Origin of the sequence: Sphingobacterium sp. 18053 (assembly GCF_902706145.1) — a bacterium.
In the GTDB taxonomy this organism is placed as follows: domain Bacteria; phylum Bacteroidota; class Bacteroidia; order Sphingobacteriales; family Sphingobacteriaceae; genus Sphingobacterium; species Sphingobacterium paramultivorum.
In genome coordinates, this window is the sequence record NZ_CACSJW010000003.1 from 576,715 (window position 1) to 692,057 (window position 115,343).

The 115,343-nt window shown below is 37.4% G+C and carries 105 protein-coding genes (2 of these 105 only partly in view); 56 read left to right on the plus strand and 49 right to left on the minus strand.

What is annotated here, in order from left to right; all coding sequences use genetic code 11:
- Both GVK91_RS09145 and GVK91_RS09150 read right to left on the minus strand, forming a co-directional pair.
- Window positions 1–755: the 5' portion of a FecR family protein gene (locus GVK91_RS09145; protein WP_159728090.1), read on the minus strand. The gene continues 454 nt to the left of window position 1, outside the view; 755 of the gene's 1,209 nt are visible here — the first part of the coding sequence; it begins with the start codon at window positions 753–755; its stop codon lies off the left edge, out of view.
- Between the two features lie 54 nt (window positions 756–809).
- A complete protein-coding gene (locus tag GVK91_RS09150; protein ID WP_159728092.1) occupies window positions 810–1,394 on the minus strand; it encodes an RNA polymerase sigma factor in 585 nt (194 codons plus the stop codon).
- Between the two features lie 304 nt (window positions 1,395–1,698).
- Here GVK91_RS09150 and GVK91_RS09155 point away from each other — a divergent pair, with 304 nt between their 5' ends.
- On the plus strand, window positions 1,699–2,085 hold the full coding sequence (locus tag GVK91_RS09155) for a hypothetical protein (protein WP_159728094.1): 387 nt from the start codon (window positions 1,699–1,701) through the stop codon (window positions 2,083–2,085).
- 115 nt (window positions 2,086–2,200) lie between these two features.
- On the opposite strand, the gene GVK91_RS09160 is transcribed toward GVK91_RS09155, so the two are convergent.
- The 3 genes from GVK91_RS09160 to GVK91_RS09170 form a co-directional block, all read right to left on the minus strand.
- Complete coding sequence (locus GVK91_RS09160; RefSeq protein ID WP_159728096.1) at window positions 2,201–2,731, minus strand: cysteine hydrolase family protein; 531 nt, start codon at window positions 2,729–2,731, stop codon at window positions 2,201–2,203.
- Window positions 2,732–2,991: 260 nt separating this feature from the next.
- Window positions 2,992–3,729, minus strand: coding sequence for a right-handed parallel beta-helix repeat-containing protein (locus GVK91_RS09165; RefSeq protein WP_159728098.1), 738 nt, complete (start codon window positions 3,727–3,729; stop codon window positions 2,992–2,994).
- An 8-nt stretch (window positions 3,730–3,737) separates the two neighbouring features.
- Complete coding sequence (locus GVK91_RS09170) at window positions 3,738–4,772, minus strand: right-handed parallel beta-helix repeat-containing protein (RefSeq protein ID WP_159728101.1); 1,035 nt, start codon at window positions 4,770–4,772, stop codon at window positions 3,738–3,740.
- 498 nt (window positions 4,773–5,270) lie between these two features.
- Between GVK91_RS09170 and GVK91_RS09175 the strand changes: the two genes are divergently transcribed.
- A complete protein-coding gene (locus tag GVK91_RS09175) occupies window positions 5,271–5,789 on the plus strand; it encodes a carboxypeptidase-like regulatory domain-containing protein (RefSeq protein ID WP_153847640.1) in 519 nt (172 codons plus the stop codon).
- The gene (locus tag GVK91_RS09180) at window positions 5,761–6,303 is read left to right on the plus strand and encodes a hypothetical protein (protein WP_159728103.1); all 543 of its coding nucleotides are present in this window, start codon (window positions 5,761–5,763) and stop codon (window positions 6,301–6,303) included. Before GVK91_RS09175 ends, GVK91_RS09180 begins: the two co-directional genes overlap by 29 nt.
- 34 nt (window positions 6,304–6,337) lie before the next feature.
- On the opposite strand, the gene GVK91_RS09185 is transcribed toward GVK91_RS09180, so the two are convergent.
- Together GVK91_RS09185 and GVK91_RS09190 are read right to left on the minus strand one after the other, a co-directional pair.
- Window positions 6,338–7,168 carry a universal stress protein gene (locus GVK91_RS09185; RefSeq protein WP_159728105.1) on the minus strand — a complete coding sequence of 277 codons (831 nt, stop codon included), beginning with the start codon at window positions 7,166–7,168 and terminating at the stop codon, window positions 6,338–6,340.
- 212 nt (window positions 7,169–7,380) lie between these two features.
- Window positions 7,381–8,451, minus strand: coding sequence for a response regulator (locus GVK91_RS09190; protein WP_159728107.1), 1,071 nt, complete (start codon window positions 8,449–8,451; stop codon window positions 7,381–7,383).
- A 146-nt stretch (window positions 8,452–8,597) separates the two neighbouring features.
- Between GVK91_RS09190 and GVK91_RS09195 the strand changes: the two genes are divergently transcribed.
- The 26 genes from GVK91_RS09195 (at window position 8,598) to GVK91_RS09320 (ending at window position 39,071) form a co-directional block, all read left to right on the plus strand.
- A complete protein-coding gene (locus GVK91_RS09195) occupies window positions 8,598–9,071 on the plus strand; it encodes a helix-turn-helix domain-containing protein (RefSeq protein WP_159728109.1) in 474 nt (157 codons plus the stop codon).
- A 526-nt stretch (window positions 9,072–9,597) separates the two neighbouring features.
- Window positions 9,598–10,356, plus strand: a complete 759-nt coding sequence (locus GVK91_RS09200) for a polysaccharide biosynthesis/export family protein (RefSeq protein ID WP_159728111.1) — start codon at window positions 9,598–9,600, stop codon at window positions 10,354–10,356.
- A 19-nt stretch (window positions 10,357–10,375) separates the two neighbouring features.
- Window positions 10,376–12,664 (plus strand): tyrosine-protein kinase family protein, encoded by a 2,289-nt coding sequence (locus tag GVK91_RS09205; protein WP_159728113.1) that lies wholly within the window; start codon window positions 10,376–10,378, stop codon window positions 12,662–12,664.
- Between the two features lie 294 nt (window positions 12,665–12,958).
- The gene (locus tag GVK91_RS09210) at window positions 12,959–13,513 is read left to right on the plus strand and encodes a UpxY family transcription antiterminator (RefSeq protein WP_159728115.1); all 555 of its coding nucleotides are present in this window, start codon (window positions 12,959–12,961) and stop codon (window positions 13,511–13,513) included.
- Entirely contained in the window at window positions 13,501–14,796 is a 1,296-nt protein-coding gene (tviB, locus tag GVK91_RS09215) for a Vi polysaccharide biosynthesis UDP-N-acetylglucosamine C-6 dehydrogenase TviB (protein ID WP_159728117.1), read from the plus strand. The genes GVK91_RS09210 and tviB overlap by 13 nt, the downstream gene beginning before the upstream one ends.
- 3 nt (window positions 14,797–14,799) lie before the next feature.
- Window positions 14,800–16,242, plus strand: a complete 1,443-nt coding sequence (locus tag GVK91_RS09220; RefSeq protein WP_159728119.1) for a lipopolysaccharide biosynthesis protein — start codon at window positions 14,800–14,802, stop codon at window positions 16,240–16,242.
- Window positions 16,239–17,405: a DegT/DnrJ/EryC1/StrS aminotransferase family protein gene (locus GVK91_RS09225; RefSeq protein ID WP_159728121.1), complete on the plus strand. Its 1,167-nt coding sequence runs from the start codon at window positions 16,239–16,241 to the stop codon at window positions 17,403–17,405. The genes GVK91_RS09220 and GVK91_RS09225 overlap by 4 nt, the downstream gene beginning before the upstream one ends.
- Before the next feature lie 7 nt (window positions 17,406–17,412).
- Window positions 17,413–18,276, plus strand: coding sequence for a glycosyltransferase (locus GVK91_RS09230; RefSeq protein ID WP_159728123.1), 864 nt, complete (start codon window positions 17,413–17,415; stop codon window positions 18,274–18,276).
- A gap of 40 nt (window positions 18,277–18,316) precedes the next feature.
- Window positions 18,317–19,489: an O-antigen ligase gene (locus GVK91_RS09235; protein ID WP_153847650.1), complete on the plus strand. Its 1,173-nt coding sequence runs from the start codon at window positions 18,317–18,319 to the stop codon at window positions 19,487–19,489.
- 1 nt (window position 19,490) lies between these two features.
- On the plus strand, window positions 19,491–21,323 hold the full coding sequence (gene asnB, locus GVK91_RS09240; RefSeq protein ID WP_153847651.1) for an asparagine synthase (glutamine-hydrolyzing): 1,833 nt from the start codon (window positions 19,491–19,493) through the stop codon (window positions 21,321–21,323).
- Window positions 21,324–21,562: 239 nt separating this feature from the next.
- Complete coding sequence (locus GVK91_RS09245; protein ID WP_153847652.1) at window positions 21,563–22,663, plus strand: glycosyltransferase; 1,101 nt, start codon at window positions 21,563–21,565, stop codon at window positions 22,661–22,663.
- A 55-nt stretch (window positions 22,664–22,718) separates the two neighbouring features.
- Window positions 22,719–24,029, plus strand: coding sequence for a DegT/DnrJ/EryC1/StrS aminotransferase family protein (locus GVK91_RS09250; protein WP_153847653.1), 1,311 nt, complete (start codon window positions 22,719–22,721; stop codon window positions 24,027–24,029).
- Window positions 24,007–24,603 carry a sugar transferase gene (locus GVK91_RS09255; protein ID WP_121125655.1) on the plus strand — a complete coding sequence of 199 codons (597 nt, stop codon included), beginning with the start codon at window positions 24,007–24,009 and terminating at the stop codon, window positions 24,601–24,603. The genes GVK91_RS09250 and GVK91_RS09255 overlap by 23 nt, the downstream gene beginning before the upstream one ends.
- A 38-nt stretch (window positions 24,604–24,641) precedes the next feature.
- The gene (locus tag GVK91_RS09260) at window positions 24,642–25,739 is read left to right on the plus strand and encodes a glycosyltransferase family 4 protein (protein ID WP_153847654.1); all 1,098 of its coding nucleotides are present in this window, start codon (window positions 24,642–24,644) and stop codon (window positions 25,737–25,739) included.
- 56 nt (window positions 25,740–25,795) lie between these two features.
- Complete coding sequence (locus tag GVK91_RS09265) at window positions 25,796–26,710, plus strand: hypothetical protein (RefSeq protein ID WP_153847655.1); 915 nt, start codon at window positions 25,796–25,798, stop codon at window positions 26,708–26,710.
- Window positions 26,711–26,723: 13 nt separating this feature from the next.
- Window positions 26,724–27,845 carry a glycosyltransferase gene (locus GVK91_RS09270; protein ID WP_153847656.1) on the plus strand — a complete coding sequence of 374 codons (1,122 nt, stop codon included), beginning with the start codon at window positions 26,724–26,726 and terminating at the stop codon, window positions 27,843–27,845.
- Between the two features lie 53 nt (window positions 27,846–27,898).
- On the plus strand, window positions 27,899–28,999 hold the full coding sequence (locus GVK91_RS09275; RefSeq protein WP_159728125.1) for an NAD-dependent epimerase: 1,101 nt from the start codon (window positions 27,899–27,901) through the stop codon (window positions 28,997–28,999).
- A 201-nt stretch (window positions 29,000–29,200) separates the two neighbouring features.
- Window positions 29,201–30,583 carry a polysaccharide lyase family 1 protein gene (locus GVK91_RS09280; RefSeq protein WP_153847658.1) on the plus strand — a complete coding sequence of 461 codons (1,383 nt, stop codon included), beginning with the start codon at window positions 29,201–29,203 and terminating at the stop codon, window positions 30,581–30,583.
- Between the two features lie 97 nt (window positions 30,584–30,680).
- The gene (locus GVK91_RS09285; protein ID WP_153847659.1) at window positions 30,681–31,829 is read left to right on the plus strand and encodes a glycosyltransferase family 4 protein; all 1,149 of its coding nucleotides are present in this window, start codon (window positions 30,681–30,683) and stop codon (window positions 31,827–31,829) included.
- Window positions 31,830–31,874: 45 nt separating this feature from the next.
- Complete coding sequence (locus GVK91_RS09290; RefSeq protein WP_153847660.1) at window positions 31,875–32,906, plus strand: GNAT family N-acetyltransferase; 1,032 nt, start codon at window positions 31,875–31,877, stop codon at window positions 32,904–32,906.
- A 69-nt stretch (window positions 32,907–32,975) separates the two neighbouring features.
- A complete protein-coding gene (locus GVK91_RS09295; protein ID WP_153847661.1) occupies window positions 32,976–33,779 on the plus strand; it encodes a phytanoyl-CoA dioxygenase family protein in 804 nt (267 codons plus the stop codon).
- 33 nt (window positions 33,780–33,812) lie between these two features.
- Complete coding sequence (locus GVK91_RS09300) at window positions 33,813–34,799, plus strand: hypothetical protein (protein WP_159728127.1); 987 nt, start codon at window positions 33,813–33,815, stop codon at window positions 34,797–34,799.
- A gap of 70 nt (window positions 34,800–34,869) precedes the next feature.
- The gene (locus tag GVK91_RS09305) at window positions 34,870–35,364 is read left to right on the plus strand and encodes a GNAT family N-acetyltransferase (RefSeq protein WP_121125665.1); all 495 of its coding nucleotides are present in this window, start codon (window positions 34,870–34,872) and stop codon (window positions 35,362–35,364) included.
- 260 nt (window positions 35,365–35,624) lie between these two features.
- Window positions 35,625–36,680, plus strand: a complete 1,056-nt coding sequence (locus GVK91_RS09310) for a GNAT family N-acetyltransferase (RefSeq protein ID WP_159728129.1) — start codon at window positions 35,625–35,627, stop codon at window positions 36,678–36,680.
- Between the two features lie 13 nt (window positions 36,681–36,693).
- Window positions 36,694–38,646 carry a nucleoside-diphosphate sugar epimerase/dehydratase gene (locus GVK91_RS09315; protein ID WP_153847663.1) on the plus strand — a complete coding sequence of 651 codons (1,953 nt, stop codon included), beginning with the start codon at window positions 36,694–36,696 and terminating at the stop codon, window positions 38,644–38,646.
- A 23-nt stretch (window positions 38,647–38,669) separates the two neighbouring features.
- A complete protein-coding gene (locus GVK91_RS09320; RefSeq protein ID WP_153847664.1) occupies window positions 38,670–39,071 on the plus strand; it encodes a hypothetical protein in 402 nt (133 codons plus the stop codon).
- A 93-nt stretch (window positions 39,072–39,164) separates the two neighbouring features.
- Here the strand turns inward: GVK91_RS09320 and GVK91_RS09325 are convergent, their stop codons facing one another.
- Window positions 39,165–40,286, minus strand: a complete 1,122-nt coding sequence (locus GVK91_RS09325) for an IS3 family transposase (protein ID WP_159728011.1) — start codon at window positions 40,284–40,286, stop codon at window positions 39,165–39,167.
- A 67-nt stretch (window positions 40,287–40,353) separates the two neighbouring features.
- Here GVK91_RS09325 and GVK91_RS09330 point away from each other — a divergent pair, with 67 nt between their 5' ends.
- A complete protein-coding gene (locus GVK91_RS09330; protein WP_159728131.1) occupies window positions 40,354–41,055 on the plus strand; it encodes a LytTR family DNA-binding domain-containing protein in 702 nt (233 codons plus the stop codon).
- A gap of 81 nt (window positions 41,056–41,136) precedes the next feature.
- Here the strand turns inward: GVK91_RS09330 and GVK91_RS09335 are convergent, their stop codons facing one another.
- The 8 genes from GVK91_RS09335 to GVK91_RS09375 form a co-directional block, all read right to left on the minus strand.
- Window positions 41,137–41,637 (minus strand): Crp/Fnr family transcriptional regulator, encoded by a 501-nt coding sequence (locus GVK91_RS09335; RefSeq protein WP_159728133.1) that lies wholly within the window; start codon window positions 41,635–41,637, stop codon window positions 41,137–41,139.
- The gene (locus GVK91_RS09340) at window positions 41,624–42,664 is read right to left on the minus strand and encodes an aldehyde reductase (RefSeq protein WP_153847669.1); all 1,041 of its coding nucleotides are present in this window, start codon (window positions 42,662–42,664) and stop codon (window positions 41,624–41,626) included. The genes GVK91_RS09335 and GVK91_RS09340 overlap by 14 nt, the downstream gene beginning before the upstream one ends.
- A gap of 348 nt (window positions 42,665–43,012) precedes the next feature.
- On the minus strand, window positions 43,013–43,561 hold the full coding sequence (locus GVK91_RS09350) for a biliverdin-producing heme oxygenase (RefSeq protein WP_228280151.1): 549 nt from the start codon (window positions 43,559–43,561) through the stop codon (window positions 43,013–43,015).
- A 36-nt stretch (window positions 43,562–43,597) separates the two neighbouring features.
- Window positions 43,598–45,022, minus strand: a complete 1,425-nt coding sequence (locus tag GVK91_RS09355; RefSeq protein WP_159728135.1) for an efflux transporter outer membrane subunit — start codon at window positions 45,020–45,022, stop codon at window positions 43,598–43,600.
- Between the two features lie 21 nt (window positions 45,023–45,043).
- On the minus strand, window positions 45,044–48,208 hold the full coding sequence (locus GVK91_RS09360) for an efflux RND transporter permease subunit (protein WP_159728137.1): 3,165 nt from the start codon (window positions 48,206–48,208) through the stop codon (window positions 45,044–45,046).
- A 36-nt stretch (window positions 48,209–48,244) separates the two neighbouring features.
- Window positions 48,245–49,381 carry an efflux RND transporter periplasmic adaptor subunit gene (locus tag GVK91_RS09365; RefSeq protein WP_159728139.1) on the minus strand — a complete coding sequence of 379 codons (1,137 nt, stop codon included), beginning with the start codon at window positions 49,379–49,381 and terminating at the stop codon, window positions 48,245–48,247.
- Between the two features lie 66 nt (window positions 49,382–49,447).
- Window positions 49,448–49,975 carry a DUF420 domain-containing protein gene (locus GVK91_RS09370; RefSeq protein ID WP_153847674.1) on the minus strand — a complete coding sequence of 176 codons (528 nt, stop codon included), beginning with the start codon at window positions 49,973–49,975 and terminating at the stop codon, window positions 49,448–49,450.
- A gap of 227 nt (window positions 49,976–50,202) precedes the next feature.
- A complete protein-coding gene (locus GVK91_RS09375) occupies window positions 50,203–50,790 on the minus strand; it encodes a TetR/AcrR family transcriptional regulator (RefSeq protein ID WP_159728141.1) in 588 nt (195 codons plus the stop codon).
- Between the two features lie 378 nt (window positions 50,791–51,168).
- On the opposite strand from GVK91_RS09375, the gene GVK91_RS09380 reads away from it, so the two are divergent.
- Genes GVK91_RS09380 through GVK91_RS09390 form a run of 3 tightly spaced genes read left to right on the plus strand, consistent with a single transcriptional unit; the run spans window position 51,169 to window position 53,043 of the window.
- Entirely contained in the window at window positions 51,169–51,630 is a 462-nt protein-coding gene (locus GVK91_RS09380; protein ID WP_159728143.1) for a hypothetical protein, read from the plus strand.
- Between the two features lie 37 nt (window positions 51,631–51,667).
- On the plus strand, window positions 51,668–51,985 hold the full coding sequence (locus GVK91_RS09385) for a DUF3817 domain-containing protein (protein ID WP_153847678.1): 318 nt from the start codon (window positions 51,668–51,670) through the stop codon (window positions 51,983–51,985).
- Entirely contained in the window at window positions 51,982–53,043 is a 1,062-nt protein-coding gene (locus tag GVK91_RS09390; RefSeq protein WP_153847679.1) for a cytochrome-c peroxidase, read from the plus strand. The genes GVK91_RS09385 and GVK91_RS09390 overlap by 4 nt, the downstream gene beginning before the upstream one ends.
- 133 nt (window positions 53,044–53,176) lie before the next feature.
- On the opposite strand, the gene GVK91_RS09395 is transcribed toward GVK91_RS09390, so the two are convergent.
- A complete protein-coding gene (locus GVK91_RS09395) occupies window positions 53,177–53,824 on the minus strand; it encodes an Imm19 family immunity protein (RefSeq protein WP_153847680.1) in 648 nt (215 codons plus the stop codon).
- Window positions 53,825–54,217: 393 nt separating this feature from the next.
- On the opposite strand from GVK91_RS09395, the gene GVK91_RS09400 reads away from it, so the two are divergent.
- From GVK91_RS09400 to GVK91_RS09410, 3 genes are all read left to right on the plus strand, one after another.
- Complete coding sequence (locus GVK91_RS09400) at window positions 54,218–54,679, plus strand: VOC family protein (RefSeq protein ID WP_153847681.1); 462 nt, start codon at window positions 54,218–54,220, stop codon at window positions 54,677–54,679.
- A gap of 198 nt (window positions 54,680–54,877) precedes the next feature.
- Window positions 54,878–55,927, plus strand: coding sequence for a hypothetical protein (locus tag GVK91_RS09405; protein WP_153847682.1), 1,050 nt, complete (start codon window positions 54,878–54,880; stop codon window positions 55,925–55,927).
- Window positions 55,928–56,096: 169 nt separating this feature from the next.
- Window positions 56,097–56,357, plus strand: a complete 261-nt coding sequence (locus GVK91_RS09410; RefSeq protein ID WP_153847683.1) for a hypothetical protein — start codon at window positions 56,097–56,099, stop codon at window positions 56,355–56,357.
- 76 nt (window positions 56,358–56,433) lie between these two features.
- Here the strand turns inward: GVK91_RS09410 and GVK91_RS09415 are convergent, their stop codons facing one another.
- Window positions 56,434–57,867, minus strand: a complete 1,434-nt coding sequence (locus GVK91_RS09415) for a DUF4932 domain-containing protein (protein ID WP_159728145.1) — start codon at window positions 57,865–57,867, stop codon at window positions 56,434–56,436.
- Between the two features lie 307 nt (window positions 57,868–58,174).
- On the opposite strand from GVK91_RS09415, the gene GVK91_RS09420 reads away from it, so the two are divergent.
- The 5 genes from GVK91_RS09420 to GVK91_RS09440 all read left to right on the plus strand — a co-directional run bounded on the left by GVK91_RS09420 (window position 58,175) and on the right by GVK91_RS09440 (window position 63,469).
- A complete protein-coding gene (locus GVK91_RS09420) occupies window positions 58,175–58,957 on the plus strand; it encodes a DUF6794 domain-containing protein (RefSeq protein ID WP_235032842.1) in 783 nt (260 codons plus the stop codon).
- A 172-nt stretch (window positions 58,958–59,129) separates the two neighbouring features.
- Window positions 59,130–59,402, plus strand: a complete 273-nt coding sequence (locus GVK91_RS09425; protein ID WP_159728147.1) for an alpha-N-acetylglucosaminidase C-terminal domain-containing protein — start codon at window positions 59,130–59,132, stop codon at window positions 59,400–59,402.
- A gap of 386 nt (window positions 59,403–59,788) precedes the next feature.
- The gene (locus tag GVK91_RS09430; RefSeq protein ID WP_153846422.1) at window positions 59,789–60,163 is read left to right on the plus strand and encodes a hypothetical protein; all 375 of its coding nucleotides are present in this window, start codon (window positions 59,789–59,791) and stop codon (window positions 60,161–60,163) included.
- 73 nt (window positions 60,164–60,236) lie between these two features.
- A complete protein-coding gene (locus GVK91_RS09435; RefSeq protein WP_159728149.1) occupies window positions 60,237–62,378 on the plus strand; it encodes a TonB-dependent siderophore receptor in 2,142 nt (713 codons plus the stop codon).
- 2 nt (window positions 62,379–62,380) lie between these two features.
- On the plus strand, window positions 62,381–63,469 hold the full coding sequence (locus tag GVK91_RS09440; RefSeq protein ID WP_159728151.1) for a PepSY domain-containing protein: 1,089 nt from the start codon (window positions 62,381–62,383) through the stop codon (window positions 63,467–63,469).
- Between the two features lie 283 nt (window positions 63,470–63,752).
- Here the strand turns inward: GVK91_RS09440 and GVK91_RS09445 are convergent, their stop codons facing one another.
- From GVK91_RS09445 to GVK91_RS09470, 6 genes are all read right to left on the minus strand, one after another.
- Complete coding sequence (locus GVK91_RS09445) at window positions 63,753–64,064, minus strand: hypothetical protein (protein ID WP_159728153.1); 312 nt, start codon at window positions 64,062–64,064, stop codon at window positions 63,753–63,755.
- A 188-nt stretch (window positions 64,065–64,252) separates the two neighbouring features.
- Entirely contained in the window at window positions 64,253–65,365 is a 1,113-nt protein-coding gene (locus tag GVK91_RS09450) for a glycoside hydrolase 100 family protein (protein ID WP_153846426.1), read from the minus strand.
- 11 nt (window positions 65,366–65,376) lie between these two features.
- Window positions 65,377–66,519: a glycosyltransferase family 4 protein gene (locus tag GVK91_RS09455; protein WP_159728155.1), complete on the minus strand. Its 1,143-nt coding sequence runs from the start codon at window positions 66,517–66,519 to the stop codon at window positions 65,377–65,379.
- On the minus strand, window positions 66,516–67,190 hold the full coding sequence (locus GVK91_RS09460) for a PIG-L deacetylase family protein (protein ID WP_159728157.1): 675 nt from the start codon (window positions 67,188–67,190) through the stop codon (window positions 66,516–66,518). Before GVK91_RS09460 ends, GVK91_RS09455 begins: the two co-directional genes overlap by 4 nt.
- Window positions 67,191–67,894: 704 nt before the next feature.
- On the minus strand, window positions 67,895–68,266 hold the full coding sequence (locus GVK91_RS09465) for a response regulator (protein WP_075993718.1): 372 nt from the start codon (window positions 68,264–68,266) through the stop codon (window positions 67,895–67,897).
- 111 nt (window positions 68,267–68,377) lie between these two features.
- Window positions 68,378–68,962, minus strand: a complete 585-nt coding sequence (locus tag GVK91_RS09470; protein ID WP_159728159.1) for a ferritin-like domain-containing protein — start codon at window positions 68,960–68,962, stop codon at window positions 68,378–68,380.
- A gap of 378 nt (window positions 68,963–69,340) precedes the next feature.
- Between GVK91_RS09470 and GVK91_RS09475 the strand changes: the two genes are divergently transcribed.
- Window positions 69,341–70,516 carry a GAF domain-containing sensor histidine kinase gene (locus GVK91_RS09475; RefSeq protein ID WP_159728161.1) on the plus strand — a complete coding sequence of 392 codons (1,176 nt, stop codon included), beginning with the start codon at window positions 69,341–69,343 and terminating at the stop codon, window positions 70,514–70,516.
- Window positions 70,517–70,713: 197 nt separating this feature from the next.
- On the opposite strand, the gene GVK91_RS27615 is transcribed toward GVK91_RS09475, so the two are convergent.
- The 3 genes from GVK91_RS27615 to GVK91_RS09485 all read right to left on the minus strand — a co-directional run bounded on the left by GVK91_RS27615 (window position 70,714) and on the right by GVK91_RS09485 (window position 73,956).
- Window positions 70,714–70,836, minus strand: a complete 123-nt coding sequence (locus GVK91_RS27615) for a hypothetical protein (RefSeq protein WP_257787001.1) — start codon at window positions 70,834–70,836, stop codon at window positions 70,714–70,716.
- Window positions 70,837–71,117: 281 nt separating this feature from the next.
- Window positions 71,118–73,340, minus strand: coding sequence for a glycosyltransferase (locus GVK91_RS09480; protein WP_159728163.1), 2,223 nt, complete (start codon window positions 73,338–73,340; stop codon window positions 71,118–71,120).
- Between the two features lie 307 nt (window positions 73,341–73,647).
- Window positions 73,648–73,956 carry a hypothetical protein gene (locus tag GVK91_RS09485; protein WP_153846432.1) on the minus strand — a complete coding sequence of 103 codons (309 nt, stop codon included), beginning with the start codon at window positions 73,954–73,956 and terminating at the stop codon, window positions 73,648–73,650.
- 118 nt (window positions 73,957–74,074) lie between these two features.
- Between GVK91_RS09485 and GVK91_RS09490 the strand changes: the two genes are divergently transcribed.
- Entirely contained in the window at window positions 74,075–74,671 is a 597-nt protein-coding gene (locus tag GVK91_RS09490; protein WP_159728165.1) for a hypothetical protein, read from the plus strand.
- A gap of 1 nt (window position 74,672) precedes the next feature.
- On the opposite strand, the gene GVK91_RS09495 is transcribed toward GVK91_RS09490, so the two are convergent.
- From GVK91_RS09495 to GVK91_RS09505, 3 genes are all read right to left on the minus strand, one after another.
- Window positions 74,673–75,704 (minus strand): hypothetical protein, encoded by a 1,032-nt coding sequence (locus tag GVK91_RS09495; RefSeq protein ID WP_159728167.1) that lies wholly within the window; start codon window positions 75,702–75,704, stop codon window positions 74,673–74,675.
- A 226-nt stretch (window positions 75,705–75,930) separates the two neighbouring features.
- Entirely contained in the window at window positions 75,931–76,536 is a 606-nt protein-coding gene (locus GVK91_RS09500) for an N-acetyltransferase (protein ID WP_159728169.1), read from the minus strand.
- Window positions 76,537–76,626: 90 nt separating this feature from the next.
- Window positions 76,627–77,193 (minus strand): Crp/Fnr family transcriptional regulator, encoded by a 567-nt coding sequence (locus GVK91_RS09505; protein ID WP_159728171.1) that lies wholly within the window; start codon window positions 77,191–77,193, stop codon window positions 76,627–76,629.
- A gap of 486 nt (window positions 77,194–77,679) precedes the next feature.
- On the opposite strand from GVK91_RS09505, the gene GVK91_RS09510 reads away from it, so the two are divergent.
- Window positions 77,680–78,087, plus strand: a complete 408-nt coding sequence (locus tag GVK91_RS09510; protein ID WP_159728173.1) for a DUF5367 domain-containing protein — start codon at window positions 77,680–77,682, stop codon at window positions 78,085–78,087.
- Window positions 78,088–78,232: 145 nt separating this feature from the next.
- Here GVK91_RS09510 and GVK91_RS09515 read toward each other — a convergent pair whose 3' ends face one another.
- Complete coding sequence (locus GVK91_RS09515) at window positions 78,233–79,126, minus strand: AraC family transcriptional regulator (RefSeq protein ID WP_159728175.1); 894 nt, start codon at window positions 79,124–79,126, stop codon at window positions 78,233–78,235.
- Between the two features lie 149 nt (window positions 79,127–79,275).
- Between GVK91_RS09515 and GVK91_RS09520 the strand changes: the two genes are divergently transcribed.
- Both GVK91_RS09520 and GVK91_RS09525 read left to right on the plus strand, forming a co-directional pair.
- Window positions 79,276–82,329: a SusC/RagA family TonB-linked outer membrane protein gene (locus GVK91_RS09520; protein ID WP_159728177.1), complete on the plus strand. Its 3,054-nt coding sequence runs from the start codon at window positions 79,276–79,278 to the stop codon at window positions 82,327–82,329.
- Window positions 82,330–82,339: 10 nt separating this feature from the next.
- Window positions 82,340–83,851, plus strand: a complete 1,512-nt coding sequence (locus GVK91_RS09525) for a SusD/RagB family nutrient-binding outer membrane lipoprotein (RefSeq protein WP_159728179.1) — start codon at window positions 82,340–82,342, stop codon at window positions 83,849–83,851.
- Window positions 83,852–84,294: 443 nt separating this feature from the next.
- On the opposite strand, the gene GVK91_RS09530 is transcribed toward GVK91_RS09525, so the two are convergent.
- The 5 genes from GVK91_RS09530 to GVK91_RS09550 form a co-directional block, all read right to left on the minus strand.
- Window positions 84,295–84,996, minus strand: coding sequence for a lycopene cyclase domain-containing protein (locus GVK91_RS09530; protein WP_159728181.1), 702 nt, complete (start codon window positions 84,994–84,996; stop codon window positions 84,295–84,297).
- Window positions 84,993–85,451: a sterol desaturase family protein gene (locus tag GVK91_RS09535; protein WP_159728183.1), complete on the minus strand. Its 459-nt coding sequence runs from the start codon at window positions 85,449–85,451 to the stop codon at window positions 84,993–84,995. Before GVK91_RS09535 ends, GVK91_RS09530 begins: the two co-directional genes overlap by 4 nt.
- Before the next feature lie 9 nt (window positions 85,452–85,460).
- Window positions 85,461–86,297 carry a phytoene/squalene synthase family protein gene (locus tag GVK91_RS09540; protein WP_159728185.1) on the minus strand — a complete coding sequence of 279 codons (837 nt, stop codon included), beginning with the start codon at window positions 86,295–86,297 and terminating at the stop codon, window positions 85,461–85,463.
- A gap of 4 nt (window positions 86,298–86,301) precedes the next feature.
- Window positions 86,302–87,780, minus strand: a complete 1,479-nt coding sequence (locus tag GVK91_RS09545; protein ID WP_159728187.1) for an NAD(P)/FAD-dependent oxidoreductase — start codon at window positions 87,778–87,780, stop codon at window positions 86,302–86,304.
- Between the two features lie 113 nt (window positions 87,781–87,893).
- A complete protein-coding gene (locus tag GVK91_RS09550) occupies window positions 87,894–88,535 on the minus strand; it encodes a MarR family winged helix-turn-helix transcriptional regulator (protein ID WP_075993731.1) in 642 nt (213 codons plus the stop codon).
- Window positions 88,536–88,815: 280 nt separating this feature from the next.
- Between GVK91_RS09550 and GVK91_RS09555 the strand changes: the two genes are divergently transcribed.
- Window positions 88,816–91,278, plus strand: coding sequence for an outer membrane beta-barrel family protein (locus GVK91_RS09555; RefSeq protein ID WP_159728189.1), 2,463 nt, complete (start codon window positions 88,816–88,818; stop codon window positions 91,276–91,278).
- Between the two features lie 201 nt (window positions 91,279–91,479).
- The gene (locus GVK91_RS09560) at window positions 91,480–91,992 is read left to right on the plus strand and encodes an STM3941 family protein (RefSeq protein ID WP_159728191.1); all 513 of its coding nucleotides are present in this window, start codon (window positions 91,480–91,482) and stop codon (window positions 91,990–91,992) included.
- An 80-nt stretch (window positions 91,993–92,072) separates the two neighbouring features.
- Here GVK91_RS09560 and GVK91_RS09565 read toward each other — a convergent pair whose 3' ends face one another.
- The 3 genes from GVK91_RS09565 to GVK91_RS09575 form a co-directional block, all read right to left on the minus strand.
- Complete coding sequence (locus tag GVK91_RS09565) at window positions 92,073–94,421, minus strand: TonB-dependent receptor (RefSeq protein ID WP_159728193.1); 2,349 nt, start codon at window positions 94,419–94,421, stop codon at window positions 92,073–92,075.
- A gap of 241 nt (window positions 94,422–94,662) precedes the next feature.
- Window positions 94,663–95,883, minus strand: coding sequence for a TCR/Tet family MFS transporter (locus tag GVK91_RS09570; protein ID WP_159728195.1), 1,221 nt, complete (start codon window positions 95,881–95,883; stop codon window positions 94,663–94,665).
- A gap of 124 nt (window positions 95,884–96,007) precedes the next feature.
- On the minus strand, window positions 96,008–96,880 hold the full coding sequence (locus GVK91_RS09575; protein ID WP_159728197.1) for an AraC family transcriptional regulator: 873 nt from the start codon (window positions 96,878–96,880) through the stop codon (window positions 96,008–96,010).
- Window positions 96,881–97,089: 209 nt separating this feature from the next.
- On the opposite strand from GVK91_RS09575, the gene GVK91_RS09580 reads away from it, so the two are divergent.
- Together GVK91_RS09580 and GVK91_RS09585 are read left to right on the plus strand one after the other, a co-directional pair.
- Window positions 97,090–97,269 carry a lmo0937 family membrane protein gene (locus tag GVK91_RS09580; RefSeq protein WP_075993737.1) on the plus strand — a complete coding sequence of 60 codons (180 nt, stop codon included), beginning with the start codon at window positions 97,090–97,092 and terminating at the stop codon, window positions 97,267–97,269.
- Between the two features lie 38 nt (window positions 97,270–97,307).
- Complete coding sequence (locus tag GVK91_RS09585) at window positions 97,308–98,504, plus strand: ATP-binding protein (RefSeq protein WP_159728199.1); 1,197 nt, start codon at window positions 97,308–97,310, stop codon at window positions 98,502–98,504.
- A 93-nt stretch (window positions 98,505–98,597) separates the two neighbouring features.
- Here GVK91_RS09585 and GVK91_RS09590 read toward each other — a convergent pair whose 3' ends face one another.
- Window positions 98,598–99,626 (minus strand): aldo/keto reductase, encoded by a 1,029-nt coding sequence (locus GVK91_RS09590; protein ID WP_159728201.1) that lies wholly within the window; start codon window positions 99,624–99,626, stop codon window positions 98,598–98,600.
- Between the two features lie 31 nt (window positions 99,627–99,657).
- Window positions 99,658–100,383 (minus strand): 5'/3'-nucleotidase SurE, encoded by a 726-nt coding sequence (gene surE, locus GVK91_RS09595; RefSeq protein ID WP_159728203.1) that lies wholly within the window; start codon window positions 100,381–100,383, stop codon window positions 99,658–99,660.
- Window positions 100,384–100,434: 51 nt separating this feature from the next.
- Between surE and GVK91_RS09600 the strand changes: the two genes are divergently transcribed.
- Both GVK91_RS09600 and GVK91_RS09605 read left to right on the plus strand, forming a co-directional pair.
- Window positions 100,435–101,343 carry a diacylglycerol kinase family protein gene (locus GVK91_RS09600; RefSeq protein ID WP_235032849.1) on the plus strand — a complete coding sequence of 303 codons (909 nt, stop codon included), beginning with the start codon at window positions 100,435–100,437 and terminating at the stop codon, window positions 101,341–101,343.
- A 61-nt stretch (window positions 101,344–101,404) separates the two neighbouring features.
- Complete coding sequence (locus tag GVK91_RS09605) at window positions 101,405–101,668, plus strand: hypothetical protein (RefSeq protein ID WP_159728207.1); 264 nt, start codon at window positions 101,405–101,407, stop codon at window positions 101,666–101,668.
- Between the two features lie 100 nt (window positions 101,669–101,768).
- Here GVK91_RS09605 and GVK91_RS09610 read toward each other — a convergent pair whose 3' ends face one another.
- A complete protein-coding gene (locus GVK91_RS09610) occupies window positions 101,769–103,787 on the minus strand; it encodes a site-specific recombinase (protein WP_159728209.1) in 2,019 nt (672 codons plus the stop codon).
- A gap of 195 nt (window positions 103,788–103,982) precedes the next feature.
- On the opposite strand from GVK91_RS09610, the gene GVK91_RS09615 reads away from it, so the two are divergent.
- The 4 genes from GVK91_RS09615 (at window position 103,983) to GVK91_RS09630 (ending at window position 106,310) form a co-directional block, all read left to right on the plus strand.
- Window positions 103,983–104,186 (plus strand): ArsR family transcriptional regulator, encoded by a 204-nt coding sequence (locus GVK91_RS09615; protein WP_159728211.1) that lies wholly within the window; start codon window positions 103,983–103,985, stop codon window positions 104,184–104,186.
- A 5-nt stretch (window positions 104,187–104,191) separates the two neighbouring features.
- Window positions 104,192–104,554 (plus strand): VOC family protein, encoded by a 363-nt coding sequence (locus GVK91_RS09620; RefSeq protein ID WP_075993745.1) that lies wholly within the window; start codon window positions 104,192–104,194, stop codon window positions 104,552–104,554.
- Between the two features lie 122 nt (window positions 104,555–104,676).
- Window positions 104,677–105,357: a hypothetical protein gene (locus GVK91_RS09625; protein ID WP_200845576.1), complete on the plus strand. Its 681-nt coding sequence runs from the start codon at window positions 104,677–104,679 to the stop codon at window positions 105,355–105,357.
- Between the two features lie 152 nt (window positions 105,358–105,509).
- On the plus strand, window positions 105,510–106,310 hold the full coding sequence (locus GVK91_RS09630; protein WP_159728213.1) for a DUF1080 domain-containing protein: 801 nt from the start codon (window positions 105,510–105,512) through the stop codon (window positions 106,308–106,310).
- Between the two features lie 180 nt (window positions 106,311–106,490).
- Here the strand turns inward: GVK91_RS09630 and GVK91_RS09635 are convergent, their stop codons facing one another.
- The 7 genes from GVK91_RS09635 to GVK91_RS09665 form a co-directional block, all read right to left on the minus strand.
- The gene (locus GVK91_RS09635; protein ID WP_200845577.1) at window positions 106,491–107,729 is read right to left on the minus strand and encodes a Ca2+-dependent phosphoinositide-specific phospholipase C; all 1,239 of its coding nucleotides are present in this window, start codon (window positions 107,727–107,729) and stop codon (window positions 106,491–106,493) included.
- Window positions 107,730–107,738: 9 nt separating this feature from the next.
- Window positions 107,739–110,543: a TonB-dependent receptor gene (locus tag GVK91_RS09640; RefSeq protein ID WP_159728217.1), complete on the minus strand. Its 2,805-nt coding sequence runs from the start codon at window positions 110,541–110,543 to the stop codon at window positions 107,739–107,741.
- Window positions 110,544–110,801: 258 nt separating this feature from the next.
- Entirely contained in the window at window positions 110,802–111,974 is a 1,173-nt protein-coding gene (locus GVK91_RS09645; RefSeq protein ID WP_159728219.1) for an AraC family transcriptional regulator, read from the minus strand.
- 103 nt (window positions 111,975–112,077) lie between these two features.
- Window positions 112,078–112,260, minus strand: coding sequence for a hypothetical protein (locus GVK91_RS09650; RefSeq protein WP_120336403.1), 183 nt, complete (start codon window positions 112,258–112,260; stop codon window positions 112,078–112,080).
- A gap of 257 nt (window positions 112,261–112,517) precedes the next feature.
- Window positions 112,518–114,182, minus strand: coding sequence for a hypothetical protein (locus tag GVK91_RS09655; RefSeq protein WP_159728221.1), 1,665 nt, complete (start codon window positions 114,180–114,182; stop codon window positions 112,518–112,520).
- 32 nt (window positions 114,183–114,214) lie between these two features.
- Window positions 114,215–114,445, minus strand: coding sequence for a hypothetical protein (locus GVK91_RS09660; protein ID WP_153846467.1), 231 nt, complete (start codon window positions 114,443–114,445; stop codon window positions 114,215–114,217).
- Window positions 114,446–114,778: 333 nt separating this feature from the next.
- Window positions 114,779–115,343 carry the 3' portion of a hypothetical protein gene (locus GVK91_RS09665; protein WP_159728223.1) on the minus strand. The gene runs 278 nt beyond the window's last position, so 565 of the gene's 843 nt are visible here — the last part of the coding sequence; its start codon lies beyond the right edge, outside the window; the stop codon is at window positions 114,779–114,781.

The window sequence follows — 115,343 nt, forward strand, 5'->3', positions numbered from 1 at the left end:
AAGGGCACCCGTCTTCCTTGATAGACCTGTTTAGCAACCTCAAAATAAGCTTCACCCTGCAATTGTACTTTCCTTTCATCACCGTTAAAACTAATTGGATAACGCAGTGTAGTGGCGGCATTCAGCCAAATCTTTGTGCCATCTGCCAATAGCAGCTTATATTCTCCACCTCGTGGCGTAACGATTGTATTATACGCTGTCTGCTGATTGCTAGTCCCTGAGCTTTTCAGACGATAGGATATAATACCTTTGTCGGATTTGATAATTTCAAACGCACCATTATCTATGATCGTATCCAATTTCAATTTTTCGAGATCTATACGCTCGCCACTTTCTAAAATTATTTCGGCTTTTTGGGATCCGGGAACTACCGCAGGTAGATTGTTGACCATTGCCCGGTCATCCAGTCTATTTTCTTGTATAAAGAAGAAGATCGAAGCAGATATACCAACTAGCAACAATATAGCTGCGATACTAATATACTGTAGAATGTGAATTGATGATTTCTTTATAATTGGACTGGAAACAACTTGGTCTTTTATTCTTTCATCTTCAATGATTGTCTTAAAAAGATTATCGTGCGCAATTTGATTGTCTGGAGACTGCTCTATCTCTCCCTCGTCCATAAGCTGTTGCCACGCACTCAAAAAATCCGGATCATTGAGATAATTGGCAAAATTTTGCTTTGCACGCTCGTCTAATGTTTTTGCCAAAAATTGGCTGATAATAATCTTATATGCTTCTACTTTGGACATCCTTATCTATTGTACGCTATAATATTATTCGTACAACTAGGATCGATGAACTAGTCAAAAGATATTTTTTATTAAAAAAAGGATTAAAAGTAAGCCATCAAGTTTCAAACGTACAAACTGGCATGCTGCTACAAGATGGTTGCGTACGGTATTTTTGGAAATACCAATTTCTTCGGAAATTTCTGCATAACTCATTTCCTCTATTTTGCTCTTATGAAATACAAGTTTTTGCTGTGGCGGTAAGCAGGATACAATCGTCTTGAGCACTCTATCTAAATCTTTATGAGCGATCGTCCGCTCTAATTCATCACTCAGTTCATCCCATTCTGCTAATTGTGATACTTGATATTTTTGTCTAGACAGCTCTTTTCGAAACAAAGTGATGGCCGTTCGCTTTGCTACTAAAAATAAAAATGGAAAGATAGCTTCCGCAGAAGGGATTGAATTCCGTTTTAGAAAAAGTTGCACAAAAATCTCTTGCATAACCTCCTCCACGTCTAATTCGGAAGAACATACACGACGTACCTTGTGATACATCAAAGGCCTATAAAAATCAAAAATCTTTTTAAAAACCTTCTCGTCTCCCAATTTAAAGCGATTAAACTCATCAAGACTCAATGGAACTGCATTTAAATCCATGGTTATATTTTCCCTAGGTTACACTTGGTCTAAGCAACAAAACTTATATTAAATCTATATAAATGCAAGGTTATTTCAAAATGAAATATGAGTATCCCAAAATTTCAGTCAGTTTTCAACAGGACTACTTCCCGACAAACCGATCTATAGGCCATTCTTCCAAAAAAGTTTATTCACAACCGACACTATATATCTGGGCAATGTAATACCAAGATTACAAATAGAGATGGAAATCATCGTTAATGAGCTCTATATTTTGCCATGTTAGATTCTTTTCTGTAAATTCAAAAACCAGTAAAGTCATATGGATCATTTAGAACCTATACCATTATGGACATTGGTAGCTAACATCAAACAGGAAATTAGCTATGGTCAAGGAAAACTGCAAACCCGTTATGGCACGAAACAGTTTAGCCCGGGCACCAAGGTGTATATTATCGATTGGTATGCTGGGATGTGCCAAGCTATCACCGTAATAGGCTTGTCCAGAGATACGAAAAAATTAATTACCATCGTTATACGGGCCGAATGGATCGAAAACTTCCGAGTCAAGTTATGCTACAATCCTAAAGTATGCTCAAAAATAAAGACCTACTTTGATAAGGAAGAAACTGGAATGCAACGGTATACAGGAAAATTTGTAAATGATATGTTTATCGGTATACCCCAATGGATTAAACCGCTCAGTTAGTTGACAGCGGATCAGTGAATATAATATAACAGTATCAATTCCTGTTGCTATATAATCCATAATTTAAGGATTATCTTCTCTATATCTTAGAAGTGTTATCTTGTTTTGATATAAATTATAAAATTGCATCACACGTTTCTACTTTAATCCCCCCTTCTGTTGGCGTGATCTCTGACCATAGCCAGTTAAAATACTGAATCACTTGCCGAGCTGAGATCATGGGCCTATCGGCGGTGGTGTGTCCATCAGCAACCACGGTAATAGAATAGTCTCTCGTCAAGGCTGATTTTATAGTGGCATCCACACAGAAATCTGTAGCACATCCGGTCACGATCAGTTCCTTCACTCCGCTAATTGTTAATAATGATTGAAGTTCTGTTTTATAAAACGAATCATTGGCTGTTTTAGAGACACATATGTCTGCGACCCCTCTAATCAACTCAGGTAACAAAGACCACTCTTCTGTCCCCGGCATGAAACAGTTTTCCTTTGTCCCATCATGCTGAATAAAAATGACCAGGTCTCCGTTCTTTCTGAATGCATCAGAAAGTCTGTTTATCCGATCAATAACAGCAAAGGTATCCTGCCTCAGCTCATAGGGTCTAAAACTCCCCAGTTGCATATCTATAATTAATAAGGCTCTCATTTGTAAACTAAATCTATATTATTGATAAATATACCGAATGTTCATTATTCAACATCATCCGTCTGGTATCGGACAAAAATTTAGATAAAAACATTTTTTATATAGGAACAATTCAAGCAATCAAACCAGGGGATTCGAAGTAAAAGGAAGAAGGGCTCAATTATATCTTTATAACCGAGCCCTTACAATCTATGTGAACCTCCCTTTCTCGTATGCTATTTGATATGAAAATGAGCGTTATTCCATTACTGCGTCAACACTTACTCCACCAAATTATTAGAAATATCCAAGCTCTCACCAGTGGTATATAACCTGTAAGTAGGATCTTCAATATTTCGGATGATATTGTCGGTAATCTTTCCAAAAATATTATTGCTGCTTTGTAGTCCGCGCTTAAGTTTTACAGTTGGAGAGCCGATCAAAACATTATCCGAAACAAGTAAATTTTCATTTGCATCGACACGTATGCCAGAACCTCCAGCGACCATAGTTACAGTATCATTCGAAATGGTATTCCCCGTACATTTTAATACATTGATGGCCGAGAGATAAATATAATAGAGCTGACAATTGCTGATCCGATTGTCTGTGATAGCTATCCTTTCAAATCCAGTTCCTGTCGATTTAAATGTGTTGATACCGTTTTTAAATCCACTTTTGATCTGGTTTCCACTCACATTGATATCTGATGATCTGCGTGCCGAAGAAGATTGAATATCGATACCTGCCTCATTGGAACCATTCCCCTCGATAATATTTCCCTGTACGGAACAGTTGTTGACCGTATATAATGAGATGCCCGTTTTCTCAACCGCCAAAATAACATTGTTGGCTATAATAGTACCACGGCTACCGATGACAGAATTGGTAACACCGATCCCGTCTATCGTCGATTTTTCAACAAGATTGCCGGTACAGGTCACCTCACGGGATCCATTGATCGAAATCGCCGCCGGGCTCAACTGCCTATTTACTGTACATTTATTTCTTCCAATCAAGGTATTTCTTACAATATTATCGCTGACAACAGCCTTTCAACAGTTTGAAGATAGATGCCCATCCCTTTTGCGTCTGTACCTGTACCATCCGAGATATTCTCAACAATATTGTTGGAAATGACAATATCGTCTATTACTTGCAATGGATCCAAATCAGTTCCGAGATGGTAAAATACAATACCGTATTCATTTTTATCTGAGATCCGATTGCCAGTGATGATATAATTGCTTCCGCCGCCCATACAATGGATACCATAGCTATTACTGCCGATGAAACTGGAATTGGTGCAGGTAAATCCGATACTCCGAGCTGTGGTGGTAATTGAATAGCCAAAGGACAGGTCAAACATGCTCCGATTTTGGTAAAAACGGCAATTGTCAACAGATAGATAATTTGTCCGAATACTGAGTATACCTCCTCGTGTCGCATTAAAGACTTCACAGCGGTCGAATGAAATTTCGCTACAGTCGGAGATGTAAACATTGTGGTAGTAGGTTCCACTTTCACCTTGCGGAATTTCAAATTGACCGACCCCCTTTAATTTAAGCCCTTCAAATGCAACTTTTGAGGAATTAGTGAGGTTGATAAAATTCCGTCCAGCCACATACTGATACAAACCGCCGTTATTCGAATAGAATTTGATATTATTTGCCTGGTCAATCTGAATATTTTTGATTGCATAAAACCCATCAAAGTATACATTCAGTCCTTTTATAATAGCGACATTCACAAGCTTCTGAAGCTGTACGGTATTGTCAGTAATAGTGGTACTGACGCCAAAATAACGTACATCGATCTGATCCACAAATTCGTGTATCAGCTTGTTACTTTGAACAGCAATAACACGACCACCATCGTCTGCTCCGGGATCTGGACTTACTGGAGCTAAGTAATAAATAATCGGTGCCGCTGTATCTCCTTTTTCGTAATAGCCTAATAGTTCCACCCCATTGTAGGTTCCATTTTGCAATGCTGTGATTTCACTTGCAGATAATGCACGCATATCTGCCATCGTGTTCTTAACTAAAAATTGATTTGCCATATTTCTTTTCTTTTAAAGAATATAGCAAAAGTAGCCTGGCTTGCACCGCAAACTGAGGAAAAGAAGGGGTATGTAAGCGGTAGTGAGGAGATACCGAAAAGTCTGAGTTGTCTTTACTGTCGGGAATATTAATATAAATGGATCCGATGGAAATTCATTAGGTGAACTTGAAATCGCTAAAGTTGATATGGGTCGATTTTATTCACAAGTAGAAATATCTGTGAAGCTGTTTACTATAAATGGAGTTATAACAAGCACAATCCCCCTTTCGAAAAAAGAGATTAAAGAAATCAAGAATCAAAATAATAAATAGATATAAATGAAACCCAACTCACAAAAATTATTAATATTGAAATGAGTTAGATTTTAGAGGTAGGTACAAGCAAGTAAAAAAACAGCTTTTGGTGGTGCTAAAAATTTCGTCTTGTTTACAACGGAACCTATTCATATAAAGATTTTTTGTTTATTTTTGAAATATAAAAAAGGTCCAAATTTTTAATGGCATTACGCATAAAGTTAAACCTTTGTGGTTTTAAACTTCTTCTTTTGCTTACCCTCTTTAGCTGTTCTACAAAGAAGAATTATAATGACTGGGTTGATATAGACCAAAACAACTGCAGCAGCTATAGCCAACGAGGTAAAGGTTATACAGATGAGGAGGTATTTCCTTTAATAAAAGGTAAAGTAAGAATGTGCCATAATAATGAAAATGTTCCTTCTGCTAAAGTTTTTTTTCTTAGTTCAGAGAGTGATACAATTGGTACAGCCATCACCGATAAAAATGGAGAATTTTCGCTAACGGTCCCATCCGAGGGATTGCTCCATGGAAAAATTATTGTAGATACATTTGGAACGGGGATGACTATCGAACATGTTTACATTGCGCCAAATTTTAAAACCTATGTCTTAGACATAAAATTACCAAGGCAGCCCATGTATATTAATGAAATAGGTTCAAAAAAGGATCAGAAAAAGTTGAGGAAAGAAGTTGAAAAAGCAAATAGAAAACATAAATAGATGTAGCAATGAGGTTTGGGGCTTTAAAATTTCACTATATTTTTTGATCTTTTGTTTCTCGTCCTGTTCTATCATCCAATCGAGAACGGAAAAAGTTAAGATTCTCGGAGGATATGAAGCTTCAAGCTTTCTAGACGAGAACACTTCTCAGGACTCAGTAACAATTTCAGGCGTTGTCACTGCAGCTAAGACAAAAAGAAAGGTAATCAATGCCGAGATAAGATTTTTAGATTCTGAAGGAAATACACTTAAAAAAATATCTTCTGATAACAACGGGTCTTTTCATACAAAACTGGCAAAACTCTCAAAATTTGGAAGTATCGAAATTGATGGAAATAGTGCTGGTTTTCTCACTATAGCAAACATTGACTTTGGTATTTTTGTCAATAGCACCAAGATTAAAGCAAGACTTTTCAACTATGATTATTCTGCAACAGAGCTAGAACTTTCAAAGAAAGAAGATCGAGACCAGCTAAAGCGAGAGATAGAAGAAATGAAAAAACAAAAGAAGTAATTTCTAGTATTTACCGCCACTCTTAGGGATTTATTTACTTTTTATAAGTTAATATCGGAATTTTTCTCAAGCGAGATAGTTCGTGCGTCGTTGAAGCATAAAGTATTGGGTTTAAATAATGTTTAGATTTATTTATAAAAAAAACAACTAGAGACGGTCTTATTTTTCTAACCGCAAGATCAATATCTTCAATTAAAGTGTTCGTCGAGGTTCTGAGAGCATATTTAACCTTAACCGCAACTCCTATTCTTTTGAACAACCGCGCTTCTAAAAGCGTAGCTTTAAGCATAATTTCTCTTGGAGAGACAATATGCAATAATTTAATTTCAAAATTAAGTGTTTTTACAAACTCTACAATCTTCTTGATTTCCTTTTGATAATTAGTCATATCTGAAGCGTAACAAATACTATCTATAGTTTTTGTCTTATAAAAACTAGGCACACTAATCACGGGAACTGGAGATTTCGCAATTAATTTGTTTGCTGTGGCACCAATCGTCTTTTTTAATCTTCCTCCCCCCTGAATACCATGGCATATACAGCTACATTTATGCTTGGACACGCATCTCAAAATAGTGGTCACTGTATTTGGATTCATCTGAAGGTCGATCTCAAAATTGACGGCAGGCGCTTCTATGTTACTAAAAATTCGATCTAAAAACTTGTTTAACTTAGTTAATATAAAATCTCTTCTGACTTGACGGTAATTTTCAAACCTATGAGGTCTCCAGCTTTTGGGTTTCAAAAGATGATAAACATGCACAATAATCAAATTAGCACCTTTTAACTGTGACAATTTATAGGCAAAATGAATGGCTGAAGTAGAACCAGCCGAAAGATCTGTAGCTACCAGAATTTTTTCCATACATCCTCATCATTTTTCGCTAAAATTACTTTTAGAATAATACAGATACAATGATGGCTATCAGTTAAAACACTGATCGTTAGCGTAAAATATGCTTCACAGATAATTTGATGATATACATTTTTCAAGATTTGGAGAGAACACCTTATACAGGCATTTTAGGGAAGGTAATTATAATTGTTCTGATGAAAACGGGGCTGTAAACCGTTTGTTTAGCTTTTCATCTTTATTAAACCGCCAAGATCCATAATGTGGATCTGACTTCCATTTCTTTCTATTAATCCTCTTTCTCTAAAATCGGTAAGTATTCTACTAACCGTTTCTGTAGCGATACCGGCAAGTCCAGCAAGTTCGTCCCTACAAATATCTATTTGGTCTATTGGGACTGCATTCTTATTTAACCTAATTAATACTTGTGTAAGTCTTTTTCTCACAGACTCATAAGCAAGCTCGACGAGTTGATCTTTTTTTTCGCGTAAATTGGCTGATAATATTTTAATAAAGTGTTGATTAAGTCCAACATGTTCGTTTAACAAGCCAATAATTGCACTTTTAGATATAAGATAAAGAGATGAATCCTGAGTAGCTTCGGCACTTTCAAGCCAAGGATCATCTAGCAACAAAGTATCCAGACCAATAAAACTGTTTGGTTTATACAACCCTGTAATCATTTGTCGACCATCGTCTGTTAGTTTCAAAGTTTTAATACAACCTTCGATCAATAGATAAAGCCATTGCGAATGATCGCTTTCGTAATACAACGTTTGTTTCTTTTTGATATTTCGTATTTTGCATTGAGAAATAAGATCGAACAGTTTTTCCCAGCCTGTACCATTATGGGGATGATTGTTATTCGCCTCGCTAATCGGCAATGATGTCTGATTCTTATTCTTGTTAATTCGACCTTCTACAGATCTAACAAGCTGATCGCCCTGAAATGGCTTGGTGACAAAATCATCAGCGCCACATGCTATCCCTTTTTTTACCATATCTGGAGTCGATAAAGCATTTAAAAAGACGAAGGGTATTTTAGTAGTTGATGGATTTTTTGACAATATAGATAATACACCAAAACCATCTATATTTGACAACACAGTATTGCATAATATTAAACTAGGATGTTTACTTAATGCTAGATTAATCCCTATTTCGCTATTAAATGCTGCTGTTACTTCATACCCTGAATTTTTTAATAAATCCGAATATTTACCCAGTAAATCCAGATCATTTTCGATAATTAAAATATTATTCATTTTTGTCAATACCTGTATAAGATAATTCATAAATCTACTTCTAATTCTGCTTTGCGACAATTTTTTCTTAAAAAACATAGCTTTTCAGCGACAAAACCGATCAAAATATGTGACCATCGTCACTATAAACCCTGACAAGCATCATTTCACACAAAGAACATTTGAAGGAAATTTATATGAAAAGTAATTATGGCCTAAAAATTAAGAGAATTATGAACGCTATCATATCGGGGAAGGATTTTTTTAAAGTTGGTTTAAATCCCGAAAGCAGCAGAGCTGCCTCAAAAGATTCTTCGCAAAAACATGCAGGTAGTATTGTAGAATCCATTATTAGAAAGCAAGGTCATAATATAAGTAAGCTGGCCAAATATATGAAGATTAGCAGGTGTACGTTATACAAATGGTTTGAGCATGATACTTTACCTTTTGATATATTAGTTAGAATTGGCTCTTATACTAATTATGATTTTTCTTCTGATTTTCCCGAAGTTTTTCGCTCAAGTTCAGACGCTGAAATAGAACAGCATCCATTACAAAACCCATCCAAAGAAAATGAGAAGATTGACTATTGGATAAGAAAATATATCCTTCTGTTAGAAAAATATAACGAGTGTCTAATAAATCAAAATCACTCTCAAAACCCCAAATAACTTTCTTAATTCGCTATCTTCTTTAAAAAACATCCCTTTTATCTTTTCCGTTAGCTTATATGTACTAAGGTCACTAAAACTTGGTTATGATCGTGCTTAGGATATAACGCTCGATTTGTATCCGCCTTTATATACCTCACCATAAAGACTACACAATACCTGACGGGCTCCTTCCCCATTCTATCCGCTATATGCATTTTTCTTTTGGTTATCTGTGGTTTAAAACTGTAAAGAAATCAAAATGTTTAAACTGAGAAATGCAAATATCCTGTTTTACTACTTTTCTCAAATTGATATACAACAAAAATTACATTCATCAAACATTAAATACAACCAAGTATTATACATATAGTAATTCACTTTTTTACAACTCCTGGTAAATCTGTTGAACAAAACCGTAAACTATTGTAAAACCGGTATACCATTTATACACTTTAAATACAAAGTAATCTGCCGCATAAATTATTGATAGTTTTCTATATACCTTAGTTGTCAAGAAGTTTTGCACATTTTAAGATATAAAATCATGAAAACAAAACACCTGTTAATTATTATATATATACTCACTTTTAGCTCATGTGCGCAAAAAAGAGAGTTGGCTTATTTCAGCAATTTAGCTCCGCAAACCGCCGAGAAAACGATACAAGACGAATCAATAAAAATACAACAAAACGATCTTTTGAGGATAAATATAAATAGTCTTAACCCGGAATCAAACACGCTATTTACGGTTAACCGCCAAAATGCAGCAGGAGCTACCTATGAAGGACCGGCAGGTTACAGAGTAGCTAAAGACGGAACGATTACTCTCCCCGTAATAGGTAATATTAAAGTGGAAGGTTTGACTATTACGCAAACCCAGGATGCATTAATAGAAAAACTAGCTAAATATGTCAAAGAACCAATGGTTGAAGTACAACTTTTAAATTTTAAGATTACCGTAATCGGAGAAGTAAATAAACCCTCGAGCTTTATCATACCTGGCGATCATATTAATTTATTAGAGGCGCTTGGTATGGCAGGTGATATGACGGTTTATGGTAAACGAGAAAACGTATTAGTCATTAGAGAGCAAAATGGGAAAAGAATAATGAAAAGGTTGAATTTAAACAAAGAAGATGTGCTTAATGATCGCTTTTTTAATCTGATGCAAAACGATATAGTTTATGTGGAGCCGGATAAATCTAAAGCTATAGAGTATAGCCCTAGCACGAGAATTATGCCTATTGTTATTGCCTCTATATCGGCAGTTGCTGTCCTGATTTCATCCATTTTAAGAAATTAATTACTTAAGGAATAAGATCATGTTTGCAGAAAAGAACTTAAACGGCCCTAAAGATGTTGCAGAAGCTTTGAAAAGTTTTACCAAAAACTGGCCCTATTTTTTAATTAGCATTACGACAGCAATAGCTTTCGTTTATGGCTTCTTGTTCATAACACCTCCTGTTTATAAAATTAGTAGCACATTGTTAGTACAAGACGATAAAGAGGGTGCTTCTATGTCTAACGGCACTGCTTTTAGCGATTTGAACATGTTTCAAACCACTAAAACAGTTGAAAATGAAACTGAAATTTTCAGATCAAGAGATTTGATATCTAAAGTTTTAAAAGATTTGAATCTTGAGACATCATACTTTCAGAAAGTAGGTTTTAAAACAAAAGAGTTATACGGTAATACATTACCTATTAAAGTAGAAGTACAGGAATTGAAAAAAGGAGCTTATTCCAGAGCTATAGAAATTACATCTATTAACAACAACCAATTTCGTTTAACAGTTGGTAATATTAATATGATTGCAAACTATAATCAACCTATCAAAAATAAAAACTACACAATACTAATAAAGAAAGGGCCTGCTTTTAAACCTGAATATGGAAAAATAAATATTCAATTTCAAGATCTGTATAAACTGACAGAGTCATATAGCTTAGCTAGGTTGAATATAGTTCCTGTAGTTAAAGATGCTAATACTATTGTAATTAGTTTGAACGATAATATTCCGCAACGGGGATTAGATATTTTAACAAATCTTATTGAAAACTATAATACTAATAATGTAAACAATAAAAATATTATCGCTCAAAATACAATTAAGTTTATAGATAACAGATTAAAATATTTAATAAATGACCTCGCCGGAGCGGAACAAGATGTAGAGAACTTCAAACAACAAAATCAAGTGACCGATTTCGGTATAGATGCGCAATTAAATGCAACAAGATCGGTTGAATACAATCAATTGTTAGCGGAATCAGTTGTAAAGCTCGGCCTAGTAAAATCTATAGAAGGTTATTTTCAAAGCAATCAGGCACAAGGCAGTTTAGCGCCAAGCGCCATGGGAATAGAAGATCCTATACTAAATGTAATGATCGGAAAGTTTAATGATTTACAGTTAGAAAGAAACAGAATGCTTCGTACAGCTAATGCTGAAAATCCTCTTGTTTTAAATTTGAATGAGCAATTATCAAGTTTAAAAAGCAACATTCTGGAAAACTTAAAGTCAATTAAAAGTGGGTTTAATATTCAGAACAAAAATTTACAAAAAAATTATTCGCAATTCTATAGTAAAAGTAAATCTGTCCCTACAATAGAAAGAGGACTTTTAGAAAGAAGTAGAGATCAAAGTGTGAAAACTGGGCTATACCATTACTTGTTGCAAAAACGTGAAGAAACAGCATTATCATTGTCTACAACTGTACCTACATCACAAGTTATAGATAGACCAGCTTATAATACGACACCTATTGCTCCAAAAGCACAAATGCTTTATTTATGTGGTTTTGTCTTCGGATGCTTAATACCTGCAGGGTTTATTTATGTTAGGGGATTTTTTAACAATAAAGTGAGGGATGCCAGAACAATTGAGCTTACAGGTGCAAAATTGCTAGGTGAACTTTCCCACAATCTAGATAAAAGTACCAATGTTTTTCAAACAGACCATCGCTCCACTATTTCCGAGCTATTTAGGTACATACGCATGAATTTAAGCTTTATGACAAATCAACGTCATAAAATGATATTGGTTACATCAAGTATGAAAGGGGAAGGAAAAACATTTTTTAGCATCAATTTGGCGACTACATTAGGAATGCTTAATAAAAAAGTTGTTATTGTAGAACTTGATTTGAGGAGCCCCGTACTATTAAAAAAGTTAAAATTATCATCAACGCTAGGAGTTACAGATTATCTTGATGATGAGTGTATTTCTGTAGATGATATTATCCAACCCAGTCTATTATCAGATAATGTCAGTGTAATTGGGTGTTCAGAAATTCCAAAAAACCCAGCAGAAATGATAATGAGCTCCAGAGTTGATGAACTCCTAAGTGAATTAAGAAAACGCTTTGACTATATAATTGTAGATACATCCCCTGTTGGACAAGTAGCTGATGCTTTCAGCTTAGCGCCTTATGTAGATGTAAGCATTTACCTGGTAAGATATAATTACACGAATAACGATCAATTAGGTATCCTGAAAGATATTAACGACGAAAATAAGCTTAAAAATCTAATGGTAGTATTTAACGACGCTAAAAGAGGAAAGAACCAAAAGTATGGTTATGGTGGCTACGGATATGCCATGCCTAACTAACACGCTTCTTAAAAGAAAAAAATAGATCTATTACAATATTTAAAGCAATAACTATTATAAAAACAAACTTACGCTGCACCTGATTTGAAATAAATGATCTTTAAATAATTATTTTAGCCGCCTCCAATTTACCCTTTATCTAATTACTTCACAAAACACATGCTCATCACTGTAAGTGATATGGCGAAGCCTTGCACCCCAAAGTAGCAAACTAGTATTTACACAATGTCCGGAAAACTCTATTGGGTCTAATAAAACAACACATTTTTTTACTACCTCTTAACAAATCTGACAATGGAAATGGCATTAAATTACAAAAGAAAACTTAAAAAAAACTGGCTGGTTATTTATGTACGTCCTCGTTGGGAAAAAAAGGTTGATAAGTTGTTGCAGGAACAAGGGATTGATACTTTCTGTCCCTTAAGAACTACAGAAAACCAATGGGCGGATAGAAAAAAGATGGTAAGTGTACCACTTTTTACTGGTTATGTTTTTGTTAAAATAGATGATAGAGAGCTTACAAAGGTCAGATATACGCTTGGAGTAGTTAACTATATCTATTTTATGGGGAAGCCAGCTGTGATAAGGGAGTCAGAAATTGAACAGCTTAAGGAACTGGTGAAAACATATAATAACCTTGAAATAATTAACCTAAAAGATCTTTCGCCTGGTGATAGAGTAAGAATTAAAAGTGGCTTATTCTACAATCATGAAGGTAAAATAATCAAAGTACAAGGAAAAACAGTCCTGATGTCGCTTGACCATATAGAATGCGCATTGGTAACCTGTATCGAGATTAATCATCTTATAAAAGCTTCACCTTTAAACACAGCATTATGCACAAGATAGAACCCGTAAGAATAGCCATAATTGGCCTTGGGTATGTTGGACTTCCACTCGCAGTTGAGTTTGCCAAAAAGCATAAAGTCATTGGTTTTGACATTCTTCAACGAAGGGTGGATGAACTTAACGAAGGCAAAGATTGTACTTTAGAGGTAAGTGAAGAAGAACTCAAAAAAGTGCTAACTTTTGACTATACAGTTCAAAATGGACTGTATTGCACGAGCGAAAAAGACAAATTAAATTCTTGTAAAGTTTTTATCATCACCGTTCCGACACCTGTTGATAAAAATAATAGACCAGATTTAACGCCATTAATAAAGGCTAGCACTCTAGTAGCAAGTGTATTAAAAAAAGGAGATATTGTTGTTTATGAATCGACTGTATATCCTGGTGTGACAGAAGATGAGTGTGTTCCTGTTTTAGCAGAAAAATCAGGACTAGTTTATAACGAAGATTTTTTCGTAGGATATTCGCCAGAACGGATCAACCCTGGTGATAAGGAACATACAGTTGCCAATATATTAAAAATAACTTCGGGCTCTACACCTGAAACGGCCACTACAATTGACAATCTTTATAGATCTGTAATTGGGGCAGGCACCCACAAAGCTTCATCAATAAAAGTTGCAGAAGCAGCAAAGATTATAGAAAATACACAAAGAGACATCAATATTGCCTTTGTTAATGAATTAGCGATGATTTTTAACAGGCTGGGTATAGATACCACTGAAGTGCTTACTGCTGCAGGTACAAAGTGGAATTTTCTGAATTTCAGACCAGGTCTGGTAGGTGGGCATTGTATAGGTGTTGATCCGTATTACCTTGCACAGAAAGCACAAGAAGTTGGTTATCATCCTGAAATTATTTTGGCTGGGCGTCGCGTAAACGATGGAATGGGAGCTTATGTAGCAGATCAGCTTATTAAACAAATGATCTATAACGGCACGCATATCATAGATGCAGAAGTGTTGGTGTTAGGATTTACTTTTAAGGAAAATTGCCCCGATGTAAGGAATACAAAGGTAATCGACATAGTTAGGAGGTTAGAAGAATATAAAGTAAAGGTCTGCATTCACGATCCTTGGGCCAATTCAGATCAAGTTAAACAAGAGTATGGCGTGATTTGTCAGAACGGGGAATCGAAAAAGAGACAATACGATGCAATTTTAATAGCCGTTGCTCATCAGGAATTTAAACACCTCGACCTTACAAAGCTCTGCAAAGAAAATACAGTCGTTTACGACATCAAATCAGTCTTGCCAAATACCATGGTAAGTGCACGCTTATAACAAATGACTTTAAAGGAAAAGACCATCTCTGGCCTAATATGGTCAGTAGGTCAGCAATTTGGTTCTAAACTAATTAGTTTTTTTATAACCATAGTGCTTGCCCGCATTTTAACCCCGGCAGAATTTGGGTTAATAGCTATGTTATCGGTATTTATATCCATCGGAAATACATTACTAGACAGTGGCCTTACTTCTTCGCTTATACGAACGGCCGATGCAGATCAAAAAGATTTTTCTACCGTTTTTTATTTTAATTTGATAGGGAGCACAATACTTTATTTTATATTATTTTTTTGCGCCCCTCTTATTTCATCGTTTTACCATCAGCAAGTCCTTACAACTATCATTCGTGTTTATAGTCTGATATTTATTTTAAATGCTTTCTTTGGTGTACAAAACACCTGTCTTGTAAAAGAGATGAGGTTTAAAACACAAACAAACATACAAATTCCTTCATCTTTAGCAGGGGGAATTTTAGGAATTATTTTGGCTAAGACCGGATATGGCGTTTGGAGTCTGGTATGGATGAGTTTATTTACTACATTTTTATCTACCATACTTCATTGGATATATTCAGACTGGCGTCCTGCTTTGATATTTGATAAAACAAGTTTTAACCGTCATTTTGATTTTGGTTATAAAATGACCCTATCGGGAATACTTGACACCCTTTACCAGAATATATATACACTGATTATAGGTAAATTTTACTCTGCTACTCAACTAGGATATTATTCCCGGGCCGATTCTATCAGTCAGCTACCAACAGCAAATATTTCAGCAGCTGTCAATAAAGTTACCTATCCGATGTTTTCAGAAATATCCCATAATAATGTGCAATTGAAAAGGGTAAACAAAAAAGTGATGCAGCAGGTTATTTTTTGGAATGCTCCCATATTGATTTTTATGAGTGTAGCAGCTCAGCCTCTTTTTAGTTTTTTATTAACCGATAAATGGTTGCCAGCAGTACCTTATTTTCAAATACTTTGCATTGCAGGTGTAATGCAGCCCCTTCATGCATATAATTTAAATATTTTAAAGGTAAAAGGCCGGAGCGATTTGTTTTTAAAACTGGAGGTTATAAAAAAAGCACTAAGTGTAATAGGCATTTTGAGTGTAATACCATTTGGTATTTATGGTCTGTTATATTTTCAATTATCCTTTAATTTTATTGGATTCTACATCAACACAATCTATAGCGGAAAGATGATTAACTATCCGGTCAAAGAACAGATATTCGACATTTTACCCACCATAATCTTGGCTGTCTTTATTGGTATTTCAACTTATCTTCTTGATTCTTTCTTAGTGGATTCTTTTAATATTAACAATTTGACACGGATTATCATAAGTGCTCTGTTTTACGCTCTTACTTATTTAAGTATCAGCAATCTTATAAACCTTACAGCAATAATAGATTTTAAACAATTAATACTAAAAAGATGATACCAGTAACTAAGCCATTTCTTCCTAAAATAGAGGAATTTGAAAACTATGTAAAAAGTATTTGGGACCGCCAATGGTTAACCAATAACGGCCCTCTAGTTAATGATTTGGAACTTAAACTCAAGCATTACCTAAATGTGGATTATTTATTATATGTATCCAATGGTACTATTGCTCTCCAGATGGCTATCAGAGCATTGGAATTGAAGGGAGAAATTATTACAACTCCATTCTCTTTTGTTGCTACAACGAATAGTATTGTATGGCAGGGCTGCAAACCAGTATATGTGGATATCGATCCGGATACGTTCAATATTGATCCAGATAAAATCGAAGCAGCAATTACCCCTAGAACTTCCGCGATTTTGGCAACCCATGTGTATGGCAACCCATGTAATATTGATGCAATACAAAATATTGCTGATAAATATGGTTTAAAGGTGATATATGATGCAGCCCATTGTTTCGGAACAAAATATAAGAACAGGTCAGTCTTTGCATATGGAGATATTAGTATCACAAGCTTTCACGCAACTAAATTGTTTCATACCATAGAAGGAGGAGCTGTTTTCACTAAAAAACCAGAGTTGTTAGAGAAAATGGCATTTATACGTAATTTCGGATATTGCGGCCCGGACACCATTGCGCTGGTAGGCATTAATGCGAAAAACTCAGAATTTCATGCAGCTATGGGGTTGTGTAACCTGGAACATATTGATGCCATTCTGGAAAAGAGAAGATCTTTGTCTCTGCATTACCGAGAGAACCTGAAAAAGTTAAAAGTTAAATTTCAGTTCATTGATTCTGCTCCCGATTACAATTACGCCTACTGTCCGATTCTGTTTGATTCAGAAGAACTGATGCATGATTGTATTGTCAAACTTGAATTGGCAGGTGTATATTGCAGAAGGTATTTTTTTCCTTCTTTGGCTACATTACCGTTTGTAAACCGTAAAAGAATGCCCGTATGCGATTCTGTGGTAAAGAGAATTGTTTGCCTGCCCCTGTATGATACACTCACCATCCCCGATCTGGATATGATTTCACGTATATTATTGAGAGCACAGAAATATCCTGTGAAAACCATCAATACACAAAAAGGCTTTGGAGAATTGATTGCCAATCGAATAGAAAAAGTCATAAATGGTCATGAAAAAAAGTAAACCAGCTATGAAAAGTTCAGAAACTGAAGTGATGGTTAGCATCTGCTGTGTAACTTACAATCATGAGAAGTATATAGCACAGGCTATTGAGGGCTACTTGATGCAGCAAACTTCTTTTAAATTTGAGATTCTTATCGGGGAAGATTGTTCTACCGATAATACCAGAAAAATTGTAGAGGAATATGTGCTAAAACATCCTGATAAAATAAAATTAATTACTTCAGAATCTAACGTGGGTGTCCACAAGAACGCGGTAAGACTGAATAAAGAGGTAAAAGGTAAATATTTGACCCAATGCGATGGAGATGATTATTGGACAGACCCTTTAAAACTGCAAAAACAAGTTGATTTTTTAGAACAAAATCAAGAGTATATCATGTGTTGTCATTATTCAAAAAGAATTAAAGAAAATAATGAAATATATTATATGAATTTAAATCCAAAACCAATAATCTATTCGTTTGAGGATATATTATTCGATAATGATTTTGAAACAGTTCTCAATACAATTCTTTTCAGAAATACGCCCGAAATTAGAGAAATTTACTCAACAGATTGGTTCTTTAAATTTAATGCCCCAGACAGATTTCTTAAACTTTATTTAACATTTACTTCCGGAAAGAAAATCTATGTTTTACCCGAAATAATGTGCTGCTATAGAAAACATCCAGGAGGCATCTGGAGCATGTTAAAAGCAAAAAGTTTAAAACAAAAAACACTTGACGATTTGTACTTGATTATTGAAATTTTCAAATATTCCCGCGTTCAAAAAATCAAGTTGCTTCTCTATTATCTTAAAAAATATTTCCTATTTGAAGTTAGAGATCACAGTCTACAAAATGCTTTTAGTACTATAAGAACCATATTGTAAGCGGTTAGAAAATATAATTATACATTAAATAATTTCCGATATGAAATATCTTAAGATTATTATTTTATTCTTAGTTTTCTGCAATCTTCCAAGTTATTTCTTGGTTAAAGTTAATGCCGCAATTGGTCAGCTTTTAAGCTACAGCACCTTCCTTCTCCTAATCGTTTATTATTTTTTAAGTGAGAATAAGAAGCCAATAGTTCCATTTATCGTATTCGGTCTTTTATTCTTTTTGATATCGATAATAGTCAGTGCACAAAATGACGATGGTTATTTAGTAACGCTTATTAAATATTTTATTGTCATAGTTATGGGGGCAAGTGTTGTAAGCGATACCACAAAGGAAGATATATATATAGTACTTTTAATAGGCTGTTTAAGTATAATTTTTGAATCTATTTTTATTGAAGGTATTGGTGGCAGATATAGAGGGTATTATATTAACCCTAATGCAGCTGGCTATGCTTGTATATTAGGTTATTCTCTAAGTTTTTCAATAAATAACAAAAAATTAAAAATCATTGGCCAATTACTATTTTCAATGGCCGGCTTTCTTACTTTCTCCAGGACTTTCTTATTTATCTGGATATTAGTCAATTTGATATCTTTGCTAATCAATTATAAAAATGTATATAAAATACTAGTAGGTATTGTTTTATTTGGTCTGTTTCTTTCATTTGGAGATAAACTGGATTTAAGTACGAAAAGAATGCATGCATTTTCAGGAATACTTGAAGGAAAAGTAAATGATGATTTAAAAGAAGAATCGAGAACAGAAACCTGGTCCCATTATTATAATCAAATTTTAAACAATCCAATCTTGGGTAATGGATACCATTCCTTTAGCGGAGAAATTTTTGGACCTGAATACAATACTTACACCGTAAAAAATGGTGTACACAACACTTTTTTAATGGTTATTGGTGAAGCTGGCTTTTTTGTCCTTCTCTATTTTTTATGGATATATGGGTCTTTTTTAATTAATGGCATAAGAATGTTTCATGATAATCCGGTAATTTTTCTGGTTTCATTTTCTTTAGTAATGTACATGCTTACCAATCATAATTATTTTGAAAATAACCTGGTATTATTTGTTTCGATGTGGCTATATATTCAAATAGATCTGGGTAAGAAAGTATCCGAAAAGAAACATTTAGATCTTCACCAAGTCAAGAACTATCAGGTTGAGTATCTAAATATAAATGCATTTTAGTATGTGTGGAATTTATTTAACCAATATTCCTATTGAAGAGGAGGCCGTAAAATTAAAACTGGAATCTATACAATTCCGTGGACCGGACTATTTAGGGATTCAAAAAGTATTTGATTTGACTTTTGGACATTTACGACTATCCATTTTAGATTTAAATGTTCGTTCACATCAACCTATGACATTTGAAGACCTTGTTATAGTGTTCAATGGTGAAATTTATAACTTTCAGGAGATAAAAACAGATTTAATAGCTCTAGGGTATACTTTTGATACAACCAGCGATACGGAGGTGTTATTAAAAGGTTATAAAGAATGGGGAGCTGCTTTAGTGCCGAAACTAAACGGAATGTTCGCTTTTGCTATATATGATGCCACATCAAGAAAAATATTTTGTTCACGCGACCGCTTAGGTGTAAAACCCTTTTATTATTCATGGAAGGACGGTGAACTTGAAATTTGCAGCCAGTTACGTCCAATAAGCCAACACAAACAAATAAACGATGAAGCTATATCGATGTATTTGGACTGCGGTTATATCCCCAGCCCATACACGATCTATCAAAATGTCTATAAATTACCTCCTGGAAATAATCTGGAGATTGATTTGGACAGACAAAAATACGAAGTTAAAGAGTACTGGAATCTGAAGGAGGTCGCCGAAGTGGGCTTATCTTATAATGAGGCCAAAGAGAAGTTGCACAATCTGTTAAAAGATGCCGTAAAAATAAGATTGCAAGCAGATGTGCCTTTTGGATCATTTCTCTCCGGAGGAATAGATTCTGCTCTAATATCCAGTATTGCTTCAACGGTTTCAAAGGATCCTATCAAAACATTTTCGATAGGCTTTGAGGATCCGGAATATGATGAAAGCAAGATCGCTGCAGAATATGCAAAAATTATAGGTTCTGAACATACAGAAACAATTTGTAAAGCAACAGATATTTTAGAAATGATTCCCCAATTAGTAAAAGTGTTCGATGAACCTTTTGCAGATAGCTCTGCATTGCCTTCTTTACTGTTGAATAAAATAACGAAGCAATCTGTTACCATGGTCTTGTCTGGAGATGGGGGGGATGAAAGTTTCTTTGGATACAACCATTTTAGATTAGTGCCTTACGCAGATAAAATTACGTTTGTACCCTATTTTTTGAGAAAAATGGCCGCCAGCGTATTAAGTTTTAATTTCCTGGGTGCCCGCGCACTTTCCTATAAAGGAATACTCAATGCTGCTTCAAAATATGATTTCATTGCAGGTATATTTGTTGGATATGACTCTCTTCTAAAGAAGAGAAACTTTAATTGGTTGTCCCACTATAATGGCTATAAAATATGGTCGAAAGATTTGTTACAGGCAACAGCTGATTTAAATATTAAATTGTGGTTAGAAAACGATAGTAATGTAAAAGTAGATCGTGCCAGTATGGCTCATTCAGTAGAAGTAAGAAGCCCATTTCTTGACTATAATATCATTGAGTTTGCAAGAACACTTCCTATATCATTTCGTTACGAAAAAGGCCGAAGAAAAAAAATATTAAAGGATATTCTGAAAGAATACATTCCTGAAGAAGTATTTGACCAACCCAAAAGAGGATTTGCTGTGCCTTTAGCCGGCTGGATAAGAAATGAACTGCGTAGTGAATTTGAAGAAAATCTAACAGACGATTTTTTACGTCAGATTCCTATCTTAAATGTACCCAGGTTTAAAGATATTTTTAAAAAGCATTTAGAAGGAAAGCATGACTATTCATCTTTTATTTGGAGAATATATATATTGTCTAAGTGGTATCAAGAATTTGGATTTTATAAAAATTTGGCACCCAATAAATACATTTAGCACCGAATAATAATACCCTTTACTTCTTCTTTAACTAAAAAAAAAGCATTGTTTCAGGCATGTATGGCTTTTTTTAATGCTTTTAATCGTTGGTATTGCCCCATTAAATATTTTGATCATTGAAGTTTTCCAGATACTTGTCAACTATGAAACACTCATGGTTAACAAATCCCGCGTGTGTATTCCATTCCGGTAACTCGGAACAAGTTAATGACAGATAAAAGACAGATTAAACACATATGAAAAATAAGTTATTTTTTGTTATTAATAACCTTCATAGTGGAGGGGCAGAAAGAGTGTTATCTATATTGGCAAATGAATTTAGTAAACAAGGATTGAGCGTTTTTGTTGTTTGTCTCAATGAAGCCGAACCAGGTTATCAAATTTCATCTCATGTCAAGATGATTAATTTATTAGAAAAGAGGGAGAAGGAAAATATTTTTAACCGTATTAAATATGCATTATTAATATTTCTACGATTGTCTAATTTGCTTATTAAAGAAAAGCCAACTTGTGTTATTTCTTTTATGACCACAGCAAATTTATGGACCGGTTTAGCTTGCTCTTTAATTAAAACACCCTTTATAGTTTCGGAACGAACTACCCCTGATCATACGATTAATTCATTCAACTTCTTTTTAAAAAGAATTTCCTATATCATATATAAAAAATCTAAGGCTATAGTTATACCAGCCAAAGGAATAGAGGACTGCATTAGAAACCATAAATCTTTTAAAAGATTAAATAATTTTAAAATTATCCGAAATCCTTTAAATGTATTTAAATCGCCCTCTGTTAAACCGGTAAACAACAAGAAGTTCATCTTAGGAGTTGGTCGTCTTTCCTATATTAAGGGATTTGACCAACTAATTGAGGCCTATAGTAAAATTAAAGCTGATGACGTTGATTTATTAATTGTTGGTGGCGGAAGTGAATATGAAAACCTATCCAACCAAATTGAAAAATTGGGTATGCAAAAACGGGCTAAACTAATTGGACCAAAAGATAATCTGCAGGATTATTATAATCAAGCCGAATTGTTTGTTCTACCATCCAGAAATGAAGGATACCCAAATGCTTTAATAGAAGCGATGAGTTTTGGCTGTCCTTGTATTGCCATGGATTGTGAGTTTGGCCCATCAGAAATAATAGAAAATGAAGCAAATGGAATTTTAATAGAGGCAAATAATACTGGTAAACTTACTTCCGCAATGGATAATTTATTAGCCGATGAAAGCCTTAGAGTAAAAGTTGCTAGCAATGCGCAGTTAATAACTCAAATAAATTCTATAGAAAACATTCTGCCAAAATGGAAAGATTTGATATTGCATAATGCATAATCAATGTCCTTTCTTTTACTGAAACAGACATTTAACCACCTTAAATTTTAGAATTATGAATATTCCATTTTCACCTCCGTTTATTGATCAATCGGTTATTGACCAAGTAGTACAAACACTTCAAGATAAGTGGATTACAACCGGACCTAAAGTTAAATCTTTCGAGCAAGAAATAGTTAAACTTACCAATTCTGATGCAGCAGTTTGTGTAAATTCCTGGACATCCGGAGCAATACTGATGTTAAAATGGTTTGGGATTAAAGAGGGAGATGAAGTAATTATACCAGCTTACACTTATTGTGCAACCGCTTTAAGTGTTTTGCATTGTGGTGCTATTCCTGTAATGGTAGATATCAACGATGATTTTTGTATAGATCCTGAAAAAGTCAGAAAAGCCATAACTGCGAAAACAAAAGCTATTATAGCTGTAGACATTGCAGGATGGCCATGTAATTATGTTGAACTAAAAGCTATTATTCTGGAATCGGAGGTGAATAATATGTTTACAGCAGAGTCTGATAAACAACAACTTTTAGGACGTATCTTATTGATCGCAGATGCAGCCCATTCTATCGGTGCAACGTATAACGGTTTGTCTTCGGCTAAAATGAGCGATATAGCTATATTCTCATTTCATGCAGTAAAAAATATCACTACAGCTGAAGGGGGCTGTATTTGTTTAAATCTTCCTCGCAGTTTTAATGCAATGACAGAATATGAATATCTAAAGATATATACACTTAATGGACAAAACAAAGATGCCTTGGCTAAATCAAAAGGTGGTGGTTGGCGTTATGATATATTATTTCAAGGGTTAAAAATTAATATGCCAGATATATGTGCTGCTATTGGTTTGGCACAAATAAAAAAATACACTAATGAGTTATTGCCTAAGCGTAAAGAAATAGCTTCAAAATATTGTAAGGGCTTGGAACAAATGGATTGGTTTATAAAGCCCCCTTTGCAGGATAATGAGAGAGAATCTTCCCACCATTTGTTTCCACTACGAATAATGGGTATTACCGAAGCACAGCGGGATCGGATAATAGATGATTTGGCCCAACTAGGTGTAGCCGCCAACGTACATTTTATACCGATGCCTATGCTTACTTATTTTAAAAACCTTGGGTATCATATAGAAGATTATCCAGTCGCCTATAAGCAATACTCATGTGAAATTTCTTTGCCTCTTTACCCTCAGCTTTCAGATGCCGAAATACAATTTATTATTGAATCGGTAATTGCCACCGTACAAATTCAAGTAAACAAACCAGCACAGGCAGAGGCTAAAGATAAAAATAAGAAAACAAGAAAAGCAATCGTTTCAACAAGAATTTTTGGACATGGACACCAAACGCATATTTGATATTTTATTAGCCTCATTTGGCCTAATTGTACTTAGTCCGGTTTTTGTAGTAATTGCTATACTAATACTTCTAGATTCGAATGGAGGAATATTCTATCGTCAGATCAGGGTGGGAAAGAACGTGGAAGATTTTCCGCTGTTCAAATTCAGAACTATGTATGTGCATCAGACAGATCAACAACTACTTACCATAGGCAATCACGATACTCGTATCACAAAAATTGGATATTGGTTAAGAAAATATAAACTGGATGAATTACCTCAGTTATTAAATATACTAAAAGGCCATATGAGTTTTGTTGGTCCCCGCCCTGAGGTTCGTAAATATGTAAATCTTTATAACGAGGAGCAAATTAGGGTACTCTCCGTTAAACCGGGAATTACCGATTGGGCATCAATTGAATTTTCTGACGAATGCGAACTTTTGGAAAAATCCAATGATCCAGAGCATTTCTATATAGAAGAAATAATCCCATTAAAAATTACACAAAATCTGAAATACATCAATAATCATGATTTATGGATTGATCTGAAAATCATATTTCTGACTTTAAGAAAAATTGCGATTGGATAAACCAGTCAATTAATACGATTCTAAAACTCATCAGCAAAATGAAAATCGTTCACATTATAGGTGCACTTAGAAGAGGTGGAGCAGAGCGTTTTGTTGTCGACTTATGTAATGAGTTGGCAAAGAATGATCAGTATCAAATATATTTAATTTCTCTTTGTGATAATGATGCTGATACAACTTTTCTTAATGAAATCAGTGGGAAGATAAGTTATTTATCCCTACACAAGGGCAAAGGTCTAAATTTCCGGGTACTTTTTAAATTGACCAGTTGGCTGGTTAAGCAAAAAGCGGATATAGTTCACACGCACTTAAATGCTTTTGAGTATTTGCTTTTGTATAGATTTATGAGTGGTAATTGCAAGTTTTTTCACACCATCCATTCAACAGCCGAATCCGAATGTCCGAATTTTTTAATTAAGGCATTTCGTAAAACTCTTTACAAGAAGAATAAGGTAATTCCTGTCGCAGTTTCAAATGATGGAGGCAAATCATTTCAGAAATATTATGGTTTGGATAATGTTATTGTAATTGAAAATGGTCGTCCATTTTTAACTCTGACTGATGAATATCCTGTACTTATTAAAAGATATAAAGAAAATATAAACTCTTTCCTTTTAATTCATGTGGGAAGGATTATGAAAGTGAAAAACCAGCAGCTATTAATTGAAGCTGTACAAAAGTTTAATACAAATGAAGAGAAAAAATGCAAACTATTAATAATCGGTGATGTTCGTGATGAATCCTTATATCATCATCTTTATTCACTGATAAAAGACGACCCTTACGTTGAGTTTCTTGGAGGAAAAGAAAATATCGCTGATTTTCTAAGTATGGCAGACTTTTTCTGCTTATCAAGCTTTTATGAAGGGATGCCTATATCCTTAATTGAGGCATTATCAGTTGGATGTATATCGATTTGTACTAAGGCCGGTGGTGTTAAAGATATGATTAAGAATGAGGACACCGGCTTCTTGAGCAATGATAATAGTGTGGATTCATATTATCAAACGATAAAAAGAGCCGTTTTCTATCCAGATAAACAAAAGATAAAAGAAAATAGCCTGAATTCATTTAAACAGCACTACCATATAGGAACTTCGTGTAAGAAACATGTAGATGCATACCTTGTGATCTAAACATAAATACTAAATAAACAGAACCTTTTAAGAATTTGCATAATCAGGTTTGGATAATGAAATTCTTGTTATTTAATCTTGATGAAAACATGAAAAACGTAATTGACAGGTATTTTGGTGCAGACAAATGGAATATAGGATTTGTTAAACAATCTGCTGCAGATTTAATCCGGAGAAAAAGATTTAATGGAAAAGTAGTATGGCTGGAGGAGGATGAAGCCCATTATTCGGCAGACCCCTTTGTTGTCAAAATTAATTCCAGTCTTTTCATCTACTATGAGGAGCTTAACTTTTGGAAAATTAAAGGCAAAATTTCAAGAATTAAAAATTTTAATTTTAGCACTAAACAAAGGATATCTGGCCTTACACCAAAAGGGATACACTTTTCATACCCATACATTTTTGAAGAAAAGTCAAATTTTTATTGCATTCCAGAAACAGCAGATGCAGGTGAAGTAAGTCTTTATCAGCTGGATCATGAAAACTCGACCGAGTTGAAGAAGAAAAGGGTTTTGCTAGTGGGGCCACGCTATGTAGATACTTCGATTATCTACTACAAGGGAAAACATTGGCTATTTACCAATATAGATGGCATGTTAAATAATCTATACATATACTATTCAGATTCATTAGAGGAGGAATTTAAACCACATGCATTAAACCCCATTCCGGTAAGTTCAAAAAATTGCAGGAGTGCCGGAAACTTATTTATAGTAAACGGGCAACTTTACCGCCCAACTCAGAATCTGGAAATCCGTTACGGAGGATCCATAATTATTAATAAGATTTCTGAACTTTCTGAACATTCATTTAAATCAGATCCTGATTTTGAATTATTTCCGGAAGCCCCTTATTTGGAAGGTATGCATAATATCAGCTTTGGAGACAATTTGATTGTTGTAGATGGAAAGAGAAGAACACATTCTCCCATTACTCCCGTACATAGATTATTAAAAAAAGTTCTTTACTAAATATTGGCGCATAATGTTAGCTGAAAAATGTGATTATTTTCAAAGGATGGATACGATTTCAAATAGATTATTATTTGTATCAATGTCTGATACTGCAGGTGGAGCAGAAAATATCCTGTGTATGGCAGCAGGTGTAACAAACAGTCCATTAATATTTCTGAAACATATATTTGATTCTCGCCTTTTCATACCAAAAAAACAGGAGGTAAAGCATTTAACTAAAGGGGCGATGTTGATCGGCTTTTTAAAACTTGTTAAAGAGCTGTACCCTTACAGAAAAGATTACACGATCATAAGCACAAATCCTTACCTAAATTCATATTTAGGCCTACTCAAACGCGTTGGGTACCTAAAATCAAACCTGATTGTCCGTGAATGTACTTCGGTATTTACCCGTTATACAGGTCTCAAAAAATTAAGCTATCAGATAGCTTATAAATTAGGTTATCCAGCCGTTAATTTAATCGTCTGCCAAACGGGAATTATGCGTAATCAGCTATTAGCCCAAAATAAATTTATCCCAAACGATAAGGCTGTAATAATAGAAAATCCGATTGACCTAAATCATATATTAAGAAAAGCAGAAGCCTCTATAGATGAAAGTCTGACAGATTCAGAATTTATTTGCTCAGCCGGCAGGTTAATTCCTGAAAAGGGCTTTTCAATACTAATCCATGCATTTGAAAAAATTGCACAACAGCATGAGAACCTAAAGTTATTGATATTAGGAGAAGGCAAAGAAAGGAAAAATCTCAATACTTTAATAAAAGACACCGGTCTACAAGATCGAGTAATCCTAATGGGGCATGTTGATAATCCAATACCATATTATAAAAAAGCAAAACTATGTGTTGTCTCATCTATTAAAGAAGGATTTCCAAATGTTTTGCTTGAAATGATGGCCGTAAATGACTCCGTTGTTTCAACCCTTTGCGCCGGCGGCATTGAAAAAATACCTTCTATTCTTAAAGTTGAACCCAATAATATCAACTCTTTAACATCAGCTATAGGGTTTGCGCTCGCTGATTATCCCAGCCAGAAAAACGATAGCAGGCAAGACTACCTCAAAGATCGCAGTCCTGAGCTATTTATTAGTTCCATTCTGGAAGAGTTGCACCGGGTAAATAGCTTATAACTTTTAATAAAAAGACTCAAACAATCTATAATTCATCTATAAACTTATATCTTATGAAAATTTTAGTCACAGGCACGGCCGGATTTATTGGCTTCCATTTAGCCAAACGTTTGTTAGAAAGAGGAGATACAGTAGTAGGTATAGATAACATCAATGATTACTATGATGTCAACTTAAAACACGATAGACTTATAGAAACAGGAATAGATGTGACAGAACTAGAATATGGTATAAGTAGGATAAGTACTAAATATCCAAGCTATACTTTTATTAAATTGGATATTTGTGATAGTGAAAGTTTAGCGACTTGTTTTGAAACTTTTCAGTTTGATGCTGTTTGCAACCTTGCTGCACAAGCAGGTGTAAGATACAGTATCACAAACCCTGAAGTTTATGTAGAGACTAATATAAAAGGTTTTTTGAATGTTTTAGAGTGCTGTAGAAATTTTAAAATTAAACACTTACTTTATGCCAGCTCATCAAGTGTGTATGGATTAAATAAGGTAATGCCTTTTTCTACACATGAAAGCGTAAATCATCCCATTTCACTATATGCTGCATCTAAGAAAAGTAATGAATTAATGGCTCATGCCTATAGCTATTTGTTCAATTTGCCAACGACAGGTTTAAGATTTTTTACAGTTTACGGTCCTTGGGGTAGACCAGATATGGCTTTATATATTTTTACTAAAGCAATAATGGAAGGTGAAGAAATAGAAGTTTTCAATAGCGGTGAGATGAGTAGAGATTTTACTTATATTGACGACATTGTCGAAGGCATAGTTCGAGTAATTGATACTCCCGCACAAGCAAATCCAAATTGGAATGCGAAAAGCCCTGATCCTGCGACTTCAAAAGTACCTTACGTTGTTTATAACATTGGAAGAGGAGAACCGGTAAGTTTGTTAAATTTTATTAATGAAATCGAAAAACATACTGGAATTAAAGCCAATAAAGCTTTTTTGCCTATGCAAGCCGGAGATGTTGCCGAAACTTCTGCTAACATTAATGATTTAACCAATAACCTTCATTATCAACCGATAACAAGTGTGGGAACAGGGGTGAAAAATTTTGTAAAATGGTACAACAACTATTATACAGTGTCTTATCAAAATCAGACAAAAATTATACAAACCGCAAATGGTTTGTCATAATACTGTAACATAAGGTTTTTTAACAACTTGAATAATTTTACTCGAAAACAAAAATTTGAAAAACCACAACTAACTAAATATCAAGTCTTAACAAAAAAATATTCAAAATTAAATTAGATAACTACTTCATTATCTGCATTGTGTTTTAATTTACAAATCCTTTAGGTTTGCGCCCAAGATGTAAATTTAAAACACAAATTCATGCAGAAGAAAACAAAATTAATTACAAAAGTGCTAGTATTTAGCTCACTACTGTTTACAATTTTCACCTTTAGTCAATGTCAAAAAGAAGGGGTAGAAAACCTAACAATTGATGCGCCTAACGATGTGGATTTACAAAGTGTTGTTTCAACAACTTCAACTTCTGTATTCACAGTAAATGTTTCAAAAGGTATTTCCGATGGCGGATTTTCGGTACGAATTCCGATGGACGCCAATTTAATAAGCGACACAAACGATAAGCCAACTGCATCAACCGTAAGAGTATTTGAAAATGGTGTTGAAATAGGCCCTTCGCACTCTGTACACCAGGAAATCAGAAACTTAGGTAAAGGTCGTTTCAGTCATAAATCGGGCTTCTTGTTTCTTTCGGCTTCTGATAACTCAGATCCGAGAACCAATCGTAAGAAATACACCTATACTGTAGGAAATCAAAGCATTACATTACCTCCAGTAGTTCCGCCAACCGGTACCACAGATCCTCCAGTATCTACTAATGAACCTATCGGATATGCTTCTGTAAATGGTAAAACAACAGGAGGTGCAGGCGGCCAGACGGTAACTGTGTCAACTTTTTCAGCGCTTCAAAGTGCTGTTTCATCCTCGGCACCATTAATTATACAAGTTTCTGGTACAATTACAGGATCTGGATTACTTAGAGTACAATCTAATAAAACGATTCTGGGCCTTAACGGATCTAAACTGATTGGTGCAAGTTTGTTTATCTACGGGAAGAGCAATATCATTATCCGGAATATGACAATCAGCAAAGTTAAAACATATTCAAATATAATTATCAAAGGTGGTGCACACCACGTGTGGGTAGATCACTGTGACCTTTCATCAGAACGGGTAAGCGACTGGGATTACTATGATGGATTGTTGGACGTAGGAACTGGTGCTGATTACGTTACACTATCATGGAATAAGCTGTACGACAACCATAAAGCTATGCTGATCGGTTTTAGTTACAACGAACCTGAATCTGTTGGTAAACTTCGTGTTACTGTACATAACAACTATTTCTATAATGTTTCAGAACGTTGTCCGAATGTAAGATATGGAACTGTTCATACTTTCAATAACTATTATGACAATGCAGGATTTGTTAGCTCTTTTATGGGGGCAATTGTAAGAGTGGAAAATAGTTATTTCAAAAACACTACGCTTCCGATCAGAACAGAACTTAGTCCTGTAGCAGGTGTTATCAGCGGTGAAAATACCAATATATTTGATAACTCTGGAAAAAACAAAATTACTACGGCCCCTTCAAATTGGGTACCTACTTACGAATATAAATCAGTACTTAGTGCTGCAGCAAATGTTCCATCTATTGTGATGAAAGGTGCTGGCGCAACTTTATAATCAACAGAAGTAAGTTAAAACATTTAATTGCAAGGCCATCTGACTGTAAGTCAGGTGGCCTTTTGGTTCATGTATAATTCTTTTTAATTCCACTATTATGGCAGAAAATAGAAAAAAAGTATTGATAGCGTGCGATTCTCCGCGTACATTACTTGATTTTAGGGGTAAACTCATTGAAGAACTTATCAAGAAGAATGAGGTGTTTGTTTATACCCCAAAAATTTCACAACAGCATGTTCAAGAAAAGCTAAAGAATCTTGGAGTAACTGTTTTTGAAAATCATCTGAACGGAAGTAATGTATCGATCCTCTCCGATCTTACATACATGATTCAATTATACAAGGTTATCAGGAAACTAAGACCGGATATTTTCTTTCCCTACACATTTAAACCTGTAATCTATGGAACTATTATAGCAAAGCTTTGTGGAATAGATTGTATAACTCCGATGTTAACCGGACTGGGGTATAATTTCACCGATAATAGTTCTAAAAAAAGTATAGTGAGCCTGATAACCAAAACACTGCTTAAGTTAAGCCTGATGGAAAACCGGAGGGTCAGAATCATTTTTCAGAACCGAGATGATTATAATAAATTAATAGAATCAGGTATAATCGGAATTAAACATCAGGCATTTGTAGTAAATGGTTCTGGTGTGGATTTGGGCCATTATGATTATTCTGAACCAGAAACTACTAATATCAGTTTTCTAATGATATCCCGCCTTATCAATGCAAAAGGTGTAAATGAGTTTTTTGAAGCCGCGAAAACCATCAGATCCAAATACCCGGATATAAAATTCAGGCTTATTGGTTCTTTTGATGATAACATTGACTCCATTAACAAAGAACTGTATTTCAAAATTCAATCTGGAGATACCTTAGAATATATTGGGCAAGTGGATGACGTAAGACCGTATATAAAAAATTCATCCATCGTTGTACTCCCTTCGTATTATGGAGAAGGTGTTCCCAGATGTATCCTAGAAGGCATGGCCATGGGAAGGGCCATCATTACCAGCGATTCTGTTGGATGTCGTGAAACTGTAAATGTTTCACCTTCCTGTACTAATGGTTTTTTGGTTCCGGTAAAAAATATTCCAGCGCTTGCTTCCAAAATGGAGCACTACATAAATAATACCCGAGATATTATCTCATATGGTATCAATGGTCGAAAATTCGCCAAAGAGAAATTTGATGTGAACCTTGTCAATGCAGAAATGCTGAAAATCATGAACGTTGGCTAGCTTGTACATCTAAAAAACTGTAGTTCTTTAAAAATATTATAAGTCATGGCATATCGCTTGATCAATTTTCAACAATCGGAAGAATGGACAGCATATGTCCATAATTCTGTAAACTATGATTTTTATCATACCTGGCACTATCATTCATTAGAGAAAAACGGGGATCCATTTCTTTTCGTTTACGAAGAATCGGATGTGTTTATTGTGCTACCTCTGCTAAAAAGAGAAATTGAAAATTCAGGTTTATATGACCTGACTTCTGTATATGGTTATTCAGGGCCGATTTCTAATAGAAAATTTGCAGAAATAAGTGACCAGATACTTGAAAATTTCAAGTATTTCTTCTTAAACTTCATGAACACTGGAAGATATATCTGTGTTTTCTGTAGACTTAATCCTTTTATTGACCAGAAAGTGTTGATTGAAAAAATAGGAGGTATTTACAACAATGGTAAAACTGTATACATGGACTTATCCATTTCTATTGAAGAGCAAAGAACAGGCTATGAAAAAAGGATGGGCAGACAAATTAGACACTTGAGAAAGATGCCTTACATTATTAAAGAAGCTAAAACCGGAGATGAAATAAGTTTATTTACGGCCATGTACAATGAGAACATGCACCGGCTGAAAGCAGAAAAAAGCTATTTTTTCAACGAAGATTATTTTGCAGCAATCATTAAAGAGGATAGTTGCAAGTTAATCGTGATGTATGATGGAATTAAAATGATTTGCGGCGCAATTATTATGTGTTGTGGAGGCATAATCCGAAACCATCTGTCTGCCACAGCAGTCGATTATGTTAATCAATCGCCCAGTAAGTTACTCACGGACGAAATAAGTATAATAGGTAGGCAGCTAGGAATGAAGTATTTTCACCTGGGCGGTGGTTTGGGAGGTCGGGAAGACTCCTTATTTAAATTCAAATCATCCTTTTCAAATCTGTTTCTCGAAGATTCTACCTGGAAATTTGTATCGGATACAGTCGTATACAATGATCTGATCAAGGAAAGAAAGAACGATTTAAATATAAATTATTTCCCCTTGTACCGTTACCCTGAAATGGACATTAAATAAAAACAATCCGATTTCAAAATACCGGGTTTTCTAAAAAAAATAAATTTTTAACCATTAAATCTGTATGCTTTGAAAAATATATTTAATTACTCTGGAGCTACTATTAGTGACTTTGAGAATGCAATTGATCAGTTTGGTTGGGTTATATATGAAAACGCTCTTAATGAAGAGCTGATTACTCAAATTATTAATGACCTGGAACCGGCTTATTTGCAAAGAAGAGAAATCCAAACCCAAAACGGTATTGAAACAAATATGGAGGGAACCCTTCATCATTTATTGGAATGTGACAATTTTAGTTTACATTTTTTAGAACAAATGTTTTGTGATAAGGAAATACGCTTCTTTTTAGGTGGAAACTATATTTTAAATGGGTTTAGCGCGGTTATTAACATGAAAAACGATAGGCCGTATGTTCAAAATATTCATCGGGATTTGAGAAGTTTTACCGGAAATATGAAAATGATGATCCAAATGATTGTGTTGCTTGATCATTTTACAGAAGAGAATGGTGCTACTTATTTACTTTCAGGCTCACACAAAGAAGATATTAAACCAAGTGAGGAATATTTTTACAAACACGCTGACAGGGCGATAACAAAAAAAGGCAGTATTATCTTGTTTGATTCTAACTTATGGCATGCTGCCGGTAAAAATTATACTGAAAATGCTAGAAAAGTATTAACATTAAGTTTCACCAAACCATTCTTTAAGCCGATGTTTGATTTTCCAAGATATTTAGGTTATGAATTTGGAGAATCTTTAAGTGAAAGCTTAAGGCAAGTTGTTGGTTACAACGCCAGAATTCCATCAGATTTGTACGAGTTTTATCAACCTCCTCATAAAAGAATGTATTTATCGAGTCAAGGTTAATAGTTTTTTGAGAAAATTTAACTTCCAATTTTTATGAAAGATCAAAAAGAACTTCAGAAAACCATTGGAGGCTTTTTTCAGTTACAACTCTCAAATGGCGAAGAATACTATCCTTCACTCATAAAATTAAATACAACCAGAAATGCATTAGAATATATATTGAAGGTTCAGGGGTATACTAAAATTTATATACCCTATTTTACGTGTGATACGATATTGGAACCTATGTTAAAATTGGCAGTTCCATATGAGTTTTATACACTGGATAAACAGTTAGACCCTATTGTTGATTTTGAAATTGGATATACTGAATGCTTTTTGTATACCAACTATTTTGGCATAAAACAGCATACAGTAGAAAAATTAAGCAAAAACGTTAAAAATTTAATTGTTGATAATTCGCAGGCCTTCTTTTCAAAACCAATAGATAACATCGATACAATATATTCATGCAGAAAGTTTTTTGGCGTCTCTGATGGTGCTTACTTGCAACTTAATAGTAGTCTCCGATTGAACATAGAAACGGACATATCTTTTGATAGATTGTTACATCTTATAAAGAGTATCGATGTTGGGAGTGAAAATTCATATGGGAATTTTGTTGAAAACGATAAAAGTCTTGAAAACAACGATATAAAAAAGATGTCTGTTCTAACGCAGAAAATTCTTTCTGGAATTAATTATCAAAACAGTGAAAAAATAAGAAAACAAAACTATAATTATCTGCAGGAAAATTTGGCTCTAATAAATGAACTTGATATTGAAATACCTTTAGATGCTGTTCCTATGGTATACCCTCTTCTTATTTCAAATGATAAAGTTAAAACTAAACTTATAGCGAATAAAATATTTGTTCCTACCTATTGGCCTAATGTTTTTAAGTGGACAAACGAACAGATGTTTGAAAATCATCTGGCAAAACACCTTGTCCCACTACCAATAGATCATCGGTATACTATAAAAGATATGGAACGAATAGTTTGTGTGTTGAAAGATATAATACATGAACTAGCATCTTAATTCTATTTACTAGCCTCTTTATTTTTTGATTCACATTATGAATTTACTTTAAATCTTTTAAAAAAATAGGATGGATAATTTAGTTTATATAAGACCATTGGTTTTAAGCGATGCAAATGTCTCTTATCAGTGGAGAAATGATTCTGACATCTGGAAATATACTGAATTTAAACCTGATAGATACGTTTCTTTAGAAACTGAACAGGAATGGATAAAAGGCAAATTAGAGAATAAGGATGAACGACGGTTTGCAATTTGTCTTAAAGAAAACAATCAATACATAGGAAATATTCAGTTATTAACTATAAATAATGGACTGGCATCCTTTCATATATTCATAGGTGAAAAAAGCTTATGGGGAAACGGAATAGGCAAGCAAGCTACAAAGCTTATATTAAAGTATGCTTTTTTCGAACTAGGTTTAAAATGTGTCTTATTAGAGGTAAATCCATTAAATATTCCTGCTTATAAAACTTACGAAAGAATGGGTTTTGTTGCAGTAGGCTCCAATGAAGTAAATGGATTTATTAAAATGAAATTAAATAAAAAAGAGTTTCCCATCTAACCTTAGTTCACTTACTATCATGAGAAAATTAATTACTCTTTTTCACAAAGAGCAATGGAAAGACTACGTATGGCGCCAATGAGCCAATATATAATTCCTTAGTTGATCGTATAGGAATCGATCCTAATAATAAGATTGAGTATTTCCCCTTATACAGATGCGACTTTATGCCGTTAAATAATGCAATACTCCAATAGTAGCTGATATATGTTAGTATTTGATTAACCTCTTGGTCTTGTGACCACCTAAAAATGTATTCTATGATTAAATTACTTACCCTTAACGAAAGAAGCGAATGGAATTCTTACATTAAACGCTCTTTTGTACACGATTTTTATCATACCTGGCATTATCATTCTTTAGACAATAGTGGTAATCCTATACTCTTGATTTATGAAGAAGGTGAAAATTTCATAGCCTTTCCGTTCCTCAAAAGAGTTATCCCTGATTCGCCATTTTTTGATTTAAGCTCTGTGTATGGATATCCTGGACCAATTGCAAGTAAAAAATTCGAACACCTGGATGAAGGATTAATCAATAATTTTAAAAAGTCATTTTTAAAATTTCTGAAAAACGAACAGATAGTCTCCGTATTCTCCCGATTGAACCCTTTTTTTGATCAGTATATTTTGATGAAAGAATTTGAGGGGGTTCATGAAAATGGACTTACTGTTGCACTCGATCTGAATTTACCTTTAGATGTTCAGCGTAAAAAGTACGATCGGTCTGCCACTAGAGCGATCAAAAGGTGCCGGAATAAAGGATACTTCGTAAAGGAATCAAAACGACAGGAAGATATTGATACATTCATTGATATCTATACAGAAAACATGCGTCGAATCGGCTCAACTGAATACTATTTATTTGATAAACAATACTTTACAAACCTAATTCATTCAAAAGAGTTTGATTGCAGATTATTATTGGTTTATTTAGGTGATGAAATTACATGTGCAATGATCATCTCTTTTTCTCACGGCATTATTCAGGCACATTTGGTTGCTACTAAAGCATCATATTTAAATCAATCTCCTGCAAAATTTCTAGTTGATGAAATTACCATTATTGGACGGGAAAGGGGAATGAAGTTTCTTCATCTAGGTGGGGGGCTCGGCTTTAAAGAAGATTCCCTGTTCCGATGGAAATCGGCTTTTTCAGATCTGTTCTTAAACTATAAAAGTTTCCGGTTCATTGCAAACCGCAAAGCATACAACTATTTGCTTGATAAGCGCGGAATTGATAAAAAAATAGCAATCGACTATTTCCCTTTATACAGAGCTTTCATTACCTTATTTTCCTCTCTATCATTTATCTAAAATTACTCTTATTATGAAAAAGTTATTATTTAGCAATAAAGTACATTCAAGATGGCTGATATTATTGATCGATCAGTTAATCGTAATCTGGACACTCTTTATGTCTTTATTGCTGACAAAAAAAACTGAATCTGCTGAATTGTTTTACACCAGCAATATCCTATATATAGGACTTTACAGTGTGATCTCTATTTACGTGTTTATCAACATGAGAATTCATACAGGAATCATAAGATATTCCAATACAGAAGATATCTTCCGCGTATTCATGGCAGTGCTAATAAGCAGTATTGGTTTTATGCTTATCAGTAATTTGTTTGTTGCTCCATATTTTAAACTTCCGTGGAAATGGTTTGACAAAGTACTGTTATTGAACTTTTTTATTTCTTCATCCTTGTTAATTATTTTGAGAATAGCCGTCAAACACATTTTTGGATATTTAAAAGATTTACAACCCGGAAATATAAAGGATAATATTTTAATTTATGGAACTGACAGCACCTCAATTCTGGTGAAAAAAGCATTGGATACCTGTCAGGAAACACCTATAAATGTCTTTGGTTTTATTGATGATGATCTGGATAAAATAAACAAACATATAGAACAAAAAAATGTATATCCGTCATTTTGCATAGAAACTCTTAAGAAAAAATATGCTATCAATAAAGTTTTATTAGTTGGCAACGATCTAAATATTAATGGAAAAAAGAAAGCAATTGAAAAATGTATAGAACTGGGTATTAAAGTAGTTACAGTGCCGTCTTCTGATAAATGGCTATATGGTAAATTAAGTCCTAATCAGATACAGGACTTGAAAATTGAAGATCTTTTACAACGGGAACCTATTATCCTCAAAAAGAATAATGTATCAAAAGAGATAAACGGAAAGAGAGTTTTGATTACCGGAGCAGCAGGCTCAATAGGCTCCGAAATTGTACGTCAGGTTTTAAACTATAAACCAGAGTATATCATCCTCTGCGATCAGGCAGAAACACCTTTACACGAACTTCAGCTTGAAATTCAAGATTATTATCCCGAAGGTAAAACCAAAATATTCATGGCCAACATCCAGAACAAAAGCCGAATGAAAACACTGTTTGAAGAATTTAAACCACAGATTGTTTTTCACGCAGCGGCTTATAAACATGTTCCGATGATGGAAAATAATCCTGCAGAAGCTATATTAACCAACGTATTAGGTACGAAAAACATATCCGAGCTTTCGATAGATCATGAGGTAGAAAAGTTTATTATGATTTCTACAGACAAAGCTGTAAAACCCACTAATATTATGGGAGCTTCTAAACGTCTTGCAGAAATGTATATCCAATCGCTAAATAACAATAATATATTATCAGCTTCGGAGAACGTTAGAGCAAATTTTAAGAGTTTACTTAAACCAAAAACTAAATTTATTACGACCCGTTTCGGGAATGTTATGGGGTCAAACGGATCTGTCATTCCGAGATTTAAAGCTCAGATAGAAAAGGGTGGCCCAATAACAGTTACCCATCCAGAAATAACCAGATATTTTATGACTATTCCTGAATCTGTACAATTGGTATTGGAAGCTGCAGCAATGGGAAATGGAGGTGAAATCTTTATTTTTGATATGGGAGACCCGGTTAAGATTGTTGATCTGGCAAAGAACATGATCAAACTTGCCGGCATGACGCCTGATAAGGATATCAAAATTGTTTTTACCGGACTACGCCCCGGAGAAAAGTTATATGAGGAGTTACTCCTTTTAGAAGAAGAAACTATTCCGACCCATCATCAAAAGATTAAAATATCTAAAATTATTGATTATAGCTTTAATTATGTTCATCAGGTTACAGAGGAATTATTGTGCTTAAATAGCTTGAACAATGACTATGAAATGGTAAAAAAAATGAAAGAAATTCTACCAGATTTCATCAGTAATAATTCCAAATATGAAGAGCTAGACTTTTGTGAGACTAATTAGATCAACTTTAACATTTTTTTATTATGGGCATACACGTAGGAAATATTCTAAAACAGGTTCTTCGAATGGAACGTATTGGGATTAGCGAATTATCCCGAAAGCTTAAAGTAAGTAGAAGAACAATATATAATTGGTTTGAACAAGAGAATTTGAATCTTCAAATTCTCTTAGAAGTTGGTAATATAATTGGACACGATTTCACGGCCGAACTACCGGAAACGTTAGTAAAAAACCATCGTCACGTGCTTAGTACACAAGATGCTTCTTCTGTAAAAAATACAGATGCCGATAATAATTCTGTTTATTTCTGGATGAATAAATATATTGGCTTGTTAGAAAAATATAATGATCTATTAAATCTCATTTCCGAGAACTCACCTTCAAATAAGAATTCAACAGGCAAAAATGGTTATTTTTTATTGTAAAGATGACCTGAAGCCTACCCTCCTATTGTAATCTCACCCTAACTAGCTATATCCAAAACTAAATAATTCAAAATTAGTGACCTCTCCCCGAATTTAAGAGTATTCTAAAGTAGAAAATTCTGCTGTTTTGACCTGTTTTTCGATAAACATTTCAGGTGTCATGTCCCCTAAACAGCTGTGGGGTCTGAAGGTATTGTACTCTTCCCTCCAGGTTTCAATTTTTTCCTTCGCATCTTCCAATGACAGGAACCAATGCGCGTTCAGGCACTCGTCCCGAAAACTTCCATTGAATGATTCAATATACGGATTATCTGTTGGTTTTCCTGGCCTGGAGAAAACTAATTCCACCTGATGTTCATAAGCCCATCTATCGACCTCCTTGGAAATAAATTCCGATCCGTTATCCACTTGGATTTTTCTGGGTATTGCCTGTTGGAATAGTCGGAGCCCTTCCAAAACAGAAACAACATCACTTCCTTTAAGCCCCTGTCCAACCGCAATAGCCATGCATTTACGGCTATAGTTATCCACTATAGTTAAGCAGCGGATTTTCCTGCCATCGAACAGCGCATCAGCGACAAAGTCCATACTCCAGCAGTCATGTAAATTGGAAAAAACCGGTCTCTCGGATCGATGAGCGGCGGCGCGGCAGCGTCTGGGCCTTTTCACCCGTAGATTTAAGCCTTCTTCTTTATAAATTCGATAAATCCGTTTTGGATTATCCCGCCAGCCTTCACGTTTCAAAAGAACGACGATCCGCTCTATGCCGTAACGGACACGTGTTTCAGCAATGCTTTTTATGCGAAGACGTAATGGACTGTCATCTGGTCTATGGTGTTTATAATACCAAACTGAGGTGCTCAGCAGAGATACCTCGCACGCTCTGCGTAGGGAAATTCGATAATCAGAAATGAGTCCGGTAACCATGGTTCTACGCTGCGAAGGCTTTAAAACTTTTTTTTTTAATACATCCTGGAGCATCTGTTTGTCCAGACTAAGATCGGCCACGAGCTTTTTCAGCTGTGCATTTTCTTCTTCCAATTGCCGGAGCTTACGCAGCTCCGATACCCCCAAGCCACCGTATTTCTTCTTCCAGTTGTAGAACGTAGCTTCGCTGATACCCATTTTTCTGCAGACTTCTTCCACACGGGTACCTGTCTCGGACTGTTTGATCGCAAAGGCGATCTGTGCTTCGGTAAACTTTGATTTTTTCATCGTTTTTCCTCCCTTTTAAAATTAGTAATTCAAGTCCGAATTCTCTACTTTTAAATGCTCCAGTTTTTTGGGGAGAGGTCAAACCGAAATCATCGCCGAATTAGATACAGTTCAATCTGCTGTGTTTTTTTTGAAAAGCCACCAACCTGACCTTATTTTTTCGGATATTGAACTTTTGGACGGAAATGCTTTTGAGATTTACCAGCAAGTTTATATTTCGTGTCCTATCATTTTCACCACGGCTTACGACCAATTTTGGATGGATGCTTTTGATGGCAATGGTATCGCATATTTACTGAAACCTTTCTCTAAAGAACGATTTCTAAAAGCGTGGGACAAATATCTTTTACTTGGAAATGCTACTTCAAATGAAGAAAAGGCAATCGTCAATCTAACCAAATTTTTTCAGCAAAATTTCATCCAAAAACAGTATAAAAAACGTTTTTCCATCAATACGAATCAAGGGATTTATTTCTTAGAAACAGAAAACATTTTGTTTTTTGAAGCCGATGAAGGAATTATTTTTGCTTACGATACCAAAGGTAAGAAACATCTACTTACTGAAACTACATTGAAAGAAATTGAGGAGCAACTCAACCCTTTGGACTTTTTCCGTATCAACCGAAGTGAATTTGTTCACAAACCTTACATCGAAAAGATCGAACGATATAAAAAAAATACGCTTGCTATCAAATTAAAAGAATTTGAAACTTATTTAAAAACCAGTCAAAGCAATACGGCGACATTTCGGGAATGGATTGAAAAATAAGAGCGATCGCATTTAAGTGAGCTCTTTCCTTATTCTGCTCAAGGACTGCGGCGTAATCTTGAGATAAGAAGCGATATATTGCTATGGAACCTGTTGAACGATCGCTGGGTAACGTCGTAAAAGTTCCAAGTATTTGGTTTTCGCATCGCCATAATTCAGAAAATCATTATCCTTTATTTTTTGAAGCAATGAAGCCTCACTAAAGGTTTTGAAATAAACATATAGATTTGGAATGGTCTGAAAATACCGTTCAAAAGCTGAAAAAGCTATCGTATAGATCTTGCTGGCAACAACTGCCTGAATAGCCTCTGTAGCCGGCTGCCTAGTATAGTAACTTTCAAGATTTGCGAAAAATTGGTGCTCCTTGATAAAATGCTTCGTGACATCATTGCCTGATATATCCGCACCCAGCAAACGTAAGATACCGCTTTCAACAAAGAGAATCTCAGACGCTACTTCATGGAGTTCTTCGATATAGGTACCCGCTTTTACCTGGCGTAATTTAAAACTCGCAGCAAGCAGATCAATATCGCTTGCAGCAAGTATTCCTCCAAAAGCAAGTGCAGCCCTAAGTTTTTCCATTATTTTTTACGATTTGTAGTTCCAATAGACTGTTTGCGCAGGCGATTACCGCTTCCTTGACCGGAATGGGCTTCCATCCCAGTTCTCTCTGCGCTTTACTGATATCTGTTTTCCTCCGAACCATCTCCAACAAAACCGGTTTGAGCTCGGGGCGAAATTGCGCCAGCATCCTTGTTATAAAGTTAGGAAATTCTGCTGTAGGAATTTTATGTCCCGGAAAATGATCTTTAAGGATGAGCGCAACAGCCTTGAGCGTTAAATACCCCGTGGCAGCGATATACCTATTGCCGGTTGCGTCCGGGCTTTCCATGGCCAAAATAAGGAGATCTGCTACAGAACGGACATCGACAAGATCGAAACCGATCTTAGGCAAAGCGGGATAACTCCCGTTCATCAAGGCGACAACGATCTCTGCAGAAGTACCATAATCTTTTTCGATCACCGGCCCCAAAATAGCCCCTGGACATACCGTAACCAATTCCAGCGAGCTAGCATCTTGTCTGATAAAATCCCAGGCGGCCTTCTCGGCGATGGTTTTACTTTTATAATAGGGCGTAAGATCACTCTCGCGGCTTATATCCGTCCAATCGCTTTCCGTTAAAATTTTGTTGGGTTCTTTATTTTGTCTACCATAAGCAATAGCGGCTAAAGAAGAGGTCATCACAACCCGCTTAACATTGTTGTCTACCGCGGCACTCAAAATATTTAACGTACCGTTTTTTGCAGGTACGATTAATTCATCCTCATTCTTGGGCAGTGTTGTCGGGAAAGGTGATGCAACATGCTGGATAAAGTCCACTCCTTTTGCAAGATCGTTCCAGATACTTGCATCGTTTAAATCTGCGACTGCAAAGTGCAGCTTATCCAAATGATCGGTATGTTGGCCAATCACCTCCTTTATCGATGATATGCGATCTCTGTTCCGTAGTGTACCTATCACCTCATAGCCTTTATTGAGCAATTGAATGGCCGTATGTGCACCTAAAAAACCGGTAACTCCGGTCAGTAATACTTGCTGATTTTTCATTTCCTTTTATTTATAAAGTTCGGATGATCTCATCAAGCTACCATTACCATTTGTTAAGAAATAAGGCTTTTTACATCTTTTGTGATTAGTTGCGCTACTTCACCTATCTCGGAGCAGATATAAACGGTTTTATCCATCTTTTCCAGATAAAGAGCAAACTCGTCGAGTACCTCAACGTCATTCCCGACGAGAATAAAACAGTCGAAAAGATGACCAAGGCTTCCAAGGGTTTCTATTTTTAAGCTTAATCTCTTTTGGAAAAAAATCATAACAATCATAACACATATTTTTAGAATACTTAAATGGCGCCCCGCTGACACCAAAAAACAACGGGGACACCATAGATAATCAGATTTGAAATGCATCAGCAAATCGGGCAAACGTTTCTCGTGCCGCATAAATGGCATCTGCAGCATGTTCTTCCGAAATATTTGCACGCAAAACATCAATAAAGACATTCCATTTCTGATTTGTTTCTGAACCATAGCCGGAGAAGAACGATACTCCTTCAGTGATTCCGTATTTCCCAAGCATTTGAACAATGACCATCCCGCCCATCACGGAACCCTCCATGACGTAAAGTGCACCCAGCGCCTTTGCCATACTGTCGATGGTAGGGACATGTACTTCTGGAAGTTCGTTCAGATCTCCACCTAAGTCCACGATATCCTCAGCAAGACTAACGGCATGTCGCCTTTCGGGATAATCTGCCAATATATTCGCAGTGATATATGGAGCAATGGCTTCTTCTAAATTCTTGAAATAGCTATAAAATATTTTCAACAGATCTGCGTATTCCGCATTGCTACGGATCGACTTTAATCTGGCGACAACCAATTTCTCCAATTGTTGGTGCGGTGAGGCGGTTTGATTTCTTAATTCTTCTTGTATCATCATTATTGTTTTTTATTGTAAAAGGTGATTTTTGTTCTATCATTCTACACCGCCACCCAGACTGCGATACAGGTCGGCAATGGCAGACAGCTCCTGACGTCGGACAGATGCGAGGTCAAGTTCGCTCTGCAATACATTAACCTGTGCTGTAATCACTTCGAGATAGTTTGCCATGCCATTCACGAAAAGGGTATTGGCATTTGCTGTTGCCTGCTGCAGTGTATTGACACGTTGGGCTGTAATGTACTGCTGCTGTTTCAGCTTCTCGATCTTTACTATGGCATCGGAGACCTCTCCAACCGCTCCCAAGACTGTTTTTTGAAATGCAACAATTGTTTTCTCTCGTTCAATAGCAGCTATCTTATACTGTGTGCCAAGTTCCTTATGCTGGAGTAATGGCTGTAAGATAGTTCCGCCCACAGTACCAAAGAGTGCTCCCGGAATATTGAACCAATCGCTTGCTTTCAGTGCCCCCACTCCGCCTGCGGCAGTAATTCGAAGTGCAGGATACATCTGCGCTTTGCTGATGCCTACTTTTGCATTCGCAATCACCAGGTCCAGCTCGCGGCTCCGGACATCTGGTCGTCGCCGAACCATATCAATGGGCACACCAGTAGAGAGCTGCTCCGGAAACTTAATCTCATGAAGCACAGTACGCCCCAGCTGTATACCCGGCAATTCACCAGCAAGCACATGTAGCGCATTCTCCTGCAATATGATTTCCTTTTCAAGTTGCGGGATCAGCTCCGCGACTGCCAGTCGCTGTGCCTCTGCTTGCTGAACCGCCAAATAGGTGGCCTGCCCCATTTTATACTGCACATTTGTAATACGCAAAGTACTATCATTTAATGCCATATTCGCTACTGCGACACGACGCTGCTGATCTAGCATAAGAAGATTATAATAGCCTTTTGAAACACTGATAATAAGATCGGTCTGCAAGGCTTTACGAGCCTCATCACTCTGTAAATAAGCGGCAAGCACGGCTTTGTTGGAATTACGGATCTTTCCCCATACATCGGCTTCCCAAGTCAAACTGGCTCCTAAGGAATAATCCTCGATATGATTGGCCCCTAAAAACTGACTTGCCGTCATCCCGTTGAGGCTGTAATTAGAAGGATTACTTGTATTTCCCGTTGCATTGAGACTGACAACAGGTAGATTGTTCCATTTTGACTGCCGTACAAGCAGATGTGCTGATTCGATATTTTTCAGCGCGACCTGCATGTCAAAGTTTTTCTTCAGGGTACTATCGATCATTACCTGCAACACTTTATCCGTGAAAAAACTCTTCCATGGCAGCATTGCGATACCAAGCGTATCTTTATCGGTCTCTCCACGGAAACCCGCAGGAAGTTCTGGTTTGGGCAACTGGACGTCTTTAGTGATCGCACAGCCAACCAAGGTGCCTAGTAATGCAGTGATAAGAATAATTTGACGATAGTTTTTAGTTAAATAGCTCATAAATTGTCTCTTTTATTTGTCTTAAGCTTCTATAGCATGTTGGATCGCTGGTGTTGGTTGCGTTTTCCTACCCGATATTTTCTCCTGCAGAGCCTGAAACACAACGAACAGCACCGGTATGATAAACAATCCCAGAATGACACCACTGATCATTCCCCCTGCAGCACCTATACTGATGGAATGGTTTCCCATCGCGGACGGTCCAGTGGCCCGCATCATAGGGGAAATACCAGCGACGAATGCGATTGAGGTCATAATAATAGGACGGACACGCAGTTTGGCTGCCTCTAATGCTGCCTGCAGCAATGTAAGCCCTGCATGTCTGCGCTGTACCGCAAATTCGACGATCAGGATTGCATTTTTGGCAAGTAGCCCAATCAGCATAATCAGTGCCACTTGGATATAGATATTATTGTCAATGCCTGCCATGCCGATAGCTGCAAAAACGCCAATGATACCTGTTGGAACTGAAAAAACTACGGCCAAAGGAAGTATATAGCTGTTATACTGGGCACACAGCAGGAAATAAACAAATAGTAGAGAGAGCGAAAAAATAATCACGGACTGGCCCCCGGACGAGATCTCTTCCCGAGTCATTCCCGAAAATTCATACGAGTAACCTGATGGCAATACATCAGCTGCGACTTCCCGGACAGCGAGGATAGCGTCACCGGTACTAAAGCCCGCTTTGGGCACAGCATTGACACCGATCGAGTTGAAAAGGTTATATCGTGTAATCACCTCTGGACCAAAGACTCTTTTCAAACTGACCATTGTTTTTACGGGAACCATCTTGCCAGATCTGTTCTTGACATAGACTTCGTTCATCGAAGCCGGATCTGCACGTTCCTGTTTATCGGCCTGTACCATGACCCGATAATACTTACCAAAGCGATTGAAATCGGAAACTTGCGCACTGCCGAAGAAAGATTGCATTGTTCCCAAAACATCTTTTTCATCCACCTCCAATTGTTCGATTTTTTCGTGGTCTAGAATCATCTCGTACTGTGGATAATCTGCACGGAAAGTGGTAAATGCGACAGCTATTTCTTTGCGTTTGCTCAACTCGGCAATAAATTTGTTGGCAATACCACCAAATTTATCCAGCTTGCCGCCGGCTTTGTCCTCGAGGACCAGATCCAGCGCATCCACATTGCTAAATCCAGGAACGGTAGGAAAAGAAAACACAAAGCATTGGGCTCCCTTTATTGTATTGAGCCGTTTTTGAATTTCAGCAATGTTAGCAGAGACATCGTTCATCGATCCACGCTCACCATCCTTTTTCATCCTGAAAAAGGCTACTCCGGATGACGGACTGGTGGAATTTGTCAACACATTGAAACCTGCTACTTCATTGAATGCAAATTTCGCTTTCATATCCCGCACCTTATCGGCCGCCTCATCAAGGACTGCCTGCGTCCTATTCATGGACGAACCCGGGGGAAGATTGACCGAAATTGCAATAAAACCCAAATCTTCTGACGGTATAAAACCTGTCGGAGTCCGACGAATAAGCCAGCCCGTAATTACAACAACAAGCGCTAACCCAGCGAGACTTGCCCATTTAAACTTGATCAGCTTTTTCACTGCTATAACATACTTAGCTGTTATATTTTCAAAGCCTTTATTGAAAGCGTAGAAAAAACGCTGTTTAAAATTTGTGGGCTCTTCAGCATGACCATGATTGACATCTTTCAACAATAAGGCACATAATGCGGGACTGAGGGTCAAAGCATTCAATGCAGAAATAACAATTGCAATAGCTAAAGTAAAGGCAAACTGACGGTAAAACACACCTGCGGACCCTTTCATAAAGCCAACGGGAAGAAATACTGCTGCCATAACCAAAGTAATCGAGATGATGGCACCAGTAATCTCGTGCATCGCGGACATCGTTGCTTTTTTGGCTGTCATATTTTTATTTTCCAGTTTGGAATGTACTGCCTCAACAACGACAATGGCATCGTCTACGACTATACCTATGGCCAATACGAGTGCAAATAGGGTGAGCAGGTTGATAGAGAACCCGAAGACAGACATAAAGAAAAACGTACCTATAACCGCCACGGGAACTGCAATAGCCGGAATCAGTGTGGACCGGAAATCCTGCAGGAATAGATATACGACTATAAAAACAAGAATAAAGGCTTCCAGAAGTGTATGCTCTACCTGATCAATGGATTGATCAAGCATATCCTTGGTATTGTAGAGTATCTGCTGCTTGATCCCCGGTGGAAAATCTTTTTCAGCTTTTTTCAAAAATTCGGCAACCTTCGTCTGTATTTCTCTCGAGTTGGTACCAGGCAGCTGTATGACCTGGAATAGCACACTTTTTTTATCGTGCACGGTATTTAATGAATTGTAGGTGTAACTGCCCAGTTCCACTTTGGCGACATCTTTAAGTTTGAGCATACTGCCATCTCCATTCGTTCTGATGATCATATTCCCATAGTCCTCGGGTTTAGTATACTTACCCGCATATTTGAGTACATATTCGAAAGATCTGTCGCTTGATTCACCAAACCTTCCCGGTGCCGCTTCCTGATTTTTACTTTTGACGGCGGCCATCACTTCTGTTGGTGTAATGTTGTAAGCGGCCATTTGCGCCGGATTGAGCCATATCCGCATCGAATAATCTCTATTACTGCCGTAAAAAGTGACTTGGCCAACGCCCTGTATACGTTTTAACTCCGGAATGATGTTGATCTGAGCATAATTGGTCAGATATGTTGCATCGTATAGTTCGGGCTTATCACTCATCAAATTAATCGCCATAATAAGCGAATTTTGTACCTTTTGGGTGGTAGTACCGGCCTGGACAACTTCTGGAGGAAGCAATCCCGTAGCAGATGAAACTCGATTCTGTACATTTACAGCGGCCTGGTCGGGATCTGTGCCCAGCTTGAAGTATACGGATATGATGAGTGTACCGTCGTTGCTCGAAGTGGAACTCATATAGGTCATATTTTCAACTCCATTAATGGCTTCCTCCAGCGGTGGCGCTACCGCACGCACCATCGTTTCGGCGTTGGCACCGGGATAATTGGCCGAAACCTGAACCACTGGAGGTGCTATATCCGGAAACTGTTGTATAGGTAGATCCATCAGACCTACCGCGCCAAGAATGACCAGCATGATGGAAACTACAGTAGCGATAACTGGCTTATCAATAAAAATTTTTAACATGGTATAATAGTCTTTAGCATAAGTAAAATAAGGTGACTAGTTGCTCGCCATTTTATCGGATGATATATCGGGCTTAACAGCCATTCCATCTTTAAGGGACTCCAGCCCTTTTAAAATAAGTCTGTCCCCACTAGTCAGGCCGTTGGAAATGTAATAGCTGTTTCCGGCAGCTCCGGTAACCGTTAATGCAACCTGCCGGGTTTTGTTGTGCTGGTCAACGACATAGGCAAAGAGCTTGTCCTGCATTTCGAACGTAGCTGCCTGGGGTACAGCAACTACACCATGCTGCCTCAGGCCAAGTCTAATACGGCCTGAATTGCCTGAACGAAGCAGACCTTGCCTATTGGGAAAGGTAGCCCTTAGGGTGATTGCTCCAGTAGACCTGTCGAATGCTGCATCAACCATATCAAGCCGACCCGTTACGGAATAATCAGCTCCACCAGAAAGCACCAGATTTACCGCAGCACTGTTCTTTAACTTTTCGTCGATTGAACGACCTTGCAGACCATCCTTAAAGGCGACAAAATCAGCTTCTCCAACAGAAAAATAAGCGTGAACCTCCCTATTGTCGGAAAGATAGGTCAATGACTGGGCATCGGACGGAGCAACAAGACTACCGGTTTTCTTTCCGAGACGGCCGATATAGCCACTTACGGGAGCTTTAATGGTAGTAAAATTTAAGGTGATTTTGGCATTTTCTATTTTTGCCATCGCTTTTCGTTCACCCGCTACCGCTGCGTCATAGCTAGCCTGTGCTGTTTTAAGCTGATAGTTTGATACGACCCGATTATCAACGAGCGCTTTTAGCTTTTCGACTTCAATTTTTGCGGTCTGTACTTCGGCCTGCGCTATGGATAGCTGCGCTTTCGCATCGTTATATGCTTCCCGGTATGGGCGTGAATCGATCAGGAAGAGTGCTTGGCCCTTTTCCACATAGGCACCTTCCTGAACCAAAACCCTTTCCAGGATTCCATTCACCTGGGGGCGGATCTCGACATCAGTAAGCCCCTCTAGCTGTGCAGGATATTCTGTATAAACGACCGTATCGGTCTTGTTTAGAACCAGCACTGGAACCTCAGGAACACTGGGCTCCTGAACAGGTTGATGACCTGGTTTGCAGGAAGAAAATATGATAACTGGAATTGCAATTCCGAGTAACAGATTTTTTTTCATAAAAATTTGATTTGATATAATAGAAATGTGTAAGAATATGAGTGACTGCTGAATTTCTTGAGTTATTCAGTGCTGGTAGTACGGATTAATCAGTAAGTATACGACCACGCCAGTAAAGCTGACATACAACCAGATCGGCATGGTCCACCGGGCAATCTTGCGATGCTGATTAATTCTATTGTTTAGCGCAAAAGCCATGGCTAGGAGCCCAAGAGGCACAATGACGGCTGCCAGCACAACGTGCGTGACCAAAATAAAGTAGTAAATCTCTCGCAATATGCCATCTCCTTTATAACTGGTAGAGGGCATAGAGAAATGATAAAGCAAATAAGAAAACAGGAATAAGGAGGTAAAGGAGAAGGCAAGAAATATTGAACTTCGATGCAGGAGTATGTCTTTACGACGAACTGCAAACAATGCAAATAGTAGCGAAAAGAAGGTTAAACCATTTAAAATTGCATTGAGCATGGGCAGGCTGGAATAATCACAGCCTGCTACCAAGCTTACTTTTGGCATAAAAAAAGTAAGCAGGATTAAACCATTAATAACAATGGTGAGTACCCAGATAAGTAATATAGAATTTCTGTATGGCATTATTTTATAGATATTTTGTGATTGATGACTGAGCTGGTATTCGTGCAAACATGGATAAATATTGATTTCAAGAATTAAACATACTACATGGTATGTTTTTGAATATAAAAAGGTTTTTATTGCGCATGATATTTTTTCAACATACTAATCAGTATGTTTTAATACGTAAAAATTAGATTTTAATAACTCACCAAAACATACTATAAAGTATGTTTTTATAAAAAATTTTACTTCAATGAATCGAGATATTGTCGGAATTCGCTTAAAAATGATACATAATAGGGTTTACCCAATAACTTGCCCATATTTCTGACACCATGGTATAATGTTATGATATGAAGCGCTATCTGTTTGGCATCATGCGAACGCGCTAACTGTCCTGTCTCCTGCCCCCGTATGATCTCAGCTTCGATCGCTCTCTCCCATTTATTCAACGATTTTTTCAACGCTAACCGAAATGCATCATTCAGCGGAGCCATCTCCTGAATGAGATTTACAGCCGGACAGCCATGCTCAACCGTCATAAACGGATGTTTAAAGAGAAGTTTATCCATCATTTTATAAATGTTATCTCTAAAATTTGAGCTTGATGACAGTGAATTTTGAATGTCTGGCCAAATCTCCGTATGCATAGCTTCATCTATCAACGCTATACCCATCTCTTCTTTATTTTTGAAATGATAGTAAAAGGCTCCTTTAGTCACCTGTGTTGTAGCCAGGATGTCATCAATACTTGTCGATTGAAAACCCTGCTTGTATATCAATTCCATTGCTCTTCTGAGAATATCGGATCTTGTTGCCTGTGCTTTTGACATAAACATACCAATTAGTATGTCGCAAATATACACAGCAAATGCACCACTTGTCACCCCCACTTGTCATTCTTAAGTAAAACTGAAAAATTAAAGGAAGTAGTCACTTCATCTCTATTCTTTAGCTATTAAGGGCTAACTGTATGTAAAATGTTTTTGACGGTAAAATGACCCTAGGAAAATCAAAACACTAGATTCTTTTAATATGTTTGCAAACATACTAGTTAGTATGTAATTTTATTTACCTAACACTGAAGCAGTTTTTAAGTAAGAAATTTCATCATTTAGGCATTTAGATAAAAACATACTAGTTAGTATTTTTTATAAATTAGGCAAAATAACGAGCCTTGATCTTTTATCTATTATCCATAAAAAAATGTTATGTATTACTTTTTTCTTGTTTGTCATTCAGCTATTCGATGGTTTGTCTTAGGTAGCCTAGTTTATGCCATATTCACTGCGTTCAGGGGATTGAGATTGAAAAAAAAATTCAGTACCAAGACCAATGCTGTTCGTCACTGGACTGCAACCATTGCCCATATTCAGTTATTGATCGGAATGGCACTTTATATCCAAAGCCCTATTGTCCTAGCTAAAACGACTGACGGGTTGGATTCGATGGCTAATCCGCATGTTTTCTTCAAATATATCCATATTTCGCTTGCGGTAGTGGCAATCGTGTTGATTACGATCGGCTCAGCTAAAGCCAAACGTATGCAGGAAGACCAAGCCAAATATCAAACCATGCTATGGTGGTTTTCCGCAGCATTACTTATTATACTAATTGCGATTCCATGGCCGTTTTCTCCCCTGGCAGCACGCCCCTATCTACGCTCATTCTAAATCAATTCATTATACGCTACTAATTTTCAACGTACAAATGTTAAATCAAATTTTTAAAACACAGTTGGGCCGCCTGCGGCTGCTCAGTTATCTGGAAGGTATTTCGCTCCTTATCCTTGTCTTTATTGCGGTACCACTAAAATATTGGGGACAACAGCCCATGCTGGTTAAAGCGCTTGGACCAGTCCATGGTATGCTCTTTTTATGGTTTGTTATATCAACACTTAGTGTGGGGATCGAAAGGCACTGGAAATTCAGACAAACAACTTGTAAAGTATTACTTGCCTGCCTTATCCCATTTGGTACATTTTATATCGACAGGCATATTCTTAAACCTATCATGGAGGCTAAATGAATAAGAAAACGATAATCGTAGCTAGTATAGCTTTCATAAATTTGATCATTATTTTTGTGGGATACCATATCCGACCTTCTCCTTTAAATTATGATACAGCATCCGTAAAGCTAGACTTTACTGTACCGCCCAACTTCCCCACCCCAAATGCTGCATTCGGTCAACAACAGATAACCCCAGCCGGATTCCAACTTGGAAGGCTTCTCTTTTATGATCGGGTGCTCTCCTTAAACAATTCCATTTCGTGCGCAAGCTGCCATCATGCAGCTTCAGCTTTTTCAGACGAAAATAAGGCATTGAGTCAAGGTATGAAACAATGTACGGGAACAAGAAATGCTCCGGCACTATTTAATCTTGCTTGGCAAAAGGAATTTATGTGGGATGGACGCATCAAAGAATTGCAACTATCGTCTCACAACGCTATTACCAATCCTTGTGAAATCGCAAACAGCATGGCGGGTGCAGTTGACAAACTTCGGTTGAACAGCAATTATAAGAGATTTTTTAAAGCTGCTTTTGGTTCAACAGCAATAGATTCGACAAAAATGCTGAACGCACTTGCACAGTTCATGACTATGCTGGTATCTGCTAATTCAAGGTACGACAAATATACAAGGCATGAAAATGGTGGCATCTTTACGGATACGGAGAAACAAGGGTATACTTTATTTAAAAAAAATTGCAGCGTATGCCATCAGGAGCCATTATTCACAGATATGAGTTACCGTAATAACGGACTAGACCTCATATCGCGAGACCCTGGAAAAAGTAGTTCGACCCATTTGGCAAGTGATATTGGAAAGTTTCGTGTGCCCTCGCTCCGAAATATTGAAGTCACTGCTCCCTACATGCATGATGGGAGGCTCGCGACACTGGAAGAGGTGCTAGACCATTATACTGAAGGCATAAAACAGCATTCTAATCTGGATGGGGAGTTACAACAAAATGGCAAAATAGGCATTACGCTTTCTGCTAGTGAAAGAAGCAAAATTATAGCTTTTCTAAAAACGTTAACAGACAATGACTTTTTAACCGATCCAAGATTTCAACGGCCATGAACAGATAAGATTAGGATAAATAATCTTACTATCTCAGCTTTAGTCATCTGATCTCTTTTACCATCATAGTCGATCCAACATAAATAATCATTGCCTATTTCCTGCTCGGAAAAAGGAGTTGCAATTTTGAATTTCACAATTTTTTCAAGACTTTATTTAGTTCAATTACGTTTTCTCGATATCTTGGATATTTTCGAATATTTCGAACACTATGATTTTGATTATTTACGGTACCCACTTCATCGAATTCAAAAAAGAGCTCGTCAATTAAAAGTCCGTTTAATATACACTTAGAAATATATTCCGCATTTTGTTCAAACTTTGGTATTGTTTTTAAATGGTCATGTATAATCTGCTTCGCATTGTCTTTTTGATGTTGTTCAATTGCCGTCATTGGTAACATAAGCAGAAATAAATGTTCAAACTGCTGAAGTGATAAAAGTTCATCCCAAGTTAGAAACCATGCTTCAAAATGTCCCCCCAAATTCCCAAAGTAAATGTCGTTAAGAAAAAATATAATTTCATGATCTTGAAATTCAATTAAGAAAGTTATATCTTCTACTAAATTTCCTCCGATAAATTTTAAAGATTCTCCATCTTTATCTATCGAAAAAAATTGTTCTTCCCATTCAGCTAATTTTTCTTTGTCAATTCCGATAACTTCTAGTGCTTCGTCAATGTTGATCTCGTTGATGTCATCGTACCCATTGAACCATTTAATATACGTATACCAAAAGAACGTATTGTCTTCTAAGTTGTTTAGTGTAATTTGTCTATTCATATTTAGCTACTGATATTTAAAATTGGTCCGACAAACCAATTTATTATTTTACCTCCCCTTCAGCTAATATAGTTGAAATATCTTTTGGTTAAACCCCCATAAATTTTATTATTTTATCAATCAAACTTGAGGTACTTCCGGCAGTTTGATCCCGGGCAAAAAATCCGCTTTCAAAATATCTTGTTCGATAAATTATCCTGTCTATCAGACTATCAACGAGATGCAATGCGTTAGATATGCAGTTCTATTTCTTATCCTATGCCAAGTCGACCGAGGAACAAATCTGTTAAATTTGTAAGACTGCAAATGATCAAAATCCAGATAGAATGGAACAGAGGGTTATCAAATGTAGGCTATACTGAAAAAGAAAAAATAACCAAAAAATATAAAGCTATGCAAAAGATAATTCCAAACCTTTGGTTTGACAGCAACGCACAGGAAGCCGCAGAATATTACCTATCGGTTTTCAAAGATGGAAAAATAATCAATACTACGTATTACCCGAACTCAGAAGCCGAAGGACTAGCTGATTTCCAGAAGGATTTCGCTGGGAAAGTGCTTACCGTTGAGTTTGAGATTCTGGGAATGCGCCTTATTGGGATCAATGCCGGACCGATATTCAAATTTAACGAGGCTATTTCGCTGATGATCCCCTGCAAAGATCAGGCTGAAATAGACTATTACTGGGGAGCATTTACATCGGATGGAGGACAGGAGAGCGTTTGCGGGTGGCTGAAAGACAAATACGGATTAAGTTGGCAGGTTTGTCCTGAAAATTGGGCGGACCTCAACAAAAGACCCGGCGCATTCAAAAAAATGATGGGAATGAAAAAGATCATTATTGCGGATTTCTAAACAAAGTAACGATCACTAGATTCACAGTCAGAAACCTAACCTCATTCCCAGATCATTTTTGTCTTTCGCGATAATCTGTATAAATACAAAATTGTCCTTCATTCAAAGATACTTTCCAATCTATATCAATTTTCAGGGATATTATGTGAACTAAAGTTCATATTCACCATTTTTTTGCTATGTTTAGTCAAACCTTTTATGATGAGCATACATAGTATAAATAGAGGATCAGGACATTATAGTATTTCAACAGGGTTTGAAGAGGCAGATTTAAAGGCTCTTGCAAAGGATATCAATACAAAATACATCCAGTTTTCCGATCCTTTATCGAATAAGGAAATAGATTTATTGGAAATGACTGTGTTCTCCCAAAGGCCAGATATTGCATTACGGATTTTTGGACATTATTCCACAGTTTGTGACCTAACTTTTCTGGAGCGTATCCCTTCTCTTAGAAAGGTTTCAATAGATTGTTTAATTGAAGCTACTGGAATTGATATTGTCACCCAGCTCAAAAACTTAGAAACACTAGCTGTGGGTATTTTAAATTTGGATAACTTTAACTTTTTAGAAAAAATCAATCCCCATCTAAAAGAATTATTCTTATATCAAACCAGATCTAAAAAACCACAAATTGACTATATTGAAAGATTCAAAAATCTAGAATACCTCTATATTGAAGGACATCAAAAAGGAATCAATGTAATCAGTAAACTAAAGGATCTCAAAAAAATCGTCCTCCGCTCGATCTCAACTCCTAACATTGATTATCTTAAAGGTCTAAAACACCTGTGGTCCGTCGATATTAAACTTGGGGGCATAAAAAGTTTTGAGGCACTAAAAACCTTACCATCAATCAAATACCTAGAACTTTGGCAAGTACGTGGGCTTTCGGATCTATCATTCATTTCAGCGTTACCCACACTCCAAAATCTATTTATCCAATCGCTAAAACAGGTAACGATCTTCCCCGATCTATCTAACAATAAATTACTGAGACGGATTTCATTGGAGGATATGAAAGGATTATCTGACATGTCATCCTTAAAAAATGCTCCAAATCTGCAAGAATTCATTATTTGGAACGGAAATCAAGATCCCGAAAATTTTAAACCTGTATTTGAAAATGCTAATGTGGAAAGTGTGAGTGGCTTTTTAGGCAGTGATAAAAGGAATAACCGCTTCGCTGAACTAGCTGAGCAATATCACAAAAAGGCTTTGGAGTATAGTGATTTTGTATACGAATAGCCTTAAAAAAATCTGCATAACATAAATTCGACCGAACTGAATAAATATGAATCATTTAGAACCTATACCATTATGGACATTAGTAGCTAACATCAAATAGGAAATTAGCTATGGTCAAGGGAAAATAGAAACCCGCTATGGCACGAAACAGTTTAGCCCGAGCACCAAAGTGTATATTATCGATTGGTATGTCGGGATGTGCCAAGCTATCACCGTAATCGGCTTGTCTAGAGATACAAAAAGATTAATTACTATTGTTATACGGGCTGAATGGGTCGAAAACTTCCGTGTCAAGTTATGCTACAATTCTAAAGTCTGTTCAAAAATAAAGACCTACTTTGATAAGGAGGAAACTGGAATGCAGCGGTATACAGAAAAATTTGTAAATGATATGTTTATCGGTATACCCCAATGGAATGAACCTATTTAACTCTCACAATGATAATGTGAGTTACCTTTGCCACAATTGATTATGTATATGGTCAAATATTGTCCATTACAGTAAATTACTTTGTACTAAATTTTAGATAATGGTCTTTCATCGGTATCCCATCTGCAGTACGGAATGCATTTCCTGTAATGATAATTTCATAGGTTTTGTTTGATTCCAATTCCCAATCAATGATAACAGATTTCTTATCTGAGGAATAGCGTTGACCTTTTATCAGCGGAAAACTTTCTTTTGAAACTCCCCTAAATGACCGTCCCTGTCCCAATAAAGGCCTGTCGAAATTTATCTTCAGCTCCCTTAAGGTGTTGTTGAAATTGGTTTGTCCATCCTGAATTCCCGCAAAAGAAATGATTTTTGGTCTTCTTTCTTCAAAAGCTGCATCTAAAGAAGAAATATCTGCAGCGTAAGATTGATAAGCTTTGGCAAGTACAGGCATATAGCTCTCTAAAGTAGGATATAAGTCTCGCTGACGATCAAAGTCTTCAAGTTCATCAACAAGTTTCTCAATCCAAAGAAATCCCCTATCTAGCTGTCCATTGGTTTCCTTTGAAATCTCTTCGAAGCTGAAATTATGATCTTTTTGATATTTGATAACCGCAGCTCGAACCAATGCCTCGTTCAACATCGTTTGCCAGCTACCGTATGCCTGCTGGTTCATTTTCTCCTTTACAACGCTATATAATTTTTCGCCGCTGTCTCTAAAAATTGTCGTGTCTTTTTCCAATAAATAATTAACAAAGGAGTGGTTAAACTCGTGAAGTAATGTAGGGAAATAGCTCTGTAACGGAAATTCAGCCATGCCAAGACTATCCATACTCCATGTCCCCATAATAGCGTAGACTTCCTTAAGACCCTGTGGACTTTTAATGGCTACCCCATAGTTACCGCCGCCATTCCCCAAACCATTCACAATCAAAAACTTTTCGGATGGTTTCTTACCATAGAATTTAGGGTACCAGTCCAATTCAATATGTTCATAAATTGGAAGAAAGCGCTTTTGTACCTCATGGTACAGTGTCTGGTTATCCTGAAAAAATCCTTTGCTATTACTGTCTTTGTAAAACTTATTTAATAGTGTTGCGAATTGAAGAGCATTAGCTCTACTCCACCTTTTGTCCAGGGTTTCGTTGATATTTTTTTGCTTAAGATTGAACTTATCATCAAGATGTATGGCAATACTCATCACCGCATCGTAGCCTATGCCATTTTCATTTTTAATCTTATTGACAAAAGTGATCAATTCGTGTTCTTTAAAAGGACCATAGTGTTCATTGATTCGATCAACATAGCGCTTAAAAATGCCTGAACTATACTCTTGATTGCCAGCAAGTCTAAATACAATACTCAGAATCTCGATACGCTCATCAACTTTTGGCTTATCCATAATTTCGTTACGCTGCCCATAGGTAAGCATAAATGATAAACTGAATAGGATAATCAATACATATTTAGAAGTTTTGTCGAACATATTGGAAATAGGCTTTACCATCTTTTATTCATTTTGTACTTGAATGGGGATTCCAAATAGCTTGCCAATAAATTTAACACGCTATTTGCCAATACACTATGAACGAATTTCTTTCTTAATACTGACCGTTATTGAACACTAGCCGTTCAATATTGAACAGGCTGCCAGCCATTTTCTAAAATCTTATTCACTAATATTAAATTGATCACTTAAGTCCTATAACGAGTTGAGAGCATATTACATTTTTTGTCAAACGTTACCTAAGTTGACAGCTGTTAGAAAAGAATAAATTCTTAAATTAGTTCAAGAATTGTTTAGATCTAATTAGTTGAATTTAAAACTGCTTTACACCAATAATATGGCCACCCGAAGATTTATATTGCTTGCACTTATATCAGTTGTTTGGTCACTGCACTCTGCTTCTGCTCAAAACTCCCTTCCTAGAAATCTGAAAGAAACAGCCTCATTCTTAAATCTTAACGTTTCGGATAGCCTAAAAAACGTAATCAAGTATAGTGATGAGGTAGAGTTAAGTGAATTAACCGACAATGAACTTGAAAGTGAATTTGAATTGATTGACTCGCTCCTTTCGACTGGAAAATCTCCATTATTTACATATTTAAATAATAAAGGAATCCACAACTTTAAAAAAGATGTGATTTTGGAATACTATAAACAGCTACTCTCAGCGGGTTATGTAAAAGAAGATTCTCTCCTGAAGACATTCAAACTGAAGGAAAACAAATTGAAAAAGGAAATCAGAAAGCGGATGAATGCGGACACAATTGCCGGTATTTATATCCCGAAAAACCTTGACGATTGTTTTGTCCAAATAGACTCGTTCTGGGATGATAGCACCAAAAATAAAGTAAGAGAAATGACAGAGTCAGAGTTTATGGCCGGCTCACATTTCGGATTTGGAATGTGGATGAGAAATAATTGGGGCCTCTGGGGAGGTTCAAGGCTCTCCGCCTATTTCGCTAAACGGGGAATAAGGCATCCTGACGACATGTCTGGCATCATATTAACAAGTTATTATAGGAAATTAAAGGGGAAAGATCCCGATGTAAAATCGCAGCTAGAGTATTATAAAAAGTACTGGACTCCATAAAACTTTTCAATAATACTTTCTTTCACAGGTCTTAGACAGCATTCATGAATCCCCAAACGCTATGTTTTGTCTGAACAACGATAAGGAGGTCATTATAAATCATATAATCATTTGAAGACCAGAAAAATACACATATATTCACTAGTAATATTATCCTTAAAATCTTTTGCGAATGCTGTCTCTAGGCTTGACTGTGAATGCTACACTGGTGGACTGGGGATCGTTATTAAAAGACTGTGCACATAAAGAATGGGGCGGATTATTAGGATCTTTATATTACCAAAGGTGGAAATTATTTATCGACGAAAGTCTCAAAGGAAATATAGTACCTGCTGAGGTATTTTACACGATCGAAGTAGCCTGGGCTAAAGAAACGGATCCCTTTCCACTGATCAAACTAAAAAAGGAAAAAATCGATAAAATACAGGATTATATACTACAATAAGCACCACTTTCACGACAAAAGAACCTTATTAACGAGGTTCTTTTGTTTATTCAGCCTATAACGACATCTCGAGTCTCTACCATTGATATCGCAAAGCTTATCGCAGCCAAAATATTATAAAAAGTATTGGACTCCATAAAATTATCCTCCAGAATATTATAAGGATCTAGTATGGAAAAGGCTTGACGGAACAGCAGACGTTAACAAACGGAACACAGCAAATCAAAGTAGAATTAGAAAGAGACTGTAACATGAACAGTGTCATGTGCCATGCCGTGTTTGCCCCAGAAAATAAGTAGCCTTTTCAAGCTTCAGAGATTAAAGCAATAATTAACTTCCAAAAAATTAAATTGTATTTCAGAAACAATTTATCTAAGTTTGGCCAAATGAAAAAAATGCTCCTATACTTCTTGACAATTTCCTTGCTCGTCCAAGCTAGTTGGGGCTATGTTGTCATAGGTGCATTTTATGTAAACAAAGATTACATTGCGAAGTATCTTTGTGAAAACCGCGATAAACCACAATTGCACTGTAATGGAAATTGTGTATTAATGAAAAAAATCAGGAAGGCACAGGAGAAAGAAAAGCAGAATCCTACAGCAAAGCTTAAGGCTGAAGTGTATGATTTCATTAATTCGTATGCACTATTTTCCTTCACGCCAGCTTCCGTTGAAATAAAATCGATTCCACTGGGACCGGTTTTTACAAAATATCACAGTATAGACTCAAATCGTTTATTTCGCCCCCCTATTGCTGCCTAATTACTTTTCCTACAATGGCACTATCGGCCATTGAATTATTCTTAGAAAAAATCATCAAAGGCAACATAAATTCATGAAATACTCATTTTCCGTATTGCTTGCATTGTCAGGCAGTATAGTATATGCACAACATTCTTTACCAGATTCATCATCTAGGCTACGCGACAGCATCAGGCTTGACGAAGCTCTTGTCACTTCCAAATATTACAGAAAATACAAATTGGATGCTGCATCCAACACTTTAAAGCTACAGGTTCCCCTACTCCAGCTTCCACAAAATATTCAGGAAATAGACCATAGTATCATTACCGACCAGCAGGCAATTAATATCAACGAAGCCATTAGCAGGAATGTCAGTGGTGTCATGCGCAACAATACCGCCGATTTTTATGGTCCCTTTCTATTTATGCGCGGGGCTGGGATCAATACCTTACGCAATGGTGTTGACATGTCCATGATCTATTACGGGCCTATGCCTGAAGATGCCAATATGATCGATCGATTGGAATTTATCAAGGGTCCCTCGGGCTTTATGAATGCAATCGGTGACCCCGCCGGATCTTTTAACCTCGTCACCAAGAAACCAACAGGTATCACGTCCAACCAAGTTTTCTTTCAGACAGGAAGCTGGGATCTCTACCGTCTTGGCACTGATCTGGACGGCAGTTTCGATAAGGATAAAAAGTGGCGCTATAGATTAAATGCAGTAGGACAAAAATCGCGTTCATTTCAACGCTTTGCATTTAATGACAAGATCGTGGTCAACCCGAGCCTGACATACAGTATAGACTCCACATCGTCCCTAACGGCGGAATATAGTTTTCAAAAACAATCCTTTCTCCAATATCTACTCACGGTATTCTCTCCCTATGGATTCGCATCCCTCCCACGTGATTTCAGTATTGCTGACCCACAGAAGGATCCTGTACAGGCAGTGGAACACAGCGCATTTTTAACGTATACAAAAAAACTAAGCAGAAACTGGAACCTGACAGCGAAAACTGCTTACGCCAATAACCACATGGATGGCAACTATTTTTTTGTATCTGCCTATGATAAAAACCGACCGTCCGAAATCAAAAGACGTGTTACTTATGAAAGATTTGCGACCGATGTTGCTTCCATTCAGGTCTATGTGAACGGTCTATTCAAAACAGGTGAGCTCGATCATCACATTTTGGCCAGCTTGGACGGAAATCGAAAGTCGTTACTCGGCTATTCAGGATATAATGACAAAAGTGCCAACCAAACGCTATATCCGCTAGATGTTAATAACCCCGTGTATGGTACACCATTCGATGACAACAAAAAGTCAGGTTCACTCGAAAGCATTGCGACAAACAAACAGCAGATAAAATATTTGGCTTTTTACCTACAGGATGAGCTTAGTTTCTTACAGGACCGGCTACATTTAACCTTGGCGGCACGTCTAACACAATCGACAAGCCATATTGATATCCCTGCAGAATCCAGTGTTTCGGATCTCGTCCTTACACCTCGTCTCGGTGTAAATTATGCACTTAGCACAAACGCCTCATTTTATGCATTATATGACCATACTTTTACGCCACAGAGTGGCTTGAGTGCTGATGGGAGAACATTCGATCCACTACGGGGGAAAAATTATGAAATTGGTTTAAAAAAAGACTGGTGGGATGGCAAATGGAACAGTACTCTATCCCTTTACCATATTACCCGCGACAATATCTTGGTGACAGACCCTTCGACAAACCTGCAATCACAAATTGGGCAGACCAAGTCAAAAGGAATTGAGTTTGACCTCAAAGGTGAAATTGTCAAGGGTTTGAATGCTGTCATTAATTATGCGTATACTGATAGTTATATTTCCGCCGATGCCAATCCAGCACTGATAGGTAAGGCTACCCCCTATCGCGTACGGCATATACAAAACACGTGGCTAAATTATCGGCTTCCTTTTGAGAAACTGGCTGGACTGAGTGTTTCGACAGGCTACCAATATCAAGCTGGTAGAGCTGGCCGATATCCGCAGGATGAAATTCCTTCCATTGCAGCGCTCTTTCGCCTGGATGCCGGTCTAGGTTGGACAAACGGCAAAATAGCAATCAATGGTCTTATCAATAACCTGACCAACCGATTCAATTATGGGAGTGCCTGGACAAGGCCAATAGGTCTCTACGCCTATGTGCCCTATGCCCCGCGCGAGTTCCGGTTGAATGTATCTTATACTTTCTAGCCATGAAGACGATAACCAAGTGGGCATTCCGCTGGCATGGATGGCTGGGACTAAGTTCGGGGCTATTCTTTCTAATCTTGGGGATTACAGGGTCATTGCTGCTATTCCGGCACGATCTTGACAGAGCACTCAATCCAGACATCTATCATAGGCCCGACAGCGGGCTTATGATCTCTGCAGACAGCGCCTATAGAATCGTCGCAGACGCTTTTCCGGGTTTGGAAAAAATTGTCTTGCACGACTTTCCGCTATCATCGGAAGAACCCTATGAATTTATGCTTTATCGAAAGACCAAAAGTCCCTACAATAATCATTTGAGTTTTGCTTTTGTAGACTCACATCAGGGCATAATCCTGCGCCAAGGCAACTACGAGGAACTTGGCGGTTCATTTTTTAGATGGATATATGCCATGCATTACAGCTTTTTACTCGGTCGCATCGGACAGGCTATCTGCGCCATTGTCGGCATACTCCTCTTATTGACGATAGTTTCGGGCCTGGTTGTCTATCGGAAATATATAAGGAAAGTTATTTTATTTCAGGTACCGCTGTACAAGCAGGGACGACGATTATACTCCTCCTTGCATCGGATAGTGGGGGTTTGGTCGGCCTTGTTCAATATAGTTTTGCTGGTAACAGGTGTATGGATGAATATCCCCGTTTTTCAGCCCCTTCTTTGTGACCACCAAACCATGGTGCAGCAACAGGGTTCGTTCAAGGCAAAACCAAATTTAGATAAACTGCTAAACTACTGCAAAGTAGCTGCTCCGGGATTTGACCCCATTGCGATAAATATTCCAAAGGATAACAAATCCCCTATTTTGGTCCGTGGCCACCTGCCAAGTACCATATTCTTTTTGTTCAGTGGAAAGGCGAGCAATTTTGCTTTCGATCCTGTTCATGCAAACTTTATAGGGCAACTGGATATTGAAAAAGCAGATTTTTCGAAAAAAATTTCCTGGGCAATTTATCAATTGCATATTGGCGGATTTGGTGGTTACCTCGTAAAGTTTATCTATGCTTTAATCGGGTTGACACCAGCATTACTTACTATGACAGGCACCTATCTATGGTATAAACGAAATTGGTAAATTACGCTTTATTAATAATAATCAATCAATTCATCATTTTTTGAAAAACGAGTTTTTTTCCTCGCGGCCAACTATAGCGACCATCATTAAACCATTTTTTATATTCGATAAAAACTAGCCTGACTTTTTCGGGCCAGTTACGGATCTCAATTTTTGCTTCCTTATCATACAACGCGGGAGCGGGAGAATAATAATGTATAAAACTTAGATTTAGAAGAAAACCTGATAGCGTAAAAGGTGCTATTGAGCTCCTAGGTAATTGGGTGAATAGATATCTCTTGTGCTAATCATCCACTTGTTTTTCCCCGATCACAACATCGCCACGAATAGATCTTAAATAACCTTCAAAGGCGATATTCAATCCTTCAATAATCAGCTTATCATGTGCACCAACATCGCCAATTAACTTTTTGTCATCATAAGCATCACCAACAATTGCCAAAACGCAGCTCGTGCTTTGTTGTGGAAAAAGGCCAACACCTATTATTTCCTCACCAAATTTTACAAACCATGTTTCTTCATTATGGTCGTCGGTAGTATTGGGTATATGTATCGCCTGCTGCAGGTCTTCACACTTAATGAGATCAAAATTCATTTGCTTTGTTTATGTTATATATAAGACAGCGTTGAACAGAATATTGTTTTTTAGGAACCGATGACTTCCAAAAATGGGAAATAAAAATGTTACAATCTCGATATTAAGTTTAACAGTCAAAATGGAAATTTGCGCTGTAAAATTTAAACGTGCATCTACTTTATTTGGAGTAACGGTGAATAGAACATTTACAAAAAAGGCACCGTCCGACTTTCAACGCATTTGGCAGCATATAGATATAAAGCTGCACTCCAGGTCTGCCAATCCTGTCCACTAGGTATTGCATCTTGACTTTTGATCCATTCGTTGAAACCGTATTCTAATCTAAAATCTACAGCCTTCTTAACAAGCACTGTGAGTGAGAGTAATTTTACCTCTGCTAGATCAAATCGCTGTGCTTTCACTAAGGCGGCAATATAGAAACCACAGACAAAAGGCCATATTCCACCATTGTGATAATCGCCAGGTTGATTGTACTGGTTATATCGTTCATGCCATTCGCGATCTCCCGGATAAATAAATGGAAAAAAATTAGGGGGCAGATCTATAGCTAACTGTCCTTCTTTCTGCATAGACTTGCAGGAGGATTCCACCCAATCTATGATGGCGTCTGCCTTTTGGGAAGATGCTATCCCGCTAAGTATGGCAAGGCTATTGCCCAGCAGATCAAACTTTCCGCTATGGTATAATTTATATGTCCATAGGGCATAATACTGATCTTCATTAGCAAATAGAATATTCACTCCATTTGCGAGCCTATCAGCACGCTCCTGATAACCTAATAATTGAAGAGCATTGTGATATATGGCATTAACATACAACCCATACCCCAATACCCACTGTTCGTCCCGCCAGTCGCTGGTGGGTTGCTGGGCAACAACCCCGTCATCCGTAGGACTCTGGTACGTCATCCAACGTAGCGACTTGTTAACGGCACGCCCTAGAAAATTTGTATTTCCTGTCATTTTGCGGTATATTCCTACAGCCATGAGAAACAACGGTGTTGTATCACTTGCCCCCAAATTGTTAGGATCATAGACAATGGATGGTATATGGCCATGTACTGTCTGAGTGATTGCTAAAACTTCCAAAACACTCTTTATACTATCATAAAGCTGCATATTATGAGTACTAGCAATGCCAAGGATTGAAAATAAAAGATCCCGGGTATAGGGTTCCGGATACCCCCAGCCCGCCGTGCGCGGAAGGTGATGGAATGGCCCACTACTATTATTTAACAAAACTCCTTCAGCAGCTAGCTTTGCAGCATTGATCTCCTCAAATTGTTTTTCGGTAAGCATTGCTCCTCTAATTAGTTGATCTTGAAATATTTTTCCATGATTTTAACAAATCGCTTGGCTACTACCCTGTAGTCGAATCGTTCTTCAACTCTTTTTCGCCCAGCTGCTCCCATTGTAGTACGAAGGGACGCATCTCGCATCAATCTAGACAAACAATCTGCAATATCATTAACGTCCGCCCTGTAATCTACGGTACGAGGTATATCAAAATGGATAATATGATTGTCCTCATAACCGGATTCAGTACCTAGTATAACGTTGTCGACGACAATTTCTTTGGCTACCCCTGCTAAAAGAGCCGTTTCTCCATGAACGAGTGTATCAAGCATGCCCATCGCACGGATACCAACAACAGGTTTACCACATGCCCCTGCCTCAACCTGGGGCATACCAAAGCCCTCCAATCTGGAAGGAGCTGCGTAGATATCGCAAGCACCGATTAGATAGGGCATAAAATCGCGCGAAACGGTATTTGTTGCATATATTACTTTTTTACTAATCCCTAATCGTTCGGCGAGGTCGTGATCAGATTGATTTTGAAAAGAGGTGCGCGGCTGTGGCCATACTTTACAAACATATTTCCATGGAAGCACATCCCTGTCGATTAAGGCAAGTGCCTCCATAACTTCATTTGCGCCTTTAGAAGCTGCATCTCCACCAATAGTTAGAATCATAATCTCGTCTAGTGACACGCCAAGCTGTTTTCGTACCGCAACGATTTTGGGATCGTAATACGCATGTGGGACAAAAGAATCCGTAGGACAACCTACAGGAAGCACCTCTATCTTATCTCCTGAAATGCCGTCCCTAACATACATTTGTTTAACCCAATTAGAAGTAACCAAAATAAGTGGTAATTCGTTAAGTATTTCATTATAATTCGCAATATATCCATCGGCTACAAGCCATGGTACAGCTATTCTTCCAAAAAGTTGCGGATGCACGACGATCGACGGAACATGCCCCCAATATCCAATACCAACGACAACATCTGGCTTGAACCAATCATAATACCATTCTTTCTCCTGACAAGATTGCCAATGCGCCGCATGAACATCAACACCTATTGCCTGCAATCCCTTATAAAGTAGATCGCCCTGTGTGGACAAGCCCCCCGGAGATGGTGGGTAATCGTATAATAATAAGACTCTCATACCAATACTCCTCCTTTAGACAACCAAACCATAGCCTTTCCGGTATCTGTAAATGACCAAAACGCTTCTGTACTCGGGGTTGTAATCACCTCCCAGCCCTCCTTTGGATAACCGTATATTCTATTCATAATATCATACTTGGTATCATAAATTGCAAGATTGAGCTGATTTTTTATCGGAGCCATTTTATGTGGTCGCGGATAAAACTGACGATTGCCATCGTGATAGGCAAATGTCCAAAGTTCCTTGCTTTTTATCTTTCTGTTTTTCCAGAGCTTTATAACGGCTTCGCTAACTTCAACATGTCGTCTGTGATAAGTATACTCGCCTGAAGGATTATGTGTGATCACGAGGTCATAAACAATAGGTGGCAACAGTGCGAGAATAGTCTGTTGAAGTTCGGATTCGTGCAACGGCACCTGTCGGACCCCATCATCAAGACATCCCATTGCACCATTTGCTCGTAGCACTCTAAGTGCAGCATCGAATTTTAAAGCACGGTCGGGATCATCCCCCCGACATACACTTATTACATACACCTGCCAATCAAAATGTTCGAGAATTGTACCGCCTGCCCAAAGTGTCTCATCGTCGGGATGCGCAACGATTACAGCTATTCTTTTTTTTGCCGAGGCTGTATCGGCAACAATGGATGGAGTAACATTTTTCATCTCTTTTATCCTTTAATTTTCTTAGGCTGATGTATCAGCTAGAATCTAGCATATTGTCATCGGATGAACCTTCCTCCACTATCACACTATAATCCGTATATATTTCTGCTAATTTGTATCCCATATCAGCTATCGTTCTTTAGTTACTATTTTTTCTTCAACTCTCTTAAAAGATGTGCTAAATAATCTGTTTGTACTTTTTGAATCTTCAGTAGTTTTTTGCTTTGCTAAATGAGTAGGTGGTCCATCTATTCACTCAGGAACTTGATCTTCAATTGTATACCTGTCTCCATCAGCTTAAAATTTACTAAATAATAGTATTATCGATTCATAATAAAGTTCTGATTTATACCCCACTACACGTTATACATTTAGACAAATTTGTTATATAATTGGTAGATTTTCCGATATAATACTAAAGTTCTTCGAGATTTTTTCACTTTCTTAATAGGAGTTTTTCCCCTAATTCAATGGATTTATAAAGTATTCCCAATTTGTCGAGTTCAGACTTTACCATCATTTTGCAACGACGGCTTACCATATTTTGAATGATTATTTTCCTGTCTGCATATCCATTGGGATTAAAGTCATCATATGTTAAACGAAGCTTGCTTATAATTTGTCTTTAAATAATTGTTTGCTACTCATTTGATTTACGATGCAAGGATCACGGAATTTTAAACGGTTTGAGACCAAATACGATATTAAGATTCACTTTCATAAACAAATCTCCGTATATAGTTTTCCAAGTCGATAAGATCAAAAGGTTTAGCTAAAAATCCATCGGCTCCACATTCCACTGAAATACTCCGTCCATCGATATGACCTGAAATCATAATTACGGGCAGCTTATCATGTTTAGATGAACTCCTGAGGTCTCGCAGTACTTGGTCTCCGTTACGTGCAGACATATGAATATCCAAAAAAAGAATATCAGCATCTATACTGTCCAACACGTCTATCAGAACTAAGCTATTCGCTACCGTTATAACTATCGTATCTTGATCCTCCAATACTATAGAAAATGCATTCAGTATTTCTATATCATCATCACACACCACAATTTTCTTCTTCATCTTGAGTTTTTTAAATTCTATTGATCAGAGATACATTTTTCAGAGATCATCATTTATAAAAAATGGATCTTACAGACGTAAGATCCATCCATTTTTTTTGTTTAGTAACTCTTATTTAGCTTTTGTATTGAGGTTGGTATCCGCCAAGGCAGTTAAATCAGAATCACATTTTTTTTCTTCTGAAAGAGTCTCACGCAAAAGCTGAATGGCCTCATTGTACTTCAAGACTTTAGCAAATGCCGCGAGCGTACCATATGTGGCAATTTCGTAATGCTCAATCTTTTGGGCAGCAGCGATAATACCTGCATCTCTAACGGTTCCTTCTTCGGTTTCCTCGATAATATGTTCACCTTCTTCGATCAACCCTGCCATTGCAGCACATCGCTCTGCTTTAGGCTTCAGCTCCAGAATATCGAAGCACTGTTCCAAGCGTTTCACATGATCTTCGGTTTCCAAAAGGTGTTTGGAAATCGCTTTTTTTAATTTCTCAGCGGTAGCGTTTTTTTCCATTTTGGGCAATGCTTTTATCAAAGCTTTTTCCGCCCAATAAATATCTTTAAGCCCGTCTTCAAATAGCTCGGCCAAATCTTTTGCAGCATCGGATCCTGAACGCTTTTTCGTGTGGTCTGTGGATTGTTTCGTCATCGTTCCATTTCCAGAATTTTCACTTGCGTTACTTTTAGTTGTTGTTTCCATTTTTTAAAGTTTATTGCCCTAGAGCTTTTAAATTAGAACATCCATCGAACAGTATTAGTTCTATTAGCAGAGCTATCACCTGCATTTCACGTGTATATTCCAACGAAGACGTATAAAAACATCTTTTTGTATTGAAAATCAAGGTCTTTTTAACCGGAATAATAAGTATCTCCAATTGGGATCCACCCCTCTCTGATACAATTAGATTCTAAAAAACGATTAAATTTTGCTTATATTTAGACATAAGGTCCGCTAACATAAGATTCGAACAGAAAATCAAACATCTTATTCTCCAATTTGTAATTATATAGTCATTCCTTACAAAGTGATATATTTTAGTCGTTGATATTGACTTCGATTTCACCAACAGTAACAGATATGAAAGAAAATAATGATACCATCTCCCATTTGCTCATGCGGATCGAAGATATTCCTGCAGTAAAGAATATATTGAACACCATATGTCTATATACAGGAATGGATCTAGGGCTGGTGACCTCTCACAATGGCCATCAATGGATAGCCTGTGCTGTACGGGATTCGCTCGGAGTCGGAGTAACAGCGGGGCAGCAGCTCGAATTACATTATACCTTAGGAGATGAGGCACATGATAAACATGCTCCTATCATTATCCCCGATATCGACTACTGTGAAAATGAAGATTGGAAAAGAAAATTGCATGCAAAAGGTTTTAAAAGTTATATTGCATTCCCGATCGTTGACAATGATGGATTGTTCTTTGGAACCCTCTGCACGATAGATTATAAAGCCGTATCAATTGATAGAGAACGGATAGCACCACTATTTGAACTTCTAGCTGAACTGATCAGTTTTCATTTGGGTTCGATCGCCAAAATAAAAAATACCCAAGCCCTGTTAGGTGAAGAATTACAATACTCTGAACGCAGGGATACGCTATTATCCGTGTTGGGGCATGACCTAAAAAATCCATTGAGTGCTGTCATTACCTTATCGCAATATCTCGCCGACAAACTCGAGAATGCAAAACATAAACAAACGGCCAAGCTTATTTATGATTCGTCCTATAGAATGAAAGGTCTAATAGATAACATGCTTGATTTTGCCCGGAGTAAGCTCGGCACGGGAATACATCTGAACAAAAATCTGGTCGAATTAGATAAAGTGATCCTTCAGGCCCTTCGTGAGATCCAAACAAGTGCACCCCACAGAAAAGTACAGACAAATCTCGGAGCAAAACATCCAGTAACATGCGATCATGAGCGTATGGCACAGGTGTTTTCAAATCTCATAGGAAATTCATTCCGACATGGTTTGGCAGAAAATACAATCGTTATAAAGTCCTCTATTGAAAGTGACAGATTTATCTTCCAGATAGAAAATGATGGCCATCAGATAGCGGCGCCTATATTCAATAACCTATTTAAGCCCTTTGTTGGAAGAAAAAACCAGAAAGAAGGTGGACTGGGATTGGGCCTTTATATTTCCAAACAGATAATCACGGCTCACAGCGGTGATATCCATGTCAAATGCTTTGATGAAAAGGTGGTTTTTACCCTTTGGATACCAATATGATAGATGCTTTGATCATATTTTTATGGGATTTATGCTCGACAATTAAGCATCATAAAGATATAATATGCGATACTCAAATTCAGTTTTGTTAAAGAAAAAAGCGAGCAAAAGCCTGGTCTAATAATCCAGCCTTTGTACCCGCTCCAAATTAATCTACCTTTGTGCAAGAGCAAACAATAAGCTATCTTTTCAATTTCCTATTTCTTTTTTTTACGGAAAACATTCTCCGTTAAGTCTTTCGAAACAGAATCTTTTTCTTTTTGATAAGAAGATTGCGTTTTCTCTTTTGTGCTTTTTTCCTTTTTAATGTCTTTACTCATGATGTATGGATTTTATAGTGCGTATTATCCTTTTCCCTTTTCAATGTTTATACTTGATCGGGAGGAATAAAAGTAAACTAAAACGTGTTCTCTCTTTGAGGTACACTAGCAGCTAGTTGTTGAACTAAAAATTTCCGGAAAATATATTGTGGAGAATTTAAAGATAAAACAAGTGTATTTATCATATTGGACCTACGAAATGGGGTTATATGAAATAGTAGATCATAGTATTAAATATACAAATAATAATTGACAATGAAGCAACTACTGTTCAAAAGAAACTAACTCATAGGTTCGTGCGTATGATCCTCCATTTTAAGTCTTGCCATTAGATAGCTTATGGTGGATTCTGCGCCTTGATTGATATTGATAGCATGCTCTTCAAGTCCATCAAAACAGCCTCCGGTAACAGGATTATAAACAATCTGTCTAATATGATTCCGTCCCAAAAACCAGTCGAATACTATTCGGATGGTCTTCTTATATTGCTCATCTTTTGTAAACTTATAGAATCTATCTAGTGCAATAATGGTATAAGCAACATCAATGGGCTGCTCTCCGCCCCTGGGATCAGTTCTCAGCTGGCCACGATGTGCCCAGCCTTTGTTGGAAATCACATGAATCTCTTCGTCGACAATAATCCTGCTCAATAAGAAATCAAAGGATTGATAGGCGATATCTCTATATCTGTTGTCCCTAGTTGTCTCATAGGCGATCAACATGGCTTCTGGAATAACACTATTGCCATAAGTCATATAAGATTCATACCATTGCCAATCTGAAGAGCTCTCATGTTCAAACATAGCTGCTAGACGATCTGCCAGGACTTCTATGATAGCCTTATAATTTTTGCCCTTCATAAAACTTAGGCCCTTAATGGTAAAGGCCATCGATCTTGTCGAATAGTAAACTAATGCATGCTTGGATGCCCGCTCCAAAAGCTCTATTGCAAGTTTTACTATCCTTTCAGGCAAAAGATTAGCCATGCCCACCACTTCACCCAAAGCCCAGACAGCTCGGCCGTTGGCATCTTCAAGATTCTCCTGTTTATTTTGTATTGTAAAATTGCCGCTCCTGTCTACATAATTCAGAAATGTACCATCTTCTTGCATACAATAACCTATAAAATCCAGGTATTTCTGGATCAGAGCAATGGTTTCATATGATTCATATATTTTATAGTGAAGTAACATCGCTATAAGTGCTCTTGCATTGTCATCCAACGCATAACCGCTTGCAAGGTCGGGCGTAGAGATATCCGCAAATTGAACAAATCCACGTTCTTCAGACATCCGAAAAATATGATCCAGGTTGACGGGGGGAACTGAGTATATCATTTCCCTCTTTTTATCTATAAGTAACTCAAAAAGATAAACATGAGCTATAGCAACGTTCTGCCAGGAGGTTTTAACCATCTTTTGAAGATTCACACGATGAATCTTGCCTAATTTAAGTTCATCATCTAAAATTTGATTGACCGCAGCCGCAAGCTGCTCAGAAGCTTCAAAATCAATTATGGTCCCCATATCTTCCTTTAAAACCTCTTTTACGTGAGGGATTGGCGTCGACACAATGGGACAGCCAGAGCTCAGCGCATAAGAAAATGTTCCACTAACCGCCTGTAAAGGGTCTTTTGACGTAAAAAGATACACATCCGTGATCGACAGATAGGACAATAAATTTTCTGTTGAGAGAAATTCATTAACAAAACGGACATGATCTGAAATGTTATATCGGTCTATTATTGTCTCAAGTTTGTTTCTATACGTCTCTCCTTCATATCGTAAAAGATTGGGGTGTGTCATCCCCAAAATAAGGAACATTACATTTGGATTTTGTTCGATAATAGCGGGTAGCGCATAAAGTGTAGTCTCTATACTCTTACTGGGTCCAAGTAAACCAAATGTACTGAGGATTTTCTTGTCCACGAGACTGTATCGCTCAAGAATGGCGTGTTTATCCGTCGCTGGAGCTAAATGCGTGCCATGCGCTATTACGGTTATTTTACCGGTAGGAATTTTGTAAGTACTCGTAAGGATATCGGCGGATCCCTGTGTCATCACGATGATTTGCGAACAATTATAAGCAATGGCATATACATGTTCGAGCAGCATGCGGTCTGGTGCTGGCAACACCGTATGGAAAGTCACGACAATAGCAAGCTGTGCTGAATTAAGATCCTTGAGAAAAGTTATGAACTCAGTTTCTTGACCAACGAAAAGGCCAAACTCATGTTCGATACAGATCAATTTAATATCCTGATCAAACAAAATGTTTTCAAGAATGGTGTCGAAAGAGAGCGGGTTTGTTATATCTAGTTTCCCTAGTGGACCATCTTCTTGAGACGTATTGTCATCTACTATCGGTATAGGAATTAGTCGATAAGACTCTTCAAATTTACTCGCGATAGCCTTCATTAGATCTGTTGTGTAAGTTGCAATACCGCAGGCGCGTGGAGGATAAGTGGATAGGAACGCTATTCCTCTTTTTGTTGCTGAAATCATTGTTGGATTTTTAAGTGAAGTCCTTGCATACGATCTTCTTGTATCTTTGACAAGGTGCTGCACGTAGGGAGGTTTATAAATATACAAAAATAAATTGAAAGAAAATTTTTATTATGAGGGTAACAAGAGTAATATATATCCGATAATTTAACGCTGCCAAAATTTAATAAGCAGGAAACAGTCTGCTGGAGCTGTTCGCCTAACTATTTTTTTAATAAATCGGCAGTCCTTACGATCTATGATAAGTTGATTATAACATCCAACAATGAAGACATCTTATTTACAGGTTATTGAACTTCGAAGTCTATCATTCACCTGATGCTTTTAAGGCTTTTATCTTTTCTACCAGCAACTTTAGTACTGGTTTCCTCGCGATTAAATTAAAACTCCAAATATCATCCGTGATGAAAACGTAATGTCCCTCAAAACTGTAGATATAATCGCCCCCTTCCAGTCCAATTAACCAGGCTTCTTTCTTAAGGTCAGGGTAAGTTCTCAAAACCTTCCAGCAATATTCTTTAATTTCCGCCTCGTCCTGAAAATCATCGAGCAAGCGTAAAATACTGCGCTTTTCGCTCAGCCCATATAGGGATAACATTTCATCGATCTCATTCATAAAAGTATGTAATCCAAAAGCAATTTACATGCAATTTGCTAATTACCAATAAAATATCCATATATTTATTATTGAAGCCTATGGTTTTTTATTAGAAATTCACCTTACTCAACTTACGATGAAGAGCTATCAATTTCGTTTTAATAACCGCAGCAAAACCTCGGCCATTCTTGTTTGGTTTTTTACGGTTTTATTGGCTATTACACTGACAACCACCCTTTTTCTTGTACGCCCTGCACATGATCTCTCGAGCTGGCTGTTACTGATATTATTTCCGTTCCTCCTAATAGCTATTTATAAGCTATTTAAAACGGCCTCCGAACGACAATCGACAGAAATAGTAACGCTGAATAAGGACGGATTTACAAGTGCCTGTTTTGGTTCGGTTTTATTTTCCAACATAAGTGCAATCAACATTCCTGCCCGTGAAATATCGTTGTTGGGCGGAGAAAACTATGATTACTACAAAAAAAACGACGTAGATACCCCTAACATCGTGATTTCGATTACGACCGACAGGGGCGATATATTTTGTTGGAGCTTAAATGAGTGGGGTGGCTTTTATAACTCAAAAGAGGACTTTTCTGTTTGTTTTGACTTTCTGACTGCCTTAACCGATCAACTGGTTCAATGTTGTCAATCAGACGAGTCGCCTAAAAGTTATTTAAAAATTCTCGATGAAAATGGAATATGGAAAAGAAGCAATGGTTATTGAGTTAGTAAAAACTATAAATTGCCTTTAGAATGCGATCTTCAAAATAATGAGCCTTAGCAGCATCCGACTTTCGCTGTATGGAAACCAAAAAGCCTTTTTCATCATAACTCATTCCCAGTTCACTTACTTTTCGTCCGTTCCAACTATCTTCCATTAGTTTCAGGTTTCGGTTTTGGTCGTAGACATACTTTTCGGTTTTGGGATCAAGGGAAGAAGGTGCATCAGTGAGCTCTACCAAAAGTCCGTCTTTGAATTGATACAATTCAGATGGTGTTTTCTCGACAGCACAGCCATTATGTAGAAACAACACTACGGGATGCCCTTTCAAATAGTAATACGTCTTTTTTTGATAACACGTATCTGAACCGCCGCTATTTTTACTAAAATTGAAATATTCGGTACGTTCTTCTGCCTCGAATTCGTTTTCGGTATAGTAACGATATTGCATGGAAGAAAAATCATTATTCGCTGTCATTTTCTTCCAAAGGCTTTCGTCTGGTAAGGCGCCCTCTAAAATCATGTTGTCTACTCTGGGAAATTGCTTTCCCTGCCAATCATTGTTTTGTGGCCTATTTGGCATCTGAGCATTCAATGTGAAGGTCCGGATGATATCAATTTTATTATTCTTATTGTATTGGAAGCAACTGACTTTCACAATCCCATTGGAATAATCTATCCTTGCTTTTTTATCGATGAGTCGGTTTAAATTATAATAATATCTGGTATAAAAAGCGGTATCAGTTTTTTCGTTATTATATCTTATGCTCGTCATACTTACCACCATGCCGTCGGGGTTAAAATTGTAAATATATTTTATCCCAATCTTCTCTTCACTCTGCAGTAGAATGCTTTTTACTTTATTGCTTTTCATAAAAGCAGGATTGAATAAAAAAACAGTTTTTGTAAAATAATCATCGTCCTCCAAGGGGGTGACCTTATAGAATGGGAGCACCTGAGCCTTTCCTACAGTCACAATACAAAAAAACAAAATAAGGGTTAAGAAGTAGCTAAGATTATGTTTCGTGTATATCATACTTTTAATGAAAGAAGAATTTTGGTTCCAGTGGACTGTTGAAATCGAATAGTTAAGTCCAATTTTCCTTACTTAAGAACTCGATGCTGATATTTAAATGTACTTAAAAACTCTTTGCTCTTTAAAAAAAGTTCTAAAAATAAGCTATAAAAACCTCTTTAAATTCGAAAATTCAAGTTATCAAGGTAGAGTCCTCATTTAATGTAACAACATATATATTGTTACATTAGAAGGTCTTGGCCTTCTTTGAAGTTAAACAACGCTTTACCATAAACGTAATTTTAATTTCAGATAAATCGACTTCATCAATGATTTCAAAACCTCTTTTTTTATAGATGTTTACATTCAAAGGATTTGCAGTTTCGAGATAAACATCTCTTCCTGAATTTTCGGCATCTGCTAAAACTGGATCCAATAAGGCTTTAGCCAAACCCTTCCCCTGCTCCGATGGCATTACACCAATACATGCCAAGTATAAATATGGATTTCGATTAGAGATATGAGCATCCTTTAGCTTTAAAAGCTTAAGTGATCGCCAAACTGTTGGAAGTCCCATATTAAATAAGAATTTTAAATTTCTGAAAATTACTGCTAACGATAACCGCTCTTTCTTTTCAGATTGCCAAAGTGCTGCAGCATCTCCAGTCGGCCCGATAAATACCTCACCTTTAGCCAATGTCTCTTCAACTAGATAATCAGCCAAAAAATAAATCTTTTTTTCAAAGTTTTTCTGACCGATCATCCACCTAAAACAAGGATCGTTTACAAATGAACTACAAATAATATCTACCAAACGGTTAGAATCTTTTTTATCGGCTTTCTTATTTTTCATAATTACAAAAAACAGAAATTAAAGTCCCAATAAACATGACAATTGTCAATAAAATTGGAAGACAAAAAATAGAATTAAACCGCTAATATTTTAAATCTTACTGCGAATCCGGCTTAATGTTTCGACCTTCACTCCAATATAGGATGCAATATAACGGGTACTCACTGTAGCGATCAATTGTGGGTAATGGTCCATCAAAAATTGATACCGCTCTAGGGCAGTTGTATGCTGGATAAATCTCAGACGTTCGTCTAAAAGAAGAGCATAAGCAATAATCAGCTGCCTCTCCAACTCCAATAGAAGATTATTTTCTTTTTTTAACTTATCAAAATCAGAAACAGAAATACGATAAACCTTTACTGGGCCAAGTGCTTTGATATAATCGGTACTTGCTACCTTGAATACGGCTGTTCTAAAGTCTGCAACGATATCCCCAGGGAAAGTGAAACTCGTAACAACCTCTTCACCATCCCTTATATAATAGTTCACTAAAATCCCCGATTCCACCACATAATAATACAGGTTTCGTTGTCCAGGGGAAAGCAGCAGTGAGTTCTTGGGGAATTCGACCAATTCAACAAAATCAGCCATCTGATCGTCAATAGCGGTCTTTAGATCTTTCAATACGGAGGTTGCGAAATTTTTGTAGAGCATCATCTAAAATTATGAAATAAACTAACACCATAACTCAACCTTCTCCATCTTCGATTTTCTCCTTAGAGCAATCCAAATTCTGGAAGAGGAGAAAAGTTTAAAAGTCAAAAGACATTAAAAGGCAATTAAGTTCTCTTTCATAGATCTAATTTACTTAATAAATCTATAAAATGGCGAAGAAGAATAAATGGCCCCTTCATCGCAGTAATCCTGTACTTTAATTTGTATATTGGGCCTTGAGAAAAATCTCAAAAAATGGACAATACCTATTCGTAACTTGGGCATTATCCACCATAATGTTATTGATCTAGCTTCAATTTTTATAATCTGCCATATATGTGAGATGAAAGTCGTCCAATTCAGCTAAATGATAGTGTGTAGGTCTACTAATAGTTCTCGATGAGTATGAACGTATGTAAGTGAGTTTAGATGGCGGGGATTACTGAATATTACTTTTTTCCAATACTACTTTTATTCAAAATTTCAAAAATGAAAAAAACGTTTATTTTACCTGTTCTTGCTATCGGATTTTTAATTTGGTTTTTGGCAACGTTAGCTTTTCGGTTTGCGGGACAATTCTTTTTTATTACCGATTCACCAGTCGTACTTACTAGTTTATATGCAGCAGTAATTCCTGCATTGATTTTGATTTCAGTCTTAACTTTTAAAAAATTTAGACTTTCAGGTTTTGAAAATATAGTCGCTGGCGTGCTATTGGTATTGCCAGGAATGATTCTCGATACATTCGCTATTCAATTTTTTGAACAGATCTTTCCCAATATGCCGTCAAGCCGAGCTGCAACATTTGGTTCTTGGCTCATGTGGGCTTATAGCGTTGTATTATTTACGTCAGTCGTTACAGGGCTGCGACAAAACAGGATGCTTGGCGGGGACTGAAGAACAGACCTGCGCTATGGTAATAAATACCGTTTAGCGCCCTCTTTTCAGCATGCCTATTTCAATATGTTTTATAGTTATATCGTGTTCCCAACAGCGTACACTGCCAAAGATCAATAGAATATTACCTGAGCTTATTGATTTTTCAAATAAGACCCATCTCTATAATCGCAGCCAATTCATCACATCCCATGACCAATAGATAACGTAAACTATTAGGAACATAACCAAAGAATTTTTTGAACGCTGCAGTAAAATGGCTTGCGTGCTTATAACCAAGTTTATTTCCAATAACGCTGATCGTTAATCTGTGATCTTTTAATAGATGTTGTGCTCGCTGCATTTTACACTTCAACACAAAATTGAATATCGTTATTCCATAATAGCTTTTAAAGTGTTGTTTAAGATATTGAACATTGGTCCCAACTTCTTTTGCAAGTTTATGTATGGTATAGGTCTCATGAAGGTTTGTTTCGATAAGCAATTTCACCTGGCTAATTTTCTCAATATCTGATTCGCGTAGTTCCAGTTTATTGGATGGAATACCGGGCTGCACAGCATCCATTAGGATTGAGAGAATAAACAGTGATTTGGACTTATAAAATGCAGGTAATAACAAACTGCTTCCATTCATTCGTATTAGATCCTTAGCTTTTACATACGTTATAAGTGACGTCTCCTCTGAAATTTTATCCGCATTTAGTATTGCATCATTTATCGCAGCTATATGCTGCTCGGAAATATCCATTTGCTTAAGATAAGAGTCTCGATATAACAGTATGAGACAGCGCGAATTGCTATGTTTGGATGTGATACTGACTGTATTCGCATGCAATCGCAGCAACATACTACTGCCCTCTTTCAAAACAATTTTCTTCGGCCCAGTTGACAAGCTGCAGCCCTCTTCAATAGCTATAATAACAAGATAGCTCTTATCTTCCGGGACAATGTTATGGTCTGTGTACGGATAGACCATCCTTACTTTATAATCCGGATGATCGTATTTAAATGCTTTTTTTTCTGCTTGAAGTAACTCCATCGAATAGAAATTTCCAATAGTATAAGTCTTATTTCCGATTGCGTTATTCGGTAAATTATCTTAGCAAGTATCTTCGTAAGCTATTTATTTAGACTTAATATAATCAAAGGTATTGAAATCATACTACTTATTCAATTAAACATTAAAAAATGTTAAAAAGCTACTTATTAATTCTATTTCTATTCTTCACCTCGCAGTTTTATGAAGAGGTGGCCGCACAGACTAATTTTACCGTAGAGGGGCGTATCCTGGATTTAAAAACCGAAGAGCCTATTAGTGGCGTTTCAATCCGTGTGAAAGAAAGCTTCAAATCAAGTTCTGTGATGACAGGTTCACAGGGCAGTTTTCGTATCCGCCTTCATCAGGGACAGACATTGGTGATCTCACATCTCAATTATACGCCACAGGAAATTCAGGTTCGTAGTGGACAATCCAATCTTGTCATCCGACTAGCTGAAGACCCACACATGTTATCCGAAGTAAACGTAACTGGTGCATTGGGGATAAAAAGGCAAGCACGAGAACTCGGTACTTCGGCGCAATCTGTAGACAATCAAGAATTGAATCTTGGTAAGGTCGTAAATCCTCTTTTGGCGTTATCGAGTAAAGTTGCCGGACTAAGGATCAATGCAACAGACTTAACAACAGGAAAAACTGACCCGGGTATTCAAATTAGGTTAAGAGGAACACGTTCTTTAAACCGGTCAAAAAATGATCCCATATATGTTGTAGATGGTGTTCCATTGCCCGATATTACGCGAATCAATCCCAATGATATCCAAGACATTACTGTACTGAAGGGAGCTAATGCTGCTGCGCTATATGGATCTGAAGGTGTCAATGGTGCAATTATGATCACCACAAAATCGGGTCGGGCAGAAAGAGGGCAGATCAACTATAGTAATAGTACGTTGTTTTCCAAGGTTTTCCTGCTACCCCCTGCTCAACAGCGTTTTGGTCAAGGACAAAATGGTGTGTACAGTCCTGTAGCAAATGAATCTTGGGGTGATCGTTTTAATGGTGAGGTCAGAGATTTTGGGTTGCCCATCAATGGTGTACAACCAACGAAGGTATATAGTGCTCCGGATAAAGATAACCGATTGGATTTTTTCGACACGGGTGTAACAGTACAAAACGATCTCTCATTCTCTTCTGGCGATGATAAGGGATCTTATTACGTTTCTTTGCAGGATGTTCGTATCAAAGGTGTGATTCCTGGCGACAAATCAAGTCGTACTGGCGTACGATTTAATGGATCGCGTCGATTTAACAAGTTGAATACCTCTTTTAATACAAATTACGTTTTTTTCAAGAACAATACGACAAGTGATGGCCCATGGTTATCTGTTTATACACAACCCGCCAATATCGACTATAAAGATGCACGAAACTGGCAGGATCCAAGTTCGCCAAATCATCCTTTAAACTGGTATAATCCAGTTGCCGGCACTAGAAATCCTATTTTCATGGCTGACAATAACAGAAATACGTCTGATCAGCATACATTAAATTCAAAACTGGAGTTTAATTATGAATTTACAGATTGGTTAGATGCGACTTTCCGTACGGGACTATATTTCCAATCAGAACCTGGTCGTGTGACGAACAGAAAATTGGTTTCTAATGTAGCAACAAGAAATATAAATGGGAGCGTAAATGATACACATAGAGGCTTTACCCGTTTCAACAATGATTTGATCCTGAATTTTCATAAGAACTTTGGTGAGTTCTCTACCAAGTTTTTGGTCGGACAAAATGTTCGAATGGATGATACTAAATCTATCAATATCAGTGCTACAAATCTATTATTTGAAGATATATTCAATCAGGGCTCTCGCACTGGCGAATTGGCCGGTGGTTCAACAATTACAAAATACCGTTCGCTCGCGACTTACGGAGAATTTACCGCTGGATATAAAAACTATCTTTTTCTAACGCTTACAGGCAGAAATGATCAGGTATCGGTGCTTGATCCAGGAAACAACAGCTATTTTTCTCCAGGTGTAAGTTCCTCTTTTGTATTTACAGATGCGATCGCGAGCCTGCAGAAGAGCAGGGTATTGAGCTACGGTCGTATTTTTGCTTCTTTTAATAAGACTGGAAACGTAACCTTAGATCCTTATCGTCTGAACCTGAGTTATAGCCAAACCGCGGGTTTTCCATTTGGTAGTTTAGTCGGATTTACTCCTTCCCTATCTGAGCCAAACCGATCGATAAAACCCGAATTTGTTAAATCATTTGAGGTAGGTACCCAGCTCGGATTCTTTAACGACCGTTTGCGGACGGATATTGTTTATGCTTATTCGGACTCGGATGGACAAATATTTGATGCTGGTATCTCGCGTGCAACGGGCTTCAATTCAACGATCGTAAATGCTGGACAGATCATCAATAAGACCTATGAAATCATGATCAATGGAACCGCAATTAAAAGCAAAGATTTGAACTTACAGTTTGGCCTTAATTTCAGTTATACCGACACAAAAGCCAAAAATCTATATGCAGGCGACGAGTTTAACATCTTTCGACAAGCTTACGCTATCAAAGGCCTACAATATCCAACACTTCGCATGACTGACTTTTTAAGAGAAGACGGGAAAATCGTTTTGGATCCAAACGGGAATGTAATCCCTTCGGAAGAAGAAAAGGTAATGGGAACGATGGTACCGCCCTATCTTTTTGGATTTAATACCAAATTCAACTATAAATCCTTTACAATGGGTTTTCAGATTGATGCGAGACTGGGAAGTTGGATGTATTCGGAGGTAATCCCGAGGATGTTTGCTGCCGGAACACATCCGGAAACTGCAAAATACGATAGACAGCCTTTTATTATGCCTAATTCTATGGTACGCCTGGCCGACGGATCAATTGTCGAAAATAATGAGGTATATTCTAAGGGAGATAAAGCGTGGTGGACAGCATACGGAAATATACAATCTGTCACCGCCGCTAAAGGAGATTACCTAAAGCTTAGGGAACTCTATATCGGGTATGATTTGCCGCAATCGTGGCTATCCCATCAACGGATGATCAAAAAAGCAAGCATTGGTTTTGTGGGAAACAACCTTTTCATCGTCAGGCATTCTTCCAATACAATCGGCGACCCAGAGGCACTTTATAATCAAACAGATGGCTACAACAGCTTCAGACAGATTCCGACATCAAGATCAATAGGTTTTAATGTCAACATTACTTTTTAATACTACGGAGATGAAATACACTATCATAAAATCAGCCTTATTTGCGATTACTTTACTTACAGCGAGCTCCTGTAAAGACTTTCTTGATGTAAATGATAATCCGAATGCGCCAATAAAAGAAAATTTAAGCCTAAATGCCAAGCTTCCGGCTGCCTTGGTCGTATCTGCCGTAAATGAATCTGTCCAACTGAATCAGATCGGTGGTTTGTGGGGAGGTTATTGGGGAACTTCAAATGAAGGAGTAAGTGCTTTTACGGCATTAAAGACCTATAATGGTCCTGCGATAAGGGATACAAGAGACGGCATACCTGTCTGGGAATCCAATTATAACAACCTACTGTATTACAAAGAAATTTTGGATCAGGCCAATGTCGAAGATGCAAGATTTTATGCGGGGATCTGTAAGATCATGATGGCTCACCATTTCTTTACACTTGTTGACTTTTACAATAATGTTCCCTTCAGTGATGCTTTAAACGGCTCTGTTAACCTGCATCCGAAATATGAATCAGGAAAAGATGTTTATGCCAAGTCCGTTGATCTAATTACCGAAGGTATTGCAGATATCAAGGTTGCCTCTCTGTTGCCCACAACAGACGACGTTCTTTTCAAAGGCGATAAAAGCAAATGGACCAAATTTGGTAACACGCTCAAATTAAGAGCCTTGCTAAAACAATCGGAAGTTGCTAGTCAAGAACCCTATATTAAACAGGAAATATCCAAAATTATCGAAGAAGGTTCAGGATTTCTTTCCGAAAATGCAGCTGTCAATCCGGGATATCTCAACACTGCAGCAAAGATGAATCCTTTTTACGAGACCTTCTATCGGAACAATGCAGGTGTGGCAGTAGCAAATTATGCCAATATCAGACCAACACAATTTTTGATCAACACGTACAAAGCCTATAACGACCCGCGCTTACAACAAAACTATACGCAGGTCAGCGGGGAGTTCAAAGGTGTCCTTTTTGGAAATAACACCATAGCTGAGGAGTTTGCAGCGGTTAATACTTCAGCCTTAAAGGGTCCGCTGGAGAATGGTAATCAGCCCGCTGGGATTATAAAATCATTTAGCCAGTCGACCGTTCTCATTTCCTTAGCGGAAACTGCTTTTTTAGAAGCAGAGGCCATCGAGCGGAAATGGATTAGTGGCAACGCGAGTGAATCCTACCAAAAGGGAATTCAAGCCTCATTTAATTATCTGTTCAATCAAAATAATTACAATACGCAATCCTATATGAACCAGAAAAGTGTCATTTATTCGGAAGCGAGTAATAAAATTCAACAGATCATAACCCAGAAATGGCTTGCATTACACAACATCAACAATATTCAGGCATGGAACGATTATAGACGTCTGGGTTATCCTGCAATACCAAATTCACTGTCATCGCCAAGTTCAGGCGCGTATCCATTGCGCTTTATGTATCCGGAGACAGAAATCAATACCAACAACGCCAACGTGCAAGCACAAGGAGAAAATGGAGTCCTGCTGGCAAGGGTATGGTGGGATACAAAATAGTATTGTTTATCAATATAGAAATTTAGATTAGAGAGCTAATGTTATCAATTGTGGGTAGCATTATTTGTCAGACGGGGTCCATTGAATGGGCCCCGTTCTTTTTATGACAAATTGCACTTTCACCTCCTGGACTTCCAAAATCATCATCAAGATTTCTCCATATCTAATGCTCATTTTTTTTACAATTACATTTAGTGAATGAGGCAGTTATAATACACATACAAGTTATAATGAGACAGATCTACCTGCTTTTGCGATGGATAGCAATTTAACTTTTATTTTGGCCTTGGATCTTGGCTGGTGACGCCAGAAAATAAATTTGTCCGCTCCGCTAATGTCAGCACATTTTTCTGGGGGGTACATTCAATACATATTATTGGGTCGATCCACAGGAAAATATGATCGGTCTTATTTTCACACATGAATATATGGTTAACTCTTCTTTATTGATTGGATTCATGAGACTTACTTTGAAATTTTTTAAAAAAGTAAAGAACCCACAAAAACTGGGTGTATCCGTACACCGCATCTTCAACCGGAATCGTAAGGACCCTGATCCCCATAAATTCCATGGGATTGTAGTTGACTATCGGAGACTCCAAACCTGTTCCGGTGAGTATACCATTGACAGGTAAAAAACCCAACATAAGCAAGGTGAAGACTACAGAGGCCTGCGTAATCCATTGTATCCGAAATGCAAAGTGAAAAAGCACTAATGTCAAGATAGTCACCGTAGCGGTAACAACTGTATAGATTCTGTCGGCATATCGAAGTGCCACCACAGCACATATAATGACACTCACAAAGACAACGATATTATTAAAGGCGGATAGCGATTGTAATCTAAAAAATTTATCAATGCAGAAATAGGTGAAAATACAAGAAAAAGGGATGAAGATAAAGAATAACCATTCTTCCAATGGTAAGCCTGCTATAATCAGGCCTAGGGTGTATCTTGTGTCAAACCACCATACTCCCTTACTCGTAAACCAGACATCCCAAGCGATAAAAAATACAGCAACAAGTGCCGCTGACTTTAAAAATGGGACAAACTCACGATCGAATCGAAGCCGCTTGTCGAAGGATGCGACAAAACAGATTATGACCGTAAAAAATAAGATAAGCGAGTAAGTATATGGCATCATATTTTTTCATTGTTAGTATACATTTTAAAGTATTTCATCGGAACATATAAAAAGCCAAAACATTCGCCCTCCTCTTTACCCAAATGTTTATGATGTTGTTTATGGGCACGACGAAGCGCCAAAAAGTAACGGTTATTTGTTTTACTCAACCATTTGAAGCGTTGATGGATAAATATATCATGCACAAAGAAATACGCCATACCATAGAGCATAATCCCTAATCCGACGTAAAACAGATAATTGTAATCCCTTAACGAACCGAAATACATCAATGCGATGGTGGGAAGAGCAAAAATGATAAAAAAGTAATCATTCTTTTCCAAAAAACCCGAATTGCTATGATCGTGGTGATCGCGATGTAATATCCAGAGAAAGCCGTGCATAATGTACTTATGGATAAGCCAGGTTGCGCCCTCCATAGCGATAAAAGTGATCAATACTGTAATAAAATTCATAGCTCTATATTATAAGTAAGCAGCTTTGTAACGCAGATAACTTTTGAAAGCAACATAGGCTTTTTGTACATTTGGTATCCTAACTCTGCTTTCCAAAATTTCCTTTGAGGATTTTTTTCGAATCTTTGCAAACAGTGAAAGGTAATACTTGTAAGCTAGATAGACGCCAAATTTTGCCGATGCAGGCAATTTTTTAATTCCCAAAAGCGCTTCCTTAAATTCGCTGTGTATCTCATCCTCAATCTGGCTTTTGAGTGCATTATCGAAGACTGCCATATCCAGATTCGGAAAATAGGTGCGACCAAGAACATGGTAGTCGTCTTTAAGATCCCGCAAGAAGTTTATTTTCTGGAATGCAGAGCCCAGTTTCATGGCGTAAGGTTTTAACTCCTCATAGCGCTGTCTATTACCTTCCGTAAAAACCTGTAAACACATCAATCCCACCACTTCCGCCGAACCATAAATATATTCTTTATAGCGTTCAGAATTATAGTCGACTTTATTCAGGTCCATTTCCATGCTGTGTAGAAATTGACGGATTAGCTCGATGTCAATCGCATACTTATGTACCGTCTCCTGAAAAGATTGTAATATCGGATTTAATGAGATACCTTCCTCTAGCGCACAGTTTGTCTCGAGATATAACCGCGCCAACAGTCGCTTCTTATCATATCCATGAAAACTGTCCACGATTTCATCAGCCAATCGTACATAGCCATAAATCGCATAAATACTAGCCCTAATGCTGGGCTTGAGTGCCAAAATACCGAGCGAGAAACTTGTACTATATTTTTCAGTTGTTTTTTTGCTTACTTCATAAGCGAGTTCATCAAATAGCTTTTTCATGGTCTTATGTTTTACGATATAATTCAATGGCTTCTTTGGCAACAATTTTCCCTGATAAAATGGATGGAGGCACACCGGGACCAGGAACCGTTAGCTGACCTGAATAAAAAAGATTATGGACTTTCTTATTTCTGATCTTGGGTTTCCATACCGCTGTCTGTTTCAATGTATTTGCAAGTCCATAAGCATTTCCAGCGTAAGCATTATAATCGCTGATAAAGTCGCTTACACAGTAACTTCTCTTGTATGCAATCTGTTCATATAGGTTTTTTGTACCGGTATGCTTTTCCAAACGCTTTAACATCTTAATTAGGTATTTTTCACGTGTTTCATCATCGTCCGAGATAGCGGTCGCCAAGGGCATTAATAAGAAGAGATTCTCACTGTCTGCAGGAGCAACATGAGGATCCGTTTTGGATGGACAACATACATAGAACAGCGGATTTTGAGGCCATTTTTTTTCACCATAGATACAGTCGATATGATCATCCAAGGGATGCTCAAAGAACAGTGTGTGATGCGTTAGATTTGGAATGGACGATTTCATACCTAGGTAATAGATCAAACTTGAGGGAGCAAAGGTCCTGCTCTTCCAATAATCGTCATCGTAGTTTCTCAACTCCTTGGCAAGTAGTGTTTCGATATGGTGATAATCGGCCGATGCAACCACGAGATCAAATGGATGATTCACACCATTAACAACTACAGAAGTGATCTTATTCTTTTCAATCTTGAACCCATCAACATTATGATCAAAATGAAAAGTGACTCCTTGTCTCTCCGCTACTTGTTGCATCGCCAGTACTAACTGAAAAAAGCCTCCTTTCGGATAATGAGTTCCAAGTGCGTAACCGCCGTAGTTCATCAGGCTATATAATGCCGGAATATCCTTGGGTGAAGCGCCCAAAAATATAACCGGAAATTCCATCAATGTCCGCAATCTTTGGTCCTTAAAGTATTTGGAAACGTAGGATCTAAAATTAGAAAGTAAATCTAGCTTAAAAGCACTAAGTGCAATTTTTGGAGAGAGAAATTCGCCCCAATTGTGACAGGGTTTATTCACAAAATCCCGCATGCCGACTTCATACTTAAATTTTGCAGCTTCCATAAATCGATCCAACTGCATACCAGCCCCAGGTTCGATCTGTTCAAATAATTGTTTTAACTCCTGATAGGATTCAGGTACACGAATCTGTCCAGAGTTAAATATCATTTCAAATTGTGGATTGAGTGATACAAGTTCAAAAAAATCAGCAGTACAACACCCAAAATCCGAAAAAAAGGACTCAATAATATCAGGCATCCAGTACCAGCTTGGTCCCATATCAAATTTAAACCCTTCTCTCGTACTAAACTGCCTCGCTCTTCCACCGGGCTGCGTATGTTTCTCAAAAACATGCACATCGTATCCTGCCTGCGCAAGATAGGCCGCCGCTGAAAGACCCGAAAAACCTGCACCAATAACTGCTACCTTCTTTTTCATTTCTGTTTTTTTAGCTGAACTTGAGTAATACCCCCAATAGATTTACTGACACTGCAATATGGTAATGTACACATTGTAGTTCTTATATTATTTCCATCGCACCGCAGTATGGACTATAACTTCACTTGTTCCAGCAATTTTTCAGGTGCAATATTTCTATCATAGATTAATTGATGAAATTTGCTCAATTTATCCAATAGACTTATCAGTGTTATTTTTTCACTGTAGGTCAAATCACCTGAAACAATCTGGGTAGCATGACGTATTTTCCCCATTTGTCGATCCAGCGCCGATAAGCCATTTTCTGTGATATAAAGCACCTTACTTCGTCGGTCTTGCTCTGAATCTTGCTGACCGATCCATCCTTGTTTGATCAAACGATTTATAATCGCCATGCCGGCTGGCTTTTCATGAATATTCCGCCTGATCAATTCCATTTTTGTCATCTCGCCAAACGACCTTAAGGTTATAAGGTATATAAACTCTTCTTGTGTAGAAAAATCAGATTCCCAAATAGCTGCCTTTGAATAACTTTTTGCAAACCTATTCATATGCACTATTAATGTGCTGATCACACTCTCTGGACTACGCCCATTTTCCTTACCGTCCCATTCGGGTTCGACCAGAACATCGGTTTCTTTTGCCACTACCCAACGTTTAAATCCATCCGCGTCGGTACTGTAGATTCCATCTACGTTTTCCTGTTCAAATTCCTCTACTAATACAATGATTTCTTTTAAAAGTTGATATTTCATACACTTTATTTAGAACATAAATATACTATATTTGTTTTGATTTTTTTAATAAAGATTTTTTTTAGAATAAATATAGACTATAAATCTTATCTACTCTTGATTTTGACCAACTGCAACTCATATCGGGTAGAGACTTGCTTTTACTTATAAAAAGACTTTTGTGCCAATTGGTAATCGCTTTTATTAATAATCGTGCAACATTTTTTTCCTGAGCTCGACTAACCTATAGTCACTAACTGCAAACAATGGTCATCAAACTTTGCACAAGAACCTTAATTACATGAAAGTCATAAAAAAAATTGCCCTAGTCTTCCCATGCCTGCTTCTTTTCGCCATAGCTCATGGTTCATCTAATAGGATTATCCTTTCGCGCATCGATTCAACCTTTACTGTTACAGGCAAAGTAGTCGATTCGCTTACAAAAGAACCCGTTCATTTAGTTTCAATATACCTGATGGATCATCAAAGTAGCAGCACCCCTGTCAAAACAGTGGTGACAAATGAAAGCGGAGACTTCCAATTAACCTATAGTCAGCGCTCATTTTACCTAAAAATCAACCACCTTGGCTTTCAGCCTCAGATAAAAAGAATCGAAACGCCGAGCGGGAGCAATATAGATATCGGTACTATAAGGCTTCATAAGATTGACAATAAACTTGAGGAGGTTGCGGTTTCTTCTAAGAGACCTACCTTGGAGCTAATTACCGGTGGGTATAGATTTAATGCTGAAAACAATATATTAGGCAATAGTACAAATATAGCAGAACTGCTCAAGCAGGTACCGGGATTAACTGTTGATGAAATGGAAGGCAAATTGCAATTGCTCGGAAAGGGAGCTACTGTATTGATAAATGGTCGAAAAGTCAATTTGGGTGGTCAGGATTTATTGAACTACCTGAAATCTCTACCGAGCAACGAGGTCTTGTCTGTTAATGTGCTTACCAGTCCAGGCGCAGCATATGATTCCGCAGGAGACGGAGGTGTGTTAGATATCAGACTTAAGAAAAATTCCAATTTGGGCTTCTTTGGGTCGGCAAGTACAAGTGTTTCTACCCTTTGGGGAACGGACCAATCGCTTAATTTAAATCTAAAAAAAAGTAAGTTTGAAATTTCATTGGGTTATAATTTTTCATATGGTGAAAATATGCATAAACGAAACGATCTTATAAAAAACTATTTCTTACCTGATTCTAGTTATCTCTATAGACAAGAACAGGTTAGTGAAAGATACCAAAGGACACATTCCATCAAAATCAATACACTTTATAATATTGATTCAACAAGTACGCTCTCTTTTAATTATTGGTACGCCAGCTTTTATGGTAAATTTCCAAATGAACGAGATGCCACGATCTATAATCGGAAAGATGAATTTCAAAGGCAGCTTAAACAGCAGGACTTCATGTTTCTAGACAATAATTTCCATATCGTCGATTTGATCTACGACAAAGATTTTAAAAAGAAAAGCAAGCTTTCAATCGGCCTGAATTACTCGAAATACTCGAATGAGAATAACACTTCATTCTGGAGAAAGGCATTAGATTTTTCTAACACGGAAATAAATTCCTCAGAAAATGATAGCAGAAATTTTATTATTAAGAGACCATATGAAATCTGGACCTTCAATACAGATTACAAAACTAACATTGGAAGGAGTATAGATCTAAAATTTGGTGTAAAATATGCCAGTGCAAATACAGAAAGCTTCTTTAAGAATCTGACCACAGATGGAAATATCGTCGGAGGAGAAGCAAATATTGAAGATAAGGTTCAATATAACGAAAATATACTTGCTGCTTATTCTTCTCTGAGTGGTAAATATAAACACTTCTCCTTCGATGTAGGCTTGCGACTAGAATCATTCGATTATACATTACGATCCCTTTCAACTGACGAACAGATTAAAAACAACTATCTTAATCTATTTCCCAACTTTAATGTACGATATGATTTCGAGGACCTTAAAAACAGCATTACTTTATCGGGGAACAGAAGAATCGAACGACCAGGTTATAACATGCTCAATCCATTTGCGGTGACCAATAATCCCATCTATTTTACCAACGGTAACACACAGTTGAAGCCATATTTTGCAAATAGACTAGATCTGCAATATTCACATAAGTGGAATACCAACCACTCACTGATCTTTTCTTTATATGGAAACTCCTCGAAGAATATGTTTACCTATATCTCAAGATATAATGAGGAGGTTGGAAGCCCGGAGTTTAACTATTATAATGATTATAATCTAAACCAAATTGGAGGTTATGTCATGTCGCAAAACAAATTTGGAAGCAGCGTGAATGTCAGTACATATTTATCGGCCCAACGACCTACTTTCAGATCGAATAATACAGAAGATATTTTGTTACCTGGTATTGTCAACTTTAGTGGGTCGATCAACACCTTTATTAATATTCTGCCAAAGACTACTGTTCAAATATTCGGCTTTTATGCTTCGAAAAGAAATAGTTTTCAAATGCAATATGGGGCAACAGGATATATCACGACGGGTTTACAACAAAAAGTGCTTCGGGACAAGTTAAACATATCCCTGACGATTGAGGATATTTTCAACTTACAAAAAGCACCTATTTCCATTTTAGGCAATGTGATTAGCATTGAAACAGTGAATAAATTGAAGTCACGCTATGCAAAATTGAGTTTCAGTTACAATTTCGGAAAAACCTTCTCAGCAAAACAGACCAAAAAGCTGGAAAAAGATTCGAGGATAGATTAACCCATCAATACGTTAATCGTCAAAGATGATTCGGGGAAGCATAGCGCTGGATATAATTGAATTTAGAAAATAGCTTAAATACAGATAGACCTCAAAATACTGCGAATTTAAAACGAATCCATACGAATTGAAATTCGCATGAAAATTTGAAAAGCGTTGTTTTAACTTAGTCCGATAAACATGTGAAAGAGAACGTTAATTATGAATGAGACTATCATAGAATTCGATAACAAAAAACGTCTGAAATTAGCGCTATTTGGCTTGCTGTTGACGATAGCGGCTTTGGCATTTGCTTACTATATTTTCTTTGTCGCTGAAAAAATAAGAATTTTCCCTGGAGCATTGATGTTGACCTTAGGGGGCTTAGGATGTTATTGTCTAATTGGCGGAGTAAAAAGTCTATTTGTTAAAGATCGGACTGGCCTAATATTGAACGCAAATGGCATTCGATATAATGGTACGCCAGTAGGAATAAAGGCTGGGACTGTAAAATGGACTGCTATTCAATCTGTCTCGACAGGAATGGCCCATGGCGTCCATTTTGTTTTTTTGAAGCTACACCATCCCGAAAATTATATGCAGCAGTTCTCTCCACAAGTACAACAACATGTACTCGAAAATGGAATAGCCGTTTCGGCAGATCAACTGTCGCTTAATTTCAATACACTCAAAAAATTGATAGAAGAGTATTATGAGCGGTATAAGGGACAATAAGAGGGAAAAGACTCGCCATAAACAAGCCCCTATAAAATCTTACAGGGGCTTGTTTCTATTAATCGTATCAAATTGTTGTATTACAAATCCAGTTGAATACCTAAATTCGCTATTGTTCCACTTCCTTTTACATAATAACGGCCTTCATTTGTAGCTCCCCTCACCTCCGCGTGCAGTGGAAAGTAATCATTATTAAGGATATTATTAACTGAAAAAATGAACGCCAGATTCTTTAATTTGTAGCGTGTTTGGAAATCCATCAGACCATAGCCCGAAATCGGATATTTGCCATAATTATATTCAGAAGGTTGAAACACATCGCGTTTCCCCAAATGTAAATACTGCAGATAGACATTCCACCGATCTGTCAATTTGAAATCTGCATTGATATTTACTTTAAAAGGTGAAATAATGGAATTATCCAATTTATCCTTGTATTTTCCCTCATTTTTCAAATCTTGCCTACCATCCATATACCCGAGTATAGTACCAAACTTCAACCATTCAACAGGGGTTACATCGACTACAAATTCCAAACCATAAATACGTTGAGGCACTTGAATCAGTTCATAATTACCTGGCGTTGAAGTTTCTGCGAAAGTACTACCCTTTTTGGAAGAGCTATAGTACCCTGTCAATTGGTAACTTAACATAGCATAGGTTCCATTTAGCCCCAACTCAAAATTATTGACAACTACAGGCTTCGGATCAATTTGACTCAAAGGTACTCCATTCCGTAATACAAGTCCCACATCGCCGATAGAATACCCTTGTGAAAATGATACAAAGGGCTGCAGGTATTTTAATTTATTATACCTTCCCGCCAAATTGAATACAAATGCGTTTGAGTTGCTCTTATCTCCAGGAGTGACTTTCCCTGCTTTTGTTAGATCTCCTACCTTGAAATCCAAGTTTTCGTATCGCACACCACCTTTTAAGATCCAATATTCAGCCAGGTTAAACTTACTTTGAAGGTATAGGGCGCCACTTTTCATATTCATGTCGGGTGTCACTAATCCATCGTCCAACGTTTTTTGAACCGTGTGATCCTTTAAAAGATCTACTCCATAAATTAAAGTTACCTTATTGCTGTTGGATAGATCAAAGGGCGTACTAAAATTTAGTCTGGCTCCCTTATGATCAGAATATGTTTGGTTGTAGCTTTCAAATACCGTGTTCATATCTTCATAATACAGACTCATATTTGCTGAGGTTCTACCAAAGTTACCATCATACTTTACATGAAAAGCTTTATTGTAAGGTGTCCCACCGTTAATCACTGTATCTGAAGGTATCCCTATAGCAGGTTTACTGCCAAACTCCCCCTTAGTACCGACATATTTACTATCCTGAACACTTCTATAATAGTTCCCCATAAGTTCAACACGATGATTATCGTTAATCTGATAACCAATCTTCGCTAAGGCATTATAACTTTTTGTCTCGCCCAGGCCATAAAATGGACTTACAATGGTACCATCGGAGCTACGTACGACACCTGTTCGCGCAATCTTTCCTTGCACAACATAATCAAACTTGTCTTTCGATCCAGAAAATACTTGTGCCAAATTATACCCATATGTTTCATCTGGTCTGACCAAGCTTAGAGAATTATTTAAAGAGGTTGAAGAATGAAAACTCCTGTCTGTCTTCGGCTTCTTTGTTATGTAATTAATTATACCACCTGCGGCGCCATTTCCATACATTGCAGAAGCACCATTGATGACCTCAATATGGTCAATTGCGCTAGCGTCTATCGTCTTCATATCTCTTCCGCCATTTCTTAAAGGAGTAGATTGAGGAATTCCATCAATAAGTACCAAAAAATTCCGACCACGTATTTTAGCAATAAAATTGTTTTGGCTTTCCTCACTGGGAGAGATACTTGGCACTTTCTGCATTAAAATATTGGGTAGGTTGTCATTTATCAGACGTTGATCTTCTAAGGTCTTACCTCCGATATAGGTAATTGATGATGGCACTTCGTCAATACTTTCAGCCAGTCGGCTCGCCGTTACGACAACTTCATTCAAGTGATTACTTATTTGCTCCATGACAAAGTCTGGGAGCTCCAGGGTTTCCCTTTCCAGTGCGATCTGCGATTTGATTTCTTGAAAACCAATATGCTTTATAGTCATGGAGTGAATTCCTTTAGGAATCTTTGAAAAAATAAAATTCCCTTCATTATCAGTCTTGGCGCTATTTATCCCGTCAATATTGATATACACATTGGACAAACCTTTCCCTTCTGAATTTTTCACCTTGCCCTTAATTGACCCCGATTCTTGATCATTACCATTTTTCTTAACAGCAATCGGTCTTTCCCTTGAAAAACTTATTGCTGGAATTATGGAAAAACTTAAAACCAATAGACTGCTCGCCAATGTTGTTTTTTGGGTAATAAACCAAGATCTTGTTGTTGTTTTCACGTGTTGAAGGTATTTAAAAAATCACTCGCCCTGTCCGCATATTGATATCTGTCTATTTCCAAACCTTTCTACCTGGGAAAGCCTGTTCTGAAAAAGATATAATTACTATTTAGACTAATTATTATTAATGGCAAATATAGTAAAGTTAGGAAATACTTAAAGCTAAAAATTTAGAATATGAGCCCATTATCGACACAAGTAACAATTTCTCATTACAACTGGCAGGCGTTATCTCCATTTCTTAATGGTTATTATTTCGTTGAAAAACAAAATATATAATGATTCCACTCATACAAATTAAAATGGATCCCAGAAAAAATGGCACTCCCGAAAATTGAAATAGCGCTTTATCCTGTGTAAAATAGTAGAATGAGTTTGTCATTACAGGAGGTCCAATAATAGATGTTGCACTTACCAAACTTGCCAACGCTCCCTGAAGTTCACCTTGTTCATTTGAAGGAATACTCTTGCTAATAATGGATTGCAGTGCGGGTCCACAGATTCCGCCTAAAGAATATGGGATAAGGAAAACAAACATCATCCATCCTTCACTAGCGAATGCGAATAGCATAAGACCGATCGCATAAAAGAGTAATCCAAAATATACACTTTTCTCTTCGCCTAATTTAGGGTTTACCCATCTTATTAGAAACCCTTGTACTAATCCAAGCAATAATCCAAGCAACCCAAGTGATAAGCCAACCGTCCGTTCTGTCCAACTAAACTTATACATGGTAAAGAAATGCCAATTACTCTGCACGGCGTGAAGAGCGATATAGACCAAAATCAAGGCAACAACAAGGCGCGCTATTTTCGATTGTTTTTTCAGAAAATTAAATGTTCCAATGGGATTCGCACGTTTCCAATCAAATGGTCGTCGTTTATCCTTATCTAAACTTTCCGGCAGAAAAAACAGCCCATAAAGAAAATTCACTAGGCATAATAAAGCGGCGGCATAAAAGGGTACTCGAGCTCCGTAATATCCAAGTAAACCACCGATTATCGGGCCCAAGATAAACCCCAAGCCAAAAGCTGCGCCTATTAAACCAAAATTTTTGGTTCTATCTTCATCCGTGGATATATCAGCGATGTATGCACTAGCGGTTGAAATACTAGCCCCAATTAGCCCAGCAATGATTCTTCCCAAAAAGAGCCAACTGATAGATGGCGCCAATGCTAATAATATATAGTCGATGGCAAATCCAAAAAGAGAAATTAAGATAATTGGGCGTCTACCATATTTATCACTGAGATTGCCCACTATAGGCGCACATATAAATTGCGTAATAGCATATGCAAAGCCGAGCCATCCTCCATATTTTGCTGCTTCGCTAAGGTCTCCATGAATAAGTTCTGCAATGAGTTTAGGAACAACTGGAAGTATAATGCCCCAACCTGTAATATCAATCAACAGGGTAATAAATATAAACCCGATAGCTGCTTTTTTTCCTGTATTTTTCATGCTGTAAAATTAAACAGACGAGAAAAGGAGCTATTGACAATTTAATGGTGTTTACGTACCATTTGAAAGCTAATTCTACTTGAAAATCTATAAATGCCTTCGATAGTTAAACGAATACCATCTATCACTCGTTTCGATAAGTTGTTGGTGACAAACCAACAATTCGTTTGAAGTATCTGCAAAAGACGCTTGTTTCTTCAAAATGAAGTTCATTACTGATTTCTTTGATTGATAAATTAGAAGATTTTAATAATGTTTTAGCATGTAGAATTGTGATATGATCAATCCATTGTAATGCCGATCTTCCAGTTTTCTGTTTGAGGAAAGTTGAAAGATATTGAGGTGTTAAATGTAGTTTTTCAGCATAAAATACAACACTTCTTTGTTGCCCGGCATACTTTGAAACAAGCAGATAAAATTCATCGATAATCTCATGCGTACGGCTTTTTACCAAATTTTTGTTATTTGGTAATTTAGAATAGACTTCAGAAATCATACTAACTAGCACCATGACGAGATGCCGTAGCATTTGTGTCTTATTGGGACTTGCTTTTTTATGGTAGAAGTTTTGTATAAGGGTCAATAATTCATTTTGGAGTTTAATTTCTTCCGATTGAAGTCTAATAATTGGCTGCCATCTTATTTGATTGTTCATTACAAACTCCCGTAGAACAGGAAATTCTGTAATGAAATCCAATGAAAGACCGATTGTTATGATTTCGGCATCTTCACTCAATGATTTTGTGTCGATCATCACTTGTGGCTGCAAAATAGCAATGTCCCCTTTGTTTACTTCATATTCTAAGAAATGGATTTGGGACTTCATAGATCCCTGTACCATAAAACCTAATAATAATCCATCAAATATGCGGCTATGACTTGTATAATTCTTCCCAGGGCCATGTCGTTGATTAAGAATAACTATGCCTTCCGTCTTTTTTGAAAGGTCAAGATTATACAATTGATAGACATTATCCAAAGTTATTAATAGAGCCATGTTCAAATGTCGTTAAAAAAACAGCATAACATGTGTTTTTCATCACTTTTACCATTTTCCCAAGGGAATCAACGTCCTAAGTCGTAGAAATTAAAAAAAAGCCGTTATACTAATGTAAAACGGCTTTTTTTTGTAAGTTTTCTTATCAAGTTACAAAATTATGAAACGATTCTATTTAGATATTGTTCTTCAATAAAGAATAATATTATATGGAAGACCTATTATATTCGGTAGCTATTAGCGTAATGATTGTTTGGGCGGTTACTTTTGTGGGCGGATTCATAACAGAAGATTTTATTCATATTCTTTTAATTATTGCAGCTATAGCATTTATATTTCGCGCAATAAAGGGTATTAGTAATTCTAAAGTGCACCAACCTCAACAGTAAGTCAAAGCTATTAGTAAACAAATAGACCGGCAGTAAAAATGATAATCCCAAACCAATTAAATCAAAATCAATGGTACGATAGGCATACGAAGAAGAGCGACTTCGACTCCTGTCAAAGAATTTTGGAGGCTTTATGTGGCCACACGAAAATGAGGTATGGCATGATACGCAGGAAAGATGGCCGGAAATGGGGGAATTGGTGCGTTTATGACTATCATTCTCAGAAGATCGTCAATAAAAACAGTGAAAACTACGTTAAAATATATCAGGAAATAAGGAAAGGTCTCTCACCTATTTACATTGACGATAGCGAGCAGTGTTCTGTAGACGAATGGACACAAGTTCTTCATGAATTCGGTTTAAAAAGCTATATCTCTTATCCGATTATTAACAAAAATAATTCTATTGTTGGACACTTGAGTTTCATGAATGCGGAACCCGTACACTTCGATCCGATTAAATTGGAGACGTTGCTCCCTGTTTGTAGTGATTTGATTGCAATAGATTTTAAAACTGCAATTGAACATAGAAATACGAGAAGAAAATTAGAACAGGAACTTAGTTATTCCAAAAACAGAGAACTCGTTTTATCGTCTTTGGCCCATGACTTAAATAATCCCGTCAGCATCGTAAAAGTGATATCACAATATCTTGGCGCAAACATTAAAGATGAAAGCCAAAAAAACTTAATAAAGAAAATAGAGGAGGCTTCATCACGGGTAAAAGGTGTGATAGATGATATTTTAGATTTCAGTAGTATCCGTCTTCAAGACAGGCTAATTAGAATTAATGATCATTACCGCATGGATTCATTGATTAAGCAAATCTTATCGGAATTTGAAGTATTACACAATAGAGCACTAATCGCCAACATCAACCTTCCAGTTGATATACCCTGTGATCATCAGAAAATGGGGCGGGCTTTCGCTAATTTAATTGGAAATGCTATAAAACATGGTAATCCTCATGAAAATATCGAAATAAATGCATGCATTCAAAAAGAAAATTTCATTTTTAGTGTTACAAATGAAGTCGCCTATCCGCAATATTCAGATCTTACAGATCTATTTAAGCCTTTCGTAAAAGGAGTCAATAGTAATGGGCTCGGATTAGGATTATTTATTGTGAGTGAAATAGTAAAAATTCATAAGGGAAAAATAGTCGTAAATTTAAAGGACAATAAAATTACTTTTAACCTGATGATCCCCATAAATTCAACTACAGTTGTTCAATAATAAAGTATAGACAATGATTTCAGCGAGAATTAGTTTTCGCCGAGATACTTTATTCAACAGAAAAAGGGTGCGCTAATCACACCCTTAGTCTTATCAGTTATGTTGGAGATTGGGTACCGGTGCGTGTTCTTCAATAAGTTTATCATGTTTCAACTCTTTCCAAAAGTCGGCGGGAATCTTTGCCTCAAAGGAATGTGCATTTTGCACAGCCTGTTCAGCGGTATGTGCTCCGGGTATAACACCAGACACTGCGTCGGGAGCGGCTGCAAATTGCAATGCTGCTGTACGAAGATCTACAGCGTGATTTTTCGCTACCTGTTGCAAAGCATTTAGCTTTTCTTTAACACCGGCAGGAAACTTCCCGTCATAGAGATAACGATCTTTACCCGATAAAAATCCAGCACATAATGGAGCTCCTACAATAATGGAAATATCTCTTTCAGCAACTTTCGGGAAAACCTGATTCAGTTCATCGTCATGTTTTATCAATGAATACTGGCAGGCCGAAAGAAAAATATCTGGATCGGCAACTTCCAATGTCTGTAAGATAGGCGCAACGGTATTAACTCCCAGTCCCCAACCTTTAATAACTCCCTCTTCTCGCATCTTAGTCAATTCGGGCATTGCTCCATGAATAGCTTGCTCAAAATAATGTGTATAGCTGTCTTTCATATCTCCATTGTCAGGTGAAAGGTCATGAATAAATACCATATCAATGGAAGATAATCCCAAGCGCTGCAGACTATCTTCAATACTTCTTCTCACTCCTGCAGCACTATAATCATATTGGTAAGCAAAGTTTAATTTTCCTTTCCATAACGATTGTTCCATTTTAAAATCCTCCTGCGGCAACATTAATCGGCCTACTTTTGTTGACAGCGTAAAACTTTCTCGAGGCTGATCTTTTAAAAATAAGCCCATCCTACGTTCACTGATACCCAAACCATACCATGGCGAGGTGTCAAACAATCTTATCCCTGCATTCCAGGCGGCTTCGACTGCCTTTAAGCATTCGACATCTGAGTTGTGCTGAAATCCATTTCCCAATGCCACTCCGCCAAATCCAGCTTTGTTGGCGGGACGGATTTTTTTCTTTTGTATTAAATTTTCGGCTGTTACCATCTTGTTCTTTTATTACTTCCTATTATTTATGTTAGCTAGTCTGTCTGGCCGCAAGTTCATCATGTGCAGTTAGGTCAAGACGTAAAGGCGTAATCGACACTAAATTGTGTTCTACTGCCCAGCGATCAGTCCCCTTTTCAGCTGGTTCTAATGGCACCACTGTGATCCAATAGTTTTTCCTTCCCATGGGATCCTGTCCAGGAACCACACTGCCATCATATAAACGTACTGATTGTCTTGTCCAGGAAAGCCCTTCGGGTTTGGGTGGAAAATTCACATTATAAAGAGCAGGCCCTTTATTTTTCAGTAATATCTTGAGTACCTCGATTGTCCACCGAGATAGCCCTTCAAAATCAGGTTCTGTCTTTCCAACAGGTGTACTCAATGCTATACCAGTAACCCCGAGCAATGTGGCTTGCTTTGCTGCAGCCAATGTTCCTGAGTGCCACATTGAATTGCCTAAGTTTGGGCCCATATTAATACCTGAAAGCACAACCTGCGTATCTGGAAACATATGTAAACCCAAGGCCACACAGTCTGCCGGTGTGCCATTGACCCTATAGGCATCAATATCCTCAAAAGTAACAGGCGCATGCCGATAGCTTAGGGGCCGAGAATGCGTAATAGCATGCCCCATTGACGACTGCTCAACATCGGGTGCAACAATCTTAACCGTCCCAAACTCTTTCGCCATCTGTGCCAGTGCCGCAATCCCTGGTGAATAGATACCATCGTCATTGGTGATAAGTATATTCATAGCTGTCCTTTTCTATGAAAACCAATCTCAAGCATGCTTTGTTCTGCTGTTATGAAAGAACATGGCAAAAACATAAGGTTAGTACACAATCCTGCCGCTGGGGATGACTCGAATGGAGACAAAGACGAACTATGTCAATTGATTGAAGATCTTGGCCACAATTGCACTGTAGTAACAAAAAAAGATGCTGTCAAAAAGATCGACCCACAGACAGATATCATCGCCTTGGCCGGCGGTGATGGTACCATAAGAATGACCGTTATGGGTCTATTGGAAAAAAAGCTAAGATTTAAGAGGCCGATCGCCATATTACCACAAGGCACGGCAAACAATATTGCTATTTCTCTTGGTATTCCTCTAGACTGTGAAAAAGCTATTGGTCTATGGAGAAACGCTCTACTTAAAAAATTCGATGTAGGGATGGTCACAGGATTAGAAAGAAAGCCCCTATATTTTATTGAATCTATCGGTTTTGGGGTATTTCCTATACTAATGAAAAAAATGGATAAAAAAAACACGGAAGATCTTAGTGCAGAAGATGAAATCAAAACCGCACTAAGACAGCTCCGCAAGCTGGTGGAAACATTCCCCGCTACCACACTGAGACTTACAGTGGCTGGAAATAACTATGAAAAAGAGTGCATACTAGTTGAGATCATGAATATACCAAGCATCGGACCGAGGCTAGTGCTTGCTGCTGATGCTGATCCTGGAGATGGACAGTTTGATATCATCATTGTCACTGTCGATCAACGTCAGGAACTTATAAGCTATATCGATGGACTATTGAATGGAACCGACGTCGAATTTAAAATAATACCTATCCGGGCTAGTCGATTGGCGATGGAATGGGAAGGCAAAGAAATACACATCGATGATGAGCGCAAGAGTTACTTCGGCCAACAATTGAAGCTTACCTTGCTGGAAGGTATAGTTGAAATTATCACAGGCAATAAATAAGATACGATTTCAGCCAACGATAATGGTTCGAAAAATGTTCTCTTTTAAAAAACGAGTTAAAATGAACGGATCAAAAAACATAAACCATAAACTAGGCATGGTGCTCCTTCTCATGACTGCTATCCCAAATCCAGATCCACGTGAGCCAAGCCCAGACTTGTCCGAGTCACAGGAAGAGGAGGCCTCTAAAGAAGAAGAGGGCCCTAACACCAATCTATCTGGTCTCAAAGACGATCGCACCCATAACAAGGAGGAAGCACAGGCCGAACAGAAAGAAAAAGATGACAAAGATAAACCCGACCTTTCTGGTGACATCAATGTTTAGATCATAGCAAAATGACCCTATATCTTTACGTGGGGCGTTTCCGTGGGGGCATATACCTCTCGGCATCGAAACATCGCGGGCAACCATAATATTAAGTCCCTTAACCTTTTCGAGGTGGGAAGAAAAACAGTTTTGGATTTATTTTAAAATAGATCCAAACAGCCTTTCCCATTTTAATCAATTCTTTCGACGATAAATTTCGCGACCGGAAGGCTAACATCAAGGATAGCGAAAAGCTGACCATAAAATTAAAGAACCCTATAACTCCAATCCCTAAAATGCCCCAAATCCATATGTCGGTAGAGAGCTCCATCCCATGACCGAATAAGCCCAGGGCCAAATTTCCACTAGCAAATGTAATATGCCTAATATCAAGATTTAAACCTAAAAAAAGTCCGATGGAAGCTGTTGAACCCATAAAGATCCCGAACCACACGTTAGACACGATTCCTGCCCATTTTTTTTCATAAAACGAAGCTATCTTGTTTGTTTTTGCTTGTCCAAATATCTTTTTCAACATGGGGTGTTCCTGAATACGATAATATACCGAGTTATGCTTGTCCCGATTTGAAATACTGCCGGCAATAATTCCAGAAAGAAATAAAAAAACACCTGCAATAGAGGCATGCAAGACCAAGGGCGTCTTTATCGGATTGAGGTCATTGACCAGATGCAACCACTTGGCACTCGCAATATTGACCTGAAACAATTGTTGAATCGCCCAAACAAGAAAAAGACTCATGGGAAAAGCCATCAAAACATTACCAACAAAAGCAATAAACTGAGACCGAAATAATCGTGCAAATAATTCAGCAAATATCCAATACCGATGCTTGTTGGTCCCCTGTTCGGCAATCCCCTGCTCAATTGCGTTGACCAATGCGGAAGCTGTCATTGCAGGTTGTTTGGTGGCTAAGGTAGCCCCAAAGAGATAAATTAACGTAAAGCCAACAGCATAATTCAGGCTATATAAAAATGCATGACCAAACTCACTGCTGTGTACCTTACCTAATAATAATTTAACGATGCACATTACGCCCACAATGAGGCCGCCACCGCAGGCAGAACGGAACATTTTCCAATATTCCTGCCGACTTGATGTAATATAATGCTCCCCAGTCTGTGCAGTATGATGAGTAATCTCGTACGCTAAAAGCTGTGTACTCTGCCCTACCAATTTGCGAATATTGCTTTTTCGGGAATTGTATCCAATAAGGGTCACTGCCAGTGCAATCGTCTTTTCCTTTTTTTCTTCCGGATTATCAATCACTAAAAAAAGCAAGATTTCTCGGATCCTTTCAAGTTGTTGCCGCATGCGCAAAAGTGATTGATTAACCTTTATGGAAATTCCGAAACGATGTGAATTATCGAAGGCAGTTTCAATATACGATTCACATTGCTTATGAAGTACCAAAATTTGTTTATAAGACAGATCATCCGAGGAGATAAACTTATTATCCGATTGCAAAATACGATCATTCAATTCGGTGAATTCCCGCATAATGGCTATAAATGGACTATCAAAATTTTGAAACTCAGGTACCATCTTGTTTACATCCGTTTCCATTGCACGCCCCGTAATACGTTGAACCAACAGTTCCAATCCATACAATATTTCGATCATTCCAAAACCAGTTTCGTCATCATAAATTGTTTCGAATCTACACAAACGAAACAGTTCATCGACCTGCTCTTGCGAAACCGTAGCAATCCAATCAGCATCACGAGGTTTGTAAAAAACCTGATTTAATATATATTGCAAAGTAGACTTGGGTGGCTGAAAAGGCAAGTATCGCTCGGTGATCCTTTTTTTAAGTTCATAAAAAAAATCCGCATAGCTGATAATTCCTGTATCTGAAATCAACTGATCAAAATCTTTACTAGCCAGAACTCTTTTTAAATAAAACTGAAAGCATTCCAGCTCCTCGGGTGCGGCATGGAGATAGTCCAGTAAAAATTGAATATCGATCTGATAAAGCAGATTGGTATGCTTGGGACGAATCATATCCACTAGTAGAACCAAAAAATCGACGCTTACATAAGCAGAGTCTTGTAATTGAGTTTTATATCGTATAAACAAACTGCTTACCTGCTGCTCTTTATCCTGTTCTTTTTTCATAAATTATAAAATCCCTGTTTTAGATACCAAATTTAGGTACATTTTGTTTTTTTAATCTAAAAGAATAACACGCCACATTGTGTCAAATAGCCACTTGAATAGATGATTTTGATCATTTTGCTTCCCTTTGCATTTTCATAATTTTATAGCTAAGAAACTATAAATCAAAAATTAAGCCCAACATAACAGACGAAAATGAAAAACTACGATAAAGTGAAGTCCGCAAAATTATGTTACGAACATATCGGCGGAAAACTCGGCCAGCTCTTATTGGAGGTGTTAATAACAAAAGGTTGGCTAGCAAAAACAGATCCCAGCGATAGACACCTCTATATTACTGAACTTGGAGAATCCCAATTGACAGCATTCGGCATTGACTTATCACAAATTAAAGCGTAACCATCATGAACTTACTCTTAGATTACGACAATTTCTTTCTACCAGCACAGGACCTGGAGAGCGCCAAGGAATTTTATGGAAATCAACTTGGTCTTGAAACTAAATTCGACTTTTCGGATAAGGGAATGATTGCGTTCAAAATAGGCAAAAATGAACCTGCAATCATTCTTAGTACAGTACAACATACCAAACCGACTATTTGGTTTACTGTTGACGATGTGAAAACTACATGTGAATATTTAAAGGAAAAGGGAGTCGTATTTCTAAGCGAGCCATTTGAGATCATGACGGGTTTAGCGGTTGAATTTAATGATCCATTCGGAAACAAACTTGGAATAACAGATTATTCCAAATCAAATAAAGTTTAATGAGTAGACATTCCAACTGAACGTTTTATATTCATAAACAGGGTTTTATTTTTTTCAGGCAGATACCATGACTATGCAAATGAACATTTAAGTATATTCGTATAACTTAACGAATTCATACTATGAATGCGATGACAGACTGTGAACTTCAAAATATAGACCCAGACGATATTGGCGATGTACTCGTTAAAGTCGAAAAATCATTTGACATTAAGTTTAGGGGCACAGAACTTATGCATATCTCAACGTTTGGTGAGCTCTGCGATCATATCACAAATAAGATCCAACTTGATCATTCAAGCGACTGTACAAATCAACAGGCTTTTTATAAGCTACGTGAAGCAATAGCTTCGACAGCTCAAATCGATTCTAAAACGATCACGGTAAACACTGTACTTACGGACATTTTCCCAAAACATGGTCGGCGGTTAAGAGTAAAAAAACTCGAAAGACATTTAGGCTTTAAACTTGATATCCTACGCCCTCCCTTCTGGCTGACCCTAATACTCGCGATTTTTTATGTTACTTCCTTAGCTGGTATTTACTTTAATTGGCCAATTGGACTCACAGGCCTTATGTTTTCGCACACTTCGCTTTGGATTGCACACAAAACCGGTAAGGTGCTTGACTTGCAGACGGTAGGACAACTGGCAAAAAAAATGACAACGGAAAATTATTTAAAATCGAGACGAAACCCTACCACATGCAATAAAATCGAGATTGAAAAAGTATTGACAGACCTGTTCAGTAATGAACTATACCTTGACAAAAGTAAATTAACAAGAGAAGCGAAACTTGCTTAATATATACTGATTCGTCGTTTAAATTGTCTTATTATGATCTAGCCAGCGCTTAACGGCAATGAGCTACGGCTGTCCACGATATTTCTTAGACTGTAAAGTTTAATGGAATATATCGTATCTTGCTATCCAATTTTAAACCAAATATCACTTCAATGCGAAGAATTATCTATTCAATAGTAGCTATCGGTCTTATTTTTACAGGATGCGCAGGAATGAAAGGTCAGGGCGATAATAATGGCTGGAAATCCTTGTTTGACGGAAAGGACATCAATGATTGGTTTGTCAAAATTCATCATCATGATGTTGGTGTGAACTACGGAAATACTTTTAGAGTTGAAGATGGAATGATTAAGGTCAGATATGATCAGTATGATGATTTTAATGATCAATTTGGCCATTTATATTATAAAATACCCTTTTCTTATTATCATTTAAAATTTGAATATCGATTTGTAGGCGAGCTCCATAAAGGTGCCCCCTCCTATACACTTCGTAATAGCGGCGTTATGTTTCATTCGCAGGACCCCAGAACAATGTTGAAAGAACAGGATTGGCCCATTTCTGTCGAAATGCAACTTTTGGGAGGACTGAGCGATGGTCAGCCCCGCCCAACAGGCAATATGTGTTCTCCTGGAACCAATGTGGTCTATCAGGGCAAAATAGCTTCCTCACATTGTTTAAATTCTACTTCGAAGACCTATGATGGTGATCAATGGGTTAAAGGGGAATTGATTGTATTAGGAGATTCGATAATCAAACATATCATTAACGGAGATACCGTACTAGAATATTCAAGACCTCAGATTGGAGGTGGAACAGCCAATGGGTATGACCCAAAAATTAAGATCGATGGTAAGTTGCTCAGCAGTGGATTTATCGCATTACAGAGTGAAAGTCAACCCGTAGATTTTAAGAATATATGGATTAAGGAACTACCTAAACCAAAGAAGTAAAAGAGGTTAAGGCAAGGAAAAAGGTTCAAAAATGGAGTTTTTTAAGAGAAAAACAACCGTTCAGATTATTTCAATTTCTGAAAAATCCTGTATGAACAAGTAAGATCATTCGAAAAACTTCTGAGAGTGACCTTACTTGTTCAATTTATTCAAGTGTATTTGCAATAGCGACCAATAGACCTAACGTTTTGTAGATACCATGTCCTTAGATTTTTTCATCATGCTATTTACAGGATTCCGGCGGGCCACCTTACTATTGGGCAGCCTTACATAATAAGAAGTATTATAACCATTTCCAGGTCTAAAAAAATCTGTGGAAATGATCTGAGCTCCACTACTGAAAGCAGCATTAGCCCTACTGTAATCATTTATTTTTGCTTCATAGGTTTCAATATCAGACCTACTACGTACGATATACCCCTCCCTCACCAGACGTTGGATTTCTTCCTGACGAACCAAAGCATTGTCCAATAGTATAAAAGAAGCAAAACTATCATTGGGTTCCGACTGGACAAACATGATACGCTTCTCAAGATTAGGTTTATCTTTAACATAGGCAGATTCAAGGTTCATTCCTGCTGTTGCTGGCAGCAGCAGGAAGACAAATTTCCCTCGAGAAGCCTTAACCGTGGGCCAATGACCAGAACGTATTGCTTCACGTAAAGTACTGTAATTTCCACGTACATCGTCAGGTGTAATGAGCTTTTCTCTTCCCAATACCGCAACAACTTCGGCATCCAGCTGGTCAAAAGCTTTATCATCAAATGGAAGTACTTCAGCACCATTAGGAAAAATCGGGATCCCCTTGTCTTTGGCCTCGACCATAATAAATATAGGGAGATGTTGGGGATGCTGTTCGGACCATTCTCGCAGCGCTACAAGACCTGCACGGAATGTTGCATAATGTGATCGAAAATCAAAATCAGCAATATGAAGCATCTTGAAACCAGGTTTTTCCAAATCCTCTTTTTGATATGGAGCGAGATCCGAAACTCCCATTTTATTTAGGAGTTCATAGCCTGCAGGTTTATCAAAGCGATGTCCAGTAGGGTCATAATATACATCCATTTCTAAACTACGGATTCCACTATCTAATTGCACATCAAAAGGCGGATGGTCGTATTTTAATCCTTCACTCATAGACATCGCATTGGGGTGAAACTCCTTAAAGGAATTAAGTTTATCTGGAGGGAATAACGTTGACATCTTCTCCATCATCTTTGAAAAAATAGGGTCTGCATAAGCCGAAAGACGTGGATCCACGGGTCTGGCGTAACTATTGTGTGTCCCAAGGACTTGAATCTGATTGATCTTTAGTTGATCCAGTTCTGCCAGTTCGGTTTGTTGGCCAAAGCTTGTTCCAATGCCCACTACAAGCAGGGACATTGCGATTAAAGTGATTTGTTTCAATTTCATCATTGTTGTCATTTAAAAAAGTTTTGCACTGATACCAATTTGACCGCGGACTGAATACCATTCAGCCTGCTCAGCACGATCGTATACACCATGGTAATAGCGTACTGGGGCACCAGTAATATTGTTTAGTTCGGCAAATAGCCTAAACTTGGCGTTAATAGCGTAAGAAGAAGAAAAGTCTACCGAAAAATTACTCGAATACCATCGATAATGCTCAGGTCCAGCTATTTGCCGAATAGCATCAAGGTATTTCCCTTTATAATTCCCTGCAATACGAGCCATAAATTTGCTATTTTCATAGATTAGAGAAACGTTGAAAAGATGCTTGGCCTGTTTAGGAATCACACTTTTATCTTCTATTAATTTTCCATTGTCGAAGCGCGGAACTGTAGCCTTTGAATCTGTAAACGTATAATTTGCATCGATTCCAAATCCCTTCCATATTCCGGGCAAATCGGTAAACCTCTTTGATATGCCGGCTTCGAAGCCTGCGAGCCAAGCATTTTGGAGGTTATCCGGTTCGTTGACATTGAACATGATGCCATTGATATTTTGTGTAGACTGATTGGAATAAATCAGGTTGGAAAGCTTTTTATAAAATGCGCCTGCTGAGACCATCCCTATTCCACCGAAATAATGCTCAACCATCAGATCAAAGTTGCTGGCAAAAGTGGGTTTCAAATTAGGATTTCCGCGTGTGATCACACGGTTGATATCATCCTGAACTGTACCTGGATTGAGATTCCCAAAATCGGGGCGCGCAAAACTTCGCGTAAATGCAAGTCTAATAATATCGTTTTTTGTCGCATTGATCTTCACATGCAACATAGGCAGAAAGGCATTATAGCTATTGTCCTGATTGATAGCTTCGACATGAGTAGATTTATCGGCAAGCGTAGATACTTTGTTCCCCGAAAAAGTGACTTTGTTATATTCGTTCCGTATACCAGCAATAAGGGTAAACTGCTCAGTCAGTTTGTACTCCGCGGAGCCATAAATAGCGTAGACATTTTCCCTTCCACTGTAATAGTTGGCCGCTCCAGAGGCATTTGTAGCGGAATCGACTCGGAAGGGATACAACTTGTTACCAGCAATTCCTGCTGGTGAAGCAAGCTGCTTTACGGATTCCATAGAAATCTGGTCAATGAGTTCATTGTCATAAGGTGATCCTATTTCGGTCAAAAAACCCCCACGATACGGATAAGGTTCAGTCCCTAAACTAGCTAAGGTCGGGGCAGGTCCTGAAACACCGGCTACATAAATACTATACGGGTTTTCTACTTTCTTGTCTTTGTGAATATATTTGCCGCCAAATTTAACAGCCAATGAATTGTTCGGCGTATATTTTAAATTGACGCCAGCACGTTTGTTGCTCTCCTTGTTTTTACTCCTAATATTGACGACTTGTGTCAACTTCATAGCCTCGGCACTAATTGGAGAGGATGGTGAAAGATGTGGTAGGATCCGATCAATATTATCCCCTACTCCATCAGGTGAATCCATCGCCAAGTATTTCTTTCCATCTGTAGCCATGTCTTCGTAGGAAACTTTCTGGGAGAAAGTAGCCATCGGGTAATAATCTGGATTCTTAAATTTGAATGAAGATTGATCCATGCTAATTGCCCAGTCCAAGCCTAATTTTTCTGAAAAAACGGACTGTCCGCTCAGCTCTCCGGAATACAGATTTGTATGATAATCTGCCGTCCTTGTTGTAATTGTTGCTGTCTTGGTATTAAAATAGAAGTAGTTTTCCCGTACGCGTTGAGCATCTAGATATTCACTATACAAGCCCTTGACCATAATTTTATGTTTCTCGTTGAAGGCATATTCCAGCCCTCCATTAAACCCAACAGTACGTCTGTGGGCAATATAATCTCGCAGTTGAAGATATGTAATGGAAAAAGCTTGAGTCTTATTGCTGTTTCCAAAATCATAGTTTAGATTGTATCGATCCTGGGCAGCTGTTCGGTCCCAGATTACTGCAGAAAGAATGTACCCTAATTTACCCTTCGCAACACGATCTCCAAAAAGGACAGAACCATTATATGAGCCTCGTTGAGATTGTTCATTATACCCACCGGCAGCATTGATGTTGAGTGTACGTTTAAGGGGGGCAGCCTTGGTAATAAAATTGATGGATCCACCAATAGCATCTCCTTCCATATCAGGAGTAATAGCTTTTGACAATTGTACATATTGAATCATTTCCGAGGGAAAGATATCCATCTGAATTCTCCTATCTGCATAATCAAGACTAGCTGAAGGAAGTCTATTTCCATTTAACAACGAAGCACTCCACTGGATTGGTGTCCCCCGTACAGAAACATAGCGTCCTTCCCCTTGATCCCGCTCAATTGAGACCCCCTGAATACGCTGTACAGCTTCGGCAGCATTCCGATCGGGCAGTTTACCAATGGCATCTGCCGCTAACACTTCCATAATAGCATTTGCCCCTTTCTTGATGTTCAATGCTTTGAGTTGAGAGCCCGCAGAAGAACCAACAACAAAAACTTCACCGAGGCTATTGTTGGAAGGCGCTAATTTAATGTTCCCTAAATGAATCCCTTCATGGGAAACTATTGTATCAAGTGTGAACACCTGATAGCCGGTATAGAAAATAGAAAGCTTAATACGTCCCTTTTCTTTTAAAATCAATGTAAATCTACCATCTAAATTGGTTTGTGCCGCCAGCTTTCCAACTTGCACTGTTGCCCCGGGCAATACTTCATCAGTCGTTGAAGTAACTAATCCCGTAATCTGTTGTGCCTGTAAAAAAAAAGGCATCAACACAATCAAAAAGAGTAACGTTCTTTTCATATCATGTAATCAATTTTTGTTATTTGACACGAAATTGATATTTCATTAACTACCGATCGTCTTCCTCGATAAAGAAGAACCCACCACTTACGACAAACCACGTAAACAACTGTATTTATGCTATTTACAAGAATTAATTTTGTATTAAGCTTAGGTTATCGATAAATTGGCACCTGGCTAACGACGCAGAAATACTCCTTTGCCAATTCATAGCGAAAAGTATAACGTTACTCGGAGATGCTGCAGTAAGCCATTACATTAGGCCTTGAGTAGATTGAAATGCGCTGCGTCCTTGAGGTAGGCTGATGGAGTGCAACCTTGGACTCTTTTAAAATATTGATTAAATGAAGATTTGGAATGGAAGCCGGCCTGAAATGCCAATGAGAGAATATTAATACTTTCGCCTTTCTTTCTGCACTTATCCATCAGCATCACCACCTCTTTAATCCTATACTCATTGATATACTGATAAAAAGACTTTTCTTTGTATTGATTTAAGGTTTCTGAAAGGTGATGGCGCGATACATCCGCTTTTGCGGCCAGACTTTCCAATGTCAGATCGGGATCCAAAAAAACTTTATGATTGGACATCAAATACTCTACATTAGCCAAAATACCGGCGTAGTCCAAGCTGCTATTCTTTTCATTTTCTTCCACAGGAAAAGAGTGCTGTTTTTTACTTTCGACGAGGATCAGTTCTTCCTCTTCATTGACAGATAGCTGTTCCTTAGGTTTTTCCGGCTGATAAACATGGACATAGAGGAAAGAGCTTATTTTTACATAAATAATCGAGATACAGATAATCGCCAATATCGAATAGATAAAGACGCGAAGCCACAAATGGATAAAAGAAAAATAAGCAGTAATATCGAACAGCTGAGTCAAAATCGTGATGATAAGAAATGCAAGACCTATTAGTAAGAGCAAAAACGCAGCTAACCTAACCATACCTTTTTCCAATTTCCAGAACACCGATATCGACTTTATCTGAGCCAAAATCTTTGCAGGATAAGCAATATATAATACCGTATAAGCATAACCTGACATTGAATTGTATTTTTTTATAAATGGTGGTAGCTCCCCAGCATTGTTAATTACATAAGCAGCAATCCAAAAATAACCAATTGAAGCACATATCGACGGAAGCATAGCCAGGAGAATATCAATGGGTTTCCCGCGATGTTCGAGATAGCGCATATAACACCATAGTAACCCTGGATAGGCTAAAGCAATAAATGTATTAAACTGTTGGTGGATTTTTGAATGTGGCCAAAAAACATTCAGAGCAAAACTGATTGCCAAATGCAAAAATATGGAGGCCAATAAATAAGAAAGAATATTATCATGCTGTCCATTATTTTTTTTATTCTTTAATAAAACACCCAATGCCAATAAAGCCTGGGTGGCCCCTACAATAATAATATAATTCACGTCCTTAATCTGACTAAGCTGTTTCGCAAAGTTAAGAATCAGGTATTATCAAATTGTTAAATATGCTATCCACTCCCTATTCAGTATTTGACATAATAAAGAATTAAGCAAGTTTACACCTATCGCGCAAATATTTCCTTAGCCAGATGATGACTGTCCTCCTATCCTGTACATTATATTTCGCCATGGCTTCTTCAAGCCACAACTCGCCATTAACAATTGCGTTGATCACATCCGTCTTCACTTCTTTTGTGAATCGGGGTCTAACTTTATTATTTTCGTTCATTAAATTGTTTTTTATAACTAGCTATTCAGAAAGCTCATATCGCGTTAAAGTCAAATGAAGATTGAAATTTCAAGGTTTCCATAAATTTCAAACACAAAGAACTAACACAATCTCGCTTTTTTAATTAACGATATGGGAACATAACAGGTCACTATGATTATAAAAAGCAACCTGTAAAACAGGTCGCTTTTATCGCTATTTAAACGAAATCCAAAATTCTAATTAAATAGCTCATTAATCATCATAAGAACGCGATGTTAATTTCTTACACAACGCACATTTTTCATCTGTGTCTCGATCAAGTCTATGCCAATGACAGATATGTTGAGTAGATTTGCTGTCAGATCCGCACTATTATTCCCGAAGATTCCTTTTTCACCGTGGTAATACCACGCACCCAAACCAAGTAGTCCTCCAATTTTAATACCCGAGGAACCGGTCCAGATTTCCGCACGAGTTCCGAAATTGCCCAGGTTGATCTGTACAAGACCATTCACCACAGCGAAAGAGGTACTACCCCCATTGAAGTTGAAGTGAAGTTTGTTATTTGGATATGGTGCTGCTGTTCCACTTGCGTTATATTCAAAATAACCTCTACCGTTACTTGTCCCGTATGTCGGACTCTGACCACCGATTCCCAAAAAGCCGGTCAGCTTCCGAAAATCGCTTTCACTAGCTTGGCGCCACATACCTTTAGGATAAACTTCGTTACAAGGATCACTATTGACGCCAAATCGATCGGGCACTAGCCCTTTGAATGAAAAGTAAGTATTTCTGGCATTTGAATGTGCATAGGTATGGTGAAAACGATATGGATTATGCCCTGCCTGATAGTAAATATTCTGTCTCGCCCATCTTACTCCGTCCACAGTTAAAGGTGATTCTAACAAATTGACCAATAGACGATGGCTGTTTCCTAATACCGGTGTAATATTGAAAGTAAAATTCGCTGGAGTCGATGAGAATTGGCGCGTTGAATTATCATCTATTTTCAATGCCAAATTTGAGACATTTACTTTTATCCCACCAGATACCGCTGCAGGGTCTGCAGTATACACATAAGCGATTTTTGCATCTTGGTAAGATGGGTCAATATCCGCAAAACTTGAAAAGGCTATTTCTTGATCAGCAGAAATTAGGTTAGAAAGTGTACCGTTACCAACATCAATTGTGGCAGTTTTTATTCCTGCGATCTCTACCTTAGCGCCGGTCATATTAGCGAACATCCCCATCGAGTTCAGTTCTACCGCCAAACGGGCAAATTTATGTTTAAATAAAATGTTGATCGGAACATTTAAATTTGCTCCTCCCGTGGGCACTGCAACCTCACCCGTTGCATACAACACATCTTTTCCAGCTGGAAGCGCAATCGTTGTATTGCCCGTATTGATGTTAGGGATATCTTCACCATTATTGTAAGATAAAGCTACCCATTTGTAGGTTTGGCCCTGCGTCACATCAATTGCTCCTTGGCTCCCTGTTGTAAATTGCGTAGAAGATACCAGTTGGCTGCCGTCTTGTGAAAACAAGAATAAACGATAAGTAATGCCATTGTCCATCGCGGCGGCACGTGCCCCATGTGCAGATGTTGCTGCAGCCTTAGTGGTAAACTGGGCCGCCTTAAATGGAACATTATTATCAATTTCAATCAATGCATCAAATTCTGGAAACTCCAATAGTTTTGGACCATTCAAACTGGTCGAATTTGTACTAGCTTTACCTTTGACAGATGCTGTCTGCTGCGTCTCATCTATACCCGATACTTTGAGAACCAGCTTCGTTCCATCCAGTTTTGTTCCTTCTTCAGTCTGATCAATACGACCATCTTCCTTAGAACATCCAGAGAATGTAACCGTACTTCCCAACAATAGGGCAATAGATGTAACGGTCCAACTTAAACGCTTTAAACGTGATATTTTCATAAAATTGTTAATTTAAATAAATAGATGTTAGTTTATAAATCGCCGTTACCTTCGCCTCCAGAACCATCTCCCCAATCGCCAACACCAGGATTTGGAGTTCCTGTACCGCCCGAACCGGCAGCAATCCCTTGTTCCAGCTCAATTGTTTGCACCTCCATAGTAGGCGCTTCGTAGATTTTCTTTTCTTTTTTCATTTTTTTAAAATTTGGTTTAATTACATCGATACTTAATTGAATTAAGCCTAAAAATGACCTAAACAACATTACCAATAATATTTACGCAAACTTATATATGAAAAAGAAAAATATTTAAAAACAAAGATTACATTTTGACCACAAACATGACTACAATTTGACCACACAAAACATAAAAACCTAACAACCAAACAGATAATAACATCAAAAATCGATATGATTCGACACAAACCAAGTCCAAAACAATAAAATAAAACCCTAAAAAACAGACCAATAAACAACAAAGGAAAAATAAAGAAACAAAAAATCAAACAAATTAACCCAAACAAACAACACATTGATTCTAGCGGAAAGCAATAAAAAATGTACTCTAAAAAATGGATGGCTGCGTATCATCTCGGTCTAAACCAGACTTTGTAAATAGGCCTCGAGATCCACCTCTTTTTCTAATTTCAACTTTTGCTTTATTCGATACTTCGTCACACGAACACTTTTGGGTTCAATATGAAATGCAGTCGCAATATCAAGTGTACTGTGCTGGAGGTACATATATGCGCAATGCTTTAATTCGAGTGCAGTGATCTTGTTTTCAGACAACAGTCTTAGTTTTAGAAAAAAATCAGGGTTGATGGCTTGAAATTCGCGAATAGGTTGTCCCGTCACTTCATCAAATCGCAGTTCATCTTTTATCATCCGTTCAAATACCCCCGCATTTTCATTGCCTTCTGTTTCTACAAGTACGACCTTCAAATGATCAAGTAGTTTATTTTTACGTTCGATCTGTAATGCATCAAATAGAGCTGCCTTTTGCATCTGTTCATTCTGTGATTGTAGTACTTGTATTTGAGAAAGCAATTTCATCCGATCATCTTTTTGATAGTCGAGTTCACCATTCAGACGGTTTTCTAAATCTTCATTCCGCATTCTTAGTTTTATACATTCATCTGTCTGCGCTTTATGTTTTATT

What these genes read in the sequence shown, in the direction of transcription:
- GVK91_RS09150 (WP_159728092.1), bottom strand. Translation starts at nt 1,394, where the DNA reads ATGGATTTAAATGCAGTTCCATTGAGTCTTGATGAGTTTAATCGCTTT.
- GVK91_RS09155 (WP_159728094.1), top strand. Translation starts at nt 1,699, where the DNA reads ATGGATCATTTAGAACCTATACCATTATGGACATTGGTAGCTAACATC.
- GVK91_RS09160 (WP_159728096.1), bottom strand. Translation starts at nt 2,731, where the DNA reads ATGAGAGCCTTATTAATTATAGATATGCAACTGGGGAGTTTTAGACCC.
- GVK91_RS09170 (WP_159728101.1), bottom strand. Translation starts at nt 4,772, where the DNA reads ATGGCAAATCAATTTTTAGTTAAGAACACGATGGCAGATATGCGTGCA.
- GVK91_RS09175 (WP_153847640.1), top strand. Translation starts at nt 5,271, where the DNA reads ATGGCATTACGCATAAAGTTAAACCTTTGTGGTTTTAAACTTCTTCTT.
- GVK91_RS09185 (WP_159728105.1), bottom strand. Translation starts at nt 7,168, where the DNA reads ATGGAAAAAATTCTGGTAGCTACAGATCTTTCGGCTGGTTCTACTTCA.
- GVK91_RS09190 (WP_159728107.1), bottom strand. Translation starts at nt 8,451, where the DNA reads ATGAATTATCTTATACAGGTATTGACAAAAATGAATAATATTTTAATT.
- GVK91_RS09195 (WP_159728109.1), top strand. Translation starts at nt 8,598, where the DNA reads ATGAAAAGTAATTATGGCCTAAAAATTAAGAGAATTATGAACGCTATC.
- GVK91_RS09200 (WP_159728111.1), top strand. Translation starts at nt 9,598, where the DNA reads ATGAAAACAAAACACCTGTTAATTATTATATATATACTCACTTTTAGC.
- GVK91_RS09205 (WP_159728113.1), top strand. Translation starts at nt 10,376, where the DNA reads ATGTTTGCAGAAAAGAACTTAAACGGCCCTAAAGATGTTGCAGAAGCT.
- GVK91_RS09210 (WP_159728115.1), top strand. Translation starts at nt 12,959, where the DNA reads ATGGAAATGGCATTAAATTACAAAAGAAAACTTAAAAAAAACTGGCTG.
- tviB (WP_159728117.1), top strand. Translation starts at nt 13,501, where the DNA reads ATGCACAAGATAGAACCCGTAAGAATAGCCATAATTGGCCTTGGGTAT.
- GVK91_RS09220 (WP_159728119.1), top strand. Translation starts at nt 14,800, where the DNA reads ATGACTTTAAAGGAAAAGACCATCTCTGGCCTAATATGGTCAGTAGGT.
- GVK91_RS09225 (WP_159728121.1), top strand. Translation starts at nt 16,239, where the DNA reads ATGATACCAGTAACTAAGCCATTTCTTCCTAAAATAGAGGAATTTGAA.
- GVK91_RS09230 (WP_159728123.1), top strand. Translation starts at nt 17,413, where the DNA reads ATGAAAAGTTCAGAAACTGAAGTGATGGTTAGCATCTGCTGTGTAACT.
- GVK91_RS09235 (WP_153847650.1), top strand. Translation starts at nt 18,317, where the DNA reads ATGAAATATCTTAAGATTATTATTTTATTCTTAGTTTTCTGCAATCTT.
- asnB (WP_153847651.1), top strand. Translation starts at nt 19,491, where the DNA reads ATGTGTGGAATTTATTTAACCAATATTCCTATTGAAGAGGAGGCCGTA.
- GVK91_RS09245 (WP_153847652.1), top strand. Translation starts at nt 21,563, where the DNA reads ATGAAAAATAAGTTATTTTTTGTTATTAATAACCTTCATAGTGGAGGG.
- GVK91_RS09250 (WP_153847653.1), top strand. Translation starts at nt 22,719, where the DNA reads ATGAATATTCCATTTTCACCTCCGTTTATTGATCAATCGGTTATTGAC.
- GVK91_RS09255 (WP_121125655.1), top strand. Translation starts at nt 24,007, where the DNA reads ATGGACACCAAACGCATATTTGATATTTTATTAGCCTCATTTGGCCTA.
- GVK91_RS09260 (WP_153847654.1), top strand. Translation starts at nt 24,642, where the DNA reads ATGAAAATCGTTCACATTATAGGTGCACTTAGAAGAGGTGGAGCAGAG.
- GVK91_RS09265 (WP_153847655.1), top strand. Translation starts at nt 25,796, where the DNA reads ATGAAATTCTTGTTATTTAATCTTGATGAAAACATGAAAAACGTAATT.
- GVK91_RS09270 (WP_153847656.1), top strand. Translation starts at nt 26,724, where the DNA reads ATGTTAGCTGAAAAATGTGATTATTTTCAAAGGATGGATACGATTTCA.
- GVK91_RS09275 (WP_159728125.1), top strand. Translation starts at nt 27,899, where the DNA reads ATGAAAATTTTAGTCACAGGCACGGCCGGATTTATTGGCTTCCATTTA.
- GVK91_RS09280 (WP_153847658.1), top strand. Translation starts at nt 29,201, where the DNA reads ATGCAGAAGAAAACAAAATTAATTACAAAAGTGCTAGTATTTAGCTCA.
- GVK91_RS09285 (WP_153847659.1), top strand. Translation starts at nt 30,681, where the DNA reads ATGGCAGAAAATAGAAAAAAAGTATTGATAGCGTGCGATTCTCCGCGT.
- GVK91_RS09290 (WP_153847660.1), top strand. Translation starts at nt 31,875, where the DNA reads ATGGCATATCGCTTGATCAATTTTCAACAATCGGAAGAATGGACAGCA.
- GVK91_RS09300 (WP_159728127.1), top strand. Translation starts at nt 33,813, where the DNA reads ATGAAAGATCAAAAAGAACTTCAGAAAACCATTGGAGGCTTTTTTCAG.
- GVK91_RS09305 (WP_121125665.1), top strand. Translation starts at nt 34,870, where the DNA reads ATGGATAATTTAGTTTATATAAGACCATTGGTTTTAAGCGATGCAAAT.
- GVK91_RS09310 (WP_159728129.1), top strand. Translation starts at nt 35,625, where the DNA reads ATGATTAAATTACTTACCCTTAACGAAAGAAGCGAATGGAATTCTTAC.
- GVK91_RS09315 (WP_153847663.1), top strand. Translation starts at nt 36,694, where the DNA reads ATGAAAAAGTTATTATTTAGCAATAAAGTACATTCAAGATGGCTGATA.
- GVK91_RS09320 (WP_153847664.1), top strand. Translation starts at nt 38,670, where the DNA reads ATGGGCATACACGTAGGAAATATTCTAAAACAGGTTCTTCGAATGGAA.
- GVK91_RS09325 (WP_159728011.1), bottom strand. Translation starts at nt 40,286, where the DNA reads ATGAAAAAATCAAAGTTTACCGAAGCACAGATCGCCTTTGCGATCAAA.
- GVK91_RS09335 (WP_159728133.1), bottom strand. Translation starts at nt 41,637, where the DNA reads ATGGAAAAACTTAGGGCTGCACTTGCTTTTGGAGGAATACTTGCTGCA.
- GVK91_RS09340 (WP_153847669.1), bottom strand. Translation starts at nt 42,664, where the DNA reads ATGAAAAATCAGCAAGTATTACTGACCGGAGTTACCGGTTTTTTAGGT.
- GVK91_RS09350 (WP_228280151.1), bottom strand. Translation starts at nt 43,561, where the DNA reads ATGATGATACAAGAAGAATTAAGAAATCAAACCGCCTCACCGCACCAA.
- GVK91_RS09355 (WP_159728135.1), bottom strand. Translation starts at nt 45,022, where the DNA reads ATGAGCTATTTAACTAAAAACTATCGTCAAATTATTCTTATCACTGCA.
- GVK91_RS09360 (WP_159728137.1), bottom strand. Translation starts at nt 48,208, where the DNA reads ATGTTAAAAATTTTTATTGATAAGCCAGTTATCGCTACTGTAGTTTCC.
- GVK91_RS09365 (WP_159728139.1), bottom strand. Translation starts at nt 49,381, where the DNA reads ATGAAAAAAAATCTGTTACTCGGAATTGCAATTCCAGTTATCATATTT.
- GVK91_RS09370 (WP_153847674.1), bottom strand. Translation starts at nt 49,975, where the DNA reads ATGCCATACAGAAATTCTATATTACTTATCTGGGTACTCACCATTGTT.
- GVK91_RS09375 (WP_159728141.1), bottom strand. Translation starts at nt 50,790, where the DNA reads ATGTCAAAAGCACAGGCAACAAGATCCGATATTCTCAGAAGAGCAATG.
- GVK91_RS09380 (WP_159728143.1), top strand. Translation starts at nt 51,169, where the DNA reads ATGTATTACTTTTTTCTTGTTTGTCATTCAGCTATTCGATGGTTTGTC.
- GVK91_RS09385 (WP_153847678.1), top strand. Translation starts at nt 51,668, where the DNA reads ATGTTAAATCAAATTTTTAAAACACAGTTGGGCCGCCTGCGGCTGCTC.
- GVK91_RS09390 (WP_153847679.1), top strand. Translation starts at nt 51,982, where the DNA reads ATGAATAAGAAAACGATAATCGTAGCTAGTATAGCTTTCATAAATTTG.
- GVK91_RS09395 (WP_153847680.1), bottom strand. Translation starts at nt 53,824, where the DNA reads ATGAATAGACAAATTACACTAAACAACTTAGAAGACAATACGTTCTTT.
- GVK91_RS09400 (WP_153847681.1), top strand. Translation starts at nt 54,218, where the DNA reads ATGCAAAAGATAATTCCAAACCTTTGGTTTGACAGCAACGCACAGGAA.
- GVK91_RS09405 (WP_153847682.1), top strand. Translation starts at nt 54,878, where the DNA reads ATGATGAGCATACATAGTATAAATAGAGGATCAGGACATTATAGTATT.
- GVK91_RS09415 (WP_159728145.1), bottom strand. Translation starts at nt 57,867, where the DNA reads ATGGTAAAGCCTATTTCCAATATGTTCGACAAAACTTCTAAATATGTA.
- GVK91_RS09425 (WP_159728147.1), top strand. Translation starts at nt 59,130, where the DNA reads ATGCTGTCTCTAGGCTTGACTGTGAATGCTACACTGGTGGACTGGGGA.
- GVK91_RS09430 (WP_153846422.1), top strand. Translation starts at nt 59,789, where the DNA reads ATGAAAAAAATGCTCCTATACTTCTTGACAATTTCCTTGCTCGTCCAA.
- GVK91_RS09435 (WP_159728149.1), top strand. Translation starts at nt 60,237, where the DNA reads ATGAAATACTCATTTTCCGTATTGCTTGCATTGTCAGGCAGTATAGTA.
- GVK91_RS09440 (WP_159728151.1), top strand. Translation starts at nt 62,381, where the DNA reads ATGAAGACGATAACCAAGTGGGCATTCCGCTGGCATGGATGGCTGGGA.
- GVK91_RS09445 (WP_159728153.1), bottom strand. Translation starts at nt 64,064, where the DNA reads ATGAATTTTGATCTCATTAAGTGTGAAGACCTGCAGCAGGCGATACAT.
- GVK91_RS09450 (WP_153846426.1), bottom strand. Translation starts at nt 65,365, where the DNA reads ATGCTTACCGAAAAACAATTTGAGGAGATCAATGCTGCAAAGCTAGCT.
- GVK91_RS09455 (WP_159728155.1), bottom strand. Translation starts at nt 66,519, where the DNA reads ATGAGAGTCTTATTATTATACGATTACCCACCATCTCCGGGGGGCTTG.
- GVK91_RS09460 (WP_159728157.1), bottom strand. Translation starts at nt 67,190, where the DNA reads ATGAAAAATGTTACTCCATCCATTGTTGCCGATACAGCCTCGGCAAAA.
- GVK91_RS09465 (WP_075993718.1), bottom strand. Translation starts at nt 68,266, where the DNA reads ATGAAGAAGAAAATTGTGGTGTGTGATGATGATATAGAAATACTGAAT.
- GVK91_RS09470 (WP_159728159.1), bottom strand. Translation starts at nt 68,962, where the DNA reads ATGGAAACAACAACTAAAAGTAACGCAAGTGAAAATTCTGGAAATGGA.
- GVK91_RS09475 (WP_159728161.1), top strand. Translation starts at nt 69,341, where the DNA reads ATGAAAGAAAATAATGATACCATCTCCCATTTGCTCATGCGGATCGAA.
- GVK91_RS27615 (WP_257787001.1), bottom strand. Translation starts at nt 70,836, where the DNA reads ATGAGTAAAGACATTAAAAAGGAAAAAAGCACAAAAGAGAAAACGCAA.
- GVK91_RS09480 (WP_159728163.1), bottom strand. Translation starts at nt 73,340, where the DNA reads ATGATTTCAGCAACAAAAAGAGGAATAGCGTTCCTATCCACTTATCCT.
- GVK91_RS09485 (WP_153846432.1), bottom strand. Translation starts at nt 73,956, where the DNA reads ATGAATGAGATCGATGAAATGTTATCCCTATATGGGCTGAGCGAAAAG.
- GVK91_RS09490 (WP_159728165.1), top strand. Translation starts at nt 74,075, where the DNA reads ATGAAGAGCTATCAATTTCGTTTTAATAACCGCAGCAAAACCTCGGCC.
- GVK91_RS09495 (WP_159728167.1), bottom strand. Translation starts at nt 75,704, where the DNA reads ATGATATACACGAAACATAATCTTAGCTACTTCTTAACCCTTATTTTG.
- GVK91_RS09500 (WP_159728169.1), bottom strand. Translation starts at nt 76,536, where the DNA reads ATGAAAAATAAGAAAGCCGATAAAAAAGATTCTAACCGTTTGGTAGAT.
- GVK91_RS09505 (WP_159728171.1), bottom strand. Translation starts at nt 77,193, where the DNA reads ATGATGCTCTACAAAAATTTCGCAACCTCCGTATTGAAAGATCTAAAG.
- GVK91_RS09510 (WP_159728173.1), top strand. Translation starts at nt 77,680, where the DNA reads ATGAAAAAAACGTTTATTTTACCTGTTCTTGCTATCGGATTTTTAATT.
- GVK91_RS09515 (WP_159728175.1), bottom strand. Translation starts at nt 79,126, where the DNA reads ATGGAGTTACTTCAAGCAGAAAAAAAAGCATTTAAATACGATCATCCG.
- GVK91_RS09520 (WP_159728177.1), top strand. Translation starts at nt 79,276, where the DNA reads ATGTTAAAAAGCTACTTATTAATTCTATTTCTATTCTTCACCTCGCAG.
- GVK91_RS09525 (WP_159728179.1), top strand. Translation starts at nt 82,340, where the DNA reads ATGAAATACACTATCATAAAATCAGCCTTATTTGCGATTACTTTACTT.
- GVK91_RS09530 (WP_159728181.1), bottom strand. Translation starts at nt 84,996, where the DNA reads ATGATGCCATATACTTACTCGCTTATCTTATTTTTTACGGTCATAATC.
- GVK91_RS09535 (WP_159728183.1), bottom strand. Translation starts at nt 85,451, where the DNA reads ATGAATTTTATTACAGTATTGATCACTTTTATCGCTATGGAGGGCGCA.
- GVK91_RS09540 (WP_159728185.1), bottom strand. Translation starts at nt 86,297, where the DNA reads ATGAAAAAGCTATTTGATGAACTCGCTTATGAAGTAAGCAAAAAAACA.
- GVK91_RS09545 (WP_159728187.1), bottom strand. Translation starts at nt 87,780, where the DNA reads ATGAAAAAGAAGGTAGCAGTTATTGGTGCAGGTTTTTCGGGTCTTTCA.
- GVK91_RS09550 (WP_075993731.1), bottom strand. Translation starts at nt 88,535, where the DNA reads ATGAAATATCAACTTTTAAAAGAAATCATTGTATTAGTAGAGGAATTT.
- GVK91_RS09555 (WP_159728189.1), top strand. Translation starts at nt 88,816, where the DNA reads ATGAAAGTCATAAAAAAAATTGCCCTAGTCTTCCCATGCCTGCTTCTT.
- GVK91_RS09560 (WP_159728191.1), top strand. Translation starts at nt 91,480, where the DNA reads ATGAATGAGACTATCATAGAATTCGATAACAAAAAACGTCTGAAATTA.
- GVK91_RS09570 (WP_159728195.1), bottom strand. Translation starts at nt 95,883, where the DNA reads ATGAAAAATACAGGAAAAAAAGCAGCTATCGGGTTTATATTTATTACC.
- GVK91_RS09575 (WP_159728197.1), bottom strand. Translation starts at nt 96,880, where the DNA reads ATGGCTCTATTAATAACTTTGGATAATGTCTATCAATTGTATAATCTT.
- GVK91_RS09580 (WP_075993737.1), top strand. Translation starts at nt 97,090, where the DNA reads ATGGAAGACCTATTATATTCGGTAGCTATTAGCGTAATGATTGTTTGG.
- GVK91_RS09585 (WP_159728199.1), top strand. Translation starts at nt 97,308, where the DNA reads ATGATAATCCCAAACCAATTAAATCAAAATCAATGGTACGATAGGCAT.
- GVK91_RS09590 (WP_159728201.1), bottom strand. Translation starts at nt 99,626, where the DNA reads ATGGTAACAGCCGAAAATTTAATACAAAAGAAAAAAATCCGTCCCGCC.
- surE (WP_159728203.1), bottom strand. Translation starts at nt 100,383, where the DNA reads ATGAATATACTTATCACCAATGACGATGGTATCTATTCACCAGGGATT.
- GVK91_RS09600 (WP_235032849.1), top strand. Translation starts at nt 100,435, where the DNA reads ATGAAAGAACATGGCAAAAACATAAGGTTAGTACACAATCCTGCCGCT.
- GVK91_RS09605 (WP_159728207.1), top strand. Translation starts at nt 101,405, where the DNA reads ATGAACGGATCAAAAAACATAAACCATAAACTAGGCATGGTGCTCCTT.
- GVK91_RS09610 (WP_159728209.1), bottom strand. Translation starts at nt 103,787, where the DNA reads ATGAAAAAAGAACAGGATAAAGAGCAGCAGGTAAGCAGTTTGTTTATA.
- GVK91_RS09615 (WP_159728211.1), top strand. Translation starts at nt 103,983, where the DNA reads ATGAAAAACTACGATAAAGTGAAGTCCGCAAAATTATGTTACGAACAT.
- GVK91_RS09620 (WP_075993745.1), top strand. Translation starts at nt 104,192, where the DNA reads ATGAACTTACTCTTAGATTACGACAATTTCTTTCTACCAGCACAGGAC.
- GVK91_RS09625 (WP_200845576.1), top strand. Translation starts at nt 104,677, where the DNA reads ATGAATGCGATGACAGACTGTGAACTTCAAAATATAGACCCAGACGAT.
- GVK91_RS09630 (WP_159728213.1), top strand. Translation starts at nt 105,510, where the DNA reads ATGCGAAGAATTATCTATTCAATAGTAGCTATCGGTCTTATTTTTACA.
- GVK91_RS09635 (WP_200845577.1), bottom strand. Translation starts at nt 107,729, where the DNA reads ATGATGAAATTGAAACAAATCACTTTAATCGCAATGTCCCTGCTTGTA.
- GVK91_RS09640 (WP_159728217.1), bottom strand. Translation starts at nt 110,543, where the DNA reads ATGAAAAGAACGTTACTCTTTTTGATTGTGTTGATGCCTTTTTTTTTA.
- GVK91_RS09650 (WP_120336403.1), bottom strand. Translation starts at nt 112,260, where the DNA reads ATGAACGAAAATAATAAAGTTAGACCCCGATTCACAAAAGAAGTGAAG.
- GVK91_RS09655 (WP_159728221.1), bottom strand. Translation starts at nt 114,182, where the DNA reads ATGAAAATATCACGTTTAAAGCGTTTAAGTTGGACCGTTACATCTATT.
- GVK91_RS09660 (WP_153846467.1), bottom strand. Translation starts at nt 114,445, where the DNA reads ATGTTGTTTAGGTCATTTTTAGGCTTAATTCAATTAAGTATCGATGTA.